This is a genomic window from Flavobacterium sp. XGLA_31 (assembly GCF_051547105.1).
GTDB lineage: Bacteria > Bacteroidota > Bacteroidia > Flavobacteriales > Flavobacteriaceae > Flavobacterium.
The window spans coordinates 403,701-519,043 of record NZ_JBPTTM010000001.1 but is presented as its reverse complement, the minus strand read 5'-3'; the positions used below and the strand labels follow the sequence as shown (position 1 = coordinate 519,043).

The following is a 115,343-nucleotide window of genomic DNA, read 5'->3' as shown; positions in this document are numbered from 1 at the left end:
CAAGGCACTTATGTTAAAGTCACTATGATTATCACAATAGTCAGCTTGCTTATCATTGTGCTGATTACGCCAATTTACCATGTTTTAGGAGTTCTCATCGCATTAATTGTTACAGAAATTTTTACCTCTTTCATTTTTTTCAAGACAATTAAAAAAGACTTATTTTTTAGCACAAGTTAAAAACTATCGTATTTTTGAAGCTTCTTGTAAAATTGTGCCTTAATGATTAGAGGAATATTCCAAAAAATGCTGGCAAGTTCCGGGAAAAGTTATCAAATAGATGAACGAATCCCAGCAAAACTCATGTATAGTGTTCTTTTCAGCAGATTAGTCATGTTGATGAGAGGTTATTTGAAAACCGGAAGGAAAATTTTTGTGGGGAGCAATACTCGAATTCTAAATTCAAAAAATATTATTTTCGGAAAGAGTGTTACCATAGGAAGCCATTGCGTTATTGACGGATTTGCTTCCGAAAAAATCATTTTGGGCGATTGTGTCAAAATAGGCTGTTATTCCAAATTACTGTCTACCAGTCATTTTTCAAAGTTTGGTAAAGGGTTAAAAATGGGAAATAATTCGGCCATTGGCGATTTTACCCATTTCGGTGCTCCGGGAGGAATTGAAATTGGCAATGATGTTATCATGGGTTCGTATATTTCATTTCATTCGGAAAATCATAATTTCAATGACCTCACAAAACTAATCAGAGAACAAGGAACTTCATCCAAAGGCATAAAACTAGGCAATAACATATGGGTAGGCGCCAAAGTTACATTTTTAGATGGTTGCGAGGTGGGAGACAATTCGGTAGTAGCTGCTGGTGCAGTGGTAAACGGTGTTTATCCGAATAATTCTATAATTGGTGGTGTGCCGGCTAAAGTCATCAAAAAAATTGAATAAATGAAAATCACTATTCCTCATAATTTTCGTTATCAATTATTGTTTTTGCTGAGTATAGCAGCTCCGTATCTTGACAATTTTGAACTCACTATTTCTGTGTGGTCTTTTGCCTTTTTGGTGAGTATTTGCAGAAGTTATTCGTTGTCTTTGATTAGATTAATAGCTCCCTTTCTAGCTGTTTTAACAATTGCGATTTTTGTCAGTTTTTATTACAGTGATTACCAAAGGTATTTTATAATCAGAGATATTGTGTATCTCTGTAAGCCTATAGTAGGTTTTTTATTGGGGTATCAATTGTGCAAGCGAAATTATGAAAATGCCTTCAGATTGATAGTAAATGCCGGGGTTTTTATAGCGATCTGTCATATTATTATCCTATTCTTTGCTATTGTAATTTTCAAAGCAACTACAGTTGCTGACATCAGATTTCATGCCGGATATTTCAGTGATTATGAAATTTATGTCTTTGTAATCATACTTTTTCACAAAAAATTCCGGCTTAATTATTCACCGAAAAAATTCCTTATACTGGCAGTGATTGTTGGTTTCTCTGCCTTGATGTATTTAGCGCGGACCAACTTTATTCAGTTCTTGATATTATTCCTGGCCCTTAAAGGATACTTTGTTTTGAATAGAAAATCGGTAACCATATTTTTGACTATAATTGCCACTTCTGTAATAGGATATTTTATTGTATTATCATTGAATCCGAGACGTGATGCTGAGGGATTTGAAGGGTTTTTGTATAAGATAAAAGTAGCTCCTTTAGAACCTTTTAAGACAAAAATCAATCGGGAGGACTATAAAGATTTTAATGATAATTATCGTTCTTATGAGAACATCATGACCATAAGACAAGTGACCCGAGACGGATGGATACCAACTGTTTTCGGAAAAGGAATCGGTTCTCAAATTGATTTGAAACAGGAAGTATGGCTGGGTGATATGAAGCTTCGTTTTATTTCCATTTTACACAACGGTTTTATGATTGTGTTTTTAAAATCAGGATTATTAGGGATATTCATTTTTCTGTCGACTATCTTTTATTTTTTTATTCGTGTAAGGACTGATAATGAAAAAACACACTATATCAACTTACTTTTTATAGGAACCGGGTTTTTTATGATTATTTCAAACTGGGTCTTTTTGGGCTTTTACAATCTAACAGAGACCAAAGCAATACTGATAGGCTTTTTAATTGCCTACAGAGAAAAATTTAAATAAATGAAAAGCAATATCCTCTTTTTACACCAATCGGCAGAACTTTATGGCTCCGATAAAACTATTTTAATGTTCATCTCCAATTTGGATAAGTCCAAATACGAACCCATAGTGATTCTCCCTTTTGAAGGTCCATTAAAGGATGAATTGGAAAAAAATAATATTAAAGTCATCATCTCTCCGGTACTTAAGCTCTATCGAAAAATGATGACTCCCAAAGGAATAATAAAGTTTTTCAAAGAATACCAACTAGGATTAAAACACTTGGAAGAGCTACACAAACAGTATGATTTTAAGCTTGTTTATTCGCATACATTAGCAGTTTTGATAGGCATACTTTTTGCCAAAAAGAAGAAAATAAAACATCTTTGGCATGTACAGGAAATACTGGCCAAACCGATTATCATTAATAAATTATTCAAATGGATTCTGTCTTGGAACTCTAACCATAAAGTAATCTACGATTCAGAAGAAACGATGAATTTTTGGATTAAAGGAAACGAAAAGTTATCTGCAAAATCCGACTTTATATGGAATGGGTTGGATGTCAACCAAAAACCGGTTTACACTCAAAATGAGATCCAAGAAGTCAGAGAAAAGTTCTTCAAGGTCAACAGAGAGCAAGTAGTCATTGCACTTGTGGGAAGAATTAACAGTTGGAAAGGGCAGCAACTACTTTTGAAAGCATTTCATCTCATTGCCGATAAATTGCCACAAACCAAATTAGTCTTTATAGGTTCAGCCCCTCCCAATCAGGATTTTTTCGAAACAGAATTAAAAGATAAAATCAGTGAATTTCAGTTAAATCAACGTGTTGAAATCATTCCTTTTCAAGAAGGAATCTGGAAGTTTTGGGATGCTATAGACATCGCTGTAGTACCTTCTACTGAACCAGAGCCTTTCGGGATGGTAGCGATTGAAGCCATGTTAGCCAAAAAACCTGTTGTGGCTGCTAATCACGGTGGTCTTACTGAAATTGTACTGCCACAAGAAACCGGGTATTTATTCGAACCGGGAAATCCGGAAAAACTCGCTGAAGCTCTTACGACTCTTGTGGGAGATGAAAATAAAAGAATTTTATTTGGAGAAAAAGGACATGAACGTGTACATTTACACTTTTCATTGGAAAAACATGTCAGCCAATTTGAATCAATTTTTGAAATCCTTATTAATAGATAAAAGGACGCTACAACCACAAGAACTTCAAAATTAATGAAAATAGCCCTATTAGGAACCCGAGGTGTGCCCAATTATTACGGAGGCTTTGAACAGTTTGCTGAATTTTTTTCGGTCTATCTTGTAGAAAAAGGACACGAAGTATATTGCTACAATTCACACAATCATCCTTTTCAGGAAAAGACTTTTCACGGGGTAAATATCATTCATCAGCATGATCCCGAATACAAACTAGGCACTTTTGGTCAGTTCATTTATGACTATAACTGTATAATGGATTCTCGTAAAAGGGATTTTGATATTATCCTCCAATTGGGTTATACCAGTAATTCTATTTGGTATTTTCTTTTGCCTAAAAAATCCATTATTATTACTAATATGGACGGATTGGAATGGAAGCGTACGAAATATTCTAAGCCCGTACAGCAGTTTTTGAAATTTGCCGAGAGGCTGGCTGCCAACAGTAGTGATTTTTTGGTTTCGGATTCGCTAGGGATACAAAAATTTTTAAAAACAAAATACAAAAAGGAATCAACCTATATCGCCTACGGAGCTTATCCGTTTAACAATCCTAATGAAGCTGTTTTAAAAGAATACCAAGTAGAAAAAGAGCAATACAACATGATAATGGCTCGTTTTGAGCCTGAAAACAACTTGGATATGGTACTTGAAGGTGTGGCTATGAATGAAGACAAAACACCTATTTTAGTCATTGGAAAGCACATGACAAAATATGGAGAATATTTAAAAAATAAATTCAAATCTCACTCTAATATTCGTTTTATAGGAGGCCTTTATAATTTAGAACATTTAAATAACCTGAGGTATTATTCTAATCTATACTTTCACGGACATTCCGTGGGAGGAACAAACCCGTCATTGCTTGAAGCTATGGCTTCAAAAGCTTTAGTTGTTGCTCATAACAACGACTTTAATAAAGGTATTTTAAAAGAGAATAGCTATTATTTTTCCAATCCGCTGGAGGTGAAAAATATTCTCAATACAATCAAAAAAAATGATAACTTGCAATTGGTTCAAAACAATTTTGACGCCATTGTTAATGAATTTAATTGGGAGAAAATAAATGGGGAATATTTACAACTCTTTGAAGCATGTTTTTCAAAATCTGATAAAAGAAAACACTGATAATCGCTCTTTTATTCCTGCACTTCTTGTATTGGCTTCCGTTCCGCTTAGTTATGCGGTTAACAATATTGCTTTGGCACTATTTGTTTTAGTGTCAATTTTTACGTTAAAAAAGAGTGCTGTTTCTTTTCAAAATCATTTAGTGTTGCCCATACTGTTGTTTGGGTTAATGACTGCTTCCTATTTTTGGTCTATTGACCCGCCGAGTACTTCTTCGGCTATTTTAAAAGAGATTTCATTATTGTTGATTCCTTTCTGTTTCTTTCTCTTCAAAGATTTTTCTAAAAAGCAAAAGCAAAAAATAATTCAATACTACAGCTACTCCATGGTGTTATTGGTGATTTATTATTCACTGAGAGCCATAGTCCGATTTTTTATTTTACACGACAGCAGAGTGTTTTTCTATCATGGTGAAAATGAAGACGACTACGGTTTGGTACCCAAGTTGTTGAACGCTATTCACGTTTCTGTGTTTGTAGCGATAGCTTTTTTCTATTTTTTGACCAAGGAAATCAAAACCAAATGGGATAGCATTTTGGCAAGCCTTTTGTTTCTTTTCATATTGTTATTATCTTCTAAAAACATGATATTGACAGTATTGCTTTTATTGTTTGTCTATATTTTCTTTTTCTCGAAAATGGCGCATAAAATGCGGCTGAAAAATTTAATTGTTTTTGGTCTTTTGGTGGTGATTCTTTTCTCTACAGGGAAAATAAAGCAAAGATTTCAAGCTGAATTTAGAGATAATACCGCTAAAAGTATAAGTGCAAATGTTATTGATGGCGTGCCGCAGGGCGTGCATTATGTTAGTATTAGGGAGGCTTGGACTAATCCGTTATTTACTCCTAATGATTATTTTCCGGGAACTGCATTCAGGGTTTATCAATTCAGAATTTTTACTGAGATAATTCAGGAAAACAATGCTTTTTTTACCGGTTTCGGACTCAATGCTTCGCTGCCCAAAATAAAGGAAAAAGCAATTCAATACCATCTTTTTATGGGCAATGAAAATGCAGAAGGATACCAAACCAAAAATTTTCACAATCAATACGTACAAAACTTTGCCGAATTGGGCATTTTAGGGTTTTTAATATTATTGATTATGCTGTTTATTAACGTTAAAAATGCATACAAAACAAAAGATTTTGTCCATTTTGCTTTTGCAATTCTAATGATAAGTTTATTTTTGACCGAATCTTTTTTATGGAGGCAAAGGGGGGTAGTATTTTTTACCATGCTGTATTGCCTTTTTAATTCTGGAATAGTGAACCATTCCAAAGCAAAATAAAAATATGAAAAGAATATTAATTACTGGTGCAGCCGGTTTTTTAGGCTCGCATCTTTGTGATCGTTTTATTGCAGAAGGGTATTTTGTTATCGGGATGGATAACTTAATTACTGGGGATTTAAAAAATATCGAGCACCTTTTCAAAGATAAAAATTTTGAATTCTATCACCATGATGTGACTAAGTTTGTTCATGTTCCTGGACAGTTAGATTATATCCTTCATTTTGCTTCTCCGGCCAGTCCGATAGATTATTTAAAAATTCCGATTCAAACGTTAAAAGTGGGTTCTTTAGGGACTCATAATTTGTTAGGTTTGGCCCGGGTAAAAAAAGCGAGAATTTTGATAGCCTCCACTTCTGAAGTTTATGGTGACCCTTTGGTTCACCCACAAACAGAGGATTATTATGGCAATGTGAATACGATTGGACCAAGAGGTGTATACGATGAAGCCAAACGTTTTCAGGAATCCATTACTATGGCATACCATACTTTTCACGGAGTAGAAACCAGAATCGTTAGAATCTTTAATACTTATGGTCCGAGAATGCGTCTGAATGATGGTCGCGTTATTCCTGCTTTTATTGGACAAGCTTTGCGAGGGGAGGATTTAACTATTTTTGGTGATGGTAGTCAAACACGGTCTTTTTGTTATGTTACAGATCAGGTAGAAGGTATTTTCAGATTGTTGCATTCAGATTATGTGTACCCGGTAAATATTGGAAATCCGGATGAAATTACCATAAAGGATTTTGCAGATGAAATTATAAAATTGACAGGGACGAGTCAAAAAGTAGTGTATCATCCTTTGCCAATTAATGATCCGTTACAACGACAACCTGATACGACTAAGGCCAAAGAAATTTTAGGCTGGTCTGCTAAAGTTTCCAGAGAAGAAGGAATGAAGTTGACTTATGATTATTTCAAGTCATTAACCTCTGAAGAACTTTTAAAGGAAGAGCACAAAGATTTTAAAGGGTATATTCACTAGAATTGTATGGTGGCACAACAAACAGGAAGATATTCAAAATACATCAGACCCATCAGCGTTTTGTTTGATTTGATGGTGATTACAAGTTTAAGTTTATTTTTTTTCAGAGAACTAAAGCTTAATCAGTCTTACTATCTTCTGTATCAAACGACTACCTGGATTTTTATTTCCATCATTGTTAAATACTACGAAGTATTTCGTTTCACCACTCCGGTCGAAATTATAACCAAATTAGTTAAGCAATTCAGCATTTTTTTGCTGGTTGTTATCGCTTTTTTCCCCTTTGCGAAAACGGCGATTTTCAGCGGGAAAGCGATAGCATTTTTTGTTTCCAGTAGTTTTTTGATTATACTGGCCTTTAAGTATTTTTTATTCTTCTATTTAAAAAAATACAGATTGTCAACAGGGAGTAATTTCAGAAATGCTGTGATTATTGGTTATACTCCTGAAGCCATCCGATTAAAGGAAGTTTTTGAAAATCGAAAAGATTATGGATATCGTTTTTTCGGATATTTTTCGGATAAGAAGCAAAACCCCGAGATTTTAGGCCGTGTCGATGACATTAAAAGTTTTACCATCGAGAAAAAAATAGATGAAATTTATTGTTCGCTGAATGAAATATCCAATGAAAAACTAAAAGACTTAATTGAGTTTGCGGATGACAATAAAAAGTCCATAAAATTTATACCCGATACAAAAGAAATATTCTCCAAAAATCTGAAAATAGACTACTATGAATTATTTCCGGTATTGTCTTTACAAAAAACACAATTGCATAATCCATTTGTCAAAGGGATAAAGCGGATATTTGATATAGTATTTTCTATGTTGGTTATTTTATTTATTTTATCGTGGTTAATTCCCATTTTGGCCCTTTTGATTAAATTAGAATCCAAAGGACCTGTCTTTTTCAAGCAAGGACGACCGGGATTGGATGAAAAGGAATTTTTTTGCTACAAATTCAGATCAATGCAGGTTAACGGGACAACAGAAAAAGAAGCTTCCAAGAATGATCCCCGGGTAACCAAAATGGGGAAATTTATGCGCAAAACCAGTATTGATGAATTACCGCAGTTCTTCAACGTATTGTTTGGAGAAATGTCTGTCGTTGGACCACGGCCTCACCTCTGGTCACAAAATAAAGCGTATGCTAGTCGAATCAAAAAATACATGGTGCGTCACTATGTAAAACCAGGAGTGACGGGTTTGGCACAAGTCAAAGGGTTTCGTGGTGAAATTGAAACAGATGAAGATATGATTAATCGCATCAAGTTTGATGTTTTCTACATTGAAAACTGGTCTTTAATCATGGATATTAAAATTATTATCCAAACCGTAATCAACATTTTTAAAGGCGAAGAAAAGGCGTATTAGAAAACGCCTTGACTAATCAAATTTTGGATTTGATGGTCTAAATTGAATGTCACTGTAGTTGTTTCAAAAATCTTTCTTTTTATAAGGTCCAACTCTTGTTTTTTGAGGCTTGAAATAAGTCTTAATTGACGATTCAAATCAGTATAATTTTCAACCTGAGCCACCCAACCCAGATGATTTTCTTTTACAATAGTTTCGCCTTCTCCACCTCCGAAATACAGTATCGGAAATCCCAAAGCACTGTATTCGAAAATCTTAGAGGGAACCGAACCGTAAATTCTTGTTTTCAAAGGAACAATGGCAATATCCAATGTTTGCAGTTTTTCGTGCAACATCTTTCTGTCCAGCATGCCGTGAAAGATTATCTTCCGCTCGTTTTGTGAGGAAATAAAGGCCTCTATTTGATTTTTCTCGGCACCGTCGCCAAAGAGATGCAACTCAACATTTAATCCTTTTAAATCGATTTTTTGACAAAGTTCTAAAACGCCTTGAGCTACTCCCAACAAACCGGCATAAAATAGTTTTATCGGTTCATTTTCTTTGGTTTCTAATTCCATTTTACCAAGGTTATGATCTGGAAAATTGCGATATAGGTAACATTTTTTATTTTGAAATAAAGAACCGACATGAGCAATTATTTCTTCGGATTGACCTAAAACTAATGTGCTCTTTTTATAAATAAATTGCTCCATGAATAGAGAACACTTGTGTGAAAAAGAGCCGATTTTCAGAGCCTCTAATTCAATTGCCGCAAGGGGCCATAAGTCTGAAACATTTAAAATGATTTTTTTATTTTTCCATGAAAGTACCAAAACCGAAAGAAAAGAAAGTAATAAAGGAGGTGACTGTACCACTACTTTTTGAGGTGTTTTTTTGAACAAAAGGTAAAAAAACAGACAGGAAGAAAAAGATAAAACGGAAAGAATCCGAACAAAAAGATTCTTACTCACACTGGGATAAATCCAAAGACGCTTCACCAAAATGCCATCTCTTTTTTCAGTGACTGAAAATTTGCCTTTGTATTCGGGAAACAATGTTCCCTTAGGGTAATTTCCCAACGGACAAACGACAGTCACACGATAATTGTTCTGATGTAATTTCAGTGCCAATTGTTCAATTCTGTTGGCAGCAGCCCCTTTTTCAGGAGGATAATAATTGGATATAATCAGTATTTCTTCCATTAATTATTTTGTCAACAAAATTTCGATAATTCGCTCGGAAGCCTTTCCGTCCCATAACTCCGGGATGCCGGCCGGACGTTGACCGTTTTGCAAAAATTCAGCAAAGAGTTTTTTCAGATTCTCAAGTGAAGTACCTACCAAAGTATTAGTTCCTACAGTTTGGGTTTCAGGTCTTTCCGTATTGTCTCGCATTGTAAAACATGGAATGCCCAGCACGGTTGTTTCTTCTGAAATTCCGCCGGAGTCTGTGATGACAGCAAAACAATTTTTAATTAGAAACATAAAATTTAAATAGCCTTGCGGTTCAACTAAAACAGTATTTCTCAATGCCAAATCGTTTTCGCCCAAAATCGCTTTGGTTCGAGGATGAATAGGGAAAATTATTTTTTTGTTGCCAATCATCTCGTCAATCCCTTTGAGCAACTGGATTAATGAATGTTCTTCATCTACATTAGCCGGGCGATGTAATGTTAAAATGATATAATTTCCTTTGTTTAATTGAAATTCATTCCAAAATGAAGGGGCAGAAATCCTGTCTAAATTTTGATATAAAGTATCAATCATTACATTTCCCACAAAGTGAATATTGTTAGGATTTGCTCCATACTGAATCAGATTCTGGCTGGCAGAAGTCGATGTTGTAAAGAAATAATCCGTGATACTGTCGGTTACTATACGGTTGATTTCTTCGGGCATAGTCATGTCTCCTGAGCGGATACCGGCTTCAACGTGAGCCACTTTTATATTCAGTTTTTTAGCCACGATAGCACAGGCCATGGTCGAATTTACATCGCCGACAACCAAAACAAGGTCAGAGGGATTTTTAATTAATTCCTGTTCAAAAGCAATCATTATTGCTGCGGTTTGTACCGATTGAGAACCGCTTTTTACTTCAAGATTTGCATCGGGATGCGGAATATTCAACTCTTCAAAAAAAGTGTCGCTGAGGTTTTTATCATAGTGTTGTCCGGTATGTACCAGCCGATAAGAGATAGTATTCCCTTCTCGTTGTTTTTTTTCAATCGCTTTGATAATGGGTGCGATTTTAATAAAATTGGGACGGGCCCCAGCCACTATAGTAATTTTCATCGTATTATTTTACAAGCGAAACAAACTGTTTCAGCTTTCCGCTTTTACTTCGTTTTAATGTTGATTTTCGAATAAATGTAAACGTCAAACCGGGTTCCAAATAGGTGGTAATTGCTTTTTTCATGTTCTCAATTTGAGCTGAAGTCAATTCATTTTGACTTACATATTCAATGTCAAAAGTATCGATTTTGGTTTGTTTTATCACAAATTCTTTCACGTTTCCATCATCTTCGATGATACTCTTGGTCACGTAATAAAAGGTGAGTCCCGGAGATTTTTTACCACTGGGTAGAATGGCAATATCATTTGTTCTTCCGATTAACTTTTTAAGGATAGGCTTTTTAAAAGTGCTTTTTTCATCCAAAATGCCGATATCACCAATATCGTAGCGAATAAATGGATGGGCTTTATTGTACAGAGATGTAATCACTATGCGACCTTCTTTTCCGTAGGGTAAAACGTTATTGTTATCGTCTAAAATTTCTACGAATAAGGTTTCCGAATTTACCTGCCATTCGCCTTCCGGATTTTGAAAAGCAATCAAATCCAGTTCGGAAGCACCGTATTCATTGACTACAGGAACACCAAATTGTTTTTCGAGCAACACTTTATCTGAATCAAAAAGCATTTCTGAAGTGACTACACAACATTTCAAAGTAGGGCAAACTGTTTTCAGGACAATGTTTTTTTGTTCCAAAAATTTAGCAAACAATACAATGGAACTGGTGTACCCATTAATATAGTCAAACTTTTTATGTTCAAATTTTCTCAGTACTTTTTCCAAGACCGAATCCGATAAATCAAAAATGGGGAAACGGTAACGATGGCTTAGTAAGTCTTTCAAACGCTCTTTTTTGTTTCCGATAAAATCCAGCGGGATACCATAAAAACGAGCTTGTAAAGAAGAATTAAAATCAATGCCAAACCAGCCGAATCGACTGAAAATATTGACCCATGTCAAGGCATGACAAAATTTGTCTTTCCCAAAAATAAAAGGATCGCCACTCGAACCCGAAGTTTTGTTGGTGTAAATATTTTTGGAAGTATACCCTTTTGAAAGTCTTTCTGCCAGAGGTTTTTGAAAGTCTTTTTTGTACATAATCGGAATATCATCCCAACTTTTAATTTCTTTAGTCCCCACAAACTCTTGATAAGCGGTGTTGTTTTCTAAATGAAAAGCAACGATTTGACTCCTTTTTTCAGACAAATATTTTTCATAATCAGCTGCTGCAACGGCCTGAATTGTATCAAATTCAGTTTTAGCTTCCCGCATCGGGAAGCCGTTGAATTGAAGTGATAAATTAAAAATATTGAACATAGTATAATAAAAAAAGGGCCAACCTAAGCCAGCCCTTAAAAATACTATTTTATCAGGATTAATTTTTGATAATCTTAATAGTTTGTGATTTGTTTCCTGAATTTACTTCAAAGAAATAAACCCCAGCTGAAAAATTAGTTACATCCACGGTGTTCTCCACACCACTGAATTCTTTATTAAGCATTACTTTCCCGGTAATGTCAGTTACTTTTACATTGTATGAATCCAATTGCTCCGCTGAAATAGTAACCATTGATGAGGCAGGGTTAGGATATACTTTAAAAGCACTTGAAGCAAATTGCGGATTAGCTAAGTTGCCGCTGAATTGGAATATACCATCAGTTACAGAATCAGCACTAAATCCACCGCACCATCCGGTTGACCCATTTAAAAATGCAGGAGAAAGTCTCTGCTCTCCGGTATCAATGCTGGTCCAAGTTACTCCGTTGTCATTACTGTAAGATGAACCTGTTCCGCCACTACTTGTTCCGGCACCACAAGCGACTAAGGTAGTGGTTCCAGGCACATAAGCCATCAATCGGTATCCGGTATAGGTAACACCCGTTGACCAAGTTGTTCCTCCGTTTGTAGTTGTGTATATTTTGTAAGTTGGTGTAGTAGCCGTGCTGTTTAATGAACCTACAATTATACCGGTATTGTTATTGGTGAAGTACATTCTACCAGTGGATGTAGTTACTATCAATCCTCCGAAATCAGTTAGTGGAGATTGTGATACTGTCCATGTAATTCCTCGGTCAGTTGATTTCAATATACGTCCTCTGCTGGTTGGTAACCAAACCGTATTTCCAACAGCAACATTACCTCCATTATAACCATATTCGTTGGTTAGCGGATTAGGCAATGAGGCACCAGGAACTCTTGTCCAAGTGGTACCACCGTCGATGGTTCTGTAAATTTCAAACTCTCCGCCTTCAGGATCACCATAAGCTAATCCTTCATTAGCATCGAAAAAATGAACTCCGTTAAGAAAAGATTCACCGGATGTAGTAAATTCAATTCCGTTTTGTTGTTCCCAGGTTTGACCACCATCAATTGTTTTATAGATAACACCATTTCCGTCAGCCGGCACTAAAGCACTAACCCAAGCCACCTGATCGCTAACCGCTGTAATGTTGTTAATTTCCAAAAGCGGATCACCCATTTCTATAGTTCCCGGAGTCCAGTTAGCCCCTGCGTCAGTGGTTTTGGTGAATGCTTGATAATTACCTCCGCCTCCTGAACCGTCAAAAGCCAATCCCCATACGGTATTAGCATCAACAATTTCAATTTGTGAAATTCCGGTAGAAACAGCATCAAATCCTGTTGCCTGACTAATCCAAGACTGAGCATTTCCATAAAAGCCCAAAGCAAATAAAGATAAAGAAAGTAATAGTTTTTTCATAGTTAATAAGTTTTTTTTAGTGTTATTGAACCACTAATTTAGAAAAAAACCTCCAATAAAAAAATAAACAGCCTATTTTTGCAAAACTTTTAACAACAACACAACATGACAATTCTATTACTTGGTTCGGGCGGGCGCGAGCATGCCTTGGCATTTAAACTACTTCAAAGCCCACTGTGTACGCAACTTTTTGTAGCACCCGGGAATGCCGGTACAGCCACTATCGCTACTAACATTTTACTCAATCCAAATGATTTCGATGCCGTAAAAGCTTTTGTAATACAAGAGAAAGTGGAAATGGTAGTCGTAGGTCCTGAAGACCCCTTGGTCCTTGGGATTTACGATTTTTTCAAAAAAGATACAGAGTTAAACCACATTCCGGTTATTGGTCCTTCAAAGTTGGGCGCGCAATTGGAAGGTAGTAAAGAATTTGCCAAAGAGTTTTTGATTAAACATAAAATCCCAACAGCAGCGTACGATAGCTTTACCGCTGAAACAGTAGAAAAAGGATGCCGTTTTCTGGAAACCCTACAACCTCCGTATGTCCTGAAAGCCGATGGATTGGCAGCAGGGAAAGGAGTTTTAATCCTTCAGGATTTAGAAGAGGCCAAGACCGAATTACGCAACATGCTGGTTCACGCCAAGTTCGGAAATGCCAGCGCAAAAGTCGTCATCGAGGAGTTTTTGGACGGAATAGAACTGAGCTGTTTTGTTTTAACAGACGGTAAAAATTACAAAATATTGCCTACGGCCAAAGACTACAAGCGCATAGGAGAAGGCGATACCGGATTAAACACCGGTGGGATGGGGGCTGTTTCTCCTGTACCTTTTGCTGACGCAACGTTGTTGGAAAAAATAGAAACACGTATTGTAAAACCAACGATAGAAGGGTTACAAAAAGATCATATTGAATACAAAGGGTTTGTTTTTATCGGTTTGATTAATGTCAAAGGAGAGCCCATGGTTATTGAGTACAATGTGCGTATGGGCGATCCGGAAACCGAAGTGGTAATGCCGCGAATCCAATCGGACTTGGTAGCATTATTTCAGGCGGTTGCGCATCAGAAACTGGATGAGGTTCATTTGGAGGTTGACCCAAGAAGCGCCACCACCATTATGGTCGTTTCGGGCGGATATCCGGAAGAGTATGAAAAAGGAAAAGTCATTACAGGATTAGAAAACATAGAGGATTCACTGGTATTTCATGCCGGAACTAAACTTGAAAACGGAAAGATAGTGAGCAATGGCGGCAGGGTTTTGGCAGTAACTTCTTTCGGAGACACTTTTCAGGAGGCCATAAAAAAATCTTATCAAAATATAGATCAACTACATTTTGATAAGATGTATTTCAGAAAAGATATCGGATTCGACTTAACTTAAGAAAGAGTGAGCCGTAGTATCTTGGTTTTCTTCGTTGTTATCTTGGTGTTTTTTCAATTCTTTACACCAGTAAATTACGTATCTGGCACAAATAAGCATTAATGCCCAGCTAACGATGTTGGCTAACCACCAGTTACTTAATTCCAATTCACGTAACCAATCCAACGGTTTGAATAAAAAGTCTACAAATAATGTTTGAATGCCTTCAAAAAATGCTTTCATTTTATAAAATGTTATATTTACAGTCACAAATGTATAAAATATCCACATGATAACAAGCGTTTTTAAAAAATCTACAATTTTGAATTATTCTCTTATTGTAGTTTTGTTGCTATGCTTTTTCTTTTTGTATCAAACCAGCGATTTATTCAATACAACAAAGTTAAACGGGTTTTTTAAGAGCAGTACTTTGATAGTCTTATGGTTAGCTTCTTTTTTTCTGGTGAATTTCATGGTGAAAAAGAACGGATTGACCAAAGACAGTAGTTATACCATACTTTTTTTTCTGTTATTTTTATTGCTTTTTCCTTCGGTTTTTAACAGTATCAATTTGTTGTTTGCCAACTTTTTCCTGTTGTTAGCCATGCGAAGATTGATATCGTTGCAAACCTTAAAAGCCCCAAAAGAGAAGATTTTTGACGCTTCCATGTGGATTTTTATCGCCAGCTTATTTCACTTTTGGTGTATCCTTTTTATCGTGTTGGTTTATATATCCATTATTTTCCATGTCTCCCGGGATTACAGAAACTGGCTCTTGCCTTTTGTGGCTTTTGTGGCCACAGCCGTGATATTTATGCTTACCGCGCTGTATTTTGACAAGACCTGGATTGACCATATTTTGAACCAAGCACAGCTGAATTTTGAGCTGAATTATTTTGTCAATAATTACCAAAATGCAGCACTCTCATTTTACGTAGTAGTGGCTTTGTACTTTGTGTTTTCTATGATTTTTTCAATGACCAACCGTCCATTGATTTTGCAGGCATCCTATAAAAAGATGATTTTCGGATTCCTGATAGGCGTTATAGTCTTTGCCCTATCACCCGAAAAAAACAACAGCATGTTGCTCTTCACCTTCATGCCCTTATCGGTAATGGCGACCAATAACATCGAATATTCCCAAAGCAAAATGTATCAGGAAATCACCTTGTTATTGGTAATATTAGGGTGTTTTTTCGCTTTCTTTGCCCAACTATAATTTGTTGCCGTACGCCAAATCTCCGGCATCTCCCAAACCGGGAATGATGTAGTTTTTCTCGTTGAGTTTGTCGTCCAAAGCCGCAACCCATAAATGACAATTAGCAGGCAGGTTTTTTTGCAGGTAGTCAATACCCTCAGGAGCGGCGATAACTACTGCGATATGGATTTCCTTAGGTTTTTGTTCCAAATGCAATTTGTGTAACACGGCTACTATAGACTGTCCGGTGGCCAGCATAGGATCGATAAGAATCAGGTTTTTATTTTCAAAAGAAGGCGCTGCCTGGTATTCTACCAGGATATCAAACTTGTCATCGTTGTCATAATGATGACGATAAGCAGACACAAACCCATTTTCAGCATTGTCAAAAATATTCATGAACCCCATGTGAAGCGCCAATCCGGCACGAAGGATAGAGCACAACACGACATTGTCGGCAATGGTGGTGGTATGTTTAACCCCAAGAGGGGTTTGCACATCTACATTTTTATATTCCAGTGTTTTGCTCAGCTCATAAGCCATAATCTCACCGATGCGTTCAATGTTTTTTCGAAAACGCATGCTGTCTTTCTGGATGGTAACATCCCGAATTTGAGCCAAAAAATGATTTAAAATACTGTTCTGTTCGGAAATGTAATGAATGTGCATGAAGTTGAAAATTTTGTATGTTGAGGTAAAAGTATAAAAACTATCTTTGCACTCAAGACCTTTGCGTCGAATTTTATATGCCCGAGCCGTCAAGGTGAACGGAACCAAGTTAAATAAAATAAATTGTAAGCGATATGTTTTCAGAATTTGCCTTTCCTATTTTTGAACAAAGCATCAAAGACTACCATGTTATTGATGATGTGTACCAACCTACATTAAACCCTTATGAAAAAGGCAGCATTGAAGCTTTGTTGTATGCCAAAAACTGGGTAGATACCGTTCAGTGGCACTATGAAGATATCATTCGTGACCCGAATATTGACCCGGTAGCGGCTTTGGATTTGAAACGAAAAATCGATGCTTCCAATCAGGTTCGTACCGATATGGTGGAATACATCGATAGCTATTTTTTGCAGAAATACAAAGACGTTCAGGTCAAACCGAATGCCAAAATCAATACCGAAAGTCCGGCTTGGGCGATTGACCGTTTGTCTATTTTGGCCCTGAAAATTTACCACATGAGCGAAGAGGCTAACCGTGCCGAAGCTACAGCCGAACACCGTGCCAAATGTCAGGAGAAGCTAAATGTGTTATTAGACCAAAAAAGTGACATGTTTATTTCCATCAATGATTTGTTGACCGACATTGAAAACGGAGATAAGTTCATGAAAGTGTACAAGCAAATGAAGATGTACAACGACGACGATTTGAATCCGGTATTGTACCAAAACAAAAAGTAATTCCCGACAATCTTTTGTCAAACAAAATCCAACATATAGCCGTCATTCGATTGTCAGCCATGGGCGACGTCGCCATGACGGTTCCTGTTATCCGAGCGTTGGTACAACAAAATCACGGCGTCAAAATCACAGTAGTATCAAGACCTTTTTTTAAGCCTTTTTTCGACGATATTCCCAATGTGCATTTCTTTGCTGTGGATGTCAAAGGAAGACACAAAGGCACCATGGGGTTGTTTAAACTGTATGCTGATTTGCGGCAACTCCATATTGATGCTGTGGCCGATTTGCACAATGTGTTGCGCTCCATTGTGCTGCGAAATTTATTTGCCTTAAGTGGAAAGAAGATTGCGTACACCGACAAAGGCAGGGCCGAAAAGAAAGTGCTTACCCGTGCCGAAAACAAAATTTTTGAGCCCGTAAAACCAATGACGGACCGACATGTGGACACCTTCAAAAGTCTTGGTTTTTTTGTTGATGTCACCAATCCTGTTTTTCCCGAAAAAGCCAAATTGGTTCCGGATGTTCTTCGCATTTCTGGTGAAAAAGGAAACGATACATGGATTGGCATCGCACCCTTTGCGCAATACGACAGCAAAGTGTACCCACTTGATTTAATGCAAAAAGTAATCGACGATTTGGCTTCAAAAGCCCATCATACGATTTTCCTTTTTGGCGGTGGAAAAGAAGAAACCGAAAAACTAAATCATTTGTCCCAAGCAAAGCAGCATGTTATTGTTGTCGCCGGAAAACTTACTTTCAAACAAGAATTAGATTTGATTTCCAACCTTGATGTGATGCTTTCCATGGACAGCGGGAATGCCCATATTGCGGCCATGCTGGGTGTAAAAGTGGTGACGCTTTGGGGGGCTACACATCCATACGCAGGCTTTAAACCTTTCAATCAGCCCATAGAGAATTGTTTGGTTTCCGACCGGGAAAAATATCCGCTGTTGCCAACTTCGGTGTATGGCAATAAAAAAGTGGCAGGTTATGAAGATGTGATGCGGAGCATTGCGCCTGAGACCGTCATCCAAAAAATAAATTCCAACCTTGCCTAAACAAAATTGGAATTTATTGCTCTTTAAAAGTACAGCTTACACATCGTCGTAATCCACATAAATCTCTGCAGAAGTCGGATGTGCCTGGCAGGTCAAGATTAATCCTTCGGCAATTTCACCATCAGTTAAAATCGAATTCTTTTTCATTTCGGCCGAACCGCTTGTAATGCGCGCCAAACAAGAACTGCAGATACCGCCCTGACAAGAGTAAGGGGCATCAATACCTTGTTTTAAAGCCGCTTCCAACAGTGTTTGTTTTTGTGACATTTCAAAGGTAGCCTCATCACCATCCACCAGTACCGTGATTTTGGTGTGTCCGGTATGTGACGCGGCTGCCTCATTTCCCGGAGTGGTTGAAGTAGAAAACAATTCGAACTTGATGTTTTTATCGGCGATATTGTGTTCTTTCAATACTTTAGTTACCCCGTTAATCATGTCTTCGGGACCGCACAAATAAAACTTATCAAACTCTTTTTCCTTGTGTTTGTTGTTCAATACAAAATTCACAATCGATTTGTCGATACGACCAAAATGCTCCCCTTCAACACGGCTTTGGCTGAATACATAATGCACAAAAAAGCGCCCGACATATTTTAGTTGTAAGTCGTGCAACTCATGGTGAAAAATGGTTTCTTCGGGTGATTTGTTGCCGTATACCAGCACAAAAGTGCTTTTGGGTTCATTTTCCAATACCGATTTTAAGATGGACATCACCGGTGTAATGCCGCTCCCTGCCACAAATGCGGCATAGTTTTTCAGATTGGAAAACGAAGGTTCAAACGTAAATCTTCCTTCGGGTTGGCTCACTTCCAGAATATCTCCGGCTTTTAAATTCTCATTGGCAAATTTGGAAAAATGACCACTTTTCACGGATTTAATCGCAATGCGCAACTCTCCGCTGTTGGGCGAAGAACAAACTGAATAGGCACGACGAATTTCTTCTCCGTCCAAGGTTAGTTTTAAGTTTACGTATTGTCCGGCAGTGAATTGGTATACCGATTTCAATTCGGTAGGAATCGCAAAAGCTACTGAAACCGCATTGGGAGTTTCGTGCTTTACTTCTTTGATTTGTAATTTATAAAAGGCTGACATGAATTTTAATTTTTTACAAAGTTACTAAACCCAAAACGTTTGATGAAATTTAAATGAATGCTTTATCGGGGAGCTATACACCAACTTTAGGATTGAGGTTCTCAAAGCAGCTGATTTTCCTTTTGGAAAGGAATGCCGGCCGCTTGCTTCATATTCGCTGTGTTGTAAAAATAATACCCTACTGTAATGACTCTGTAAAAACAACCGCTTTTCATAGAGTGATCATAGACTCACCATAGACTCACTATAGAGTCAATACGGATTAAACGGTACTGAAATTTGTTTTTCTTTCAGTTGATTTTAAGTAAAGGGCAAAAAATATACCTAAGAATTCTATGTATATAAAAAACTTATGTATATTTGTTTCACTTAAAAGGATGATGCGATGAAAAATTCACAATTGTACAAAGGAAGTCTAACCACCATAGTGATGAAGCTTTTGGAAGAAAACGGACGAATGTATGGGTATGAAATCACCCAGAAGGTAAAAGAAATTACCAAAGGAGAGCTCAAAATTACCGAAGGCGCTTTGTATCCGGCGTTACACAAATTGGAAGCCGAAGGCGTTTTGGAAGTTGAAGTCACTCAAGTAGACAACCGCCTGCGCAAATATTACAAACTGACCGAAAAGGGGACGGCCGAAACCGTAAACCGGCTGACAGAACTTGAAGATTTTATCCGAAACATGCAAAATTTGGTACAACCTAAACCTGATTTGATATGACCTTAAGCCCAACCGAAATCCATGTGATTAAAGAAACCCTTGAATTGAACAAGCTGGTTTATGAAGATATCAAGCTCGAATTGACTGATCACATCGCCAGCGCCATCGAAGCTGAAATGGAAAATAGAAAGGTTGATTTCAACACCGCATTGCACACCGTATTTGAACAATGGAAACCCATGTTGCAACCGGCTTCCAATTTCTTTTGGCTTGGGAATTTTATTGAAGGCCCCAAAATAGTGGTGAATCAGTGGGTGGCTTATTCCCAACGGCAGATGGCTTGGATTTGTGGTTTCGCAGTTATTTGGGCGGTAGTCGCTACTGTTTTTTTTAATTACCGGCATGAAGTAGTGGTTTTAAATAACGCTGATGTTGTGGCCAAATACCTTTTTGCAGCCACTGTTGGCGCCACTATTCTTGGATTGGCTATAGTTTGGCTGGTCAACGTCAAAACCATTTACAGCCGTTTATTCAAACGCAGAAGCGTGCTGGCTTTTTTTCAGCCACTGATGATTAGCGCGGGCGTGATGAAGTTGTATTTTTATGATGGCACCACTGGCTTGACCTTGTTAACGAACTTTCTTTTCAGCTGGTTTTTTTTCTATACCCTGATCAATTTAAGATTGGTAGCTGAACATTTACGAGTTATTAAAAAATACCAACTCATCTAAAATACACTATGAAACTAAGCCAAGAAGAAATAAAATTCATCGACACTTATTTGGTCAATAATGATGTGGTGTATGTAGACATCCGCCAGGAAATGCTCGACCATATTGCGTCAGCGGTAGAACAGCGCATGACTACCTTCAACCTTACTTTTTATGATGCTTTCAAAAGTTATATGGCCATCCACAAGCGGGAGATTATGAAAAACAATAAAAGGCGCTGGTCGTTTTCTTGGCCGGTGCTGAAACAGTTTCTTTTGTTTCTGATTCGGCCTTATATGGTAGTGTTGGCGGCGTTATTGGGGTTCTTTTTTGTAAGCGTTGATGCCAATCAATTCTTTTCACCTCATTTTACGTTTAACCATTTAATTTTTGTTTCGATCATGACCTTGAGCCTTTTTCAGTTGGGCTACTTTTACATTTACCTGAAAAAGAGGTTTTATACGATTGAAAAAACGGGAATGATATTGGCCGTGATTTATTATGCCCAAATCTTCTTTTTGCCTATTTACGGAAAAGATCATGTTTCTGGAGTTACGATGACTGTGTTCACCTACCTGATTTTCGGATATATTTTATTCTTCATTTTAGAAATTGTAAAGTTCAACAAACACCACTTTAATTACATTTGATGGAAATGACACTAACCGCCGAACAAATCGAAAAGCTTTATGCTTTTACCCGCCAGCATTATGTGGAATATTATGACCTGCAAACCGAGTTGGTCGACCATTTGGCGAACGCTATAGAAGAACAATGGCAGCAAAATCCCAAGTTAACCTTTGAGGAAGCCTTGCAAAGGGAGTTCAAGAAGTTTGGTGTTTTTGGCTTTATGGAAGTGGTAGACAAACGCAGGGGAGCCCTCAACACCAAATACAACAAACTGGTATTGCAACACCTCAAAACCTTTTTCAGCATTCCGAAAATAATAGGTACGCTGGCCGCTACAGGTATTGTATATTGGATACTTGTTGCTTTACAGCGCGATTTTGATCAGGAAAACAACATACTCCAAGTTTCTTTCTTTGTGCTTATCATGTCCTTTCTTGCTTGCTTGTTGGTCTTGAATCGGCAAAACAAAAAACGGAATCAGAAAACCGAAAAGAAATGGTTGTTACGCGAAATCATCTTTGGGTACAGCAGTTTGGCAGGGGCTATGAACATACCGGTGCAGTTTGCTTTGCATCTCAACGGAAACCATTTCTCTAATGGGTTGCTGTTGTTCTTCAGTTTCCTGTTTGTGGTATTGGGAATTACCATTTACATCACCATGGTGCTCATTCCGGCCAAAGCCGACCAATATCTCAGAGAAACGTACCCCGAATACGAATTGTTACAAAAACAGTAACTTTTTCCTAAATTTAGAAACTAATTTCAGAACCTAAACCAAAAACTATGTTCAAACATTTTATTTGGCTTGAGTGGAAATCCTTTTTCCGTTCGGCTTCCTTTGCCACCAATTTGGTACTCAAAATCCTGATGGGGCTGATGGCGCTTTATTTCATAGCTATTTTTACCGTTATGGGAATCGCCCTCTTTTTTTTAATCAAGGAAGATTATCATTTAGATCCGTTGGCAACACTCAATAAATTTTTGATTTATTATTTGGTTGGTGATTTGGTGATTCGGTACTTCTTTCAGCAAATGCCGGTGACCAATATCAAGCCTTTGTTGACCTTACCCATCAAGAGAGACACCATAGTGCACTACACTTTAGGGAAATCTGTTATTTCGTTTTTCAACGTGATTCACGCTTTTTTCTTTATTCCGTTTACGGTGGTGCTGTTGTTAAACGGGTACGGATTTCAAGCAATATTATGGCTTTTGGGTATTTGGGCACTGATATATGTCAACAATTTTACCACGGTATTAATCAATAATAAAAACAGTGTTTTTTATCCGTTATTGCTAGTGGTAGTAGGGTTAGGCGTTGCCCAATATTACCAGTATTTTGATGTTACCGTTTATACCCAACCTTTTTTCCAACTGCTGTATAGTACCGTTTACGGGTTCCTGATTGCGGTGATTGTGGCCGCTGTTTTATATTATGCCACATTCCGTTATTTTAAAAACAATCTGAATCTCGATACCGGCTTGGCCAAAAAAAGTCAGGAGGCTAAAACCGAAAACCTGACTTGGTTGAACCAGTTTGGGACCTTGGGTACTTTTCTCAAAAACGACATCAGGCTCATCAAGAGAAACAAACGCCCCAGAGGGACCCTTATTGCCAGTATTGTTTTCATTTTTTACGGGTTGTTTTTCTTCACGAACATTATCGAGGTTTATAATACGCCGGCCATGCAGGTTTTTGGAGGGATTTTTGTCTCCGGAGGGTTTTTATTGAATTTCGGACAGTTTGTACCGAGTTGGGACAGCGCTTATTATCAGTTGATGATGAGCCAAAATATCAGCTACCGCCAATATTTGAGTTCTAAATGGTGGCTGATGGTTATTGCTACTGTTGTCTCTACTTTAATAGCTTCGTTCTATTTGTATTTTGGCTGGAAAGTGTATTTGCTGATTGTCGTCGGAGCCATTTACAACATTGGGGTAAACTCCCATTTGGTGTTGCTTGGAGGGGCTTACAATAAAACCGCTATTGATTTGACTGCTTCCAAAGCCTTTGGTCAAAAACAGGCCTTCAGTTTTAAAAATCTACTCATTGCCGTGCCTAAAATTTTGGTTCCGATGTTGCTTTACGCATTGGGCTATTTTATTTTCAGTCCTGAAATTGGCTGTCTGATGGTGGCTTTAGCCGGCGTTTTAGGATTTGCATTTAAAGATAAAGTGTTCTCTCTGATTGAGAAGATTTACAAGAATGAAAAATACGCCACCATTGCGGCTTACAAACAAAAAAATTAAATTTAAAAATACCAACTGCCAGATGATACAAGTAACCAATTTATCTAAAACCTATACGAACGGAATTCGCGTTTTAAACATTACCAACCTTGAAATTCCTAAAGGACAAAGCTTCGGCTTGGTGGGGAATAACGGAGCCGGAAAGACCACTTTTTTCAGTTTGTTGTTGGACTTAATCCAACCGTCAACCGGTTATATCAAGAACAATGAAATTCAGGTCGACAGCAGTGAAGCCTGGAAACCGTTCACCGCAGCTTTTATTGATGAGAGCTTTTTGATAGGCTATTTAACAGCCGAAGAATATTTTTATTTCATTGGGGATTTGCGCGGACAAAACAAGGCCGATGTGGATGCTTTATTGGCCAAACACGAAGAGTTTTTCAATGGTGAAATTCTGAACAGCAAAAAGTACTTAAGAGATTTGTCTAAAGGGAATATGAAGAAAGTGGGCATTATTGCCGCTTTAATAGGGAATCCGGAAGTTGTGATTTTGGATGAGCCTTTTGCCAACTTAGACCCGACAACGGTAAACCGCTTAAAGAAAATCATCAAAGAATTGGCCGAAAATCCGGAGGTTACCATCTTAGTTTCAAGCCATGATTTGGTGCATACGGTTGAGGTGTGCGATCGAATTGTAGCCTTGCATTTGGGAGAGGTGGTGAAAGACATACAGACTTCTCCGGAAACCCTGAAGGAATTAGAAGCATTTTTTGCAGTCTAATTTTTTGCCATTTCAAAAAGAAACGTATTTTTACCAGTTAGTTATACTAATTGTAACAATTTCACGTTATAATAAAAACGTTTTGCTTTGAAAACCAGTACCATTAAATATATTATTTTCTCGGGATTATTCGTTTTTTTGATAGCCTGTTCTACCAAAAGAAACACCTTTCTTTCCCGAAACACCCACGCCCTCAGCACCAAGTACAATATTTTGTATAATGGTGGTATCGCTTTAGACAAGGGGGTTCAGGAAGTTGTTGCCTTGAATAAAGATAATTTTTGGGAACGTCTTCCGGTGGAACGAATGCAAATCAAGGAAGATCAGATGACTCCCGGAGCTGCTAAAAATGCCAATTTTGAGCGCGCGGAGACCAAAGCCACCAAAGCCATTCAAAAACACTCCATGAATATTCAGGGTTCAGAAAAAAACCCGCAGATGGATGAAGCCCATTTAATGTTGGGAAAAGCGCGTTATTATGACCAACGCTTTGTTCCCGCTTTGGAAGCCTTCAATTATGTTTTATACAAATACCCCAACAGCAATAAAATTTACGAAGTAAAGATTTGGAGAGAGAAAACCAACATGCGTTTGGAGAACGACGCTTTGGCGGTAAACAACCTCAGAAAACTGCTTAGCGAAATCAAATTCAAAGACCAAATATTTGCTGATGCGAATGCCACCCTGGCACAAGCTTATTTGAACTTAGAAGAAAAAGACAGCGCCATTGCTAAAATAAAAATCGCGACTAATTTCACCAAGTCGGATGAGGAAAAAGCGCGTTACCGATTTATTCTGGCCCAGTTGTATGAAGAGATGGGATACAAAGACAGCGCTTATGCCACCTATCAATCGGTGATTGACATGCACCGAAAAGCGGCACGCCAGTACGTCATTCATGCGCATGCCCGTCAGGCGAGTCAGTTTGATTATGAAAAAGGAGACAGTATTGCCTTTCTTAAAAAATGGAAAGACCTATTGGAAGACCGTGAAAACCGACCGTATTTGGATGTGTTGAACCACCAATTGGGATTGTATTACGATCACAACAAAAATTATGGACAGGCCAAAAAATACTACAACGCTTCGCTGAAAAAGAAATCACAGGATTCGTATTTGATAGCATCAAATTACAGAAACTTGGCGGCCATTTATTTCAATTCGGCCAAGTATGTAACTGCCGGGAAATACTATGACAGTACTTTGGTACAATTAAAACCGAGAACCCGAGAGTTTAATTTGATTAAAAAGAAAAGAGAAAATCTGGAAGATGTCATCAAATACGAGGGGATAGCACAACGGAATGACAGTATTATTTCGTTATACAAAATGACGGGAGAAGGCAAAACAGCCTATTTTCAAAAATTCATAGAAGACCTAAAGAAGAAAGAAGCGACTGCCAAAAAAGTTGCAGATAAAGCAGCACAGATTCAGAAAAATAAAGACAGAAATGAAGAAAAGGGCGGTGCTGATTTTAAAAATCCATTGAGTCAAAAGGATGCTATGCCACAAATGAAAGTGCCGGATATTGCTTCTTCAAACGGAACCAGTAGTTTTTATTTCTACAATGCCGCTACGGTAGCCTACGGAAAGAAAGAGTTTACCAAAGTATGGGGCAAAAAGACACTTAGTGACAATTGGCGTTCTTCTGCCAATAAGGGCGATAAAGAAGTAAAAGAAGACACAGAAAATGAAGTGGTAAGCGACGAAAAAGAACCGGTTAAAAAAGGAGACAAAGGAGAGGAAAATGCGGTTGAAGAAAGATTCACTCCTGAGTTTTACATTAGCCAATTACCAACATCAGGAAAAGTGATTGATAGTTTGTCAAAAGAAAGAAACTTTGCGTATTACCAATTGGGGCTTATCTATAAGGAGAAATTCAAAGAAAACAAATTGGCGGTTGAGAAGTTAGAGCGACTGTTGCAAAACAAACCCGAAGAAAGATTGGTGTTGCCGTCCATGTACAATTTGTATAAACTTTACGAAATCTTAGACAATAAGGAAAAGGCAGAAGCCATGAAGGCTGAAATCATTGCCAAATATCCGGATTCAAGATATGCTGAGATTTTAAGGAACCCATCGAGCGAAGCAACTGAAGATGCGGACTCTCCTAATGCAACGTATCAAAACATTTACAAACAATACCAAAACGGAGAATACAAAACCGTCTTGGCCGCAACCGAGAAAGCAATTGATCGCTTCACGGGAGAAGAAATCATTCCGAAGTTTGAATTGCTGAAGGCAAAGATAGAAGCCAAATTAGACGGATTGGAAGCGTTTGCCAAAGGGCTTAATTACGTGTCACTCACCTATCCGAATACGGAAGAAGGGAAGCAGGCGCAACAAATGTTAACCGTAGATGTACCAAAACTACAGGCCTTGCAATTGTCAAAAGCCGATTCGAAAAATTGGAAAATTTTATACCAAACCAAAGATTTTGAAGACAAGAACACCAAAGTATTAGTAGAGAAAATTAAAAAGTTCCTTGCGGATCGTGACTTAAAACGATTGTCATTGTCTTATGACATCTATACGAGAGAAGATAATTTTGTGGTGATTCATGGTGTTACTTCCGAAAACTTGGCGCAAAGTATTACTTCGGTATTGAAAGATTTTAAAGAATACAAAGTTCAGGATACGCCAATCATTATGACGGCGGAGAATTATACGATAGTTCAGATTAAAAAGAATTTAGGTGATTTCTTAGCCGGAAATTTAGCAGACAACCCAACCCAACCCAATTGGGATGGCACTTATGAAAAGCCGGCTGACGCAAAACAACCTAAAAAAGCGGCCGCCGCCACTTCGGAAAATACTACTGAAGGAGAAGACGCAGAAGAGCAACCGGCACAAGGTTCTAAAGCGGCAGGGGACACAAAAGGAGCGCCCGGTATGCCTGCTTCTCCTAAAGGAGACCAAAGAGGAATGGGATTACCACCGGCACCGCAAATGGGAAAACCGGATAAAAAAGGATAAATCATGTTTGAAAAAAGTCCGAAATCATATACTGACTTGTTGGGTAAAACCAACAGAATTGTGGAAGGAACCACCATTACCGGCGACATTAATTCTCCGGCTGATTTTCGTTTAGACGGTCATTTAGTTGGAAATTTTCAATCCAAAGGAAAGATTGTGATTGGACCGGCCGGCAGTGTAAAAGGCGATATCATTTGTAAAAATGCCGATATCGAAGGGGTTTTTGAAGGTAAAATCCAAGTACAGGAAATCTTAAATGTAAAGTCAAAATCACACATCAAAGGCGAAGTCGTTTGTGGTAAACTTTCTGTAGAGCCGGGAGCGGAATTCAGTGCTTCCTGTATTATGAAACCACATGTAAAAAACATGCCTGCCAATGAACCCTCCTCAGAAGAAAAAACAGCGTAATAAGTGGTTGGCGCTCATCAATATTCCCATCCAAATGGGGGTTATTGTTTTTTTGTTTGCTTATCTGGGGCAGTGGCTTGATCAAAAATATCCCAATCCGCATACGATTTACGTAAAGATTTTAACGCTGCTGGGTGTGGCACTATCCTTTTACAATCTCAACCGTCAGTTGAAAGACATTAATAAAGACGACCAATGAGTCTGAAAAAATTCCGTTCTCTTTTATGGGTAGTATTGGCAGCTGTACTCGGATTTGCAGTGCATCAAACCCTTTTTCATTTTTTAGTTCCTCAGGTTTTTGAGCGCGATTTCATATATACGGTGGGTTATCTGTATACCTTCTTTGCGGTATTTGCCATCGTTATTGTTTTCATACTCATGTTGGTAAAAGAAAAGAGTATTGACAATGTTGGTTTTACCTATTTATTGCTGACTTTTATTAAGATGGCGGTGGCTTATGTTTTGTTGCTGCCGATATTGGAAACAAACCTGCCCAAAACACCGACAGAGAAAATAAATTTCTTCATCGTTTTTATTTACTTTTTGACAATAGAAACGGTTGTAACCATCAGAATTTTAAACAATAAGCAATAAAACGTTTTGAATTTGGCAATTCCCTCAAAAAAATTAAAAGTATTACTTTTTAATATTAATTAATATTGTACTTTTGCACCAAATTTGAAAAAAGTTAATTTAAGTTAATTATCCGTTATGGTGATTTCAAAAAAACCACTCCATTTCATTATAGCCGCTTTGGTGGCGTTTCTACCATTAATTAGTTCAGCAAATACCGATAAGGATTCTACTGCTGCTGCGACAACTCCACCGGCTCCTGTTGAATCGGTTGACCATGCACAACACAACGAATCAAAATCACATGAAGCTGAAAACGCTAATTTAACTGAAGAACAAAAAGCAGATTTAGAAAGAAAGGCACACATCAAGCATCACTTGATGGATTCGCACGACTTCACGCTTTTTGCTTACGGCAAGGAGGGAGAAAAACATTTTGGTTTTCCGTTACCGGTTATTTTATATGACAACGGACTTCATATTTTTTCTTCTTCAAAATTTGAACATGGCGAAGGAGTAGCTGAATCAAACGGAAACTACTACAAAATAAACCACCACAATGGTTTGGTCTACAGAACGGATGCGGAAGGTAATTTTACCGAAGATGCCAAAGGACATGTAACCAACGTAAAACCATTGGACTTTTCAATTACCAAAAACATCCTGATGATTATGATCGTTGGCGTAATGATGTTCTTCTTGTTCAGAGGTTTGGGTAAATCGTACCAGAAAAACGGATCGATTGCTACAGGTGCCGGAAGATTCTTTGAGCCTATCGTGCTTTACATCAGAGATGATATTGCTATTCCAAACATTGGAGAGAAGCACTACAAAAAATACATGAGCTTTTTATTGACCATATTCTTCTTTATCTGGTTTTTGAATATGTTCGGATTAACACCACTGGGAGTAAACATCACAGGAAACCTTGCGGTTACGGCTTCTTTGGCGGTTATCACGTATTTGATTACCACATTTACAGCTAAGAAAGATTATTGGGGACACATCTTCTGGATGCCGGGGGTGCCGGTTCCAATGAAGTTTATTTTGGCTCCTATTGAGTTATTGGGAACTATCATCAAGCCTTTCTCGTTAATGATTCGTTTGTACGCGAATATGGTGGCAGGACACATCGTATTGATGAGTTTGATCGCCTTGATGTACACATTTAACAGTCCTATCGGAAGTCCGTTATCGTTCTTCCTGGCTTTTGTATTGTCATTATTGGAAATCTTAGTAGCCTTATTACAGGCGTATATTTTCACGATGTTGGCTGCGCTTTATTTTGGAGCAGCAGTAGAAGAGCATCACCATGAAGAGCACCACGAAGGAGCTCATCATTAATCAATTGAATGTTTAATTAATTAATATATACATTATGGAAATTCCTAAAATTGTTGGAGCAGGATTAGTAGTAATCGGAGCTGGTATTGGTATTGGTAGAATTGGTGGTTCAGCAATGGACGCTATTGCTCGTCAACCAGAAGCTACTGGTAAAATCCAAACAGCTATGCTTATTGCAGCTGCACTTATTGAAGGTATTGGTTTCGCTGCTTTATTCGCAGTAAACTAAAAAAACAAACAAAAGCTATAACGGTTGGTTGTAGCTTTTGTTTCACTATTAAACATCATTAAAATTTAAGACATAATATAATGGAAGAATTATTTGGACAGTTTTCTTTAGGTTTGTTCATCATGCAAACAGTATTGTTCCTTGGACTTATTTTCCTTTTGAAAAAATTTGCATGGAAACCTATTCTTGACGCAGTAAATGAAAGAGAAGAAGGAATTAAAAATGCATTGCAATCAGCTGAAAACGCTAAGAAAGAAATGCAAAACTTGAAATCAGATAATGAGAAATTATTAGCTGATGCCCGTTTAGAGCGCGACAGTATGATGAAAGAAGCTCGTGAAATCAAAGATAAAATGATCAACGATGCGAAAACGGAAGCACAAGTTGCCGGTCAGAAAATGATAGAGCAAGCCAAAGCTTCTATCGAAAGCGAGAAAAATGCAGCCTTAGCTGAATTGAAAGCACAGGTTTCAACCTTGTCATTAGACATCGCAGAAAAATTATTAAAAGACGAATTATCTAACAAAGAAGCTCAAACCAAATTGGTAGAGAAAATGTTAGGTGACGTAAAATTAAATTAATCGGTATGTCAAGAGCTGCGATTAGATACGCGAAAGCCATTTTAGAAACTGCGGTGGCCAGCGGAAAAGCCAATCAGGTGAACGAGGATATGAAATCTATCGTTTCAGCGGTGTCTTCCAGTGCTGATTTACATGAATTTTTGTCAAGCCCTATCATCGCTTCAGATTTGAAGATGAATGCGCTGACTGAAGTTTTTGCATCTGTGCAAACCGAGACACAATCGCTATTCCGATTGCTTCAGGAAAACAAAAGATTTGAAATCCTGCCTGCTGTTGCGGCACAGTTCAATGTGTTATTTGACCAAATGAACGGTGTGGAAACAGCTACAGTAACTACTGCCATTCCTATGGATGCTGATTTAGAAGCAAAAGTATTGGCCAAAGTTGCTACGATTTCAGATAAAAAAATAACCATCAAGAATATCGTGGATCCGGCCATCATCGGAGGATTTATTCTGAGAATTGGTGACAAACAATACAATGCTTCTGTAGCCAACAGACTGCAGGAATTAAAAAGAGAATTTAGTAATTAATTACCATTAAATATACAAACAATGGCAGAAATTAAAGCTGCTGAAATTTCAGCAATATTAAAGAAACAAGTAGAAGGATTCCAATCGGGAGCTACCTTAGAGGAAGTAGGAACGGTTCTTCAAGTGGGTGACGGTATCGCTCGTGTATACGGGTTATCGAATGCACAATACGGTGAGTTAGTACAATTCGACAACGGATTGGAAGCGATCGTATTGAACTTGGAAGAAGACAATGTGGGTGTGGTACTTTTAGGACCATCTACCGGAATCAAAGAAGGTTCAACCGTAAAAAGAACACAACGTATCGCTTCTTTGAAAGTAGGAGAAGGAATTGTAGGTCGTGTGGTGAATACTTTGGGAGAGCCAATTGACGGTAAAGGACCTATCAGTGGCGATTTATACGAAATGCCATTGGAAAGAAAAGCGCCGGGAGTTATCTTCCGTCAGCCGGTAACCGAGCCATTACAAACAGGTATCAAGTCAATTGACGCGATGATTCCGGTAGGTAGAGGACAACGTGAGTTGGTAATTGGTGACCGTCAGACAGGTAAAACTACCGTGTGTATCGATACCATCTTGAACCAAAAAGAATTCTACGATGCCGGTCAACCGGTATTCTGTATCTACGTAGCTGTTGGGCAAAAAGCATCAACTGTTGCGGGTATTGCTAAAACCTTAGAAGAAAAAGGCGCTATGGCGTATACGGTAATCGTTGCGGCTAACGCTTCTGACCCTGCTCCAATGCAGGTATATGCTCCAATGGCAGGTGCTGCTATCGGAGAGTATTTCCGTGACTCAGGTCGTCCGGCTTTGATCATTTATGATGATTTGTCAAAACAAGCGGTGGCTTACCGTGAGGTGTCTTTGTTGTTAAGAAGACCACCGGGACGTGAGGCTTACCCTGGAGACGTATTCTACTTACACTCTCGTTTATTAGAAAGAGCGTGTAAAGTGATTGCCGATGACGATATCGCGAAAAACATGAACGACTTACCGGAATCATTACGTCCAATCGTAAAAGGAGGAGGTTCATTAACCGCTTTACCAATCATTGAAACACAAGCGGGTGACGTATCTGCGTATATCCCAACCAACGTAATCTCGATTACTGACGGACAGATTTTCTTGGAGTCTGACTTGTTCAACTCAGGGGTACGTCCGGCGATTAACGTAGGTATCTCGGTATCGCGTGTTGGAGGTAACGCTCAGATCAAATCGATGAAAAAAGTATCAGGTACCTTAAAATTAGATCAGGCGCAGTTCCGTGAATTGGAAGCGTTTGCTAAATTCGGTTCTGACTTGGATGCGGCTACCTTGAACGTAATCGAAAAAGGAAAACGTAACGTAGAAATTTTGAAACAAGCAGTAAACGATCCGTTTACAGTAGAAGATCAGGTAGCGATTATCTATGCCGGTTCTAAAAACTTGTTGAGAAACGTTCCTGTAAATAAAGTAAAAGAATTCGAAAAAGATTATATCGAGTACTTGAACAACGAACACAGAGATACTTTGAATGCTTTAAAAGCCGGTAAGTTAGATGATAACATTACTGACGTTTTAGAAAAAGCAGCTAAAGAAATTTCAGCGAAATATAACTAATCAAACAATTTGAAGATTTGAGAATTTGAGAATGACAAACCATTTTCAAATTTTCAAATCGGATAATTTTCAAATTAACTATGGCAAACTTAAAGGAAATCCGTAACAGAATCAGTTCCGTTTCATCTACGATGCAAATCACCTCGGCGATGAAAATGGTATCTGCTGCAAAGTTGAAAAAGGCACAAGATGCCATCACAGCCATGCGCCCTTATGCCGAAAAATTAACGGAATTATTGCAAAACGTGAGTGCTACTCTTGACGGTGATGCCGGCGGACAGTATACTACGCAACGCGAGATCAATAAGGTGTTAATCGTCGCCATTACTTCCAACAGAGGTTTGGCAGGTGCCTTTAATACAAACGTAATCAAACAAGCCAAAGAATTGGCTGATGGCTATGCTGGAAAACAAGTGGATATTTTTGCCATTGGTAAAAAAGGACAAGATGTATTGCGTAAAACCAATACGGTGGTAGCCAACAGAAACGAAATTTTTGACAACCTGTCTTTTGAAAGTGTGGCTGAGATTGCGGACGAATTGACCGAGAAATTTGTTTCAGGTGAATACGACAAAATCGAAATCGTGTACAACCAGTTTAAAAATGCAGCGACTCAAATTGTCATCTCAGAACAGTTTTTGCCATTAGCACCGGTAGCTTCAGATGAAGCAACTTCAGGTGGGGATTACATTTTTGAACCGTCAAAAGAAGAAATTGTAATGACTTTGATTCCGAAGTCATTAAAAACCCAATTGTACAAATCAATCCGTGATTCATTTGCTGCCGAACACGGTGCGCGTATGACGGCCATGCACAAAGCAACCGACAATGCTACGGAGTTGAGAAACCAATTGAAATTAACATACAACAAAGCCCGTCAAGCGGCCATTACTAACGAAATCTTAGAGATCGTTGGAGGAGCCGAGGCTTTGAATGGATAATTATATAATTCAACTGTTGATAAAAAGAGCGAACTTGTTTCGCTCTTTTTTTTGGCCTAATAAGCCCAACGGTTCCGCCGGGCACTTGTACCCCTTTCTTCCGGCTCTGGAGGAAGTCAGCGCCCTTATTTGAGTTCCAATACTGGTGGAGAAACTGCCAACCACTATTGGTGGACAAAATGGTTTCTAGTATTAGTGGAGAAAAAAAAGATGCACGATGTTTTTTTTGTTCAGCAATACTGGTGGAGAAGAAAATAATGCAGCATGTTGTTCTTGATTATCGTGCATCTTTAAAACAATCATGCACTATGATTTTTTTGTCCACCGTATTGTATTTGATTTTGGATACAGTAACCCACTTTGAAAGCCTGTGGGGAATCCAAATAATTTCATAAAAGCGCGAACATTTGTGGGCTCTTTTTTTTTGGAATGAATATAATGGCTATTTTTGTTCAATACCTTAAACAAACTCTCATTGAGCCTTTATAAAAATCTTTTTAAGCAAACCCTCATTTACGGACTGGCGACGGTGTTTCCCCGAATCATCAGTTTTATTCTGAACCCGTTGTTCGTGTACTACCTGCAGGATAAAGCCGAAATGGGACAGGTATCGGTTATCTTTTCCTATTTGGTTTTCTTCAATGTGGTACTGTCCTACGGTATGGAAACCGCTTTCTTTCGGTTTTACAATGCGGAAGACAATAAAAAGAATGTCATCTCTACCGCCACCATCTCTTTGTTTTGGTCGTCTTTAGGTTTTCTGGGACTGGCATTGCTGTTCCGAAGAACATTAGGGGATTGGGCAGACATCAGTGTAGAATACATCACCTATACCATTTGGATATTAACGTTAGACGCCTTGGCGGTCATTCCGTTTTCCAAACTGCGGGCCGAGAGAAAGCCCATAAAATACTCGGTCATTAAGATGGGGAATGTTACGGTCAACTTGTTGCTGAACGTCTTCTTTTTGGCTTTTCTGCCCAAGCTGGCCACCCAAAATCCCGACGGGTTTTTCAAAACCATCTACTTCGAAAACTATCAGATTGGCTATATTTTCATTTCCAATTTAGTAGCCAGTTTGGCCACACTCTTGGTGCTGGTTCCTAACTATACCGGTATTACATGGCACTTCGACAAAGCGCTTTGGAAAAAGATGATGCAGTACGGTCTGCCTATTTTATTTGCCGGGATTGCTTTTGCCATCAACGAACATTTTGACAAAATCCTGTTGGACTGGATGCATGTACCCCTCTCGGATATTGGAGCGTACTCGGCCTGTTATAAAATCGGGATGTTTATGGTACTCTTCCGAACGGCGTATACCTTGGGTATCGAACCGTTCTTCTTTAGTCATGCCAGCAACGAAAATGCGCCGCAAACCTATGCCACCATCACCAAGTATTTTGTGATATTCGGTTCGTTTATCTGTCTTTTTGTGATTGCATTCATCGATTTACTAAAAGTGCCTTTGGTACCTAAGGCCGTCTATTGGGATGCTATAAAAGTGGTGCCCCTGATTGTTTTGGCTAATTTTTTCCTGGGGATTTACACCAACCTGTCGGTTTGGTACAAATTGATTGATAAAACCAAAATAGGAGCCTACATTTCCTTGGTGGGTGCCGCGGTGACCTTGGTGCTCAATTGGCTTTTGATTCCAACGATGAGTTATTATGGTTCAGCCATTGCCACCATTGCGGCCTATGGCAGTATGATGGTGATATCCTATAAAATGGGACAACAACAATACCCGATTCCGTATGATTTTAACCGGATATTCAGTTACCTGGGGCTTACCATAGTGTTTTCGGCCGTGTCGTTTTACATCCCGTACGTTCGTGAAAATTATTATATCAAAGTGGTATTGTTAGCGCTCTTTTTGTATTTCATTTACCACAGCGAAAAAGAAACCTTACTCAGAATTATAAAACGAAAATCATGATAATCAATATCATCAATACATCACAACACGAGTTGCCCAATTACGAAACCATCGCCTCAGCCGGGATGGATTTGCGCGCCAACCTGTCGGAACCCATAACACTCAAGCCATTAGACAGAGCCATTATCAAAACCGGCCTGTTCATTGAATTGCCCATAGGCTATGAAGCACAGGTGCGTCCCAGAAGCGGACTGGCTGCCAAAAAAGGGATCACCGTATTGAATTCGCCCGGAACGGTAGATGCCGATTATCGTGGGGAAATAGGTGTGATTTTAGTAAATTTATCCCATGAAAACTTTGTGGTGGAAAATGGGGAGAGAATAGCCCAATTGGTCATTGCCAAACACGAACGTGCCGAGTGGAATGTGGTCACAACCTTATCAGAAACCTCACGCGGGGAAGGAGGATTTGGAAGTACCGGAGTGAAGTAGGAGGCAGTGGTCAGTGGTCAGTAAATAGTAAAAAGAAAACGAGTATTTTTTATCTTAATACTTAATACTCAAATCGTAATATACAAAAAAATGAAAATAATAGTTCCTATGGCCGGTCGCGGATCGCGTCTTCGCCCTCATACGTTAACCATTCCGAAACCGTTAATTCCCATAGCGGGAAAACCGATAGTACACCGATTGGTGGAAGATATTGCCGGAGTTTTGGATCAAAAGATAGATGAGATTGCCTTTATCATTCATGAAAGTTTTGGTAAAAAAGTAGAAGAAGATTTATTGGCCATTGCCCAAAAATTAGGTTCACAAGGCAGAATATATTATCAAAACGAAGCATTGGGTACCGGACATGCCATCATGTGTGCCAAAGAGTCACTGACAGGCCCGGCTGTGATAGCTTATGCCGATACCTTGATCCGTGCTGATTTTGATTTAGACCAAACGGCTGACAGTGTTATTTGGGTAAAACAGGTAGATCAACCGGAGGCTTTTGGAGTGATTAATTTGAATGAAGCCAATGAAATCGTGGAGTTGGTAGAGAAACCCAAAACGTTTGTATCTGACCTTGCCGTTATCGGTATCTATTATTTCAAAGATGTGGCCGTATTGCGAGATGAGTTGCAACACGTGTTAGACAACAACATCATTCACGGAGGCGAATACCAAATTAATGACGGAATTAAGCAAATGATGGCAAAAGGCATGAAATTTGTGCCGGGTGAAGTGGATGCGTGGATGGATTGTGGTAACAAAGACGTAACAGTAGAGACCAACTCCCGTATGTTGAACTTTTTGCACAACGATGGAGAACATTTGGTTGATTATGGCGTGAGTTTGGAAAACTCAACCATTATCCCACCGTGTTACATAGGGGAAGATGTGGTTTTGATTAATTCTATAGTAGGACCCAATGTGTCCCTGGGTAAAGGAACCCACCTGACCAACACGAAAATCCAAAACAGTTTGGTACAAACACATGTTCATATTAAAAATGCAAAACTGGATAATGCCATGATTGGTAACCATGCCAGTTTTGACGGAGAATTTAAAAGCATCAGCTTAGGCGATTACTCGGTTTTAGAATAAAGAAAATGAAAAAGCTTGGAATGTATGGTTTATTACTGGGGATGATTTTCATTCCTAATACTCTTTTGGCTCAGGATGAGCCCAAGGATGTAGTGGTGATGGACGATGGATTTCAGGATATTTTCTTCGAAGCGATAAAACAAAAAAGCATCGAGAACTACGACAAGGCCATCGAGGCTTTGGAAAAAGGGAAAGCCATTGAACCGGATAATCCGATCGTGTATTTTGAGTTGGGCAAAAATTACCTGGCTCAAAAAAAATACAAAGAGGCTTTTGATAACTTCCAAAAAGTAACCCAAATGGATCCCAAAAACCGTTGGGCCTGGGTGGGCATGTATGATGTGTGCTACGAAACCAAAGATTACAACAAAGCCATTCCCATAGTAGAAAAACTAACGGAGTTCAAAGAAGACTACAAGGAAGATTTGACCTCGTTGTACATGAATACCCAGCAGTATGACAAGGCTTTGGAGCTCATTAATGAGCTGAATGAAAAATTCGGTACAACGAGCAAACGCGAATTGTATAAAGCGGATATATTAAAAGATGCCCGGTACCAATCGGCAGAAAAGAACAATCTTTTGGACCGCATCAAAAAATACCCTCAGGACGAATCCAATTACATTGCATTGATTTACCTGTATTCCCAAAGCAATCAGGAAGAGAAAGCCTTGGAGATTGCCAAAAAACTGGAATTGGCGATTCCTACTTCGGATTGGGCACAGGTGAGTTTGTTTAAATTTCATCTGAACAACAATGACGGGGACAATGCGGTAAAAGCGATGAATATCGTATTGCCAAGCAAAAAAATAGACCAAAAGATAAAGCATCGCATGCTGAATGAGTTTTTGATTTTTACCAAAAACAATCCGAAATACGAACCCGATTTAGACAAAGCCATTGGCTATTTTGCGGATGACAAAGAAGTACAGGTTGCCAAAGAAATAGGGAAGTTTTATTATGCCAAAGCCGATTGGGACAAAGCCGTGAAGTATTTGGAAATGCATTTGAAAAATGCCAATGAAGATATGGAAGCACTGCAGTTATTGCTTCAGGCCTATACCGAAAAGCAACAGTTTGACGCTTTGGCCAAGAAAGCAGACGAACTGACTCAGTTGTTCCCGACACAACCGCAGTTTTATTATTATGCCGGTTTGGCCAACAATCAACTGAAGAATTTCAAAAAAGCAGCCACAATTCTTGAATCGGGCATAGATTTTGTGCTGGATGATGTCGCTTTGGAAATCAACTTTAACATCCAACTCGGAGAAGCGTACACCGGTTTGGGTGATGTTAAGAAGAAAGAAAAATATTTTACAAAAGCCAATGAGCTTATAAAGAGTCAGAAAAAATAATGAAGAATTGGTATTATATCGTGTTGGTGATTTTTATGGTTTCGTGTAAATCTAAGGCTGTATTTGTGGAAAATAAGCCCGTCACAGCTCATGTGGTGGCAGACACCAACGAAGTGACTTCAACAAAAGTCATTCAAAATCATTACAACAATAAAAGTGATTTTTCCACGTTATACATAAGATCAAGCGCTAAATACCGAGATGAAAAGCAGTCGCAAAGTGTTTCGGCAGAGATCAAAATCAAGAAAGACGAGAAAATTTTAGTGAGTGTCCGATTCTTGGGAATTACCATGGCAAAAGCTTTGATAACACCCAAAGGAGTACAGTATTACGAAAAAATAAACGGCACCTATTTCGAAGGAGATTATCAGGCATTGACACAGTGGTTGGGAACGGATTTGGATTTTAATAAAATCCAGAATTTGTTGATTGGTCAGCCTATAGATGATTTAACAAAAGAAAGTTTCACCATGTTGTTATTGGATAAATCGTATCAGTTGAAAACCAATGACAACAAAACCGAAAAGTCCTTTTGGTTCGACGGGGATCATTTTTTACTCAAAAAGCAGGAAATTGTACAAGCCGAAAAAGAGAGAACATTTGAAGTAAATTATCCTAATTTTCAGGATTTTACAACGGCCGTTTTACCGTCTAATCTTTTGATACAGGCTGTTCAGGAGAAAGGAAAAACGGAGATTTCTATCGATTATAATTCGGTTACTTTTAACGAGGAACTTTCATTTCCGTACAGTGTTCCTGAGGGATACGAGAGAATTTTTATAAATTAGATTTGCCAAAATAACGAACATATGCCAAGATTTCTGCTCACCTTTTTATTTTTTTGTATAGCTACACATGCGTGGAGTCAAGTGCCTACACAAGAACAACTCGAAGAGCGCAAAGCCAAGATTCAATTGGAGATTAAGGAAAAAGAAGAGCAACTGCAGTCGGTTAAATCCAAAGAGAAATCGGTGGTGACACAGTTGATGCTTCAAAAAGAAAAAATTGGGCTAAAAGAAAAGCTGATTAAAACCACGGAGAAGCAAACCAAATTGTTGAGCAATGATATTTATGTCAATCAGCTTAAAATTAATCAGCTTAACCGTGACCTGGATATACTTCGCAAAGATTATGCGGAGATGATAGTAAAGTCGTATAAAAGCCGTTCTGAGCAAAGCCGCGCCATGTTTTTGTTGTCTTCGGAAAACTTTTTGCAAGCCTACAAGAGAGCGCAGTACATGAAACAATATGCGAGTTACCGTAAAATGCAAGGCGAAGAAATTAAAGGAAAGACCAAGCAGTTAGAAGATTATAACATAAAGATTGGGGCTCAAAAATCGGACAAAGAAAAACTGATTGCCGAGAATGAAAAGGAGAAACAGGATTTGGAAAAGGAGAAGCAAGAGCAGGAAAAAATAGCCAATCAAATCAAGAAAGATAAGAGTAAAATTATTGCCGAGATTAAGAAAAAGCAGGCAGAGACCAAGAAAATAGACGCTCAGATTCAAAAGTTAATTCGCGAGAGTATAGCCGCAGCCAACAGAAAAACGGCAGCAGACAGGCTTAAAGCAAATCCAAAATCCACGACAGCTGAATCCACACGCGCTGTGGAAACTTCTGCTAAAATTGTATTGACACCGGAAGGACAATTGATTGCTAATAACTTCAGAGCCAACAAAGGGAAATTACCTTGGCCGGTAGAAAAAGGAGTAGTTTCGTTGCCTTATGGTGATCAGCCGCATCCGATATACAAGACTTTGACAGTGCACAACAGTGGTGTGGAAATCACGACCGAAGCGGGTGCTTCAGCCCGAGCGGTTTTTGGAGGAGTGGTGACCAAGATTTATAAAATATCACCTCTTAATATAGCGGTGTTTATCCAGCATGGGGATTTCTTTACGGTATACCAAAATCTCAGCACTGTAAATGTAAGTGTAGGCGATAAGATTTCAACAAAAGAAACATTAGGGAAAATCAGAACTAATGGAGATACCGGAAAAACCGTGTTGAAGTTCCTGATTCTTCAGAACACAACGTATAACAATCCGGCTTCCTGGCTGTATAATATGTAATAAAAAAAAGCTCCTGATTTTCAGGAGCTTTTTTGTTTATAAAGGGTTGCGGAATTAATTTTTCTTCAACAACAGTTTTTCTTGTGTAAACTGATACGCCGCATCCAGGAACTCAATCATTTTATTCCAGTTAGTGTTCGGTTCGTTATAGTTTTTATAGTACTTAAATGTTTTAATGACTAAAGTATTGCCTTTTACTTCGGCAGTCGAAATAAATCCACCGGTTTCGTTTTCTACCTTTTTATTGAATTTCTCCAAACCGGATACAGTGTAACCGGCCGGAATTTCAAAATCGATTTCATTGTCAAATGAGCGAGGGTAAACCATATAAATATTGTTTTTACGGTCTTTCTCTTTTTGTGTGATTTCGATTTGAGAGGTCAGGAATTTACCAATTTCCATCAGGTATTTGTCTCCTGCTTTTTTAATCCAGTTGTTTTTAACCGTAAATTCTTCGGTGTATTCGAACGCTGATTTTTTACCGTATCTTCCGGTGTTTTTGATGTCAAACTTATAATCCTCCACAGTGACTTCATATTCTTTCTCAAGGGAAGATTTGAACTCTTCTTTTTGCTTGTCCTTTTGTTTGTTAGCGATGGCATTCATCTCATTGGTATACTGCTCTTTTTTCTTTTTGTTTTTTACATAATCCATGAGTTTTGTGGTGCCGTATTTAGCATAATCTTCATCAACGTAATCATAATAATTCAGCTTATCACTTTGCTCATTTTCTTTCAAATGCCCTAAATAGGAAGACTCTTTTTTGGCTTTGTAGTTTGTGAAATCATCCAGCGTTAAAACCGTTTTTGTCTTAATGGTGTTTTCCTGATAAGTGCTGGAAGGTAAAGTTACCACAGAGGCGTCTGTCACACGTTTTCCTTTGGACACTTCCAAAACATAGGCTTTAGTGTTTTCTACGCTGTAATCAAATTGGTCAGCACTTGAAAAAGGAGTGAAGTATTCCAAATAAACCGGGTTAGGTGTGTTGACCCGCAATAATTTTTTCACGTTAGATTGGATCAATAAATCATCAATAGAACCGTTTTCTCTGCCCGTAGCCACAATGATATCATAGTTGATGTCATTCTTTTTCAGGAAGTACATGAAGTAATTGATAAACGAAACTTCGTCTCTGAGAAAAACGGCATTTTGATAGTAATCAAACGGGTAAAAAATGTTGGCATCGTTGGCAATAATCGCTTCAATATAGCGCGTAAAGAAATCATGACGACAGAAATAATAAACCTCTCTTATTTTTTCCTCATCATTAGCAAAAGTTTTTCCTTTTAAAAAATCTTTTACCGGATCTAAGTTTCCGAAAGGCACAAATTTTTCATTGTAATAATCAAAAATGTCGTCTTTAGAAACTGTTTTCTTTACTTCTTTTTCTGTTTTAGACAGGAAACCGTCTGCTAACTTTTCAAACTTCCCGGAACGGGCAAAAATGATCTGAAATTTGTAGCAAGGCATTTCCGCCAAAGGGTAAAACCAACGCGGGAATTCGTTTTTGTTGATGTTTTTTTCAGCAAGTTCATAACGTCTTTCCCCTCCTTTGTTGGTTGGGATTTCTTTTAACGATGGAGCGCCGTTGTAAGTGTTGAAATTGACAAAAAAGTCGTTTTCGGTTTCTAAAACAATGTTCAAATCCATGGTAGGATATACATCGCCAAGCGGGGTTTCCACAGGGTCAAAACTGTAATCAAATTGGGATTTGAAAGGTTCTATGCTGTAGAAATAATAGTCTATAATATCCCCGATTTCGAGATTTGGAATGGCTACTTTTTGCTCGCCGTTTACTTCTTTGGCTTCTTTAGTGGCATCAATTTCTACTTCTTTGCCATCGGGTTTGATGATTTTAATCCCCACGAAAGTAGTTCCTCTTCTCCAAAAGTTCCCCATGGCTTTGTTGGAGTAGAACTTGTTTTTATAGGAAAACTGAGAAAACTCGGTAACAGCTGCCTGGTCTTGTAATTTTACTCTTTTTCGAATTCCCGAAGTGTAGGTTACATTTATCCCAAATTTGTGATAGTTGTAATATTCTTTTTTGTGGATGATTACAGCCGATTCCTCTTTCCATTTGTCCGGTACTGTGTTTGCCTTTTTAAATTCATCGTTCTTCCCCCAGAAAAACTCTTTTACTTCGTTTTTGTCTTGGGCCCCTGCAATTTGCAATACAAAAAGCAACAGCAATACTAGTTTGATTTTCATTGGTTTTAGTTTGTTATTTAGCTATGGTAATTTGTTGGTTGTAATTTTCGATTAGTTTTTTGACAAAATCATTCCATTTCTCCATTTCGTTGGCTTTGATGCAACCATTCTTGAACACGAACGATTTTTTATAAATCACTTCTTTGTCAGTTTTGTCAAAAGTGATATTGATGTCAAAATTATTCTCTTTGATGGTCAGGTTTGACGGCATTCGGGTTACTTTATAACCATCAGGAATTTTCAGGTTGATTTGCGATTCATAGGCTGTTTTATAATCCATGTCATAGTCTACTTTTCGGTCCTTCATGGTATAGCCTTTAAAATCGTTCATAAATTCCAAATCGATATACATTTCGTTGTCAAACGAAGAGACTTTGTTGGCAATGTCAATTTTGTAATCAATATTTAACTTAACATCACGGTTTTTAAGATCGGTCGTTTTGACATCTGTTACGGCAATGTTTTTGTCTTGTTTGGACAAATAACCATCTAAACGTTCTTTCTTTTTATTGGTTTCAAAACTGTTGTAGATGTTCAAAAACTGAGCACGACTTTCTCCTATGTAATTGTGATTGCAAAAACCTACTAAATGCTCATTTTCGATAGATAATGTAGCTTTGAATTGCTCTTTATTGGCATCAGAGGTACCGGTTGGAATTTTCTCGATTATGCATTTGTCACCATCTTCAATCATCACTTCTTTATTTTGGATGCGTTCGGCATATTCACCAAAAGAATTGAATTTTTCTGTTCCGTCCAGAAAGTATTTTTTCCCTTTGTAGAATAAGGCGCAAATCATGTGATTGTCTACAGCTAAAGACGGAGTTTTGTAATCGTAGGCAATGTGTTTGGTTCCAATCCAGCACAAACGCGCGTCAAAACCAGCCAGTTTAAGCATTTGCTTAATGAGATTGGCCATTCCTTTACAATCGCCGTAGCGTTTTTCGAAAACATGGTTGGATTCGTCGGGTTTGAAACCGGCAATGCCATCTTCAAAAGCGATGTACCGAATATTATCCTGAACCCAATAGTAGATGTTTTTAATTTTTTCTTCGTCAGTTTTGGCGTTAGCTGTGAGCTCAGATACTTTGGCTTTCATGACGCTGGTGTCGTCGGTCATCATAGCTAACAAAGACTTGTACCATTTGTACAAATCATCACTGGTTTTGAAAAGTGTGGTTTGTACACCGTCTTTGGTGAATGATTTGGCTAAAACCAAAATATGAGGATAAATATAACTTCTGCCCGGAGCATCTTCTTCTTTGGAAACAGCCGGAACATCTTCCATGGTGTAGGTTATATAAGTCATGTCTTTTTCCTGACGAGAGGTCTTTGTAATTTTGTACCCTTCAAAATTGAACTCTTTCAACTCTACTTCCAACCAATTTGGAATATTGAAGGAGAACGTTTTCTTTAAAACCGGATATTCATCGTTGAAATACAAGACCGTAAAATATTTTACATCATCGTATTTTTTTTCCATCTCATAATGATACGTGTAGCCCTGAACAGGGAAATCCACTTTCATGTATTTTACTTTGGCATCATTGTAAAATAAGTCGTTGTCTTTGTAATATTCATCGTTCACATAGAACTGAGCCGTTTTATCGTTTCGATATTTCATAGAGAAGGTCTCAATGCTGGTTTCGCTATCATAGAACTCATATTTGTGAATATCAGCGCGATAGTTGATGTTCATCAAATGTTCTTTGGTGTTGTGATTAACGGTTACCTTTCCCGATTTTTTGTTTAAATCAAAACTGACATCTTCATTGCTTTCTAAAATAGCAATATCATCTTTGGAGTACTTTTCCCGTAGTTTTTTGGCTTGGGATATGTCATCAGGTGTGGGATCGATGTTTTTTTGTGCCACAGCAGTAGTCGCCAAAAAACACAACAAACCCATCCATTTCAGAGTGGTTTTCATAGTTCTGTATTTTTTGGGAATATACTACTTTTTTAAAAGCAAAAAAATAATTATACAAACAAGGCTTTCAGTTCAGTAGCCTCGTGTGGATTGAGTTTTCCTGCCAAAACCAAACTCAACTGTTTGCGTCGCAAAGCTGCCTCAAAACGTTCTTTTTCCAAGGGAGTTTCCGGAATAATTTGCGGAACCGGAACCGGATTACCGGATTCGTTTACGGCCACAAAAGTGTAAATCGCTTCATTGGCTTTGGTTCTGATTCCCGATTCCCGGTCTTCAATCCAAACATCCAAAAAAATTTCCATCGATGAAGTGAATGCTCGCGAAACTTTTGCCTCCACAGTAACCACACTGCCCAGAGGAATGGAGCGGTTAAATGCCACATGATTCACGGAAGCCGTAACGGTAATTCTTCGGGAATGTCTTCTGGCTGCTATACTGGCGGCGCGGTCCATTCTGGCTAATAATTCACCACCAAAAAGATTATTCAAAGGGTTGGTTTCGCTGGGCAAAACTAAATCAGTCAAGATAGTCAAAGATTCGGAAGGATGCTTTGGATTCATGCGTTTTTTTTGCAAAGGTAATTACTGCAAATAAAAAATCCCGATTTCTCGGGATAATTTTATAATTCTTCAATCAAAAGCCAAGCATCTTTATTATCCAGTTTCTGAATGTCTTTCATCGCTTGGTGGGCCTCGCTGTAAGTACTGTAACTTCCGTAGAGCACCGGGAATAATCCGTGTTTGTTAGGCGCTAATCTTTTGGCTTTAAAACCTAACTTAAGCAGGGTTTGATAAGCGTTTTCTGCATTTGCTTCAATTCGGAAAGCACCGGCCACCACATGATACGGCATTTTTTCCGTAGCAGGAACGGTTAACGTTACGCTTGGCAACGGATTTTCGATAACGAAAGTGGCTTCCTGAATTTTTTGATTTATTTTTTTCTGAACATTGGTTTCTACCAAAAGGGTTTCTTGCTTTACCTGTTCAAGATAATTGTCATATAATTTATAACCCAATGCCGAAGTCAATCCTAAGGAAACAGTAATAACAGCAGCATATTTTAATGCTTTGTAACTTTTTCTTTTTTCGGGTGTGAAAGCGATAGGTGCTTTTTCTTCTAAAACTTCAACAACTTCTTTGTATGCTTCACGTTTTATTGATGGCGATACAAAGGAACTCAAACCAAAAGATTCTTTGAGATAGTTGATTTGATCTGCGGGAACAAAAACTAAATTTCTTTCCGCATTCAATGAAAATTCCCCAATGTGTTTTAAGGAAAAATAACCCATCTCCTGAATTTTTGAGGTCCAGACAGATACTTCATTTTGAATGGCATTCACTGCAATTTCATAAGAGATTTTTTCGGCCTGTGCCAAATGATTTGCTAATAATCCGTCATTGTTTTTGATAAATGGATTGAAAGAAATCAATTTTTTGGGAGGATAAAAAGAATGGGCACTTTCATCCAATTGCGCCGATTGGAATTCGGTCAGAAAAGCACCGAAACCCGGAATGGTAACACATTGATAGCGATATAATAATTGGGAAATGTAAGGCTCAATCTTCATATCGACAAATTTAGAGAAACAATAGAAGTATCAAAAAATTATCCACAAATTTTATTAACAATTCCAAACAAAATTATTTATTTTTGTAGTAATTTATTGATATGAATAGCACGGAACTTTTTCACATTTTAGCCTTGTTGCGCGTGGATGGCGTAGGTGATATTGTGGCCAAAAAACTCATTAGCCGATGTGGTTCGGCAGAAAATGTCTTTAAGGCTAAGCCCTCTCAACTCAAAGCGATTGAAGGAGTTGGTGATGTTTTGCAAAAGAAATTGAAAGACAAAACTGTTTTTGAAAAAATCGAGCAGGAATTGCGGTTCATCGAAGAGGAAAACATCAAGGTATTATATTTTCAGCAGGAGGATTATCCGGACAGGTTGAAGCACTGTATTGACAGTCCTGTTTTATTGTTTGCTTCAGGGAATTTTGATTTTCAAAACCGAAAATTTATTAGCATCGTCGGCACCAGACAAATTACCTCTTACGGAATGGAAACTACCAAAAAAATCATTGAAGATCTGGCTGTTTTCAATCCGGTTATTGTGAGCGGATTTGCCTATGGTGTTGATATACTGGCGCATCAGGCAGCAATAGAAAACGGATTGCAGACTGTCGGTGTTTTGGCTCACGGGCTGAACCAAATTTATCCCAAGAGTCATAAAAAGTATGTGGCGAAGATGGAAGAAAACGGCGGTTTTTTAACCGAGTTCTGGAGCAACTCTAATCCTGATAAGGAAAACTTTGTCAAACGAAACCGAATTGTAGCCGGGATAAGTGAGGCTACGGTTGTGATAGAAAGTGCTGAAAAAGGGGGGTCGTTAATCACTGCTAATATCGCCAACGATTACAGCCGCGATGTGTTTGCCGTTCCGGGAAGAACTTCAGATAAATACAGTCAGGGGTGTAATGATTTAATTAAAACACAACGCGCTAATCTGTTGACTTCGGCTGCAGATTTAGTCTATTGCCTGAATTGGGAATTGGAAACAAACAAAACCAAGCCGATACAAAAGCAACTTTTTGTTTCATTGGATTTGGAAGAGCAAAGCGTTTACGATTATCTCCAAAAAAACGGAAAGCAATTACTAGATGTAATTGCTCTCGAGTGTGGTTTTCCGATTTTTAAAATTTCTTCTTTACTACTCAACATGGAACTCAAAGGAGTGATTCGCCCTTTGCCGGGAAAGATGTTTGAAGCAGTGTAAGCTTATTTTTTTATTGTGGTTTTTATGGTAAAAGTTTCTTCAATTCTGTCTTCGTTCAAGCCATGAGCCACTTTGACTTCATAACCTTCGGGAAGCTCATTGATTTCTAATATTTCGAGGTTGATTAGTGGTTTGTCGGTTTTATACAATTTAGTCAGCATTTCTTTTTCTTTAGACAATTCTGTGTCTGAAATATATAAAAGCTGTTTCGCCCCTTCAGGAGTTTCATCCTTAGTATAACCAAAATCAGCATTGACTACAAAGGTTTTAAATAAATGAGTCTTAAAGCCAAATGAATTTATAGCGTGTACTTTGGCCAACGCTTTACTGAGTTCAGGCGCTTTTTCTTCGGTGTATTTAATTTCATCTTGGGCAAAAGCACTGAAACTGAAGAGGGATAACAAAAGTATCCAAACATAATTTTTCATGAGAAACAGATTTTTATCAAATGTAGAAATTTTATTCAAATCCCAATTTTTCTCTCACTCTTTTTAATACGATATCGGCAACATTTCCGGCTTTTGCAGCCCCTTGTTTTAACAAAGCGTCGACTTCATCCTGATGATTCATGTAGTAATTGTACTTTTCTCTTTCGGTTTTGAATCGTTCGGTAATCAGTTCAAATAACGCTTGTTTGGCATGACCATATCCGAAATCACGGTTAACATTAGCATATTTAGTACGCATTTCGGCCGTTTGTTCAGCATTGGCAATCAATTTATACAGGCCAAAGATTTTACAGGTATCCGGATTTTTAGGTTCTTCCAGCGGAGTACTGTCGGTTTCAATACTCATGATTTGCTTGCGCAAAGCCTTATCCTCTAAAAAGATATTGATGATATTTCCTCTTGATTTACTCATCTTAAAACCATCAGTTCCCGGAACATACATGGTTTCTTCGTGCACTGTTCCTTCAGGAAGCACAAAAGTTTCACCCATTTGATGATTGAAACGCGAAGCTACATCACGGGTAATCTCGATGTGTTGCATCTGATCTTTTCCTACCGGAACAAATTGTGCATCGTACAATAATATATCGGCAGCCATAAGCATCGGGTAAGAAAACAATCCCGCATTTACATCTTCCAGACGGTCGGCTTTGTCTTTAAATGAATGTGCCAAAGTCAAACGCTGAAACGGGAAAAAACAACTCAAATACCAAGACAATTCAGCCGTTTGAGGTACATCGCTCTGACGGTAAAAAATCACTTTATTGACATCTAATCCGCACGCCAGCCACACCGAGGCCGTACTGTAGGTGTTTTGACGAAGCTCGTTTCCGTTTTTGATTTGTGTAACTGAATGCAAATCAGCTATGAAAAGAAATGATTCGTTAGCTGGATTTTTTGACATTTCGATGGCAGGCAAAATAGCACCCAATAAATTTCCTAAATGGGGTGTGCCTGTGCTTTGAATTCCGGTTAGTATTTTTGGCATTTTCAATTATTTTCTTACTGCAAAGTTAAGGCTTTGTATTAAAAACTACATACCTTTCACTACTTTTGACAGTATGAAAGCACTGAAAATTGTTTTTTGGATAGTTTATCGCATTTGGTTTTACATTTTGATGGCGATTCCGATAATCGTGATGTTTCCGTTTCTTTTTATTTCCATCCTTTCGGAGAAATGGTATCCTTATTTTTTTGTGATGGCACGAATTTGGGCCAAGATTATTTTGTTTGGAATGGGATTCAGAGTGGTTTTAGAAACCGAAGAAGAAATCATCAAAGGCAAGAGCTATATGTTTGTTGCCAATCACACCTCGATGACCGATATCATGCTGATGCTTTCGGTGGTTAAAAATCCCTTTGTTTTTGTCGGAAAAAAGGAATTAGCCAAAATTCCGTTGTTTGGATTCTTTTATAAAAGAACCTGTATTTTGGTAGACCGAAAAAGCTCCAAAAGCCGGATGGCTGTTTTTGAGAGAGCTCAAAAACGATTGAATCAGGGGTTGAGCATTTGTATTTTTCCCGAAGGCGGTGTTCCCGATGACGAATCAATAGTGTTGGATGAATTTAAGGACGGTGCGTTTCGCCTCGCGGTAGAACATCAAATCCCGATTGTTCCTATGAGTTTTGCCGACAATAAAAAAAGGTTTTCATATACTTTTTTCAGTGGAAGTCCGGGTATAATGCGCGTAAAAATCCATCGTTTTTTTGAAACTAAAAATCAAAAACCGGAATACAAGAAAACACTTAAAGAGCATGTTCGCCAAATAATCTTAAAACAACTACAGCACTACAATGCATAAAAAAAGAGTTCCGAATTTTGGAACTCTTTTCTGTTATTACTCGGAAGCAATAACATCACTTAACTAATCTTAAAAGTGTAACAAACTAAAATTTATAACTAATACCACTGTAGATGCCAAAAATGTATGGTTTGAAATTACCGGCGTTAGAATTAAATGTATTTAATTGATATTTTATCGTAGGCTCTACAGAGAATTCAAATGATTTCATAAAACCATATTTTAAACCTAAACCCAAATTGGTGCTGAAATGGACATCATTTAAATTGTTGGCTTTACCTAAATCAGTAGAGAGGTCTTCTGATATAGCGACTATTTTATTTTCGGTCAGGAAAAAGGTGCTGACTCCCCCGATAATCTTAACGCCAAACCGGTTATTAATCAAGGCATAAGTTATTTCTACAGGTACTTCATAATAGCCTATCTTCTGATTGATGAAGCCTTCATTTTTATTTACAAATACATTTTCAAAAGGCAACAAACCGGTGTTTTCAACAGATTCATTTTCAACATGAATGGATTTGCCACTGGCTGTTGGATCAATAGTTGCAATTCCTGTATTATTCAAGTCGGCAAAGAAAACAATGCCATTGGTATCATAGTCTACCGCCATTTTGTTGATACCGGTCCGAACAGCTATTTTATTGTTTACAGCATAACTTAATCCAACACCCAGACTCAAATTAGTGTTATAGGTTTTAGAATTGTTTTCAAACATGGGGTCAATAGAGGAACCGCCGGTTACAGAACCTAAAAAAACAGGGGCTACATTGGAGGTAATCTGCCACCTGTTTTCTTTAGATTGCTGCGTTGTTTTGCTTTCTTTTTCTTTGAGCAATTCTTCCAATGCATTGGTGTTGGCAGCAACGGCGTTTTTGTTTACGCTGTCGTTTGTCTTTGTTGCTGTTGTTACAATTTTTTGGGTTAAATTTTGGCTGCCCTTTAGTTCATCAAGATTGATGCTGCTGCGGTCAGAAGGAGGAAGGATTTTGTTTGAATCTGTCGTTTTATTTGTTGCTTCAGCAATCTTGTTCTCCTCCGTTTTGTTATTGTTTTGAGAATGATTAGCCAAAACTATTTGCGCTCTTTTTTCTTCTATGGGTATTGAGACAGCTGTTTTCGATTTTTCGGAATTCAATTTGATTTTCGAATTTTTATGAACTATTCGTTGATTTTCGGCAACAGCATGTTGTGGTGTTTTATAGTTAGAAGTACCTTCCCTCGGATTTTTTTTATTCGTATCAGGAAACTCGTTTCCAGATTTGTCCTCTGTAGAGGCGGCGACTGCGGTTTCACTTTCTGCTTGACTCATTGTTGTTTTTTCCGGTTTCGCCGTATTGTTTGTGCGGATTTTGTTTTGATTTTGTTTAGTGTTATTGTCAATTACCACTGGGCTTTCGGGTTTTACTTTGATGTCAGTAAATGATTTTCCAATGAGGAAACTGATTAATATTACGGATGCAACACCGGTTAAGTACCACCAAAAAGGGATCACTCTTCTTTTTTTCTTTTCGTTAAGCTTGGCTTCGATATTATCCCAGATTTCTGCTGAGGGATTAACCTCAAAATCTTTGAATTTTTCCTGAAACAGCTTATCTATATTTTTTCTTTCACTCATTTTGCAGAAGGAAAAGGTTTAATTTCAATGTTTTTGTAATGTTCTATTTTTTCTTTTAAAATCATTCTGGCTCTTGCCAAATTTGATTTTGATGTTCCTATGTTGATGCTAAGCATTTCTGCAATTTCCTGATGCGAATAATTATCAAGAACATATAGGTTAAATACTAAGCGGTAACGATCGGGTAATTCCTGAATGATTTTCAGCAAATATTCCAAAGACAGATTTTCATCATCAAGCTCTATGACATCTTCATGTACCATATCTTCATTTACCAAACTCAAAAACGTTTGACCCCGGTATTGCTGCAAAGCATTGTTTATCATTATTCGTTTTAGCCATCCATCAAAAGAACCTTTAAACGAGTATTGTTCAATTTTTTTAAATATAATCAGGAAACCATCTTGTAGATTATCTTGAGCCTCGCTATAACTACGTGAATACTTCAGGCAAACAGCAAACAGTTTGGATGCATATAATTGATACAACTGTTCTTGTGCTTTCCTATTATTGTTTTGGCAATCATTTATGAGTTGTTTTAAATCCAATTGTCAAAAATTGATTGTTATTTAATTCACGGGAATTTCGTATTGTAAAAAAGTATTGTTTCCGTTAGTGTCTTTTCCGTGCCAAAATTTAAAAATATAAGAACCGGTATTCGTTGGCATGAAATTGAAAGAGCAATCCACTATGGAATCCGTTAAATTCTGACATCCGTTGCTTTGCAATACAGCGTTTTCAACGGCTATAGTTCTGACATTAATTTCGTCTCCCGTTCCTTTTTCGTAATAAATTCCATTGTAATAATGGCATGTGGTTGGCCTTTTGTAGTGAATAATAATTGGGTAAGTATTACCTAAACTAAACTCAGTAGGAATCTCAACACTTTCAACAGGTAATAATTCCAAGGTGTATTTTGGTGTGTTGCTATCATCTAAAGAACAAGCGTTGAATAAAAAGACTAGAACAATAAGTGAAATTATTTTTTTCATTATAACAATCATTTTATTTTGGATACTTATATAGGCGAAAGGTTGCGTTAAGGTAATAAAAAAACCCGAAAATATTCGGGTTTGTGGTATTAAGCATTGTTCTCTTTGATGTAATCTTTGATTTTTTGTTCCAATTCATCGGCTAATTCGGGATTGTCTTTTATCAGCACTTTTACAGCATCTCTTCCTTGCCCTAACTTGGTGTCGCCATAGCTGAACCAAGAACCTGCTTTTTTGATAATTTCAAATTCTACGGCTAAATCCAGAATTTCTCCTGTTTTTGAAACGCCCTCTCCATACATGATGTCGAATTCGGCGGTTTTAAATGGCGGAGCTACTTTGTTTTTAATCACCTTAACTTTGGTTCGGTTTCCAATCACATTTTCACCGTCTTTAATTTGAGAAGAACGACGAATGTCCAAACGAACGGAAGCGTAGAATTTCAAAGCATTACCTCCGGTTGTGGTCTCCGGGTTCCCGAACATCACCCCAATTTTTTCTCTCAATTGGTTAATGAAGAAAACAGTACAATTTGTTTTACTGATGGTTCCGGTTAATTTTCTTAAGGCTTGTGACATTAAACGGGCGTGTAATCCCATTTTAGAATCACCCATTTCACCTTCAATTTCGCTTTTTGGAGTTAAGGCAGCTACCGAGTCAATCACGACGATATCAATAGCTCCCGATCGGATTAAATTTTCGGCAATTTCCAAAGCCTGTTCCCCGTTATCGGGCTGTGAAATGATTAGGTTTTCGATATCTACGCCTAATTTTTCAGCATAATTTCGGTCAAAGGCATGTTCCGCATCAATAAATGCTGCAATTCCGCCTGCTTTTTGAGCTTCTGCAATCGCATGTAAAGTCAATGTGGTTTTACCGGAAGATTCAGGACCATAAATTTCGATAACCCTTCCTTTTGGGTAACCATTTACGCCCAAAGCTAAATCCAAACCAAGCGAGCCCGAAGGAATAACTTCTACTTCTTCCACCGCTTTATCGCCCATTTTCATTACGGTTCCTTTCCCGTAGGCCTTGTCTAATTTATCTAGTGTTAATTGTAATGCTTTTAATTTGGCTTCTTTTTCTGAACTCATGTTGTAAAAATTTATTGGCATAAAAATAAGGCTTTTTTCCATGTGAAATCAAGCGAAATTTTACGAATTATAAACAATCTATAAGATAAATATATTCCCTATTTTTGTCCTCAATTTTCACGTTATGGAAAAACTTATTTCGTATCCCATTTCGGTAGTTTACTACTTTTGTTTTGGGTTGACATTGGTCATTTTTCATCCTATTCAATGGATTTGCCTGAATGTATTTGGTTATCAGGCACACAAAAAGAGTGTAGATTATTTAAATTTCTTTTTAACTAAATGTACCAATCTTTTAGGAACAACTTACACTTTTGTAAATAGAGAAGTTATTCCCGAAGGTGTTCCGATTATTTTTGTGGCCAATCACCAAAGTTTGTATGACATTGTTGGAATTATTTGGTATTTGCGTCGTTTTCATGCTAAGTTTGTGAGCAAAAAAGAATTGGGAAAAGGGATTCCGAGTGTTTCCTATAATCTCAGACACGGCGGTTCGGTACTCATTGACAGAAAAGACCCTAAACAAGCCCTACCTGTAATTAAAAGTATGGGTGAATACATTGAAAAGCACAAGCGCTCTGCTGTAATTTTCCCTGAAGGAACCCGAAGCAAAAATGGAAAACCGAAAGAATTTGCGCAAAGCGGACTAAAAATCCTATGTAAATATGCGCCATCAGCCTATGTTGTGCCAATTACCATTAATAATTCGTGGAAAATGGTTAAATTTGGGGCCTTTCCCATGGGATTGGGAAACCGTTTGCAATTTATAGTTCACGAGCCTATGGCAGTAAGAGACTTTTCGTTTGAAGAGTTAATGGAAAAAACAGAGCAAGCGGTAAAAAAATCTATAAAAAATTAGAAAATGCCTCAAAAGAATATAAGACTTGAAGTCATGCAGTTTCTGGAAAAAGACATCGACAAATTTGTGGATGAGTTTTTAATTCCGGTAGAGAAAATTTGGCAACCCACCGATTTACTTCCTAATTCTGAAAACGATAATTTTTTGGAAAACGTGAAAGAGTTGCGCGAATTGGCGAAGGAACTACCCTATGATTTTTGGGTGGTTTTAGTGGGAGACACTATTACTGAAGAAGCCTTACCCACCTACGAAACTTGGTTGATGGATGTAGAAGGGGTAAACCAAAAAACGGAAACAGGAGATAACGGCTGGGCCAAATGGTTGCGTCATTGGACCGGAGAAGAAAACAGACATGGTGATTTGTTAAATAAATACTTGTACCTGTCAGGACGTGTGAACATGCGTGAAGTTGAAATTACTACGCAGTATTTAATCAACGATGGTTTTGATCCCGGAACCGGTAGAGATCCGTACAAAAACTTTGTCTTTACCAGTTTTCAGGAATTGGCAACTTACATTTCGCACAACCGCGTAGCCCAATTAGCAAAGAAATATGGCGACAATAAATTGTCGAAAATCTGTAAAATCATTGCCGGTGATGAAATGCGCCATCACTTAGCTTACAGTGAATTCGTAAATCGTATATTTAAAATCGACCCAAGCGAAATGCTTTTGGCTTTTGAATATATGATGAAGAAAAAAATCACTATGCCGGCCAATTTAATTCGTGAATCCGGAGAAAGTATCGGAATGGCTTTTGAAAAATTTTCAGAGTCAGCCCAACGAATCGGTGTTTATACGGCTTTAGATTATGTTGATATTTTGGAAAAATTGAATGTAAAATGGGAAATCGATAAACTTTCCAATCTGACAGATGAAGCCGAAAAAGCACGTGATTATCTCTTAAAACTACCGGCACGTATGACACGGATTGCGGAAAGAATGGTCACACCGGGTGAAGAAAAGATTTTTTCTTGGGTTCAACCCGCTATGTTCAAATAAAAATTATATCACCAATCCTTTCTCAAAACGAAAGGATTTTTTATTCTAAAAACATGTCAATAATTGATAATACTATACGTTTTGTTAAGCAACAACTTGAAACCGCTGAAGGCGGACACGATTGGTTTCATATAGAGCGCGTGTATAAAAATGCCCTTTTGATAGCTGAAGGAGAAGATTGTGATCTGACGGTTGTTAAATTAGGAGCGCTGCTTCACGATATAGCCGACAGCAAATTTCATGATGGTGATGAGACCATTGGACCAAAAACGGCCAGGGCTTTTTTAGAAAATGAGAAAGCTGAGGAAGACACGATTGTTCAGGTAATTGGCATCATCGAAAATATTTCATTTAAAGGAGGGAATTTTGAAAAAGAATTTCATTCTAAAGAACTTGAAATTGTTCAGGATGCGGACCGTTTGGATGCTATTGGGGCCATTGGAATAGCCCGATGTTTTAATTATGGGGGATTTAAAAACAGAGCCTTGTACAATCCGGGTATGCCGCCGAAACTCAATATGAGTAAGGAAGAATACAAAAATTCTCAAGCACCCACAATAAATCATTTTTACGAGAAATTACTGTTGCTGAAAGATAAAATGAATACGGAAACCGCTAAAAAGATAGCATTAGAACGACATCGTTATATGGAAAATTTCCTGTCGCAGTTTTATGCCGAATGGGATGGCGAACGATAAAAAAAAAGAGAACCAATTAGGTTCTCTTTTAGTTTGAGTATTTATTTTCCTGAAAACTCCGCTTTCCTTTTTTCTAAAAAAGCAGTGGTTCCCTCTTTGAAATCTTCGGTGCCAAAGCATTTACCAAAATTTCTGATTTCTGTTTCATAACCGTTGACGCCGTCTTTGAAGTTGGCATTAATGGCTTTAATCGCTTTTCCGATGGCCACAGGAGAATTTTTCATAATACGTTGGGCCAATGATTTTGTAAAGGATAAAAGCTCCACTTGAGGAACCACATGATTTACTAAACCAGCACGGAAGGCTTCTTCTGCCGATATCATTCCGGCGGTCATAATCATTTCCATAGCCCGGCCTTTGCCTATTAGTTGTGGCAAACGCTGTGTTCCTCCATAACCCGGAATTACACCTAGGGATACTTCGGGCAAGCCCATTTTAGCATTATCTGAAGCAATACGGAAATGACACGCCATAGCCAATTCTAATCCGCCACCCAAAGCAAATCCGTTTACTGCAGCAATGGTAGGTGTTTTTAAATTTTCGACAAAATCAAACAATAATTCCTGTCCTTGTGCCGCCAATTGGGCTCCTTCTTCAACAGAGAAGTTGGCAAATTCTGAGATGTCAGCTCCGGCTACGAAAGCTTTTTCACCTTCGCCCGTGACAATGATAGCTCTGATGTCGACATTATTGTCCAAACTTTCGAAGGCATTGTGCAATTCTTGTATTGTTGCTTTGTTTAATGCATTCAGTTTTGAAGGTCGATTGATGGTAACAAATCCAATACCGCTTTCAACGGCAACTACTATGTTTTCAAAGTTCATAACGAGTGTTTTTTATTTAACAATGGGAAGAGATACGATAAATGTAGAGCCTTTTCCCGGTTCGGTTTCAAATGTAATAGTTCCTTTGTAATTTTCGATGATGTTTTTGATAATTCCCAATCCCAATCCCATACCGCTGGTTTTGGTTGTGAATTTAGGTTCAAAAACATGTTCAATATGTTCCGCCTCAATCCCGGTTCCGTTGTCTTTTACCATAATGATTACGTTGTCTTCTGCTTCTTTTACCGAGACCAAAACATGCTTTTCTTCCTGCTCTTCCGGAATGGATTGAATGGCATTTTTAACCAAATTGGTAATGATTCGGATTAACTGCGTGCGATCCAGTTTGGAAATAATATATGGACTGCTACTTTCAAAAAAAATAAAATCTTCATTGAAAATATCCAAAGCCAGCTCCACTACTTGTACCACATTAAGTGTCTCATTTTGTTGTGCGGGCATTGAGGCGAAGTTTGAAAATGCTGAGGCCACCGCACTCATTGTATCAATTTGCTGAATTAATGTTTTAGAATAATCATTCAGTTTTTGTTTCAATTCCGGGTCGTTAGTATCAAACTTTCGTTGGAAGTTTTGCACCGTTAAACGCATGGGAGTCAAGGGATTTTTGATTTCGTGGGCCACTTGTTTAGCCATTTCTCGCCAAGCCTGTTCTCGCTCACTTTGGGCCAGTTTCGCAGCACTTTCTTCCAGCTTGTCTACCATGCCATTGTAGGCTTTGATGAGCAAATTGATTTCTTGGCTGTTGGCTTCGATAACAATTTTTTCGTTTTTTTGATTTAGGCTGGTTTCGTTGATTTTATCGGAAATTGTTTTTAAGGATTTGGTGATATAGGTTGACAGGAAATAGGCCAAGGCAAATGCAATAACCAACATAAAAGAATACACCTGACTCAATCGCAATAAAAACTGACGCAGCTCATTTTCATAAAATCCGTCGTCTTCCACATACGGAATATTCAAAATACCTAGCGGCTTGAATTTGTCGTCTTTGATTTGGCTATAGGAAGAACGGTTTTTTTCGCCATTGACATTCTTAATGTCAACATATCTTTTTTCTACCGATGATTCTACCAAATTAATAATGTACTTCGGAATGGGCGGGGCAACTTTATCGACTGAAAAAGTGGCCTTAGAAGATTTTAATAACTTCCCCTTTAACGAATAAATATTTATGTCCACATTGTGAATATCAGCCAGTTCGTGAATCTTATCTTTAAAGATTAAGGGCAAATTGGCTTGTGTGAGCGGATAAGTTGTGGTGGAAAGCACATAATTGATGTGTTCCTTTATAGCATTTTCCTTGCGGTCCAATCGTTCCTGATGGTACTCTTTGGCTTCATTCTTAAATTGAATAATTGAAATGGAAGCCATTAATACAGAAGCAATCACAATCAACATAATCATGGACAGGAAAATCCTGATACGCAGTGATAACATTGACATTTTAAAGCCTCTTAACATAGCTACGAGTTGTTTTTCTCCCGAATTCTTTTGTAAAATTTAAATCCGAGCATGATTAAGACAGAGAAAACAATAATCCCCGCTACTCCATAAATCCAATTGAAAGCATTCTTAAGGATGACTAAAAACACTACTGCAAATAAGATAATCGTAGCGCCTTCATTCCACAACCGCATGAAATTAGAAGTGTATTTAACGTTGTCTTGCTGCAATTGATTGTAAATCTGATGGCACTTGAGATGGTACAGATACAACACAAAAACAAAACCAAGTTTTACATGCATCCAAGGCATTTGTAACCAAGACGGCATGAGATACAACAAACTAATAGCGAAAATTGTTGCCAAAACAGCACTAGGCCATGTGATGATGTACCAAAGGCGGTAGGTCATGATTTTATATTGCTTTTGAAGAATTTCTCTTTCGGGAGAAGGTTTGTCGTTGGCTTCAATTTGGTACACAAACAACCGCACGATGTAAAATAACCCGGCAAACCAGGTAATCACAAAAATGAGATGCAGCGATTTAATGTAGTTGTAGAATTCCATAAATTATTTAGACCAATCTTTTATCCAATTAGCAACAACACCACACCATTCATCTTCATCATTCATACAAGGAACAGCTAAAAATTCTTCGCCACCGTGTTCTTTAAAATCTTCATTGGCACGCATGGCTATTTCTTCCAGAGTTTCCAAACAATCGGCAACGAAAGCTGGAGTCACAACGGCTAATTTTTTAATACCTTTCTTAGGCATATTATTGATCTCAACATCAGTGTAAGGGGTAAGCCATTTATCACCAGCCAAGCGCGATTGGAAGGTTTGACTGTATTTACCTTCGGGAATTCCCAATAGTTCCACTACTTGTTTAGTAGTTTCATAACACTGATGACGATAGCAAAATTCATGTGCAGGAGAGGCAGTAACACAACATTTGTCATCGATAGTACAATGTGAATGAGTTACGTCGGTTTTGCGGATGTGGCGTTTTGGAATTCCGTGATACGAGAATAACAAATGGTCATAATCAAATCCGGCCAAATGCTTTTTAATGGAATTCGCCAACACCTGAATGAAATCAGGTTTGTTGTAAAATGCTGGCACTTTGGTAATTGTCATTTCAGGAAAATGTTTCTTTTGCAACTCATCTGCTAATGCCCAAATGGTTGTGGTTGAAGCCATGGCATATTGCGGATACAAAGCCAATAGAAATACTTCCGTTACGCCTTTATCTTTCAATTCCTGTAATCCTTTTTGAATGGTCATAGTCCCGTAACGCATGGCTAAAGCCACCGGTAAATCAACCAGTTTTTCAACTTTTTGATGCATTTTTTTTGAAAAAACAATTAAAGGAGAACCTTCAGAAGTCCATATTTTTTCATAAGCTTCTGCCGAATTTTTTGGTCGGGTTTGTAAAATAATGCCTCGAACTAAAAGTGCTCTTAATAAGAATGGCACATCGATAACATATTTATCCATTAAAAATTCATCTAAATACGGCTTTACATCTTTAGGCGTAGGGCTTTCCGGCGAGCCTAAATTCACTAATAATACTCCTTTCATGTGGGGATTTAATTTTTTTATAAAAGTAATGAAACTTCTTTTCTTGGTTTTGGATTAATAAATTCTTTATCAATGATGAGATATACGAAATCAATCCGAATTAAGGATTGGCTTGTAAACCCATCAGGTATTTTTTGGGTGTGGTGGCAAATTTTTTCTTGAAAGCCGCAATAAAATGACTTCCGGTGCTGTATCCGATTTTTAAACCTACTTCATTTACATTATATGAACCCGAATCCAATAACTGTCGGGCATAATCCATTTTATAATCAAATAAGAAACTGTAAACGGTGTCGCCGTAAATTTGTTTAAAGCCCATTTTCAGTTTCTTCAAAGTCAGCCCAACCTGATTGGCCAATTCTTCTAAACTCGGTGGTTCGGCCATGTTGGCAATGATAATTTCCTTGGCTTTTTTGATTTTTAAAACATTTTCTTCGTCAATCAGAAACGGACACTGCTCAGCATTTGGGTCTTCGTTTCGATTAAAAAATAAACTTAGCAATTCATATCCTTTTCCTTTGTAATAAAGATTTTTAATCGACGGATTTAAATTGTAATGAAACATCTGGTTGAGCACTATAGCCATTGACGGACTGATGTCACTTTCATTATAATACTTGCGGTCTTTGTTTTCTTTGCTCAGAAAAGGAATGTGTTCGGCATCTGCTGTAAAAAGCCCATGGAATTTTTTAATCGATACCAATATGGTAATCAACCAAGATTTTGGTTCGATTTCCATATGCAACGGCAATTCTTTTTCCGGATTGTAGAACAACAGGCATTTTTCTTCTTTCAGATCCAAGGCATAATTGCCTTTGTTGAAAATAAACTTAGCATTGCCTTTCAAACCAAAATGGAATTGGATTAACCCCATGGCTACAGGACGCTGAAAAACAGAAACGGTATCGGTATCGTTTTGAAAACGAATTAAAATAAAGTCGTCATCAATTTTTATTTCTTCTTTAGAACCCATAGCGATATTTTTTCGTATATGTTTTGGAGTCGAAATCAAAATGTTATTTAGAATCAATCTACATAATGTTGTGATAAGCTCTTGATTTCATTACAAAATTAAAAGAAATAACGATAAAAAGACAAATCAGATTAAAAATATCTCTGAGCGACACAAAAAGTTCTTTTAGCGTTATTTTTATAAAATCGATAGCAATAACTTTGTTTTACTTTTAGGGAAAGAGCAATTTATGGAACACGGAAATATATCAAAGCACAGTACTTTTTACGCGGTTGGTTTAAGTTATCTTAAAGCCGATGCCGAAATGAGAGGGAAATTCAGCTTAGACGATATCGGAAAAAGTAACGTTTTGATGCAGGCTCAGAAAGAAGGCATTGAATCTATCATTGTAACTTCAACGTGCAACCGTACTGAAATATACGGTTTTGCACAACACCCTTTTCAGTTAATCAAACTACTTTGTGAAAACAGCCAGGGAACTGTGGAAGATTTTCAGAAGGTAGCTTATGTATATAAAAATCAGGAAGCCGTTTCTCATATGTTCCGTGTGGGAACCGGATTAGACAGCCAGATTTTAGGGGATTTTGAAATTATCAGCCAAATCAAGTCAGCTTTTGTGGAAAGCAAAAGCCGAAACCTGGTCAATGCATTCATGGAACGATTGGTCAATGCTGTAATACAAGCCAGCAAGCGAATCAAGAATGAAACCGAAATTTCTTCCGGAGCCACCTCAGTTTCTTTTGCCTCTGTGCGTTACATTTTTAATAACGTCGATAATATTTCCAATAAAAACATACTGTTGTTTGGTACCGGTAAAATAGGTAGAAACACCTGTGAAAACCTGGTAAAACATACCAAACACGAACAAATAACCTTAATTAATCGTACTAAAGACAAAGCGGAACGATTGGCTCGTAAACTCGATGTAGTCGTTAAGGATTATGCCGATTTGCAATTGGAAATCCAAAAGGCAGATGTCTTGGTAGTGGCTACCGGCGCACAAAACCCAACAGTAGATAAAGCCATTTTAAACCTGAAAAAGCCACTTTTAATTTTGGACTTATCCATTCCTAAAAATGTTAATGAAAATGTTCAGGATGTTGAAGGGGTAACCTTAATTCATATGGATCATTTGTCGCAAATGACCGATGAAACGCTTGAAAATCGCAAGAAACACATTCCGGCAGCCGAAGCCATTATTGAAGAAATTAAGGATGAATTTGTTGCCTGGACCAAACAACGGAAATTTGCACCCACCATACATGCACTAAAAGAAAAGCTCAATTCTATAAAAGATGGAGAGTTGAATGTGCAACGCAAAAAACTGGCCAACTTTGATGAAGAACAAGCGGAGCTCATCAGCGCCAGAATCATTCAAAAAATCACCAATCATTTTGCCAACCACCTGAAAGATGACAATACGATGGTAGATGAAAGTATCGAGTGGATTGAAAAAATATTTCAGATAGAAACCGCTTCCAAATAATAAAATGGCCAAAACAATCAGAATAGGAACTCGCGACAGCGAACTCGCACTTTGGCAAGCCCACACCGTTCAAAAAAAGCTCAATGATTTAGGCTATAAAACCGAAATTGTTGCAGTAAAATCGCAAGGAGATATCATTCTCGACAAACCTTTATACGAACTGGGCATTACCGGAATTTTTACTAAAACACTGGATATAGCCATGATTAACGGGCAAGTTGATATTGCTGTTCATTCCATGAAAGATGTACCCACAGCTTTGCCTGTAGGTATAGTACAAGCAGCCGTTTTGGAAAGAGCGAACGTGTTGGATATTTTGGTACACAAAGGCAATCTCGATTTCCTGAACGGTAACGGAACTATCGCTACAGGAAGCTTACGACGTCAGGCACAATGGCTGAACAAATACCCTAATCATGCGGTGACTGATTTACGTGGAAACGTCAATACACGCATGCAAAAGTTGCAAGATAATGATTGGAACGGAGCGGTATTTGCGGCAGCAGGATTAGAAAGAATCAATTTAAAACCGGATGAGTTTATCAATTTGGATTGGATGATTCCGGCACCGGCACAAGGAGCTATGGTGGTTGTGGCTATGGCAAATGATGATTATACAATTGACGCTATCTCACAATTAAACGATATTGAGACTGAAATTTGCACCTATATAGAAAGACAATTTTTACGAACATTGGAAGGGGGATGTACTGCGCCAATAGGAGCTTTGGCCCAATACAATCAGTATGATGATACACTGCAATTTCATGGGGTTTTGCTTTCATTAGACGGTAAGCAAAAAGTTGAAATCAGCAAAACAGTTGAAATATCAGAATGGAAAAAACTGGGATTTCATTCGGCACAAGAAGTTCTGAAAAACGGGGGAAGCGAGTTGATGGTTGAAATCAAGAAACAGCTTAAGCCTAAAGAGTAAGAAATGGAAAATCAAATTCGCATATTGTCAACGAAAATGCTTTCCCAAAACCAAAAGGAATTGTTGTTGAATGCGAATTTTGCTGTTGAACAAGCTGATTTTATCACTGTGGTGAACAAGCATTTTGAAATTGATAGGCTCAATGATTTTCTGATTTTTACCAGTCAAAATGCGGTAGAAAGTGTTCTTGAAAATAACAAGAGAGAAGAAATCAAGACCCGAAAATGTTTCTGTGTAGGGGAAAAAACCAAAGCATTGTTGGAACAGAACGGATTTGAAGTCATACAAAACTCAGATTACGCATCAGAGCTCGCCTCTGTTATCTGTACCCAGTATTCCAAAAGTAGCTTTACGTTTTTCTGTGGAAATCTGAGAAGAGATATGCTGCCGGATTCTTTAAAATTGGCAAGAATTGTTTTTGATGAAATTGAAGTGTATGAAACAGTTTTGACACCTCACAAAGTGGAGAAACATTTGAATGGCGTTTTGTTTTTCAGTCCGTCGGGTGTGCAAAGTTATCTGAAAGAAAATGTTTTTCAAGATGAGGTTTGCTTTTGCATTGGAGAGACTACAGCCAAAGCATTAGATGGCTTTACCAATAAAATAGTAATTGCGAATCAACCAACGATTGAAAGCACTATTATGAAAAGTATAGAATTTTTTAATAAAATATAGTTTGACATTTTGCCAAACAATAAAACCAAAAATATGATTAAAAACGATTTATTCCTTCGCGCCTTAAATAATGAAACCGTAGAACGTCCACCGGTTTGGATGATGCGTCAGGCAGGAAGATATTTGCCTGAATTCAGAGCATTACGCGACAAATATGATTTCTTTACTCGTTGCGAAACCCCGGAATTAGCAGCTGAAATTACGGTACAACCCATTCGAATTGTAAAACCGGATGCTGCCATTTTGTTTTCCGATATTTTAGTTGTGCCACGCGCTATGGGAATTCACGTTGAATTGAAAGACAATCTAGGACCAATAATTCCAAACCCAATCCGTACGATGGAACAAGTAAATCAAGTGTTCGTTCCGAATATTGAGGAAACGTTGGGGTATGTGATGGATGCGGTGAAACTGACCAAAGAAATGCTGAACGATGAGGTTCCGTTAATTGGTTTTGCCGGTTCTCCTTGGACAATCTTCTGTTATGCCGTAGAAGGAAAAGGCTCTAAAAGTTTTGATACTGCCAAAGGATTTTGTTTTTCAAATCCGGTAGCAGCGCACACCTTGTTGCAAAAAATCACCGACACGACTATTTTATATTTAAAAGAAAAAGTAAAAGCAGGTTGCAACGCTATTCAGATTTTCGACTCGTGGGGAGGCATGCTTTCTCCTGAAGATTACAAAGAATTCTCTTGGCAATATATCAACCAAATAGTAGAAGCTTTGGCCGAAGAAACCAAAGTGATCGTATTCGGGAAAGGATGCTGGTTTGCACTTAATGATATGGCAAAATCAAAAGCTTCTGCATTAGGAGTTGATTGGACTTGTTCGGCAAGAAATGCCCGTTATTTATCAGGTGGCAAAATCACCTTGCAAGGAAATTTCGATCCGTCAAGATTATTGTCGCCTATTCCAACCATCAAAAAAATGGTACACGAAATGATCGATGAATTTGGTAAAGACAATTACATCGTAAACTTGGGCCATGGCATTTTACCCAACATTCCGGTAGATCATGCCAAAGCCTTTATCGAAGCCGTAAAAGAGTATAAAAATTAGGGCGTGCCCTCGTCTCAAAGACGAGGTCGGGCTGTCCGCAGTACACGGTACTTGCTCCCATCCCTCACGCAAAAAGAACAAGCATGAAAGACAAATTTTATTCCTACATACAAAACCTCCAGGACCAAATCTGCTCCGGATTAGCAGCTGTTGATGGTGTGGCCCAATTCCGCGAAGATATTTGGAAGCGTCCCGAAGGCGGCGGCGGAAGAACGCGCGTCATCGAAAGCGGAGCTGTTTTTGAAAAAGGCGGAGTCAACATTTCAGCGGTTCATGGCAAATTGCCCGATACCATGCAAAAGATGTTCGGTGTAGGCGAAGCCGATTTCTTTGCCTGCGGACTGAGTTTGGTCATTCATCCGAAAAACCCCATGGTGCCGACAGTGCATGCCAATTGGCGCTATTTTGAAATGTATGACGATAACGGGAATGTTATCGATAGTTGGTTTGGCGGCGGACAAGATTTAACGCCGTATTATTTGTTCGAAGAAGATGCGCGTCATTTTCATCAAACGTGTAAAACCGCTTGCGACAAGCACAACACCGATTTTTATCCGAAATATAAAAAGCAATGTGATGCTTATTTCTGGAATGCCCATCGCAACGAAGCGCGTGGCATCGGTGGTTTATTCTTTGATTATTGCAAAGCAACCGAACAAATGGCCATGGAAAATTGGTACAATTTTGTGACCGAAGTTGGCAACAGTTTCCTCCAGGCTTATGTTCCGATAGTGGAAAAAAGAAAAGAATTAGAATATTCCCAATCACATAGAACTTGGCAGGAAATCCGTCGCGGTCGTTACGTCGAATTCAATTTGGTACACGACAAAGGCACTTTATTCGGCTTAAAAACCAACGGCAGAATTGAATCCATTTTGATGAGTTTACCACCGCATGTACAATGGGTGTATGACCATCATCCGGAAGCCAATTCGGAAGAAGAAAAATTAATTAAGATACTAACAAACCCTATTGATTGGGTTTAAAAAATAACGTTATGTTCCCATTACAAAGAGGCCGAAGATTACGCGTGAACGAAAGCATCCGTTCGTTAGTTCGTGAAACCACTTTAAGTCCAAGTGATTTTATGTTTCCGATGTTTATAGCCGAAGGCGAAAATTATAAATCAGAAATCCCATCGATGCCGGGCATCTTCCGTCGTTCGTTAGATTTAACGGTGGAAGAAGTAAAAGAATTATTTGCTTTAGGTATTCGCGCGGTTAATATCTATGTAAAGGTAGACGAAAGTCTTAAAGACAATACCGGCAAAGAAGCTTGGAATCCCGATGGGTTAATGCAACGCGCCATTCGTGCTATCAAAGCAGCCTGCCCGGAAATGATTGTCATGCCCGATGTGGCACTCGATCCATATTCGATTTATGGCCACGACGGTATCATTGAAAATGGCGACATTGCGAACGATGCGACCAACGCTGCTTTAGTAAAAATGGCCGTTTCCCACGCCCAAGCCGGTGCCGATTTCGTTGCACCCAGCGACATGATGGACGGACGTGTGTTGCGTTTGCGTCAAGGACTGGATGAAGCCGGATTTGAAAATGTGGGTATCATGAGTTATTCCGCCAAATATGCTTCGGCATTTTACGGACCGTTCCGAGATGCCTTAGACAGCGCACCAAGAGAAGCGGATGTAGTGGTTCCCAAAGACAAAAAAACCTACCAAATGGATTATGCCAACCGTATCGAAGCCGTTAAAGAAGCTCTAATGGATGTGGAAGAAGGCGCCGATATGGTCATGGTAAAACCCGGAATTGCGTACTTGGACATCGTTCGTGAAGTAAAAAATGCGGTGAATGTTCCGGTAACCGTTTTCCATGTATCGGGCGAATATGCTATGATTAAAGCCGCGTCCGAAAGAGGTTGGCTCGACCATGACAAAATTATGATGGAGCAACTGATGTGCATCAAACGTGCCGGAGCCAGTTTGATTTCAACCTATTTTGCCAAAGAAGCAGCACTACTATTGAATCAATAAAATGAAAAAGATAGTATCGATTTTTATCGTGTTGTTCTTGATTTCATGTAAAAAAGAAAGCAACGAAACATTCAATAAGCCTGAAGTAAAAAGCACAAACAAAACGCCAATCGTTCTGGGTAAAAGCCTATTCGAAGGTAAAGGGAACTGCGTTGCTTGTCATAAACCTGATCAAAAAATTATTGGACCTAGTTTGCAAGAAATTGCCAAAACCTATAAAGACAAGAACGGAAGTATTGTTTCATTCCTTCAGGAGCAAAGCGACCCGCTGGTTGACCCAAGTCAATACGAAATCATGAAAACCAATTTCGCCATCACTAAAAGCATGAGCGAAGCAGAATTAAAAGCGTTAGAAGATTATATCTACAGTTTTTCAAAGTAATATTTCCTAACTTTATCGAATGGAAACTACTTTTATAGAATCGCCTCTGGGTATCACCAAAATTGTTGGTGATGAACAGGGTATTACTGAAATATCAGTCTTAAGCGAGGGCAAAAAAACAGCCAAAATTCCGGTAAATCTGAGGGAATGCGTTTCCCAACTGCAAGAATATTTTAAAGGCGAACGAAGGGAATTTGATTTCAAAATCAATCCCCAGGGAACCGACTTTCAACAAAAAGTTTGGCAAGAATTATTAAACATCCCGTTTGGCAAAACAATGTCTTACCTCGATTTGTCTAAAAAATTGGGCGATGTCAAAGCCATTCGTGCGGTAGCGTCGGCCAACGGCAAAAACCCGCTGTGGATAGTCGTGCCCTGTCATCGTGTGATTGGAACCGACGGTTCGCTTACTGGTTATGCCGGCGGATTGTGGCGCAAAAAATGGTTGCTGGAACATGAAAACCCATCCCCACAACAATCACTTTTTTAAACTTTTTCTTTCATATTTAAAAACTAATTCCTAATTTTAAGTCGGTTAATTCTTAAAATTATCAAACATGATAGAAAAGATAAATCTAAATAATATCCTTTTTCTCGATATTGAAACCGTTCCTCAGGAAGAACACTTCAACGGTTTGGACGATGAAATGAAGTCATTATGGGAACAGAAAACCCAGTACCAAAGACGCGAAGAATACACTCCGGAAGAGTTTTATGACCGTGCCGGTATTTGGGCCGAATTTGGAAAAATTGTTTGTATCTCGGTGGGCTATTTTGCTAATAAAGGAGATATTCGAAACTTTCGGGTTACTTCATTTTTCGGGGAAGAAAAAAAGATTCTAAAAGATTTTTCGGCTTTGCTTGACAATCATTTCAACCAAGCTCAGCATGTGTTGTGTGGTCATAATGCTAAAGAATTTGACATTCCTTTTATCGCCAGACGCATGATAATCAATCAAATTGTCATTCCGAACAAGCTGAATTTATTTGGCAAGAAACCCTGGGAGATTCCCCATTTGGATACCTTGGAATTGTGGAAGTTTGGCGATTATAAGCATTTTACTTCCTTGAAATTATTGACCAAAATCCTCGGTATTCCTTCACCAAAAGGCGATATCGATGGCAGCCAAGTAGCACACGTTTTTTATGTCGAAAAAGACATTGACAGAATCATAACCTATTGTGAAAAGGATGTGATTGCTGTGGCTCAAATTTTCCTGCGCCTGCGAAGAGAAGAATTATTAATAGACGATGAAATTGTTCATGTATAAAAAAGGCTTCCCATAGGAAGCCTTTTTATTTTCACAGCAATTATAACTTTATTTATTTAAAACAATTTTCTTAGTGGTTTTACTGCTTCCGTTTTCTATCGAAAGCAGGTACACACCTTCTTGTAAATTTTCAATATTCAAGGTTTCCGCCGAAGCATTAGTAGTCTTAATCGCAATTTCCCGTCCCTGAATATCATATAATTTCAAGGTAGTTTCTCCTGAAAGTTCAGGCAAACTGATGTTGATGATGCCTTTGGTAGGGTTAGGATAAACGGTTACATTGGTCAACTCATCAGTGGCTATGCCTAAAGCCGGGGTTACATAACAAATATCCATACGGAAATTATTGATACTTCCACCATCACCGTTGTAAGGGTCAATTACCTGTAAGGTCCAAACCCCATCAGCCGGTAAGGTATTTAAAGCACTCAGCGAATCAAAAGGGGCAATCAATCCGGAAATCGAAGGATTGCCACTACAAGCCGGGGCGTCACCCGAATCATCCATAGTGCAATTGATGTTGTCATTGTCGCCACACGGTTCTTTGAGTAGAGTAATTACAGGGCTTCCGATTGCAGCCGGTCCGATTAGCGAAATAGTCATGTCTTGTACATACGTATGAGTAATATTGATATACACATTCAAATCCCCAATGGCATAGCCACCGGTAACGGTAACGGGTACACTTGCGGAAGAATTGGACACATCGGCTATGGCAGCATTTGAAAAATCGGTGGCAGTAAAGGAACTTGAACCACAAACTAATATTCCGGTATCAAAATAGTTTGAAGCAGCGTTTGCAGCTATTGCACTACCACAACGGTTGCTTGGAACAACGCGCCAATAGTATCTGGTTTGTTGATTTAAGTCAGCAACAACATATTCCGTATCGGTCGTAATCTGATTGAGAATTAAAGTAGTAAAAGTTGGTGAAGTGGAAACCTGAACAGTATAACTTTCCGCATTGTCCTGGCTGTTCCATTTCAGATTTACTGAGGTAGAAAGGCCACTTTGTGCGTTGGATGGGGAAGTTAAAACAACATTTTGGAAAGTACCATTGTATATTCTCAAAGTTTTATAACGGGTTTCCGTTTCAGTGGCACTGGTTCCTTTAATTCCGATAAAATATTCACCGGGAGCAACATTGGATAACCCTGAAATAGTCATAGTTACCGTTCCGTTAGCGCTCAAAGAAGTGTTGTTGAAGTTGGCAACAGCACCCGTTGGTAATCCTACTGCGCTGAAAGTCGTTGTCCCGGAGCCGGTTTGCTTGTAATTAAAACTGAAGGTCGCATTTTGATCAGAACACACAACCAAATCGGATGTGGTAGAGGTTAATGAAAATGAAGAAGTAATTCCGGTTACGACCAATGAATAGTTTTGACTACCGGTTTGTAATGTTCCTTTGTGGGTTACAGTTATCGTATAATCTCCAGCCGTAGGGGCATCAATTTTTACCAATTCCACATTGTCTACATTGTTATCTCCAGTTCTGATGGCAGGTGAAGTTGGATCAATATCCAATCGCCATGGATAATAAGTATTACCGTTTCTTGTAATTCGGATGTCTAAATCATTAACCAATGCCGGTGTTGGATCATTTTCACCCAGATCTCCTAAATTAGCAACTCCTGGTAAATCGGTCCAGGTAATCGAAGCCATAAGAGGAGAAACACCATCCGACTTTACCGTCATGGTAAACGTTTGTCCCTGAGCCAAGTTTTCTTCCGAAACCCAAGAAGTCAATCCGTTACCGGTTAAGGTTTCAGCCGCTTTTTTGGCATTTAATAATCCCCAACCAAAAATTGGATCAGGACCAACTTCTCCGGCATCATCCGCTGTATGACATGCCAAGCCTTTTAGCGTAGCGGCTCTCATGAAATTATTAGTCAGATTTTTATAATGCTGTTGTAATAGTAACAATGTTCCGGCTACATTGGGAGAGGCCATAGAGGTTCCCGTAAGGCTGGCGGTAGCGGTATTACTGGTACTGCTGGTGGAAGTCAATTCGGTTCCGTTTCCGGTAATATCGGGTTTAATTCTCATGTCATCAGTTGGTCCCTGACTACTGGACCCATTAATCGCAACACTGGTAAGGGTTCCGTTGGTAGCCACTACAGCGTCTTCAGCATTGGCCACCACCAAATTGTTTTTTGCGGTTTTGTTTCCGGTTAATTTGTCATAACCAAACGCAAGAGGATTCGGATTGTCGTCATTAAATCCGTCATTTCCTGCCGCAGCTACCATGAGGTAATACGGAGAAAGGTAAGCAGCTTCATCCCAATCTCGCGAATCAAAAGAATAAGCTCCAATATACCATGCTGGTAACGGAGTCCCGTTACTGGATAACGGAGTTCCGTAAGAATGATTTGAGATCAACATTCCTTGCTGTACTTCATCCATAACCTCGGATAAATCGTTCGTCCATTCAAAAGTTCTGGCATTGGCTTGATAGGCCATTCCTTTAGCAGCAGCAAGAGCGTTAGATGCCATTATGGTTCCGGTAACGTGCGTGGAATGTAAAACATAAGTAGTGCTTGAGGGCTCATCCACAACGGTCACTCTATTCGAAAACAAATTGTGCGTTTTTCTAACCGTTCCCCCGTCCCAAACACGAGCCACCATTCCCTGACCGTTTAAATCCAAACCAAGAGACCCGCCGGTATTCAAATGATTGGTACGAGTTGACTTTGATGCATTAGCATTGCTAATATGATCTGTAGCATAATATATCGGAAATCCGGCAGGAGCTAATTTCATTAACTCGCTAATAGAACCGTCAGGTTTTACAGTTCGAACAGGGAGATTATTTTTTCGGGCATAAGCCACAGCTTTTAGCTTCTCCTGATCTTCTTTCTTTTTAATTTCCAATTGCTTTTTCCGGATTAAATCCAAATTGTAGGTTGCGACAATTTTCTTGGCTTCAGCCTTTGTCTGAGCCTTAATAGCAAGTGGAAAAATTAAAAAAAGCAAAAGTGGTAAGAAAACTTTTTTCATGAATTGATAGTTATGGTGGTTGGTTTTATTTTTTATGCACGCAAATATATAAATGAATGCTGCACTTAGATTACGAATTAATGGTTATTAGTCTTAAGGTTTACTTAATTGATTACAAACACTGTAAAAAACATTTTAAAAGGCATATACCCCAATTGAATTCTAAAGAAATTAACTACTGATTGACAAAAAAGATTTCATTTCAAAATGCATAAATGTTACATTTACCAAAAAAACAGGTTTATGGTATTAAGCAGATTTTGGTTGGCTATTTTCATTTCTTCTCTGATTTATGTCGTTATTGGTTTATTTACGTCAAATAGCTACTCCGTAGATTTAATCCTGAACGGGAAAAAAGACGACCCAATTCTCATCTCCGAAAAATACCTCAATCAACTGCCGAAATTTGTCAAAGACAGTATCGAAAAGGCCCCGGAACAAACCATGGTCATCAATCGTGATACCCTTAATCCCGATACGACTTATGTGTATAAAAGTAAAACGGTAAAAATCTACAGCGGACTTCAGAAAACAGACGGTTTGCTGCCAACCTGTAAAACCAGTTTGTTCGATTTGGTATTGCCGCTGATGGCTTATTTGGCTTTTTTCTGCGGGCTTATGGAGCTTTTAATTGTATCGGGAGCCGCCGAAAAACTGGCCAAAAAACTGAGCCCGGTCTTTGCTAAAGTATTTCCTTCGATTCCTCAAAACCACGAATCCATTTCCTATATGACCTTAAATTTTGCGGCTAATTTTCTTGGATTGGATTCTGCAGCGACCCCATTCGGGCTGAAAGCCATGCAAAGTTTACAAGAGCTTAACCCCGAGAAAGACCGCGCCAGCGATGCCCAAATCATGTTCATGTGCCTGCACGCTGCCGGATTAACCTTGATTCCCACTTCCATCATTGGGTACCGAGCCGCCGAAAATGCCAGCAATCCTGCTGATGTGATGTTGCCGTGTATTATTACTTCCTTTATAGGAACCATCGCTGCATTTTTGATTGTAGGGATCCGTCAAAAGATAAACTTCAAAAGCGCCTCTTTGGTCGTGGCTTTGATGGCTATTATTGCTGCTATTGTCGGTCTTTTGTTTTATATCAACCATTTAGATTTGATTGGGAAAAACGCATTCACTTCTAATCTTTCGGGATTGATGCTGGTTGCTATTATTGGATTCACTTTAGTCTTTTCCCTTTTTCACGAGAAAAAGTTTGTAGCAAAAGATACGACCATTTTTGACACATTTGTAGAAGGAGCCCGCAATGGTTTGCATACCGGAGTCAAGATTTTCCCCTATGTTTTGGGCATGTTGGTCGCCATTTCATTCTTCAGAAACAGTGGTTTGTTTGAAATCATCAGCAATGGACTCTCTTTTGTATTCTCCCATGTAGGAGTGAGTAAACCCATTACCGATTCGTTGCCGGTTGCCATGTTACGTCCATTCAGTTCGGGCGGTTCTCGTGGTTTTATGATTGATTCGATGCGTACGTTTGGCCCCGATTCGTTTACCGGAAGGCTGAGCTGTATTTTCCAGTGTAGTGCCGAAACGACGTTTTATGTCATTGCCGTTTACTTTGGTTCCATCAATGTGAAAAATACGCGCTACACTTTGGGAACAATGTTGTTAGTGGATTTGGTTTGCGTCATTGCCGCCATTTTGGTGGCGGGTTGGTTTTTTTAATAAAGGCTAATTTCCATTGGAATTGCTATTCTAATTTCCCATTAGAATACGTAACTTTACGCCTCAAAATTTATTCATTCCATGGACTTTATATACCAAGATCCGTATCCGATTTTGAAAGACGATACGCAGTACAAAAAAATCACTTCCGATTATGTTTCCGTGCAACAACTAGGCGATCGCGAAATACTAACGATTGACCCCAAAGGGTTGGAGTTATTGGCCGAAGAGGCGATGAGCGATGTGTCCTTTATGTTACGCGCCACCCATTTACAAAAATTAAGAAACATCATTGATGATCCTGAAGCGACAGACAATGATCGTTTTGTGGCTTACAATTTATTACAAAATGCTGCCGTGGCAGTAGAAGGACAATTGCCTTCTTGTCAGGATACCGGAACCGCTATTGTAATGGCCAAAAAAGGGGAGAACGTTTACACCGGTGCCGATGACGGTGAATGGTTGTCTAAAGGGATTTTCAACACCTACCAAAAACGCAACCTGCGTTATTCTCAAATTGTACCGATATCGATGTTTGAAGAAAAGAACTCCGGTTCCAATCTTCCGGCTCAGATTGATATTTATGCCAAAAAAGGGGCTTCTTATGAATTCCTGTTCCTTGCTAAAGGAGGCGGTTCGGCCAACAAAACGTTTTTATACCAAAAAACAAAATCCCTGCTGAACGAGAAATCCTTAGACGAGTTCGTTCGCGAACGCATCATGGATTTAGGAACTTCGGCTTGTCCGCCGTATCACTTGGCTATAGTAATTGGAGGCACTTCAGCCGAAGCCAATTTGGCTGCCGTGAAAAAAGCATCAGCCGGTTATTACGATAATTTACCCACCACCGGAAACATGGCCGGTCAGGCGTTCCGAGATTTGGAATGGGAGAAAAGAGTACAATTAATTTGCCAGGAGAGCCACATCGGTGCTCAGTTTGGCGGAAAATATTTAACACATGATGTCCGTGTCATTCGTTTGCCGCGCCATGCTGCTTCTTGTCCGGTAGGGATGGGGGTTTCCTGTTCGGCGGATAGAAATATCAAAGGCAAAATTACCAAAGACGGTATTTTCCTGGAACAACTGGAAACCAATCCGAAACAATTCTTGCCTGAAACGGCCCCTCATTTAGAAGCGCCGGTTGAAATTAATTTGGACCGACCGATGAAAGAAGTGTTGGCCGAATTATCGAAATACCCAATCAAAACCCGATTGAAGTTGAACGGAACTTTGATAGTTGCCCGAGATATTGCGCATGCCAAAATCAAAGAATTATTGGATGCCGGTAAACCCATGCCGGAGTATTTCAAAAATCATCCCGTGTATTATGCCGGTCCGGCCAAGACCCCGGAAGGCATGCCGTCAGGAAGTTTCGGTCCAACGACTGCGGGACGTATGGACGTGTATGTAGACGAGTTTCAGGCGGCTGGCGGTAGCATGATTATGTTGGCCAAAGGAAACCGAAGCAAAGAGGTGATGAATGCCTGTCAAAAATATGGCGGATTCTATTTAGGTTCTATTGGAGGTCCTGCCGCTATTTTGGCCAAAGAAAATATTTTGTTGGTAGAGGTGGTTGACTTTGAAGAGTTGGGCATGGAAGCCGTGCGTAAAATTACCATCAAAGACTTCCCGGCCTTTATTATTACCGATGACAAAGGGAACGATTTCTTTGCCAACCTATAGATGGTTTAACGATGAAAAATATCCTTTTTATCTTAATTCTGGTAGTTGTTACCTCATTCAATTCGGTGGAAAATATTTTGCCTAATGGTAATTATAGAGTAACTTTTGATAAAGAGGAGCAGGGTGAACCGTTTGAATGTACGATACAAAACGACAAATTCTACTTAATCAGAAAAGACAGAACAGAAAGCTGTGATGTCATTTGGATAACAGAGAATAAGTTTAGAGTGGTTGGTTATTTAGAGCCCAAAAATCCGGCGGATAATCCGGCAGGCACAAATGAACATGACTACGGATACTATGAGGTGGCAAAAATAGACGAAAACACCTATTCGTATAGAGTCAAACTGGTTAGTGATGATTACGTTTTGTTTTCCGGAAAATTCATTAAAAAACAATAAATAGTTTAATTAACAAGCATGCTATTTACAGACACATTTACCGAATTCTACACGAAGGTTAAAGAGAGTTTAGCTGACGGTACTTTTGCCAAATTAACCTTTGCCAAAACCATTGGGAATGCGCAATTGATGAACATCTATATCCGACCGGTAGTTGATGAGGATGTGTTAGAATTGGAACTTAAATTCAAGTTTCAACAGGAAGAGATTGTTGAGTTTTATTCCATAGATGCGGCTTTCGACAGATTGTTACCGTTCATCAACAATCCGTTTTTGTCGGTAATTTTGTTTACTACCGAATTTGATTTAGTCTACAAACTCAATAAGAAAAGAGCGGTCAGCATTACCGACCAACCACCCACTTTTGGCAATGCCTCTCCGGTGCTGTTGGAGTATTTGGCTGCCAAAAAATAACGAAAGGGTTACTTATAAAAAAACCACAAAACGCAATTGCCTTTTGTGGTTTTCTTTTATAAAGGATTTTGGTTTAAATCACCATTTCCGGAATTTCTCCTTCAATAATCAGTTCGGCTTCGGTCGAAGCAATGATGTGTTCTACAGTTACCCCCGGAGCGCGTTCCAGAAGTTTGAATCCTTTAGGAGTGATTTCCATTACGGCCAATTCGGTAACGACTTTTTTCACACAACCTACACCTGTAAGTGGCAACGTGCATCGTTTTAAAATCTTACTTTCACCGGCTTTGTTCACGTGCATCATGGCTACGATGATGTTTTCGGCTGAGGCAACCAAGTCCATAGCACCACCCATCCCTTTCACCATTTTACCCGGAATCTTCCAGTTGGCGATGTCTCCGTTTTCGGCTACTTCCATAGCGCCCAAGATGGTTAAATCTACTTTTTGACTGCGAATCATGCCAAAGCTGAAGGCCGAGTCAAAAAAACTCGCTCCCGGTAAGGTAGTGATGGTTTGTTTTCCGGCATTGATTAAGTCGGCATCTTCTTCTCCTTCATATGGGAATGGGCCCATGCCCAAGACACCGTTTTCACTTTGAAACTCCACCGAAATATCATGGCGGACATAATTGGCCACCAAGGTCGGAATCCCAATACCCAAGTTGACAAAGTATTTGTCTTTTACTTCTTTCGCAATTCGTTTTGCTATATCTTCTTTTGTTAACATAATTTGATGATTTGAAAATTTGATGATTTGAAAATTAAGACTTCTTGCTCGAAGCGATAATTTTTGAAATAATCAAATGAATAGATTGTAATTCTTTTATAAGTTCCGGGTTAGGTGTCGGATAAAAATCAGATTGCTTACACAAGTCTAACCAGTAACTCAACTCATCTGCTTCTTTTGCGGAAATTTTAAATTTATGGATAAAATCAGCTTTACTTTCCGCATTTTGTGCTTCTCTTATATTGGCTCCAATGGAGGTCCCACTTTTAAAAACTTGTGAGGCCATTTCAAAACGATTAGTTTGACGAATTTCTTCAGAATAAGCAATGATTTTTAGTGCAAACTCAAAAGTCAGATTGACAATTAAATTATCTTTATCATTTCTCATCTTCAAATTTTCAAATTAACACATTTTCAAATTTATCGTTGTCTCACGGTTCGTTGCTCAATTCTTTTCTCAAACTTCTCTCCTTGAAAGATACGTTGTACCATAATACCCGGAATGTGAATTTGGTTAGGGTCTAAAGCACCTGCTGGAACAAGTTCTTCTACTTCGGCGATGGTGATTTTGGCCGCTCCGGCCATGCAAGGGTTAAAGTTACGGGCCGTTCCTTTAAAAATCAGGTTGCCTGCTTCGTCCCCTTTCCAGGCTTTTACGATAGAAAAATCGGCTTTGTAGGCCAGTTCCATGATGTGCATTTTGCCATTGAATTCGCGTACTTCTTTGCCTTCGGCTACTTCGGTGCCATAGCCGGCAGAGGTGAAGAAAGCGGGAATCCCGGCTTGTGCGGCCCGGCATTTTTCGGCCAAAGTCCCTTGTGGCGTGAGTTCTACTTCCAATTCGCCCGAAAGCATCTGGCGTTCAAACTCGGCATTTTCGCCCACATAGGACGATATCATTTTTTTGATTTGTCGTTTTTGGAGCAATAAGCCCAGCCCAAAATCATCGACCCCGGCATTGTTGGAAATGCAGGTGAGTCCCGTGGTGCCTTTTTTGACCAGCTCGGCAATGCTGTTTTCGGGGATGCCACATAGCCCGAATCCCCCCAGCATGATGGTCATGTTGTCCTCAATGCCTTGGAGCGCTTCTTGTACAGAGTTTACTTTTTTATTAATCATAACGCGCGTTATCGTTAGTGTGTTTGTGGCGTAAATTTAGGAATTAAATAGGGAAGTAGGAAGTGTTTGCCGTAAAGAAAAAGTGCAAGTAAGAAGCTACTGCTCACGGCAAAATCTGTTTGCATCCACATTACAGCAATGGAGTCAAGCTTTGTTGTATAACGCATCCAGCTCAGTCAATAATCCGCTCAGGACCGGTTTGCAAATTTACCGCGGTAACTTATTCATTTTACCGCGGTAAATCAGTCAACTTACCGCGGTAAATTTAATGGTGGGTCAGGACGAGATAAAACAATCGTCCTGATGATTTTTGTGACGGGTAAGTATCCTTTTTTCTTGCTGCTCCAATACTACCATCATCCAACGCCTTCGGACAGTTCTACAGTATTAGTTACCGAGTAATTCAGATAAAAGAAAACCCCTGCCATTGACAGGGGTTTTGGATTTTATACGATGGTGCTATTACAAACCAAACTGGTCCGGATCTTGTTCTTCTTCAGGCGCTGCTGTAGAATCGGTTGCGGTGGTATCGCGTTTGCGTTCATAGCAGTCTACTTTAATCGAAAGATTATCCGGTCGTTGGAATGGGTCTTTCGAGATTTGAAGGTCTTTATCTTCATAACATTTTTTCATCATGTAGCCCCAAATAGGTAAGGCAGCCGTGGCTCCTTGCCCATAGGTAATGCCTTTGAAACGGGCTGAACGGTCTTCGCAACCTACCCAAACGCCGGTCACCAAATTAGGCACCATTCCGATAAACCATCCGTCAGATTGGTTTTGAGAGGTTCCGGTTTTACCCGCAATAGGATTGGTAAACATATACGGATAGCCGGTCCAGCGGTTGTCACCACTACCGCCGCCTTGCGTACGCAAACGTACTCCCGAGCCGCTTTCGGTTACCCCTTCGAGCAATTTGATTACAGCATAGGCGATGTCTTTGTTCAATACATCATGGGTTTCCGGAGTGGGCTCGTATAATACTACCCCGTTTTTATCTTCAATACGGCTGATGAACTGAGGTTTTACATATACCCCTTGATTGGCAAACGTACTGTAGGCCGCCACCATATCTTCAACGGTAATGTCAACCGCTCCCAAGGCAATGGAAGGCTGTGCCGGAATTTCGGATTTCACGCCCAGTTTTTTGGTCATGGTTACTACGGCTTCAGGGCCGGTTTTATCAATCAGTTTGGCTGAAACGGTATTGATGGAAAGCGCCAGCGCTTTTTTGAGCGTAACCATACCGCGGTATTTTCGGTCGGAGTTTTTAGGCTCCCAGTCTTCGGTCACATTGTGGCGTCCTTTGTGAATCATAAAAGGACCATCCACAATCGTATCACAAGGCGACATGCCCAACTGCTCTATAGCCGTAGCATATACAAACGGTTTAAAGGTAGAACCTACCTGACGGGCTCCCTGACCTACGTGATCGTATTGGAAATATTTATAATCAATACCTCCCACCCAAGCTTTGATGTGGCCGGTTTGCGGTTCCATTGACATCAATCCTGCCTGCAAAAAGTGTTTGTAGTAACGAATGGAATCCATAGGGGTCATGAGGGTGTCAATTTCACCTTTCCAGGAAAAGATCTTCATTTTGGTTTTCACATTGAAAGAAGCCGTAATCTCTTCATCGGTTTTATCCAGGTCTTTCATGACACGCCAACGCTCCGAACTTTTCATCGCTTTGTCTATGATGGTTTTGGTTTCGGCATCGGTAATGTTTACAAAAGGAGCATTCGGATTGTCTTTTTGTTGGGCAAAGAATTCCTGTTGTAAGTTTTTCATGTGCGCACTTACGGCTTCCTCGGCATGCTCTTGGATTTTAGAGTCGATGGTGGTATAAATTTTTAATCCGTCACTGTAAATATCCCAGTCACTGCCATCGGGTCTTTTATTTTCTTTGGCCCAGTTTTTCATGTATTCGCGCAGGAACTCACGGAAATAAGTAGCGGTTCCTTCTTTGTGACTTTCCGGATGAAAGTGCAACACGATAGGCTGTTTGGCAAGGGAATCTTTGGTCTTGGTATCTAAAATATGGTTTCTCACCATTTGACCTAATACGGTATTTCTTCGTTCTCTTACTTTTTCAATGCGACGCAACGGGTTGTACAATGAAGGGTTTTTCAGCATCCCCACAAACATGGCAGCTTCATCTACGGTCAAATCACGCGGCTCTTTCCCGAAATACACTTTGGCCGCCGAGCGGATACCCACCGCAGTATTTACGAAATCGGCTTTGTTGAGGTACATGGCAATAATTTCGTTTTTGGTATACTGACGTTCCAGTTTGATGGCGATAATCCATTCTTTTACTTTTTGAATGATACGAAACGGCTTGAAACTGGAACCTTCTCCGTGGAATAAGAGCTTAGCCAACTGTTGGGTTAAAGTACTGGCTCCTCCATTGGAACCCAATTTCAACGCGGCCCCAAAAGTTCTGCGGGCATCAATCCCCGAATGTTCGTAAAATCTTTCGTCTTCAGTAGCAACCAAAGCTTTTACCAAGCTTTGCGGCAAATCTTCATACTTAATGGGCGTACGGTTTTCGTTGTAAAACTTCCCGATGGTTACCCCGTCAGAAGAAATGATTTCGGTGGCTAAGTTGGACTCCGGGTTTTCCAAATCTTCAAAGGACGGCATGCTGCCAAAAAAGCCCCAAGAGGCCAGGGAGAAGAAGAGAATCAGTACTCCGAGTCCGTAAAAAAACAACTTCCAAAATTTCTTTTTGTAGTAGTTGATGTCTTTCACTGTTGCGGTATTATTCTTTTGTGCCATAGTTTTTAATCTGTAGATTCAATGCGGAAACCAACGTCTGTTATTCCGGGTAATAAGGCTACGCCTTCAATTTTTCCGGTTTGGCGCACAGCCTGTTTGATATGGATTTTATACAATCCCTTTTGGGTAAATTTTTCTTTGTCCTTGTAAAACAACTTATTTTCCTTGATGTCGGTAAAACCATCTCCAAGTAGCGTGCCGTCAGGATTGGTCATTTGGTATTCGAGTGTGTCCACTTTTATCTTGTGGTTAGGCTGTTCCAATGACACAATCAAAAACAAATTGTTGAACGGATAATCATCGTTATCTCTGACGTTGACAAACAGGTTGTAATTTTTTTTGGCGTCTAATTGAGGCAAATCAAAAGAGACTACACTGTCTTTGTGCCAAGCACTCCCTACTGATTTATACTCGTCAAAAACTCTTTTCTTGTCACAAGAAATAAGCAAAAAAAGGACTAAAATGAAAAGGAGGCTACTTTTTATTTTCATTCTTTTTGATGATTACTGGTTTTTTTCCTTGTGGTTTAGCATCGCTCCGTTCGCCTTTGGCTCGGGTTTGGTTTTGCGGCTTTTGCCCACCTTCTTTTGGTGCGGCATTTGGAGCAGCATTTGTTGCTTTCGCTTTGTTGCGATTGCGGTTTTTGTTGCGGTTTTTGCTTTTTCTAGGTTGGTCAAAACGGGTCAAACTCTCTTGTCCCATCGCGTTATTGAAATCTTTTTCCGGCTCAGCCACAGTCTCAACTGCAAAATCTTCCAACGAACTCACCTTTTTATTTTGTTTGTTCTCTGCTATGATTTCTTTTACCTGCTCAATGTTGAGCACATGCCAATTGGCAAAGTTATCGGTATAAGCAAACCACATCAACCCTTTAAAAATATCTTGTTTTTGGCAAATAGCATCACCTTTTTCGGTTTTTAATTTGGTTTCAAAATCCGGAAAATCTTTGAGCGCATCCATATAAGTGTCCAGCTCGTAATTCAGACAGCATTTCAGCTTGCCGCATTGTCCGGCCAGTTTTTGAGGATTCAAAGACAATTGCTGGTAACGGGCCGCGGAGGTATTGACACTGCGGAAATCAGTCAACCAGGTGGAACAACACAACTCCCTGCCACAAGAACCAATACCGCCTAAACGAGACGCTTCCTGACGGAAACCAACTTGTTTCATTTCAATTCGCACGCTGAACTCGCGGGCGTAATCTTTGATTAAAAGACGGAAATCCACACGGTCATTGGCTGTATAATAGAAGGTTACTTTTGAACCGTCGCCTTGAAATTCAATGTCAGAGATTTTCATTTCCAATTTGTGAGCAATAGCCAATTCTCGGGCTTTTACTTTCATGGGTTCTTCTTTATCGCGGGAGTCGCTCCAAATGTCGATGTCTTTTTGAGACGCTTTGCGGTATATCTTCGGGATTTCAGCACTGTTGTGATTGACTCCTTTTTTCTTCATTTGAATTTTTACCAATTCGCCGGTAAGAGTAACAATCCCTACATCATGACCCGGTGAAGCTTCGGTAGCTACGACATCCCCAATGCTTAGGGTTAATTTTTCGGTATTGCGGTAAAACTCTTTTCTGCCGTTTTTGAAGCGTACTTCTACGCAATCAAAAGGAGCTTCACCATTGGGTAAACTCATGTTGGACAACCAGTCAAAGACGGTTAATTTGTTGCAGCTGTCAGTGCCGCAAGTCCCATTATTTTTGCATCCTTTAGGCGCTCCGCCATCAGATGTTGAACAACTTGTACAAGCCATAATTTGAATATATATTGATCGTGACTACGTCACTACTAGTCATAAAAACGTTAAAAGTGTAAAGATATTGTTTTTTCGGATAAAAAAGGAAGTAAAATTTTAAGTTTCCTTTACGCTGATGATGTTTACCGGGCAGGCTTTTTCAGCCAGTTCACAGTTTTCGACGATGGTGTGGTCGGCTGATTTCAGGGTGAAAAATCCTTTGGCATCCACCGATTTCAGTAAGACGGATTTCCCGTCTTTTTTAGACATTTGAAATTGTCCCGGTGCCATTTCCACACAGTAATTGCAACCGATACATTTGTCTCTTTGCAGCGTTACAATGACCATTAGTTGTCCACGATTTTATACATTTTGTCCGAAAGTCGAATGCGAAACGGAACTTTCAAAGTACAGCTGTCGCCTTTGGTAGCTTTTTCCAACGCTACGTCATTGACCATCATGTCTTCAATGACCATTTCCTGAGCTCCGGTGCTTGGGCCGGTAATGAGTATCTTATCGCCTTTTTTGATATCGTAGGCTTCTATTTTGAATTCGGCTATGCTGGCTTTCGGGAAATAATGCATCCCTTTGCCAATATAGACTTTCTTTTGGGTAGCACTTGAACCCGGATTGTCTGACCATTCGCCCAGCTTTTGACCCAAATAGTATCCGCTCCAAAAGCCTCGGTTGTAAACGGTAGCCAAGGCCTCCATCCAAACCGTTATTTTTTCTTTGGTAAATGTGCCTTCGTAATAGGCGTCAATAGCTTCACGATAGGTTTTAATTACGGTAGCTACATAGTCGGCAGCACGTCCGCGTCCTTCAATTTTCAACACTTTGATGCCCGAATCAATCACCTGATCTAAGAAATCTAAGGTGCATAAATCTTTGGGTGACATCATGTATTCGTTATCGATTTCAATTTCGAAACCGCTTTCCTGATCGATAACAGTATATTTTTTACGACAGTTTTGCTTGCAGGCGCCACGATTGGCAGAAGAATTATGCGAATGCAAACTCAAATAGCATTTGCCCGAAACGGCCATACACAGTGCCCCGTGACCAAAGATTTCGATTTCCACCAAATTGCCGCTTGGGCCTTTGATTTGTTCTTTTTCGATATCAGCGGTAATCTTTTTGACCTGACGCAAACTTAGTTCTCTGGATAAGACTATGGTGTCGGCAAACATCGCGTAGAATTTTACCGTTTCGATATTGGTGACATTGAGTTGGGTTGAAATATGCACTTCCAGTCCCATGGTTCGAGCGGTCATAATTACGGCTTGATCGGAAGCAATGACAGCAGTGATACCCGCATCTTTGGCTTTGGTCAAAAGCGTTTTTACAATCGATAAGTCGTGATCGTAAATAATCGTATTCAAAGTCAGATAGGTTCTGACGTTTTTTTCATTACAACGACGGGCTATTTCGGGTAAATCGTCAAGCACAAAGTTTACTGTGGCACGGGCACGCATATTGAGTTGTTCCACTCCAAAATACACTGAATCACAACCGTTGTCTAACGCCGCCTGCAGTGATTCAAAATTCCCGGCCGGAGCCATTAATTCAATTTTTCCTGAAGTGGTCATTAGCTGATAATTTTAAATAATTTGTCTGATAAGCGGATTCGGAAGGGCACTTCAAAAGTTACTTTGTCCCCCGGAAGGGCTACCTTGTTTTCCTTACCGTTGACCATCATTTTTTCTAAAATCAACTCTTGATTTCCTGTAGTGGGACCGGAGATTAAGATTTTGTCTCCCAAGGTTAGCTCTTGGTTTTCCATGATGAAAAGGCCCACGCCGGCTTTGGTATAATAATGCTCGGCTTTACCAATTAATACTTTTTTGACTTTAATTTTTTGGCGAATATCCTTTGTAATTGGTGCTTTTGCCAACGGTTGATCGGAGAGGTCGCCGGAGTGTTTGAATCTAAGGTTTTCAGAACGGCCTTTGCGGAAGATTTTATTACCTACTTGTTTACCACGTCTTAGTTTTACTTGTTCTGCTAACGGAAGATGGGTCGTTTCCAAACATTCGGATGAACAGCAATTTTCCATTAACGCCATGCAGTCGTCACATTGAATGAACAACAAATGACAGCCATCATTGGCACAATTGGTATGATTGTCACACGGTTTGCCACATTGATGGCATTGGGAAACAATATCATCGGTGATACGCTCTCCTAAGCGATTGTCAAACACAAAGTTCTTTCCAATGAATTTGCTTTCCAGCCCCTCTTCTTTGATTTGTTTGGCATATTGAATAATACCGCCTTCCAGCTGGTAGACATTTTTAAATCCTTGATGTTTGAAATAAGCACTGGCTTTTTCGCAACGGATACCGCCGGTGCAGTACATCACCAAGTTTTTGTCTTCTTTGAAATCTTTCAGTTGCTCGTTGATAATCGGTAAACTTTCGCGGAAAGTTTCTACATCAGGAGTGATGGCACCTTTGAAATGACCCACTTCACTTTCGTAATGATTTCTGAAATCAACTACGATGGTGTTGGGGTCTTCTAAAATTTGGTTGAATTCCTTAGCTTTTAAGTGAATTCCTTTATTGGTTACATCAAAGGTGTCGTCGTTCAAGCCATCGGCTACAATCTTGTGACGCACTTTGATGGTCAGTTTTAAGAAAGAATGATCATCGTGTTCCACGGCTACATTCAGGCGAATACCTTTCATAAAATCGTAGACTTCCAAAGTATCTCGGAAGGCTTCGAAGTTTTCGGCGGGAACGCTCATTTGAGCGTTGATGCCTTCGTGGGCAACATATATTCGGCCTAAGGCATCAAGTGCATTCCAGGCGATGAATAATTCGTTACGAAATTGTTGAGGGTCTTCAATTTTGGCATACGCATAAAAAGACAACGTGAGGCGTTGTTTTCCGGCTTGGTCAATAAGCTCGGCTCTTTCTTCTGCGCTTAAGGTGTTATACAGTTGCATGCTATAAACGTTTAAGTGAGAATGATGTTGTGAACTCTAAATGGAAGAATTCAGTGCAAATTTACATTTTTTGTCGAAAAGGCAATAGGTTATTTTCCGTTAAAAGAATTCATGGTGTTGGCTAAGCCGGCCAAAGCAAAAGATTCGATGATTTCTTTGGCTGTGACAAAACGCTCCATGAGTTTCACTTTTTCATCTTCGTTCCATTCGCCCAATACATAATCAACCTGTTGTCCTTTTTTGAATTCATCACTGATACCAAAACGAAAGCGAGGGTATTCGGTAGTGTTTAACAGCAGTTGGATATTTTTCAATCCGTTGTGTCCGCCATCGCTACCTTTGCCTTTAAGACGTATGGTTCCGAAGGGCAAGTTCAAATCATCGGTAATGATCAAGATGTTTTCTTTGGCGATGTTTTCTTTTTCCATCCAATACTTTACGGCTTTTCCGCTCAGATTCATGTAGGTATTGGGTTTGAGTAAGATGAGTTTTCTGCCTTTTACATTGTATTCGGCTACAGCCCCCAATTTGGCCGTTTCAAAAGACAGGCTTTCTTCTCGGGCGACATAATCCAAGACTTTGAAACCAATGTTGTGGCGCGTGTTGACATATTCGGCACCGATGTTGCCCAGGCCTACAATGAGATATTTCTTCATGGGGTCAATAGTATTAGCTTTTGTTTTTGAAGCAAAGAGATTTCTAAACCAATTCATGGGCAAATTTAATTTTATTTCATACAGTTCGGCTACGCCTCGGGTGAAAATTTGAAAATTGGCCGATTTGAAAATGAAAAGTGATGGAAACGAAAACCCTAGCCCTGATGGGAATGGCATCCTTTTGTGACGTTATTCGGCGCAAAAGATATAGTGGACAGCAGGTTCCCGGCTCATAAAAGAAATTTGGGTTAAATAAAAAAGCCGCGTTGAAAAACGCGGCTTTTGGTATAAACTTGGAAATAAATTATTTTTTCTTTCCTTTTGCAGGTGCTTTTGCAGCTTTTGCAGCTTCTTGAGCCGCTTTCATCGCAGCACGTGAAATCTTCACCTGACAAACCACGGTGTTGTCCGGGTGCATCAATTTGAAGTTTTTAGTCTCCAATTTGGTAACGTATAATTTGTTACCCATTTGCAATTCAGAGATGTTAGCTTCAACATAATCCGGAAGATTTTTTGGTAATGCTTTCACTTTCAATCTTCTTTGGTTCAAACGCAAATCACCACCTAACAATACACCCGGAGAGGTACCTGTAATTTTCACAGGAACTTCCATAGTGATTTCTTTGCTGTCGTTCAATTGAAAGAAATCAATGTGTAAAATTTTGTCAGACACTGGGTGAAACTGAATGTCCTGAAGAATAACATTGGTAGTTTTTCCAGCCAAATCAACTACAACTGTGTGTGCGTTTGGAGTGTAAACCAAGCCTTTGAATGCTTTTTCTTCTGCTGCAAAATGCTGTGGTGTAGTTCCTCCGTAAATAACGCAAGGGACCATTCCAGCATCACGTAAGGCTTTAGTAGCTTTTTTGCCTACGCTTTCTCTTTCTTGTCCTTTAATCGTAATCGATTTCATTGTAAAAATATATAGTTAATAAATAAATACGTATTTGAATTACATCAGGAATTTACCGCTGATGGAATTGTTGTGTTGCACCATGTGCATTACTTCGGCAAAAAGAGGCGCACAACTCACCACTTTTATTTTTTTCGATTCTTTCTTCAACGGAATAGAATCCGTTACAATCAGTTCCAATAATTTAGAGTTCTCTATTTTGTCGTACGCTTCTCCCGAAAGAATGGCGTGGGTACAAATAGCTCTTACGCTTAAGGCTCCTTTTTCCATCATCAAATCAGCTGCTTTGGCTAAGGTTCCTCCGGTGTCAATCATATCGTCTACCAAAATCACATTTCGGCCTTTTACTTCCCCAATCAACTCCATCGTATCAATCACATTGGCTGCTTTGCGTTGTTTGTAACAAATTACCACATCCGATTCTAAAAATTTAGAGTAGGCATAGGCTCTTTTGGAACCTCCCATATCGGGTGAAGCAATAGTCAGATTTTCCAACTGTAGACTTTTTACATAAGGCAAAAAGATAGTCGATGCAAACAAGTGGTCTACCGGTTTCTCGAAAAACCCTTGTATTTGATCGGCATGTAAATCCATTGTCATGATTCGGGTAGCGCCGGCAGCTTCTAATAGTTTAGCTACGAGCTTGGCCCCAATCGGAACTCTGGGTTTGTCTTTTCGGTCCTGTCTTGCCCATCCAAAGTACGGAATTACGGGAGTGATGTGTCGGGCTGACGCACGCTTGGCGGCATCAATCATTAACAACAACTCCATTAAATTGTCGGCACTCGGAAAGGTGGAGCAGACAATAAAAACGCGTAAACCTCTTATAGACTCTTCAAAAGAAGGCTGAAATTCACCATCACTATATTTTGAGAACGTAACTTTACCCAGCGGAACCCCATAATGACTGGCAATCTGTTCGGCTAGATAGACGCTTTGCGAACACGCAAATATCTTTGCTTCTGGTTCTATATGCGACATTGTAATTTGTTGTTTTTACCCTATGTATTCCATACCATTTGTTTTTGTCCATGGACTAAATCAAACGCTATATAAACACCTCGGGCGTAGTTAGTTAGTTGTGTGTTGCTTTAACGCGGTGCAAATTTAGAAATTAAATTCGAGTGTGAAAGGATATTTTTAACTATTTTTTTGATGATATGAAGAAAAATTATTTACATTTGCACCCACAAAACACAAAAGTCTATTGCCCGGATGGCGGAATTGGTAGACGCGCACGACTCAAACTCGTGTTCTTAGGAGTGTGGGTTCGATTCCCACTCCGGGTACGAAGCCCTTCTGAAAAGAGGGGCTTTTTCATTTATATCCGGCATGTGGTGTAGGTATTTATTACTTCTAATACGCTACAACTACGCCACAACCACGCCACAACTACGCCATAACTACGCCACAACCCTACTGCAATTATAGTTTATAATGGGGAATGTTTACCATTCAGTAGGTTTCGGATGGGTACTAAACCTCTTAGGAATGAGAGGTTTTTTATGGGTTGAAATCAAATGCAGGATATTAAATTAACATTTGTAATCATCTCTTAACCAAAAATATACTTTAGCCTTTGGGTATTATAACGATTCCTTAATTTTTAAATAATGCGTTTGATTTAGCCTCATGATACTTTTGTTTTCATTAACAATTAGCTGTCATGAAATTAAAATTACAATTCATTAATTGCCTCACCCTATTCTTTTTCACCCTTTTTTTACATGCTCAGACTTCCGGAATTAAAGGAGTGGTTATCGAAGATAAAACCGGACAACCTTTGCCCGGAGCCACTGTTACCATTAAAGGCTTGAACAAATCCAGAGTTACCGGTGCTGACGGAACGTTTTCCTTTTCCAAAATTGAACCCGGAACCTATGAACTTAGTGTCACGGCCTTGAGTTTTCAGGAAAAGGACATTACTGAAGTCATCGTGGTCAAAGATGAAATCACTATGTTGACGATTTCCTTGGAAGAAAAAAACAATCAACTGGACGAAGTAGTCATCAAAACGACCCGGGCCAAAGTGGAATCGGTAAAGTCTTTATTGACGCAACAAAAAAACAGCGCCAATGTTTCTGATGGAATTTCAGCGGAAACCATCAAGCGTACCCCGGATAAGAATACTTCAGATGTATTGAAGCGTATCAGCGGGGCCAGTATTCAGGACAATCGGTTTGTAATTGTCCGCGGATTAAATGACCGCTACAATGCCGCTTTTTTGAACGGGGCACCGCTACCCAGCTCGGAACCCGACAGAAAAGCATTCTCCTTTGATATCTTTCCGTCAAATATGTTGGATAATCTAGTCATTGCCAAAACCGCTTCGCCTGATTTACCGGGAGATTTTGCCGGGGGTGTAATCCAAATCAATACCAAAGCGGTTCCTGATAAAGACTTTCAATCGGTAACTGTAGGTTCAGGATACAATACGATTACGACTTTCAAAAACCAAAAAACCTATGAAAAAGGAGCAACGGATTGGCTGGGCTTTGACGACGGAACCCGCGCCATGCCTTCCACTATTCCGAGCACTGAAGTCTTTAATACGTTGACTTATCAGGAAAAAGCGGCCATTGCCAAATCGTTTCAATCAGATTGGGCCATCAAAGACGGCAGCTTTAAACCGAATACGAGTTTTCAATACTCCATAGGAAAACATTTTGAATTTAATGATAAGGTTTTTGGAATGTTGTTTTCAATATCAAATAACAAAACCAATACTTTTAACGAAACGGAACGCAATGATTATGACAATCCGGACCCAAGTGCTCCGTCGGTCCTGATTTCAAAATTTACCGATAATAATTACAGCGAACAAGTATTGACGGGCGCTTTGGCTAATTTCTCTTTTAAGTTTAATGAAAATCATACCCTTACATTAAAAAACATTTACAGCATCAATTCTACTGATTTGGTGGTGGAAAGAACCGGACAAAGAGACGTAAATGATACCCGCGTGATTGATGCCAATGTGCGATGGTTTACGAGTAACAAAATTTATTCGGGCCAGTTAAACGGCGATCATTATTTCCCGAAAGCCAAAATCAAAGTCAACTGGACAGGTTTTTTCAGCAACATCAAGAGGGAAATTCCGAATTTGAGGAGAAATATTTATTCTACTGCCAATCCCAACAGTACCGATCCGACGGAAACCATAGCCTATGCTGAAATTGCCAACAACAATGGTGGCCCCGATTACGGTGGCGGGATGTTTTTTTCTGAAAACAAAGAAACCATCAAAGGCGGAAAACTCGATATTTCCAGAAAGTTCAACATTGGGGAAGAATTTAGCAATGAAATTAAAATAGGGGGCTTTTTGCAAAACCGTGACCGTGATTTCTTCTCGCGTCAGTTGCAGTACAACACGCTGACATTGGGCGGAAATTTTGATTATAACTTGTTGACCCTACCAGATGCAGCGATTTTTTCGGTAGCTAATATGGGCCAAATCTCTCCCGGGGTCAATGGCTTTACGCTTTTTGATTTCACTAAATTCACCGATTCCTATTCGGCAGGTTCAAAGCTGAATGCCGGTTATGTAATGTTGGACAATCGCTATAAGAAATGGCGTTTGGTATGGGGTTTCCGTTTGGAAGATTACACCCAAACCTTAGCATCAAGATTAACCGAAACCAACTATTTGGCATTGGATGCACATCAAACCGATTTCTTGCCCTCGGCCAATTTGATTTTTGCTGTCAATAAAAAGCAAAACCTGAGGTTCAGTTTTTCCAGAACGTTAAACCGTCCCGAGTTCAGGGAGTTGGCGCCTTTTGGGTTTTACGATTTTACCACCCAGTTTTTCACGCAGGGAAATCCTGATTTAAAAATAGCCAAAGTCCGAAACATAGACGTTCGGTATGAGTTTTATCCGGGCAAAGGCCAATTGTTCTCGGTGTCTTATTTCAATAAATATTTCACTGATCCAATCGAAATTCAGCAGGAAGTCAACAACAAGACCATTACTTACCGCAATGCCAAAAGCGCTACCAATACGGGGTTTGAGTTTGAATTCAGAACGTTGTTAAGTTCTCTATTTTCTTCAGATACGACGACTCTCTTAGATGATTTGACCTTGTTTTCAAACATTGCCATCATTAAATCAAATGTGGATGTTTCCAATTTTAATTCGGCCAGTACCGAAAAATCGAGGCCGCTGCAAGGACAATCCCCTTATGTGCTGAACGCCGGCTTGCAGTATGCCAATAAAGACAACGGATGGTCTGTTTCGACCAATTTGAATCGGGTTGGAAACCGCATCGCTTTTGCATCGAGTGAAATTAAACCGGCCATTTGGGAAAAAGCCAGAACGCTTTTAGACGTGCAGATTGCCAAGAATTTCTATAAAAACAAATTGGAATTAAAACTGAACATCCAAAATATTTTGGCTCAGGATTTAATTTTTTACCAAAATAATTACAGAGATGGGCAGGAAAACCAAGGTTCGTCTTTGACTAATTTGACCAATTTAATTTTTACAGGTGATTCGCTTAATGAAGACGGATATGATTCGGCCACTGATGATGTAATTTGGAGAACCAAATACGGCAGAACCTTCTCCTTGTCATTGACCTATAATTTCTAATAGTGCTCTAAAACAACTGCTGTTATGTCTAAAAAACCCAAAAGGAAAGTTGATTTTTTAGTGATTTCTGACATCCATCTCGGCACTTATGGTTGTCACAGCAAAGAGCTTTTGAAATATTTAAACAGCATCAAACCCAGAGTAGTGGTACTCAACGGCGACATCATTGATATGTGGCAATTCAACAAACGCTACTGGCCCAAGTCGCATATGCAGGTGATTCACAAAATCATGAACTGGATTAATAAAGGTGTGAAAGTGTATTATATCACGGGCAACCACGACGAAATGCTCCGCAAATTTGCCGGACATAAAATAGGCTCTTTGGTTATTGATAATAAGCTTGTGGTAGAGTTGGATGGTAAAAAAGTTTGGATTTTTCACGGTGACGTTTTTGATGTAACCATGCAACATTCCAAATGGCTCGCCCGATTGGGTTCACACGGATACGATTGGTTAATTCACATTAATACATGCTGTAATTGGGTTTTGGTAAAATTAGGGCGCGACAGGATTTCGTTATCTAAGACCATCAAGAACAGTGTCAAAAAAGCGGTGAAATTTATCAACGATTTTGAAAAAACCGCTGCTGACATTGCCATTTCCAATCAATATGATTATGTGATTTGCGGACATATTCACCATCCGGAAATGAAAACGATTGCGACCGAGAACGGACAGGTGGAATATTTGAACTCCGGGGATTGGATAGAAAACCTCACCGCATTGGAATACCATAATCAGGAATGGACTTTGTTTCGCTACCAAGAAGATGAATTTGCCCAAACGGAAGAGGAACAGGAGGACGAGTTGGCTCATTTAGACACGAATCAGATTTTCAATAAAATGCTGGATGGTTTTATGGAAACCGCCACCAAAACGGAAATAAAATTCAAAAGATGAAAATACTTTACGCTGTACAAGGAACGGGTAATGGACACATCACCAGAGCCATCGAAATCATTCCGCATCTGCAACAAAGGGGAGAAGTTGATATTTTGGTCAGTGGCATCCAGTCGGATATTGAACTCCCTTTTAAAGTCAAATACCGTTTCAAAGGACTCTCGTTTATTTTCGGAAAAAAAGGCGGTATTGATTTTTGGAAAACTTTTTTGAAACTCAATTCCCGAAAACTGTTGAAAGACATTAAATCACTTAACGTCAAAGAATACGACTTAATTATAAGTGATTTTGAACCGATATCAACCTGGGCGGCTATTATGGCCAAGAAAACGTGTGTCGGACTGAGCAATCAGGTGGCCACTTTACATTCTTTGGCCCCCAAACCCAAAAATGAAGATCCGGTAGGCAAGTTGGTGTTACAGAATTATGCACCTACACCCATCAGTTATGGCTATCATTTCAAAAGTTTGGATGCAACCATTTTTACTCCGATTATCCGGAAAGAAGTGCGTGAGATTACACCAACAAACAAAGGACACTACACGGTCTATCTGCCATCGTATAACGATAGCCAGATTATCAAACGCTTGAAGAAGCTTGAAGACGTAGAGTGGCAGGTTTTTTCCAAACACAGCAAGAAGAGCTACAAATTATACAATATCAGCATTTCGCCCATTGATACCAAATTGTTCCTGAAAAGCATGGCTTCTGCAGCGGGTGTACTGACCAATGCCGGGTTTGGCACTGCCAGTGAAGCGTTGTTTCTGAAAAAGAAACTGTTGGTCATTCCGATGAAGAAGCAATATGAGCAACATTGTAATGCCGCTATGTTAAAAGAAATGGGAGTGAGTGTGATTAAAAAATTGAGCAAAAAGAATTTGCCTCTTCTCAAAAAATGGCTTAGTGATGACACGATTGTTGAAGTAAATTATCCTGATATCACGGAACAAATCATTGATTTGATTATACAGAATCATGTTAAAAGCCCCGAAAGAAATGAAGATAACGCCCAATAATATTTTATTTTAATGATAAACAGTTCTGATAAAACGCATACAAACACTAGTATAAGCAGAAGCGATTTTGGAAAAGATTTCATTTGGGGAGTATCTGCTTCTGCACTTCAAACGGAAGGAGGCTTTGATAAAGACGGCAAAGGGATGTCCATTTGGGATGAATTTGCTTCGAAAAAAAATACCATTCTCAATAATGATTCTCCATCAGTAGCCGCTAATTTTTATGAAAATTATGAGGAAGACATTGCTTTAATTAAAGAAATGGGGATTCCTAATTTCCGATTTTCATTGTCCTGGCCGCGCATTTTGCCCAACGGAATTGGCGAAGTGAATCAGGCCGGAATAGATTTTTACCATAAAGTGTTGGATTGCTGTATCGCAAATGGGATTGAACCTTTTGTAACGCTGTATCATTGGGATTTACCCTTGGAACTCGAAAAAAAAGGCGGTTGGACCAATCGTGAAGTTCTCGAATGGTTTGAAGAATATGTAACGGTTTGTGTCCATGCTTTTAAAGGGAAAGTCAAGAACTGGATGGTATTGAACGAACCTTCTGTTTTTACGGGAGCCGGCTATTTCTTGGGAATTCATGCTCCGGGGAAAAAAGGACTGAACAATTTTCTTCCGGCCATGCATCACGCGTTGCTATGTCAGGCTATAGGATATCGAAAGATTAAAGCATTAGATAATGAATCTCAGGTAGGAACTACTTTTTCCTGCACCTATATCACTCCAAAAACGTACACTGAAAAAGATATCAAAGCGGCAGAGCGAATCGATACGTTATTGAATCGTGTTTTTATTGAACCTTCATTGGGACTGGGGTATCCCGTTAAAGTATTGCCTTTTTTGAAACATGTTGGCAAGTACATTCTTAAAGGGGATGAAGAATTAATCAAAACGGAATTCGACTTCATCGGGTTGCAGAATTATACCCGTGAAGTCATTGCACACAATTCTTACGTGCCTTATATCAACGCCAAAATTATTCCGGCACACAAACGAAATGTGGATTATACCTTGTTGAATTGGGAAATTTATCCCAAATCGATTTATTATATGATTCAGAAATTTAGTCACTATGAAGGGGTGAAAAAAATACTAATTACCGAAAACGGAGCTTCTTTTCTGGACGAAGTAAAAGCCGACGGTATCAACGACAAAGAGCGTATCCATTACATTCAGTCTTATTTGCATCAGGTGCATTCTGCTTTGGAAAACGGCGGCAAAGTAGCGGGGTATTTCGTTTGGTCGCTCACTGATAATTTCGAATGGGCGGAAGGCTATAAGCAACGGTTCGGATTGGTTCATATTGACTTTGAAACGCAAAAAAGAACCCTCAAAAATTCCGGGCTTTGGTACCGCGATTTTTTGCAAAAACATCCTAAATAATTTAAAAATCCTTTTTTTCCGCCAACCTGTTTTGAGAGGGTATTGTCCCGTTTTTAAAGGGAATTAACATTAAATAAACTTTTGATTGGCTTCTTTTTTACATAGTCTTTGTTGTAGAAAACGATTCGTTAACTCAAAAATTGTTTTTATTTAATTTCTGATTTACAACCAATTGTTGTTGTGATTTTATGTTTGCCTTGTCTAACAAAAAAATCATTTTAACAATGAAAAAAAATTATTTTATTGCGATTTTGGCCCTAATTGCCAATTTTGTCAATGCTCAAATTGAGCCAACCTCTTACCGAGGGGCTTTTGCTCCGGCACCTACGGCCATGTGGACCGATAGCTGGACTAATTATGACCCGCAGAATACCGTGTATCCTGCCACAACCGTAACAGTTAACGCTGATATTACGGCCAATACTACCTGGGCAACAGGTCAAACGGTTGCTTTGTCAGGACTGATTTATGTGAGGAACAATGCGACTTTAACTATCCAACCCGGTGTAGTAATAAAAGGTGCCGGTGCCGGTGCCGGTTTAGTAATTACTAAAGGTTCTAAAATTAATGCTGTAGGTACCGCTTCACAACCCATTGTATTTACTTCAAACAATGCGCCCGGTTCCAGAAACAAAGGCGATTGGGGAGGAGTGATTCTTTTAGGAAAAGGAGCTTTCAATATCAACAACGGTGTAAACAATATCGAAGGAATCACTGCTTCAGTATATACAGAATACGGTGGCGGCACTACTCCGGATCTTAATGACAATTCGGGGATATTGAAATATGTTCGTATCGAATTCGGAGGGTATGTTTATGCTCCGAATAATGAAATTAACGGGTTGACTTTAGGAGCCGTTGGTAAAGGAACCACAATTGATTACGTTCAGGTTTCTTATGCTAATGATGATGCTTTCGAATGGTTTGGCGGAAACGTAAACTGTAAACACTTGGTATCATTCAGAAACTTAGATGACGATTTTGATACCGATAACGGTTTCAGCGGAACGGTGCAGTTTGCACTAGCTATTCGTGACCCACAAATTGCAGATAACCCATCTGTTTCTACTTCTGAAGGATTTGAATCGGATAACAACGCTTCAGGTACTTTAGCTTCTCCATTTACCAGTGCTATTTTCACCAACTGTACTTTGATTGGACCATCTTACCGCGTGACTTTGCCTAATGGCGGCACCTTAGCAACCGGATTCAAAAGAGGGGCTCGTATCAGAAGAGCTTCTCAATTGAAAATTTTCAACTCTTTATTTATGGATTTCCAGGAAGGACTACACGTTGACGGTGTGGCTTCAGAAAATGCTGCTGTAGCCGGTACTTTGAAATTCAAAAACAATATTTTAGCCGGAATTGTTACTACTTCAAAAGTGTTACAAGTAACTTCTCCCGGTACTATTACTGTTGGGAATGACCCTTCATTCAACATGACGAACTGGTACACTGCCAGTGGAAATTCTACTGTAGCGAATAATTCTGGATTGTTAACTTCACCTTACAATACTTCTGATGCAACCACTTATACAGGATTAGATTACAGACCGGCTTCAGGTTCAATCGTTGAATCAGGTGCTGACTTTACGGATTCCGCTTTTAACGGTTTATTATCTACACCTTTGGTAGTTGTAAATCCAATCGAGTTTACTTCATATCGTGGTGCTTTTGCTCCGGCTCCTACCGCCATGTGGACGACAGGCTGGACTAACTATGATCCGCAAAACACCGTTTATTCGGCTACAGGAATCACAGTAAGTGGTGAAATCACGACCAACACCATTTGGACGACAGGAAACACCTATTTATTGCAAGGGTTAACGTATGTTAAAAACGGGGCTACCTTAACCATCCAACCGGGTGTTACTATCAGAGGTGCCGGTGCAGGTTCCGCTTTAATCATTACTAAAGGAGCAAAAATCAATGCTGTTGGTACCGCTACCAGCCCGATTGTATTTACTTCTAACAATGCTGTCGGTTCCAGAAATAAAGGAGATTGGGGAGGAGTTATCCTTTTAGGAAAAGGTTCTTTCAACATTAATAACGGCGTTAATAATATCGAAGGAATTACCGCTTCAACTGATACGGAATTTGGAGGAGGTTTAACTCCGGATGATGCGGATAACTCGGGAACTTTAAAATATGTTCGTATTGAATTTGGAGGTTATGTTTATGCTCCAAACAGTGAAATTAACGGACTGACTTTCGGAGCTGTAGGTAGTGGAACCACTATTGATTACGTTCAGGTTTCTTATGCTAACGACGATGCATTTGAATGGTTTGGTGGTTCAGTAAACTGTAAACACTTAGTATCTTACCGAAATTTAGATGACGATTTTGATACGGATAACGGTTACAGTGGTAAGGTGCAGTTTGCTTTGGCCATCCGTGATCCGCAAATTTCAGACAACCCTTCGGTTTCTACTTCTGAAGGATTTGAATCAGATAATAATGCCTCAGGTACTACAGCTACTCCTTACACTAGTGCCATATTCACAAACTGTACATTAATAGGACCTTCTTACCGTGTAACATTACCGAACGGAGGTACTTTGGCTACAGGTTTCAAACGAGGTGCCCGTATCAGAAGAGCTTCTAAGTTGAGCATCTACAACTCTATCTTTATGGATTTCCAAGAAGGATTACATATTGATGGGGTAGCTTCTGAAAACAATGCTGTAGCGGGAGATTTAAAATTCAAAAATAATATCCAAGCCGGTATTGTTACGACTTCAAAATACATTCAGGTGAACGCTCCGGGCACTATTACTGTCGGTAATAATCCTGCTTTCAATATGACTACTTGGTTTGCCGATAACGGAAATACTAACCTTACAACCAATGCAGGTATTTTAACCTTGCCATACAATACTTCAGATGCTACTGTTTACACAGGATTAGATTACAGACCGGCTGCAGGTTCACCGGCTTTAAGCGGTTCGTACTTTACAGGATTGGTTGCAAATGTTGCTCCAATTGTAACGACACCAATCAACTATTGTAAAGGGGCTGTGGCTACGGCTTTGACGGCTACTTTATCAGGTGGTGTTTCTTTAAAATGGTACACTGCTGTTACCGGAGGAACAGGTGTAACTACTGCTCCGGTTCCTGCTACCACTACACCGGGATCTAAAACATATTATGTTTCTCAGGTATATGCGGATAACTCAGAAAGTCCCAGAGCGGCAATTGTTGTTAATATCAATGCTTTACCTACAACCCCTCTTGCTATTGCAGGATCCGGAATCGTTGGAAAATATGTGGCTACTACAACTCCGGTTACGTATTCTATTGCTGATGTTGCCGGTGCTACTTCTTATCTGTGGACTGCTCCGTTAGGGGTTAATATCGTAGGCGGGCAAGGAACCAATACGGTAACGGTTAATTTTAATAATGTACCGGCAGGTGCAGGATCTATTGGGAATCTTGCTGTTCAGGCTGTAAATGCTGCAGGCTGTAATAGTGTTGCAAAAACCCTGGCTTTAACAAAAGCGTTACCAAAAGCTCCGGCAGGTTTAAAAATGTATAATTTAGGCTCAGCTACTCCAACAACAGCAGTTACTAAATTTAGTAAATACATTGGAACATCAACGGTATTGACATTAACTGCTGCTGTTTCTCTCGACGCTACTTCTTATGTTTGGGAATTGCCAGCTGGTGTTACTCAGGTATCAGGCGGAAATTCTAACCAAATTGGAGTTAACTTCTTAAATGTCCCTAACGGTACTACATTCTTAAGAATTGGTGTGAAAGCCAAAAATGGTACAGGTGAATCGTTCACTAACAACAGCGCTTTGGTACCGGCTACTACTTCAACGGCTAAATTATTGTCATTAACCGCGGTATTACCGGGAACACCGGCTGCTGTTGCGGGTCAAATTACAGGATTGTGTGGTGGAAGTATATATACTTATGCTATGGCAACTCCGGCTGTGGAAGCATCGAGTTATATCATCACGGCTCCGGTTGGGTCAGTAGTGACTTCTGCATCTAATTCGTCAAATGTTTCTAATGTATTGACTACTTCAGATTTAACATTCTCAGTTCAATATCCTGCAGATTTAGCATCTTTGGCTACCAAAACGATAGTAGTGTACTCTAACAATGGTGTAGGTCAAAGTGCTCTAAGCAAAACGCTTACGTTATCTACTGCTATGCCAACCATTGGAGTATTAACCGGAGGAACGACGTTCCAAAGATGTGCCACTCAAACGTTCTCTGTACCGGCTATTGCAGCTGCTACAAGTTATACTTGGGTTCCGGCAAATGGTGCAGTTATTGTGAGTGGTCAGGGAACCAATACAGTAGTGGTTGATTTCTCTGCGGTTTTAGAAACAGTATTGAAAACAACGCTAAAAGTAAGCGCTACTAATGCTTGTGCGGTAAACAGCACAGTGAAAACATTCACCTTAAGCACAGCAACGTGTCCGGCGGCTAAAATGGAAACGACTAAAGAGGTTACAAACACAGCCATCCAAGTGTATCCAAACCCGGCAACCGATGTATTCAATGTGGATGTAACATCAGCCGGCGAGGGTGTAATTACCATGTCCATCTACACCATCAATGGTTCCGTAGTTTCAACTAAAAACCTAAACGTTACAGAGGGATTGAATACCGTGAATGAAAACATCAGTTCACTAAGCAACGGAGTGTACTTTGTACAATTCGTGAATCAAACGACTAACGAGACTATCGTTAAGAAGTTAGTGAAAAGATAGTTGATTATAGTTTTTTGGAAAAGAAGGTCCCGAGCAATCGGGACTTTTTTTGTTATGAAAATATGTTGTGCTAGCTGAAATGTTTCATTTGTTTTTAGAAATAGCTAAGTAATGGTTATGGTTGCGTTATCTTTTTTCAAACGGAAAAACAGTAGGATTCAAAGGATTAAATTTGATGTTATTAGATATATCTTATGAAGAAACATTACTTTTTTTGGTTACTGACAATGATCATTTTCAGTACAAATGCCCAAACAGTTACCATCACCGATGCCAATTTTATGGACAAGCTGTTGGAGGCCGATGCAACCAATCAAATTGCTAAAAATCTTTCAGGCAGCTATTTTAAAGTGGATACCAACGCCGATGGCGAAATCCAAACCGAAGAGGCATTAGAGGTCAGCAGTCTGTCGGTTGCTGCTGCCGTCATTAGTGATTTGTCGGGCATTACGGCTTTTGCGAACATTCGATTTCTGGATTGTTCCGACAATCCGTTGTATCTTTTAAATTTAAACGGATTGACGCAGTTGCAGTACCTGAAATGTTCCAACGATTTACTCAGTAGTTTAAATGTCAGTAGTCTTGTTAATCTGAGTACTTTGGAGTGTCAGTACAACCAAATCGGCAATTTGAATTTGAACGGACTGAGTCATTTGGTCTCCCTAAATTGCAGTTATAATCAAATAATCAATCTGGATTTTACCGGATTGACCAATCTACAGTCTGTTTCCTGTTCCAATAATCAATTAAATGGCTTGGATGTTAGTGGCCTGACCAACTTACAACTGCTTTCTTGTTCCAATAATATATTGGCAAGTCTAACACTTTCGGGAGCAGCCAATTTACATCAATTGTACTGCAATGGGAATGTGCTGGGTACTCTGAACTTGACCGGACTCATGCAGCTTCAACAACTCAATTGTTCGGAAAATCAAATTAGCTCTTTAAATCTGAACGGATTGACGGCAATTCAAAATTTGGATTGTAGTGATAATTTTCTCTCATCTCTATCGTTGAATGCCTTGCCCAATTTGCAGCAATTGGATTGCAGTAATAACTTTTTGAATTCATTGACGATGAATGCTTTAGCGGGCCTTCATGAATTAAATTGTGCGTATAACCTACTGACCGGGCTAATGGTTGAAGGAGCAGTTAATATTCAGGCATTGGATTGTCAAAGTAACACGCTGACGACACTCAATGTGGGTAATTTGAGCCAGCTTCAGGAGTTGTATTGCAATGCCAATATGCTTACATCATTGTTTATAAAAAACGGTTCTGATGAAACTATTTTATACTTTTTTGACAATCCCGATTTGAACCATGTTTGTGCTGACGAAACGCAATTAACGGAAGTGAAGGGCTTAGTTGCTGCCAATGGATACGCTAATTGCAGCGTGGATTCGGCTTGTAATTTAAGTTCGTCAACACCGGAACGGAAGAACCCAGTGGTGCTTTACCCTAATCCGGCAATTGATGTTCTGGCACTGAATGTAACTTCAGGAGTTGAAATTGAAGCGATAAAGGTTTACGCGCTGAATGGGCAATTTTTGAATCTTCCCAGAACAAACGACGGAAAAGGGGTTGAGGTTGCAGGTTTAAAATCCGGAATGTATTTAATAACCATTCAAACCAACAGAGGAATAGTGAGTACTAAGTTTTTGAAGCAATAATTAAAGCCCAAGAATCAAGCGGGCAATAGCAAAATAAAGAATAATTCCAAATACATCATTTGTTGTCGTAATAAATGGTCCGGTAGCAATGGCGGGATCAATTTTGTTTTTGTGAAGAAACAAAGGAACCAAGGTGCCTAACATGGCGGCAAAGAGAATGACAACGATTATAGAGATGGAAATAGCTAACCCTACTTGGTATTGCTGGTACATTACAGAGTGATAGGCCAACAGAAATAGTGAAATTATAGTTCCGGAAAGCATGGCTACAAACAATTCTTTTTTGAAGTAATTTTGACTAAACTCCTTTAATGATCCATTGGCCAAACCTTGTACAACTATAGCGGAAGCCTGAACTCCTATGTTTCCTGCTGTTGCAGACAACAAGGGAACAAAAATGATTAGAGTCTCATATTTATGAAATGCTGATTCGTTGTTTTTTAAAACAAAAGAAGCGACAATTTCAATTACCATACCAATCAAAAGCCATGGCAGACGCGCTTTTATTAATTCAAATACGGTATCACCGGCTTCTACGTCTTGCGTAATTCCCGCTGCCATTTGGTAATCTTTATCGGCCTCTTCTTTGATTACGTCTACGATATCGTCAATGGTCACACGACCCACTAATCTTCCCAATTCATCTACTACCGGTATGGCTTCCAGGTCATATTTCTGCATGATACGGGCTACGTCGGTGTTGGGAGTGTCTACTTTTACGTAGTCTACTTTTTTGATGTACACTTCGCTAATGGGCGTTTTGGTAGAAGTGGTCAGTAAATCTTTGAGAGATAATCTTCCTTTCAATCTTCCTTCATCATCCACCACATAGATAGAATGTACGCGGGTGACGTTTTCGGCTTGGATACGCATTTCTTTAACGCAGGTCAATACATTCCAGTTTTCGTTGACCTTTACCATTTCTTTCCCCATCAAACCTCCGGCAGTGGTTTCGCTGTAACGCAACAAATCCACGATGTCTTTGGCGTGTTCTACGTCTTCCAGCTCTGAGATTACCTCTTCTTTTTTGCTTTGCGACAATTCGGCTATAATATCCGCCGCATCATCGGTGTCTAACTCGTCAAGCTCTTCCGCAATTTCTTTAGCAGAAAGACCCTGAAGGATTTTTTCACGCACGTCTTCTTCCAGCTCCGGAAGAATTTCAGCCGTAATCTCGCTGTCTAGAATTCGGAAAATATAAGTCGCTTCTTCAATATCTAATTCATCAAAAATCTCCGCAATATCGGCATGGTGCATGTCATTCAACAAAACAGCCAATTCCTGGTCATTTTTTTGATGAATGAGTTGCTCGATTTGCGTTAAGAGTTCTTTGCTGATATTAAACTGCATGGGCTTCTATTTTTTGAGTAAGTTCGATGAACTGTTCTACAGATAATTGCTCCGGACGGAGGTCAAAGATAGTGTCTTCTTTTAAATTATCCGAAAGGTTGAATGATTTTAAACTATTCCTAAGGGTTTTTCGGCGTTGTTGAAAGCCGGTTTTGACCACGGTAAAGAACAGTTTTTCGTTGCAGGGCAAATGGAAATTCGGTTTTCTCAACAGGCGCAACACGCCCGATTTTACCTTGGGCGGCGGATTGAAAACATTTTCATTAACCGTGAACAAATATTCAGCATCGTAAAATGCCTGTACCAAAACCGATAAAATCCCGTAAACTTTATTTCCTTTTTTGGAACAAATCCGTTCTGCCACTTCTTTTTGAAACATTCCTGTAAATTCCGGAACCTGCTCGCGCAAATCCAAACAGCGGAACACGATTTGAGAAGAAATATTATAAGGGAAATTTCCGGTTATGGCGAACGGTTCACCTTTAAAAACCTCGTTGATGTCGTATTTTAAAAAATCCTTGGAAATGATTTTGCCGTGTAATTTCGGATAATGGGCATTCAGGTAATCAACGGATTCTGTATCAATTTCAATGACATAAGTTGTGGCGGGTTTTTCCAACAGATATTTGGTAAGTACCCCCATGCCCGGACCAATCTCCAGAACCTTGTCATAGCCTTCAAACCCCAAAGTGTCGGCTATATCCTTGGCAATATTTTCATCGGTTAAGAAATGCTGACCGAGGTGTTTTTTGGCTTTTACGTTATCCATGATTCAATTTTTAGAAAGTTAGGGGTAAACATTCCGGACTCTCCTTTGAGAAATCTGAGCCTGTTTAAAAGTCTGAGAGGTCTGACGGTTAATGATCCGAAATCAATTCCAATTCTGTGCGGAAGGCCAACATTTTGTCGCCAAATAAAGCAGCGCTTTCCGCTCTTAGTGCCGGAGCGTCTTCGTCATAGTATCGTTGAAGCGTTTCTTTACAATCAGTGGTAAACTGAACAGAATAAGTAGTGCCTCCCATTTCTTCCTCTACCAAAACCTTGACCATACGGGCCGAAGAAAATTTGCCGGTAGCCAGCATATCGTTAATGTGTTTTTCCTGCATCCATTGCATCCATTGGTCGTGCACGCTTTCATGGATGTTTATCGTTACGTTATAAATTATCATGGGATTTAATTTGGAGTTATAAATTAGTGTCGCCTCTCAGTTTTCGGTATTTGTTTCGGCTGTCAACAAAGTAAATGCTGTCTTCGTGGTGAAAGATGATTTCTTCGTAAAGCGGTTTGGCTTTCTCCGGGTCATTCAAATTCAAATTGTAAATTTCCGCCGAATAATACAACGCTTCATCAATGTAGATACAGTCTTTATGTTTGGTGATGATTTCACTATATTGGTCTAATGCTTTGGTAAAATCACCCTCTTTCTCATAAATTTTCCCCATGCGAAGCAGCGTTACGGGTTCAATTACATCACCTTTGTTTTCTTTTAAAATCAATTGAAATTCCGCCAAGGCTTCGGGCTTTTTATTTTGGTATAAAAGAAAATCAGCACGGGCAAATTTCTTTAAAGCCACTTGGGTAGAATCTTCTACGGTATTGTCACTGATGAGTAAATACAAGTCCAGAGCGTCATTGGCAATCAACTGCGATGGTGCCGATTTCAAAACTTTTAACTGATGGGATGCCCAATCAAAATCTCCCTTGAAATAACTGGTTTTAGCTGTTTTCAAACTGGCCTCCTGGCCAATCGGGTCAGCTCCCATGTCTTCATCTACCTGAGAATAATAAATCAATGCCTGATTGAATTTTTCTTCAAACAAAAGAATGTCGGCCAAGTCCATTTTGGCTTCAGCCATTTGGTAACGGTTCAACGGTAACTCCATGGCACTTTTCAAAATTGCTTTTGCTTTTTCGGGATTGTTCAAATGAAAAGCGGTAAACTTGGCTTGTTGTTCCAATAGCGGAAGAGTATAAGGACTAATTCCGAATTTTTTAATCAATTCATTCAATTCATCCGTAATGGCCGGATAATCTTTTTCCAACGCGTGATTGATTTTCATCTCCGTCAAATAGGAATGGGATTGAATTAATAGTTCCAAGTCATTCGTGTTTTCTAACACAAATGTGAGAATTTCGGTAGCCGATTCAGTATCATTGTCGCTAATAGCCATCTGACCCAAATTCACAATGTTGGCAAACGAATCAGGATTTCTTTTGTAAATGGCTTTTTGCTGAATAAAGGCTTTGCCGTATTCTTTGAGCTGTACAAAATACCAACTCAAAAAATCATTCCAGAATAGGTCTTGTGTTTTCTGTGCTCGAAGTAACAAAGCTTTTTTCAGGGCCTCATTAAAATTGGCATCGCCGTCTTCAGTCATGAAACGGGCTAATTGATTCTGAATTATCGGCAGATTTTGCGGGTTCTTAACGGATTCGTTCAGAAACATGTCAATCATCAAATCGGTGTTGCCCTGCTGTCCATAAAGTAATGCCATTTGAAAATTAAAACTCAATTTCGGGTCTTTTTCAATCGCAGTTTTGTAGGCTAAAAGCGCGTAATCCACCAATGATTTTCGTTCAAAAAGATAAGCAATGCCATACACTTCATTGGCGTTTTTTCTAATCTTATCAATGGCTTGGTCGTAATACTTAACAGCTTTCTCCTGATTTTTTTGCAATTGAAAATTGAAACCCAATTCCACCAAAAGATTGCTTTGTTTGTATTTGTCAAGACGTGCTTCCAAAGCTTTTTGCGCTTTGTCAAACTGCTGCAATTGCTGGTAACATTCAACAACTCTTTGGAAATAATTGAAATTCCCTTCCTGTGCTTTCAGCAAATCTTCATAACTCACCAAGGCTTTTTCGAATTCCCCGCGGTCAAAGTAATTGTTGGCCAATTGCTCGTTCTGAGCCATGGCAGTAATGGAGAGGAAAAACAAGAGTGAAAAAAGGAGCTGTTTCATAATTTCCGTTAAAACGAACAATGTACTAAAGTAACACTTTTTGTGTCGGTTTAGTACATTGTTTGCGAAAGATTAACTTTTTTAGTTAATGATGTCAAAGCCGGTATAAGGGCGCAATACTTCCGGTATTACAATACCTTCCGGGGTTTGATAATTTTCAAGAATACCCGCTAAAACCCTCGGCAAGGCCAGAGAACTTCCGTTTAAGGTATGAGCCAATTGGGTTTTGCCGTCTTTGCCTTTGAAACGCAATTTCAGACGATTGGCCTGAAACGTTTCAAAATTGGAAACCGAACTGATTTCCAACCAACGGTCCTGAGCAGTCGAAAACACTTCAAAATCATAAGTCAGGGCCGAAGCAAATCCCATATCGCCACCGCAAAGGCGAAGCACTCTGTAAGGCAATTTCAATTCTTTTAAAATGCCTTTAACATGTTCTACCATGCCATCCAGGGCTTCGTAGGATTTATCAGGATGCTCTACACGAACAATTTCTACTTTGTCAAATTGGTGCAAACGGTTCAAACCGCGCACATGAGCACCATATGAACCGGCCTCACGACGGAAACAAGGAGTGTAACCTGTGTACAAAATAGGCAATTCATTTTCCTGTAATATCACATCGCGCAACAAATTGGTCACCGGCACTTCAGCCGTAGGGATTAAGTACAAATCGTCTAAACCTACGTGGTACATTTGCCCTTCTTTATCCGGCAATTGTCCGGTTCCGTAACCTGAAGCTTCATTTACCAAATGCGGCACCTGTACTTCATTGTATCCGGCTTCGGTGTTTTTGTCTAAGAAATACGAAATCAACGCACGTTGTAATTTGGCTCCTTTCCCTTTGTAAACCGGAAATCCGGCACCGGTGATTTTTACGCCCAATTCAAAATCGATGATGTCATATTTTTTGACCAATTCCCAATGAGGTTGTGCCCCTTCATGCAATACCGGTATGTCACCTTCCTGAAAAACGTTGAGGTTTTCTTCGGGCGTTTTGCCTTCCGGAACAATAGCTGCCGGAAGATTCGGCAGCAGGTACATTTTTTGGGTCAATTCTGTTGCAAAAGCCTCTAACTTTTCAGAAAGTTCTTTACTGGTTTCTTTGAGTTGGGCCGTTTTTTGTTTGAGGATTTCGGCTTTGGCTTTTTCGCCGCTTTTCATCATTTCGCCAATGGATGCCGAAAGTTTGTTGGCTTCTGCCAACGTATTATCAAGAGCTACCTGAGTGCTTCTTCTGTTTTCGTCTAATAGGATTACTTCTTCCACCAGGGTTTTGGCATCCATGTGTTTTTTGGCCAAAGCGGCAACCACTTTTTCCTGATTTTCTCTGATGTAACTAATTTGTAACATGTCGTTTTCTTTATAAGCACGCAAATTTAATGAAATGTTTGATATAACCTTTGGGTTCTGTAAAAACTTGCAGCTTAGGGTTATTTCGAGTCTGACGGTTATGGATTAAGAATAGCCGAAATTTTAACAGCTATTACTTCTGATTATCATTATATTCGCAAAAAACTTAGAATTCCATGAAGAAAATTTACTTTTTGCTGTTTTGCCTTTCAACAGTGAGCGGTTTCGCCCAAAACAGTCACGCCAAAATAAACCGTTTGGTCGAATCAGAAATGAAAGCTGCGGCCGCTATTGTCAATTTTCAGGTAAATCCCAATACGCAGAATTACAACATAACCTATCACAAACTCGAATTTACCGTAAATCCCAGTGTGTATTCCATCAGCGGAAAAGTAACGACCACATTTACCGCTTTGAGCAATATGAATACGGTTACTTTTGACTTTGCCAATTCGCTCACCACGAGTTCGGTAAAAATGGGCGCGACCAATTTAACTTTTACCGAAAACACTAATAACGAGCTGATTATCAATTTGCCTTCCACTTTATCGGCGGGTAATTCTGCTACGGTAGAAATAACCTATTCGGGTGTGCCGCCTAACAATGGTTTCGGTTCTTTTGTAAAAGATACCCACAATAATGTTCCGATTATCTGGACGCTTTCAGAGCCATTTGGCGCCCGCGATTGGTGGCCTTGCAAACAGGATTTGAATGACAAGATCGATAGTATTGATGTTTACATCACAGCGCCTTCCCAATACACTGCGGTGTCTAACGGAATTGAAACTACAGCTCCGGTTATTTCCGGGTCTAATAAAACCACTCATTTTCATCATGGCTATCCCATTCCGGCTTATTTGATTGCTATTGCTGTGACCAATTACAGCGTGTATACCCAAACCGCCGGCACGGCTCCGAATGAATATCCGATTATTAACTACATATACCCTGAAGACTTGGCTTCAGTTCAACCACTGCTCGATGTAACGCCGGATATTTTAGAATTCTATGGAAATTTGTTTGAAATATATCCGTTTCACAATGAAAAATACGGCCACGCTCAGTTTAATTGGGGTGGAGGTATGGAGCACACCACGGTTTCTTTTATGGTCGGTTTTGACCGGCAGTTGATAGCTCATGAAATGGGGCACCAATGGTTTGGCGACAAAATCACCTGCGGTTCTTGGAAAGACATCTGGCTCAACGAAGGGTTTGCTACCTATTTGGCCGACTTGGTCATAGAGCATTTTGACGGATTGGACGCTTTTGTTAGTGATAAAGCGGACATGATTAATAACATTACATCCAGTCCTTCGGGGGCGGTATACTTGACCGACACGGAAGCCACCAATGTGAACCGTATTTTCAGTAGCCGATTGACGTATGATAAAGGGGCTATGGTCTTGGAAATGTTGCGTTTTAAAATGGGCGATGCTGCTTTTTTTCAAGCTTTACGCAATTATTTAGCCGATACAAATTTGGCTTACGCTTATGCTGTAACAACCGATTTAAAAGGGCATTTAGAGGCCGTATACGGACAAAGTTTAACGGAATTTTTCAGCGACTGGATATACAATCAAGGCTATCCTACCTACACCATTACAGCCCAAAACTGGGGTGCCGGACAAGCCAAGTTTATCGTGAATCAAACCCAATCCGATCCTTCGGTAAGTTACTTTGAAATGCCGGTACCCGTGCGTGTTTTTGGTGCCGGAGGAGAGCAGGCTGATTTGGTATTGAACAATACGTATGATGGGGAGGAATTTATTATGAACGTACCGTTTGCGATTACCAGTGTACAATTTGACCCCGAAAAGCATCTTATCTCTAAAAATTCCACAACCACTTTGGGCAGTCAGCAGTTTGATTTGGATAAAGCCATACAACTGTACCCTAATCCTGCTGCCGATTTGGTTCATCTTCAAATGCCCACTGCGTTGGCTTTGGAAAAAGTAATTGTCTACAATCATTTGGGCCAAATAGTACTGGAAAGTATTACGCCCGATTTTCAAATCAACAGCTTGGCCTCTGGAGTTCATTATGTTGACATACAAACTACTGAAGGGGTCTTTCATAAAAAATTCATAAAAAAATAATCTTCGCAGAATAAAAGATACAGGAGTAAGGTGAAAACCTTACTTTTGTGCGTTTAAAAGAAACTGACAAATTAAGAAATGGAAATTGCAATTAAATTAACTCAATTTTTACTGAGTTTATCAATACTTATCATACTTCACGAACTGGGGCATTTTATTCCCGCCAAATTATTTAAAACGCGCGTAGAAAAATTCTATCTGTTTTTTGACATCAAATATTCTTTACTGAAAAAGAAAATCGGTGAAACCGAATACGGTATCGGCTGGTTGCCACTCGGCGGTTATGTAAAAATCTCCGGGATGATTGACGAGAGTATGGATACCGAGCAAATGCAGCAGGAACCACAACCGTGGGAGTTTCGCTCCAAACCGGCTTGGCAACGCTTAATCATTATGTTGGGAGGGGTCACGGTAAACTTTATTTTGGCGTTCCTCATTTACATTGGGATGACATTTTTTTATGGCGAACAATATATTGCCAACGATCAGGTGAAAAACGGAATCTGGATTACCAATCCGGTGGTGGAAAAGGCCGGATTAAAAACCGGAGACCAATTGGTTTCTATTGACGGTGAAAAAGTAGAACGCTTTTACGAATCCAACGAGAAATTATTCCTGTCCAAAGAAATCATCGTAATGCGAAACGGAAAAGAAGAAAAAGTACACTTTCCGGTAAACTTCATCGACCAGTTGATGCAGGGTAAAAAAGTCTCTTTGGTAGAATTGCGCGTGCCTTTTATTGTGGCCGATATTCAGCCGGATTCCCAAAACAAGACCATTTTAAAAACAAAAGATATCATCACCAGTTTTAACGGCAAACCGGTGGCTTTTGCTGATGAGGTGATTAAAGCAGTGGATACATTAAAAGGGCAAACCATTCCGGTAGTTGTAAAAAGAGATGGTAAAGAAGTTCCGTTGACCCTGAAAGTTAATGCGGAAGGAAAACTGGGAGTAGCTTACGCATTCCGAATTCCGTATGATGATATTGAAAAATTAGGATTGTACAAAGTAAGCAAACAAGAATTCGGGTTTTTTGAATCCATTCCGGTGGGCATCGATAAAGGATTTGCCCAGTTGGCCAATTACGGCAAACAGCTGAAAGCCATTTTCAATCCGAAAACAGGCGCTTACAAGGGCGTGGGAGGCTTTGCGGCCATTTTCAATATATTTCCTCATACCTGGAGCTGGGAAGCGTTTTGGGGTATTACCGCTTTGCTGTCCATTATGCTCGGTGTAATGAATTTATTGCCGATTCCGGCCCTTGATGGTGGTCACGTTATCTTTTTATTATATGAAATGATTTCAGGGAAAAAGCCGAGCGATAAGTTCTTGGAAAAAGCGCAAATGGTTGGTTTTATTTTACTTATAGCGCTGTTGCTTTTCGCCAACGGGAACGATATTTACAAAGCGATTTTCCATAAATAATATTTTTTGAAATTTTATTCGTTTTTATTTGCAAAAAATAAAATTCGTTCTATCTTTGCAACCGCTTAAAAGATATACATCTTCCTCCTTAGCTCAGTTGGTTAGAGCATCTGACTGTTAATCAGAGGGTCCTTGGTTCGAGCCCAAGAGGGGGAGCAAAATGAAAACCCGATACGTAAGTATCGGGTTTTTTTATAGGCATAGTTTTGAGGCCGCTAGTCATGATTTGGATATATTTAATATTTTTGTGTTATTAAGTTACATGATGATTCCAAGATTATTTCATATTGGCAACTCAAAGGAGCTATTCCTGACTATTGAACACTTCCCAACGGGCTATCCTGCGGTTACGATACCTCATCGTCATGATTATTTTGAAGTTTTATTTTTCACTTCGGGAGATGGGGTGCATTGTATTGATGACAATGATTACCCGGTTTCCGGAAATGACCTTTTCTTATTATCTGAAGGGCAGGTGCATTATTTCAAAAAAGCTTCTAACCTGAGTGGTTACCTTCTCTGTTTCAAGGAGTACTCTATAGGTGAAAGTTGTCAATCACTTGCGTATTATAAAACTTCGCTGTTCAATCAGCTGTCTTTTAATATTCACATGCAACCCGACCCGGATGAAAAAAATGAAATCGTTGTCTTACTTGAGCAGCTTATTATTGAGCAACATAAAAAGCCTAGTGTGAATCAGGTTGAAATCATTAGCGGTTATCTAAAAATCTTACTTATTAAAATAAGACAATTGCAAAATATTGGCAGCCTTCCCGATATCAATGGCCATCAACATCAGCAGTACTTGTTATTCCTCGATTTGCTGGAACGGTATTTTAAAGAGCAGCATGAGGCGGCCTGGTATGCAGATAAAATGGCAATTACACCACGGGCACTCACAGCTGCCTGCAGCCAATATTCCGGGGAAAACACCAAAACTCTTATTTCAAAAAGGCTATTGATTGAAGCCCGAAGAACATTACAGTTTACACAAACACCCATAAAAGACATTGCGGCCTCGCTACATTTTTCTGATCCTTTTCAGTTCAGTAAGTTCTTTAAAAAGTCTACTTCCCATACTCCTGTGGCCTATAGGAAACAATTTGCAGTTATTGACATGCATTAGGCATAAATTGCCATTTTTTCTTAGCTTCTTAGCTGCGAATTTTGCAGTATGAAAAACAAAATTCTTTTAGCAAAAAATCAGGATTTGGGAATCCTCATTTTACGAATAGGTCTTGGGGGCCTGATGCTCTTTCACGGTGCAGACAAGGTTATACATGGTATTGATTATATCTCTGACAGCTTAGCGGCAAGAGGCTTACCGGAATCAATTGCCAATGGCGTGTATATTGGTGAAATCCTTGTTCCGGCACTGTTACTATTGGGTATCCATACGCGAAAAGCGGCATTTGTTTATGCCGTTAACATGTTGTTTAGTATCTGGCTCATCTATGCCGACCAGATTTTCAGTCTAACCCCGCACGGAGGCTGGATTATTGAACTCAACGTACTATTTCTGCTGGGGTCATTAAGCCTCATGTTCACAGGTGGTGGTAAGTATTGCTTTAGTAAAAAAACAATAAAAACAGAATTGCTATGAAAAGAGATACAGCACTCCGTTTTGGTGTATTGGGCAGGCTGCCGGTAAACCTTTTCGGCTCGGTAATGGGAATTGCTGGACTGTCATTGGCTTGGAAGCACGCGGCATCTTACTGGCACTTTTCGGGTGTAATTGGTGATGCCATCGGTGTTATTGCTTTTATTGTTTTTGTATTGTTACTGAGCAGCTATGCACTGAAATGGTTATTCTTTCCTTTAAAAGTAAACAAAGAATTTAACCATCCTATTACTGGAAATTTTTTTGGCACCATTCCTATAGGAATTCTATTGCTCTCGGCTGTAACCGGAATGCACTTCCCAATGATTACCCGTGGCATTTGGATGGTGGGCATGGTAACTATGCTAACACTGTCTTATGTAATAGTGAGAAGATTACTGACGGTACAACAAGATCATATCAACGCAACCCCTGCATGGCTCATTCCCGGTGTTGGAGCATTGGACATTGCTGTCACTGGTGGCGGTATACCTTTTGAATGGGCAAAGGAAATCAACCTTTTGTCATTTGCCATGGGTATCATTCTGGCTTTGGTGTTTTTTACTATGATTGTTTCAAGACTGATTCACAATGAAAAACTATCGCAACGCATGGAACCGTCATTACTTATTTTAATTGCGCCTTTTGCGGTTGGATTCTTAGGTTACTTTTCCCTGTCGCATCAGGTTGATTTGTTTGCTTCTATACTATTTTATTTTGGCCTTTTTATGTTTACTATAGTATTCTCAAAAGTCTTCCTGAGAAAAATTCCTTTTATGCTGACATGGTGGGCAGTGGGTTTTCCAATTGCTGCTTTGAGCAATGCTGCACTGAAGTATGCTATATATAAAAATTCTCTCTTACCCGATGTGATTGCCGGTATATTATTGTTAGTCCTCACGGGCATCATTGCCTATATGCTGGTCAAAAGCCTGCTCCTGTTGTTTACTAAACGTTTATTTTTAAGTTAAGGGTTATGAATTGGATTATTTTAATATTTGCTGGGTTGTTTGAAGTAGGTTTTACTACCTGTCTTGTAAAAGCAAAAAGCAGTTATGACTGGGAATGTGCCCTTTGGGTTACCGGATTTATCGTTTGTCTACTACTTAGTATGCTCTTGTTGTTTAAAGCCAACCTATCGATTCCGATGGGAACGGCTTATGTAGTGTGGACAGGCATTGGTGCTGTGGGAACGGTATTGGTTGGGATTATATTGTTTAATGAGCCGTTTGAGTTTCTGCGGATGGTATTTCTGGGGTTGATAATTGTGTCTGTTGTGGGATTGAAAATGGTTTCGGATTGATTCTTTTTCACGATTCCTATAATTGAATCATTAGGGGAGCAACAACAGAAAGCCTTCACAGAAATGTGAGGGCTTTTTTTATTTCGTAAGTGTATCTTCTGAGTGTACCCTTAATCCCAAATTAGTATAAGCTAGGAATAATTTGGCTCGTACTGCAATCACAAAAGAATAAGAAAGTTACCTTTGTACTCAGATGCGACCATTTTTAGAAATAACAAATACTTGGATTTTCCCGATAACAGGCCTTGTGGTTTTGTTGCTGGGAGTTATTGGTTATTTGGTGCTCCAATTGCAGCAATCAAAGCAAAAGAAAAAGGCAGCGGAAACCCAATTTCAAAAGCTCGAAACAAAAATCAACGCACTCGAACTGCAAACGCTTGAAGCCAGACTCAACCCTCACCTTTTTAAAAACATTTTAAATTCCATTCAATCTCACGCCTACCAGACCTATTTTGCTTTGGATAAAATGGCCAATGTTTTGGATTATATTCTTTATGAAAGCCAAAACAAGTTTGTGACACCAAAAGAAGAAATCGAGTTTGCGATGAATTTGATCGAAATCAATAAAATCAAAATAAGCCCACTGTTTGAGTTAAAAGTAAAAACCAAAATAAACGAAGCGGAACCACTATGGGAGCAACAAATACTGGCACCGCTCATATCCATCGATTTGATAGAGAATGCTTTTAAACATGCTGATTTGCAAAGCCCCGATGCCTTTATAACCATTACTTTTGAATTTAGGGACAATGTTTTTTCGCTTATGGTGGCTAATAAAATATCGACCCGTACCCCTTTAAAAAAAGATAAAGCGGGAATTGGAACCGAAACGCTGCAACAAAGACTCCACATCATTTATAAAGACAGCTTCAAATTAGACCGATTTATTGAAGAGGATGTTTATATTACTCACTTAAAAATCAATTTACTTGAACACAAAGCTAAAATGCATACTGCTTGATGATGAACTTTTAGGGTTGACCTACCTGAAAATGCTGTGTGAACAAATTCCGCAACTGGAAATTGTAAAGGCATTTGACAGCCCCAATTTGTTTTTGAAAGAACTGCCCAATTTGGATTTTGACCTTTGTATTATTGATGTTGAAATGCCCGAAATGAATGGGTTACAGGTAGCCAACCTACTGAATGGAAAGCCTGTCATTTTTGCTACAGCTTATAAAGAATACGCCGCAGAAGCCTTCGACCTTAATGCTATTGATTATGTCCGAAAACCTATAAAAATGGAACGACTGCAACAGGCAGTTCAAAAAGCAATCCTCCATTTAAATCGTAAAGAGGAACCCAACGACAAGTCGTTTATCCAACTAAATACAGACAAAGGTAAAGCCATCCTTTTTTTTGATAAAATAGCTTATATTACAGCATCCGGGACCGACAGTAGAGACAAAATAGCCCGACTTTTCAGCGGCGAAGAATTTGTTCTTAAGAACATATCATTTGATAAACTATTGGAGGTTTTGCCATCAAAAGACTTTTGCAGAGTCAACAAAAAAGAGCTTATTGCGCTGAAAGCGGTACAAGTATTTTCGTATGATGAAATTACCACCAACCTGATAATGGCTTCGGGTAAAAACCTAAAACTAATGCTGAGTGAAAGCTATCGCAATGACTTTTTGGTAAAAACTACCGTCTGACAGGTTACATTTTTTCCCCGTCTTATTACATAATCCGCTACTTTTATTTCCCTACTGTTTTACCAGTCTTTTTTGTTTAGAGTTTTGCACCAATCTAACGCTGAACAATTATGAGGAACCTATTTTTGATACTGGCTTTGCTAAGCATCAGTTTGACTCAGGCACAAAAAGAAAAGGTTGGTTTTTCTTTTTATGATGGTGTGGTCATTATGGGCTATGTTGACGGGGGCGGTTATCTTAATTTTACCGGTCCGAATATCAACGCCACTTATGGCGAATCTAAATTCATTATAGGAATGCTGCCTTCGCTTCGCTTCAAAGAGGACAAGGGAACTACCAAAAATGCTTTTGTAACACCTACACTTGGGATGGGGCTTACCTACAGCTACAAAGCCTGGGCTTTTCAAATACCGCTATATTACAATGCCAAAACCGCCACACAGGATGGTCAATGGCACATCGGATTCGGCATAGGGTTACGGTTGAATAAATTACAAAAAAACAAATCATAGTATGAAGAATTTCAAGAATAGCCTTTTTTATATCTGTGTTATAGGAGGCTTCACCGCTTTAATGTATTGGATTGCCCAAATGGGGGCAAAACAGGAAATAGGCAGGAACATAGTCGCAAACCATTCCTCACAAGGGCAATGGGAAACCTTTACCGAGGCTTTTCTGCATAACATTCAGCATCCTTTGGCCATGCTGTTGGCACAGATTGTAACCATCATTTTGGTTGCAAAACTATTTGGTTGGATTTGTACTAAAATAGGACAGCCTTCCGTAGTTGGCGAAATGATAGCAGGTATTGTTTTAGGACCTTCGTTGGTGGGACTCTATTTTCCTGAGTTTTCAGCGGTTTTATTTCCTAAAGATTCCCTTCCCAATCTCCAATTCTTAAGCCAAATCGGATTGA

108 protein-coding genes and 2 tRNA genes (2 of these 110 cut by a window edge) are annotated in these 115,343 nt (G+C 39.2%); 70 read left to right on the top strand and 40 right to left on the bottom strand.

The genetic code is table 11. The features are described 5' to 3' along the window. The 8 genes in view from ACSVH6_RS02230 to ACSVH6_RS02195 are tightly spaced (at most 42 nt apart) and all read left to right on the top strand, a layout consistent with a single transcriptional unit that may run on beyond the window. Nucleotides 1-180: the end of an oligosaccharide flippase family protein gene (locus ACSVH6_RS02230; RefSeq protein WP_438075121.1), read on the top strand. 1,086 nt of this gene lie to the left of the window's left edge; the window shows 180 of its 1,266 coding nt (coding positions 1,087-1,266); the start codon falls outside the window, past its left edge; the stop codon is at nt 178-180. 42 nt (nt 181-222) lie between these two features. Then, nucleotides 223-900: an acyltransferase gene (locus tag ACSVH6_RS02225; protein ID WP_438075119.1), complete on the top strand. Its 678-nt coding sequence runs from the start codon at nt 223-225 to the stop codon at nt 898-900. Beyond that, the gene (locus ACSVH6_RS02220; protein ID WP_438075117.1) at nt 901-2,124 is read left to right on the top strand and encodes a hypothetical protein; all 1,224 of its coding nucleotides are present in this window, start codon (nt 901-903) and stop codon (nt 2,122-2,124) included. After that, the gene (locus tag ACSVH6_RS02215; protein ID WP_438075115.1) at nt 2,125-3,300 is read left to right on the top strand and encodes a glycosyltransferase family 4 protein; all 1,176 of its coding nucleotides are present in this window, start codon (nt 2,125-2,127) and stop codon (nt 3,298-3,300) included. A 33-nt stretch (nt 3,301-3,333) separates the two neighbouring features. Further along, entirely contained in the window at nt 3,334-4,443 is a 1,110-nt protein-coding gene (locus ACSVH6_RS02210; protein ID WP_438075113.1) for a DUF1972 domain-containing protein, read from the top strand. After that, nucleotides 4,382-5,731 carry an O-antigen ligase family protein gene (locus ACSVH6_RS02205; protein WP_438075111.1) on the top strand — a complete coding sequence of 450 codons (1,350 nt, stop codon included), beginning with the start codon at nt 4,382-4,384 and terminating at the stop codon, nt 5,729-5,731. The genes ACSVH6_RS02210 and ACSVH6_RS02205 overlap by 62 nt, the downstream gene beginning before the upstream one ends. A gap of 4 nt (nt 5,732-5,735) precedes the next feature. After that, complete coding sequence (locus ACSVH6_RS02200) at nt 5,736-6,719, top strand: UDP-glucuronic acid decarboxylase family protein (RefSeq protein ID WP_438075109.1); 984 nt, start codon at nt 5,736-5,738, stop codon at nt 6,717-6,719. Nucleotides 6,720-6,725: 6 nt separating this feature from the next. Then, nucleotides 6,726-8,093 (top strand): undecaprenyl-phosphate glucose phosphotransferase, encoded by a 1,368-nt coding sequence (locus ACSVH6_RS02195; RefSeq protein WP_438075107.1) that lies wholly within the window; start codon nt 6,726-6,728, stop codon nt 8,091-8,093. Here the strand turns inward: ACSVH6_RS02195 and ACSVH6_RS02190 are convergent. Genes ACSVH6_RS02190 through ACSVH6_RS02175 form a run of 4 tightly spaced genes read right to left on the bottom strand, consistent with a single transcriptional unit; the run spans nt 8,090 to nt 13,083 of the window. Further along, nucleotides 8,090-9,274 carry a glycosyltransferase family 4 protein gene (locus ACSVH6_RS02190; protein WP_438075105.1) on the bottom strand — a complete coding sequence of 395 codons (1,185 nt, stop codon included), beginning with the start codon at nt 9,272-9,274 and terminating at the stop codon, nt 8,090-8,092. The genes ACSVH6_RS02195 and ACSVH6_RS02190 overlap by 4 nt on opposite strands. Nucleotides 9,275-9,277: 3 nt before the next feature. Next, nucleotides 9,278-10,363 carry a non-hydrolyzing UDP-N-acetylglucosamine 2-epimerase gene (gene wecB, locus ACSVH6_RS02185; protein ID WP_438075103.1) on the bottom strand — a complete coding sequence of 362 codons (1,086 nt, stop codon included), beginning with the start codon at nt 10,361-10,363 and terminating at the stop codon, nt 9,278-9,280. A 4-nt stretch (nt 10,364-10,367) separates the two neighbouring features. Beyond that, complete coding sequence (locus ACSVH6_RS02180; RefSeq protein WP_438075101.1) at nt 10,368-11,681, bottom strand: phenylacetate--CoA ligase family protein; 1,314 nt, start codon at nt 11,679-11,681, stop codon at nt 10,368-10,370. A 58-nt stretch (nt 11,682-11,739) separates the two neighbouring features. Beyond that, nucleotides 11,740-13,083 carry a T9SS type A sorting domain-containing protein gene (locus ACSVH6_RS02175; protein ID WP_438075099.1) on the bottom strand — a complete coding sequence of 448 codons (1,344 nt, stop codon included), beginning with the start codon at nt 13,081-13,083 and terminating at the stop codon, nt 11,740-11,742. Nucleotides 13,084-13,188: 105 nt separating this feature from the next. On the opposite strand from ACSVH6_RS02175, the gene purD reads away from it, so the two are divergent. Next, nucleotides 13,189-14,463, top strand: a complete 1,275-nt coding sequence (gene purD / locus ACSVH6_RS02170) for a phosphoribosylamine--glycine ligase (protein WP_438075097.1) — start codon at nt 13,189-13,191, stop codon at nt 14,461-14,463. Here the strand turns inward: purD and ACSVH6_RS02165 are convergent. Continuing rightward, entirely contained in the window at nt 14,455-14,685 is a 231-nt protein-coding gene (locus tag ACSVH6_RS02165; protein ID WP_438075095.1) for a DUF6341 family protein, read from the bottom strand. The genes purD and ACSVH6_RS02165 overlap by 9 nt on opposite strands. 46 nt (nt 14,686-14,731) lie before the next feature. Here ACSVH6_RS02165 and ACSVH6_RS02160 point away from each other — a divergent pair, with 46 nt between their 5' ends. Then, nucleotides 14,732-15,661: a DUF6427 family protein gene (locus ACSVH6_RS02160; protein ID WP_438075093.1), complete on the top strand. Its 930-nt coding sequence runs from the start codon at nt 14,732-14,734 to the stop codon at nt 15,659-15,661. Here the strand turns inward: ACSVH6_RS02160 and upp are convergent. Continuing rightward, the gene (upp, locus tag ACSVH6_RS02155; protein WP_438075091.1) at nt 15,656-16,309 is read right to left on the bottom strand and encodes a uracil phosphoribosyltransferase; all 654 of its coding nucleotides are present in this window, start codon (nt 16,307-16,309) and stop codon (nt 15,656-15,658) included. The genes ACSVH6_RS02160 and upp overlap by 6 nt on opposite strands. 134 nt (nt 16,310-16,443) lie before the next feature. On the opposite strand from upp, the gene ACSVH6_RS02150 reads away from it, so the two are divergent. Together ACSVH6_RS02150 and ACSVH6_RS02145 are read left to right on the top strand one after the other, a co-directional pair. Next, complete coding sequence (locus tag ACSVH6_RS02150) at nt 16,444-17,049, top strand: DUF4254 domain-containing protein (RefSeq protein WP_438075089.1); 606 nt, start codon at nt 16,444-16,446, stop codon at nt 17,047-17,049. A gap of 59 nt (nt 17,050-17,108) precedes the next feature. Next, a complete protein-coding gene (locus ACSVH6_RS02145) occupies nt 17,109-18,107 on the top strand; it encodes a glycosyltransferase family 9 protein (protein ID WP_438075767.1) in 999 nt (332 codons plus the stop codon). A gap of 36 nt (nt 18,108-18,143) precedes the next feature. Here the strand turns inward: ACSVH6_RS02145 and ACSVH6_RS02140 are convergent, their stop codons facing one another. Beyond that, nucleotides 18,144-19,199, bottom strand: a complete 1,056-nt coding sequence (locus ACSVH6_RS02140) for a 2Fe-2S iron-sulfur cluster-binding protein (RefSeq protein WP_438075087.1) — start codon at nt 19,197-19,199, stop codon at nt 18,144-18,146. A 385-nt stretch (nt 19,200-19,584) separates the two neighbouring features. On the opposite strand from ACSVH6_RS02140, the gene ACSVH6_RS02135 reads away from it, so the two are divergent. The 22 genes from ACSVH6_RS02135 to ACSVH6_RS02030 all read left to right on the top strand — a co-directional run bounded on the left by ACSVH6_RS02135 (nt 19,585) and on the right by ACSVH6_RS02030 (nt 40,256). Continuing rightward, complete coding sequence (locus tag ACSVH6_RS02135) at nt 19,585-19,923, top strand: PadR family transcriptional regulator (RefSeq protein WP_438075085.1); 339 nt, start codon at nt 19,585-19,587, stop codon at nt 19,921-19,923. Then, on the top strand, nt 19,920-20,594 hold the full coding sequence (locus ACSVH6_RS02130) for a hypothetical protein (RefSeq protein ID WP_438075083.1): 675 nt from the start codon (nt 19,920-19,922) through the stop codon (nt 20,592-20,594). Before ACSVH6_RS02135 ends, ACSVH6_RS02130 begins: the two co-directional genes overlap by 4 nt. 8 nt (nt 20,595-20,602) lie before the next feature. After that, nucleotides 20,603-21,223: a hypothetical protein gene (locus ACSVH6_RS02125; protein ID WP_438075081.1), complete on the top strand. Its 621-nt coding sequence runs from the start codon at nt 20,603-20,605 to the stop codon at nt 21,221-21,223. Continuing rightward, on the top strand, nt 21,223-21,939 hold the full coding sequence (locus tag ACSVH6_RS02120; protein WP_438075079.1) for a hypothetical protein: 717 nt from the start codon (nt 21,223-21,225) through the stop codon (nt 21,937-21,939). The genes ACSVH6_RS02125 and ACSVH6_RS02120 overlap by 1 nt, the downstream gene beginning before the upstream one ends. 47 nt (nt 21,940-21,986) lie before the next feature. After that, entirely contained in the window at nt 21,987-23,453 is a 1,467-nt protein-coding gene (locus tag ACSVH6_RS02115) for a DUF5687 family protein (RefSeq protein WP_438075077.1), read from the top strand. A gap of 22 nt (nt 23,454-23,475) precedes the next feature. Then, on the top strand, nt 23,476-24,174 hold the full coding sequence (locus tag ACSVH6_RS02110) for an ABC transporter ATP-binding protein (protein WP_438075075.1): 699 nt from the start codon (nt 23,476-23,478) through the stop codon (nt 24,172-24,174). Nucleotides 24,175-24,261: 87 nt separating this feature from the next. After that, nucleotides 24,262-27,150 carry a tetratricopeptide repeat protein gene (locus tag ACSVH6_RS02105; RefSeq protein ID WP_438075073.1) on the top strand — a complete coding sequence of 963 codons (2,889 nt, stop codon included), beginning with the start codon at nt 24,262-24,264 and terminating at the stop codon, nt 27,148-27,150. A 3-nt stretch (nt 27,151-27,153) separates the two neighbouring features. Beyond that, nucleotides 27,154-27,558, top strand: a complete 405-nt coding sequence (locus ACSVH6_RS02100; protein WP_438075071.1) for a bactofilin family protein — start codon at nt 27,154-27,156, stop codon at nt 27,556-27,558. Continuing rightward, nucleotides 27,527-27,757 (top strand): AtpZ/AtpI family protein, encoded by a 231-nt coding sequence (locus ACSVH6_RS02095; RefSeq protein WP_438075069.1) that lies wholly within the window; start codon nt 27,527-27,529, stop codon nt 27,755-27,757. The genes ACSVH6_RS02100 and ACSVH6_RS02095 overlap by 32 nt, the downstream gene beginning before the upstream one ends. Further along, a complete protein-coding gene (locus ACSVH6_RS02090; RefSeq protein WP_438075067.1) occupies nt 27,754-28,152 on the top strand; it encodes a hypothetical protein in 399 nt (132 codons plus the stop codon). Before ACSVH6_RS02095 ends, ACSVH6_RS02090 begins: the two co-directional genes overlap by 4 nt. A 117-nt stretch (nt 28,153-28,269) precedes the next feature. Continuing rightward, nucleotides 28,270-29,475 (top strand): F0F1 ATP synthase subunit A, encoded by a 1,206-nt coding sequence (gene atpB / locus ACSVH6_RS02085; RefSeq protein WP_438075065.1) that lies wholly within the window; start codon nt 28,270-28,272, stop codon nt 29,473-29,475. A 34-nt stretch (nt 29,476-29,509) separates the two neighbouring features. Next, nucleotides 29,510-29,704 (top strand): ATP synthase F0 subunit C, encoded by a 195-nt coding sequence (atpE, locus tag ACSVH6_RS02080; RefSeq protein WP_379757645.1) that lies wholly within the window; start codon nt 29,510-29,512, stop codon nt 29,702-29,704. A gap of 80 nt (nt 29,705-29,784) precedes the next feature. Further along, nucleotides 29,785-30,285, top strand: a complete 501-nt coding sequence (locus ACSVH6_RS02075) for a F0F1 ATP synthase subunit B (protein WP_438075062.1) — start codon at nt 29,785-29,787, stop codon at nt 30,283-30,285. Next, the gene (atpH, locus tag ACSVH6_RS02070) at nt 30,285-30,818 is read left to right on the top strand and encodes an ATP synthase F1 subunit delta (protein WP_438075765.1); all 534 of its coding nucleotides are present in this window, start codon (nt 30,285-30,287) and stop codon (nt 30,816-30,818) included. The genes ACSVH6_RS02075 and atpH overlap by 1 nt, the downstream gene beginning before the upstream one ends. 21 nt (nt 30,819-30,839) lie before the next feature. After that, nucleotides 30,840-32,417, top strand: a complete 1,578-nt coding sequence (gene atpA, locus ACSVH6_RS02065) for a F0F1 ATP synthase subunit alpha (protein ID WP_438075060.1) — start codon at nt 30,840-30,842, stop codon at nt 32,415-32,417. Nucleotides 32,418-32,497: 80 nt separating this feature from the next. Beyond that, on the top strand, nt 32,498-33,358 hold the full coding sequence (atpG, locus tag ACSVH6_RS02060) for an ATP synthase F1 subunit gamma (RefSeq protein ID WP_438075058.1): 861 nt from the start codon (nt 32,498-32,500) through the stop codon (nt 33,356-33,358). A 475-nt stretch (nt 33,359-33,833) separates the two neighbouring features. Continuing rightward, entirely contained in the window at nt 33,834-35,297 is a 1,464-nt protein-coding gene (locus tag ACSVH6_RS02055) for an oligosaccharide flippase family protein (RefSeq protein ID WP_438075056.1), read from the top strand. Then, nucleotides 35,294-35,728: a dUTP diphosphatase gene (gene dut, locus ACSVH6_RS02050; RefSeq protein WP_438075054.1), complete on the top strand. Its 435-nt coding sequence runs from the start codon at nt 35,294-35,296 to the stop codon at nt 35,726-35,728. Before ACSVH6_RS02055 ends, dut begins: the two co-directional genes overlap by 4 nt. 90 nt (nt 35,729-35,818) lie before the next feature. Then, nucleotides 35,819-36,829: a sugar phosphate nucleotidyltransferase gene (locus ACSVH6_RS02045; protein WP_438075052.1), complete on the top strand. Its 1,011-nt coding sequence runs from the start codon at nt 35,819-35,821 to the stop codon at nt 36,827-36,829. Nucleotides 36,830-36,834: 5 nt separating this feature from the next. Further along, nucleotides 36,835-38,184 (top strand): tetratricopeptide repeat protein, encoded by a 1,350-nt coding sequence (locus ACSVH6_RS02040; RefSeq protein ID WP_438075050.1) that lies wholly within the window; start codon nt 36,835-36,837, stop codon nt 38,182-38,184. Beyond that, nucleotides 38,184-38,972, top strand: a complete 789-nt coding sequence (locus tag ACSVH6_RS02035) for a DUF4292 domain-containing protein (protein ID WP_438075048.1) — start codon at nt 38,184-38,186, stop codon at nt 38,970-38,972. Before ACSVH6_RS02040 ends, ACSVH6_RS02035 begins: the two co-directional genes overlap by 1 nt. Before the next feature lie 21 nt (nt 38,973-38,993). Further along, nucleotides 38,994-40,256: a murein hydrolase activator EnvC family protein gene (locus ACSVH6_RS02030; RefSeq protein WP_438075046.1), complete on the top strand. Its 1,263-nt coding sequence runs from the start codon at nt 38,994-38,996 to the stop codon at nt 40,254-40,256. A 54-nt stretch (nt 40,257-40,310) separates the two neighbouring features. Here ACSVH6_RS02030 and ACSVH6_RS02025 read toward each other — a convergent pair whose 3' ends face one another. The 4 genes from ACSVH6_RS02025 to ACSVH6_RS02010 are packed head-to-tail and all read right to left on the bottom strand — an operon-like array spanning nt 40,311 to nt 45,958. Beyond that, nucleotides 40,311-42,464, bottom strand: a complete 2,154-nt coding sequence (locus ACSVH6_RS02025) for a hypothetical protein (protein ID WP_438075044.1) — start codon at nt 42,462-42,464, stop codon at nt 40,311-40,313. A gap of 13 nt (nt 42,465-42,477) precedes the next feature. Continuing rightward, a complete protein-coding gene (locus tag ACSVH6_RS02020) occupies nt 42,478-44,391 on the bottom strand; it encodes a transglutaminase-like domain-containing protein (RefSeq protein WP_438075042.1) in 1,914 nt (637 codons plus the stop codon). A 50-nt stretch (nt 44,392-44,441) separates the two neighbouring features. Next, nucleotides 44,442-44,951: an acyl-CoA thioesterase gene (locus ACSVH6_RS02015; RefSeq protein WP_438075040.1), complete on the bottom strand. Its 510-nt coding sequence runs from the start codon at nt 44,949-44,951 to the stop codon at nt 44,442-44,444. Nucleotides 44,952-45,010: 59 nt separating this feature from the next. Continuing rightward, complete coding sequence (locus ACSVH6_RS02010; RefSeq protein WP_438075038.1) at nt 45,011-45,958, bottom strand: SPOR domain-containing protein; 948 nt, start codon at nt 45,956-45,958, stop codon at nt 45,011-45,013. 101 nt (nt 45,959-46,059) lie between these two features. On the opposite strand from ACSVH6_RS02010, the gene dprA reads away from it, so the two are divergent. Next, complete coding sequence (dprA, locus tag ACSVH6_RS02005) at nt 46,060-47,163, top strand: DNA-processing protein DprA (RefSeq protein WP_438075036.1); 1,104 nt, start codon at nt 46,060-46,062, stop codon at nt 47,161-47,163. Nucleotides 47,164-47,165: 2 nt separating this feature from the next. On the opposite strand, the gene ACSVH6_RS02000 is transcribed toward dprA, so the two are convergent. Both ACSVH6_RS02000 and trpS read right to left on the bottom strand, forming a co-directional pair. Beyond that, on the bottom strand, nt 47,166-47,591 hold the full coding sequence (locus tag ACSVH6_RS02000) for a hypothetical protein (RefSeq protein ID WP_438075034.1): 426 nt from the start codon (nt 47,589-47,591) through the stop codon (nt 47,166-47,168). Between the two features lie 31 nt (nt 47,592-47,622). Beyond that, nucleotides 47,623-48,600 (bottom strand): tryptophan--tRNA ligase, encoded by a 978-nt coding sequence (gene trpS, locus ACSVH6_RS01995; RefSeq protein WP_438075032.1) that lies wholly within the window; start codon nt 48,598-48,600, stop codon nt 47,623-47,625. A 73-nt stretch (nt 48,601-48,673) separates the two neighbouring features. On the opposite strand from trpS, the gene ACSVH6_RS01990 reads away from it, so the two are divergent. Beyond that, a complete protein-coding gene (locus ACSVH6_RS01990) occupies nt 48,674-49,414 on the top strand; it encodes a lysophospholipid acyltransferase family protein (protein WP_438075030.1) in 741 nt (246 codons plus the stop codon). An 85-nt stretch (nt 49,415-49,499) separates the two neighbouring features. Here ACSVH6_RS01990 and ACSVH6_RS01985 read toward each other — a convergent pair whose 3' ends face one another. From ACSVH6_RS01985 to recA, 4 genes are all read right to left on the bottom strand, one after another. Beyond that, nucleotides 49,500-51,032 (bottom strand): hypothetical protein, encoded by a 1,533-nt coding sequence (locus tag ACSVH6_RS01985; RefSeq protein WP_438075028.1) that lies wholly within the window; start codon nt 51,030-51,032, stop codon nt 49,500-49,502. Next, on the bottom strand, nt 51,029-51,580 hold the full coding sequence (locus ACSVH6_RS01980; RefSeq protein ID WP_438075026.1) for an RNA polymerase sigma factor: 552 nt from the start codon (nt 51,578-51,580) through the stop codon (nt 51,029-51,031). Before ACSVH6_RS01980 ends, ACSVH6_RS01985 begins: the two co-directional genes overlap by 4 nt. 21 nt (nt 51,581-51,601) lie before the next feature. Then, a complete protein-coding gene (locus ACSVH6_RS01975; RefSeq protein WP_438075024.1) occupies nt 51,602-52,024 on the bottom strand; it encodes a hypothetical protein in 423 nt (140 codons plus the stop codon). 89 nt (nt 52,025-52,113) lie between these two features. Beyond that, entirely contained in the window at nt 52,114-53,118 is a 1,005-nt protein-coding gene (recA, locus tag ACSVH6_RS01970) for a recombinase RecA (RefSeq protein WP_438075021.1), read from the bottom strand. A 124-nt stretch (nt 53,119-53,242) separates the two neighbouring features. Here recA and ACSVH6_RS01965 point away from each other — a divergent pair, with 124 nt between their 5' ends. The 3 genes from ACSVH6_RS01965 to ACSVH6_RS01955 are packed head-to-tail and all read left to right on the top strand — an operon-like array spanning nt 53,243 to nt 55,677. Then, a complete protein-coding gene (locus tag ACSVH6_RS01965; RefSeq protein ID WP_438075019.1) occupies nt 53,243-53,977 on the top strand; it encodes a lysophospholipid acyltransferase family protein in 735 nt (244 codons plus the stop codon). Between the two features lie 3 nt (nt 53,978-53,980). Further along, nucleotides 53,981-54,979, top strand: a complete 999-nt coding sequence (locus tag ACSVH6_RS01960) for an acyl-ACP desaturase (RefSeq protein ID WP_438075017.1) — start codon at nt 53,981-53,983, stop codon at nt 54,977-54,979. Between the two features lie 53 nt (nt 54,980-55,032). After that, nucleotides 55,033-55,677 (top strand): HD domain-containing protein, encoded by a 645-nt coding sequence (locus ACSVH6_RS01955; RefSeq protein ID WP_438075015.1) that lies wholly within the window; start codon nt 55,033-55,035, stop codon nt 55,675-55,677. A 41-nt stretch (nt 55,678-55,718) separates the two neighbouring features. On the opposite strand, the gene ACSVH6_RS01950 is transcribed toward ACSVH6_RS01955, so the two are convergent. The 5 genes from ACSVH6_RS01950 to ACSVH6_RS01930 form a co-directional block, all read right to left on the bottom strand. Then, nucleotides 55,719-56,501: an enoyl-CoA hydratase/isomerase family protein gene (locus tag ACSVH6_RS01950; protein WP_438075013.1), complete on the bottom strand. Its 783-nt coding sequence runs from the start codon at nt 56,499-56,501 to the stop codon at nt 55,719-55,721. Between the two features lie 12 nt (nt 56,502-56,513). Continuing rightward, on the bottom strand, nt 56,514-57,926 hold the full coding sequence (locus tag ACSVH6_RS01945) for a sensor histidine kinase (protein ID WP_438075763.1): 1,413 nt from the start codon (nt 57,924-57,926) through the stop codon (nt 56,514-56,516). Between the two features lie 59 nt (nt 57,927-57,985). After that, on the bottom strand, nt 57,986-58,531 hold the full coding sequence (locus ACSVH6_RS01940) for a CopD family protein (RefSeq protein ID WP_438075011.1): 546 nt from the start codon (nt 58,529-58,531) through the stop codon (nt 57,986-57,988). A gap of 3 nt (nt 58,532-58,534) precedes the next feature. Next, nucleotides 58,535-59,548: a ferrochelatase gene (hemH, locus tag ACSVH6_RS01935; RefSeq protein ID WP_438075009.1), complete on the bottom strand. Its 1,014-nt coding sequence runs from the start codon at nt 59,546-59,548 to the stop codon at nt 58,535-58,537. Nucleotides 59,549-59,648: 100 nt separating this feature from the next. Next, nucleotides 59,649-60,521 (bottom strand): helix-turn-helix domain-containing protein, encoded by an 873-nt coding sequence (locus ACSVH6_RS01930; protein ID WP_438075007.1) that lies wholly within the window; start codon nt 60,519-60,521, stop codon nt 59,649-59,651. A 229-nt stretch (nt 60,522-60,750) separates the two neighbouring features. Here ACSVH6_RS01930 and hemA point away from each other — a divergent pair, with 229 nt between their 5' ends. The 9 genes from hemA to ACSVH6_RS01885 all read left to right on the top strand — a co-directional run bounded on the left by hemA (nt 60,751) and on the right by ACSVH6_RS01885 (nt 68,321). After that, complete coding sequence (hemA, locus tag ACSVH6_RS01925; RefSeq protein ID WP_438075005.1) at nt 60,751-62,007, top strand: glutamyl-tRNA reductase; 1,257 nt, start codon at nt 60,751-60,753, stop codon at nt 62,005-62,007. Nucleotides 62,008-62,011: 4 nt separating this feature from the next. After that, nucleotides 62,012-62,941 carry a hydroxymethylbilane synthase gene (gene hemC, locus ACSVH6_RS01920; RefSeq protein WP_438075003.1) on the top strand — a complete coding sequence of 310 codons (930 nt, stop codon included), beginning with the start codon at nt 62,012-62,014 and terminating at the stop codon, nt 62,939-62,941. Nucleotides 62,942-62,944: 3 nt separating this feature from the next. Next, nucleotides 62,945-63,616, top strand: coding sequence for a uroporphyrinogen-III synthase (locus ACSVH6_RS01915; protein WP_438075001.1), 672 nt, complete (start codon nt 62,945-62,947; stop codon nt 63,614-63,616). A gap of 33 nt (nt 63,617-63,649) precedes the next feature. Continuing rightward, on the top strand, nt 63,650-64,675 hold the full coding sequence (gene hemE, locus ACSVH6_RS01910; RefSeq protein WP_438074999.1) for a uroporphyrinogen decarboxylase: 1,026 nt from the start codon (nt 63,650-63,652) through the stop codon (nt 64,673-64,675). 83 nt (nt 64,676-64,758) lie between these two features. Next, complete coding sequence (gene hemF, locus ACSVH6_RS01905) at nt 64,759-65,661, top strand: oxygen-dependent coproporphyrinogen oxidase (protein ID WP_438074997.1); 903 nt, start codon at nt 64,759-64,761, stop codon at nt 65,659-65,661. An 11-nt stretch (nt 65,662-65,672) separates the two neighbouring features. Beyond that, on the top strand, nt 65,673-66,668 hold the full coding sequence (gene hemB / locus ACSVH6_RS01900; RefSeq protein WP_438074995.1) for a porphobilinogen synthase: 996 nt from the start codon (nt 65,673-65,675) through the stop codon (nt 66,666-66,668). A 1-nt stretch (nt 66,669) separates the two neighbouring features. Then, nucleotides 66,670-67,050: a c-type cytochrome gene (locus tag ACSVH6_RS01895; RefSeq protein WP_438074993.1), complete on the top strand. Its 381-nt coding sequence runs from the start codon at nt 66,670-66,672 to the stop codon at nt 67,048-67,050. 19 nt (nt 67,051-67,069) lie between these two features. Beyond that, nucleotides 67,070-67,540, top strand: a complete 471-nt coding sequence (locus tag ACSVH6_RS01890; RefSeq protein WP_438074991.1) for a methylated-DNA--[protein]-cysteine S-methyltransferase — start codon at nt 67,070-67,072, stop codon at nt 67,538-67,540. Between the two features lie 67 nt (nt 67,541-67,607). Further along, entirely contained in the window at nt 67,608-68,321 is a 714-nt protein-coding gene (locus ACSVH6_RS01885; protein ID WP_438074989.1) for a 3'-5' exonuclease, read from the top strand. A 48-nt stretch (nt 68,322-68,369) separates the two neighbouring features. Here ACSVH6_RS01885 and ACSVH6_RS01880 read toward each other — a convergent pair whose 3' ends face one another. Continuing rightward, entirely contained in the window at nt 68,370-71,318 is a 2,949-nt protein-coding gene (locus ACSVH6_RS01880; protein ID WP_438074987.1) for a S8 family serine peptidase, read from the bottom strand. A 243-nt stretch (nt 71,319-71,561) separates the two neighbouring features. On the opposite strand from ACSVH6_RS01880, the gene ACSVH6_RS01875 reads away from it, so the two are divergent. From ACSVH6_RS01875 to ACSVH6_RS01860, 4 genes are all read left to right on the top strand, one after another. After that, nucleotides 71,562-73,001 carry a nucleoside recognition domain-containing protein gene (locus ACSVH6_RS01875; RefSeq protein WP_438074985.1) on the top strand — a complete coding sequence of 480 codons (1,440 nt, stop codon included), beginning with the start codon at nt 71,562-71,564 and terminating at the stop codon, nt 72,999-73,001. A gap of 81 nt (nt 73,002-73,082) precedes the next feature. Beyond that, nucleotides 73,083-74,684: a fumarate hydratase gene (locus ACSVH6_RS01870; RefSeq protein WP_438074983.1), complete on the top strand. Its 1,602-nt coding sequence runs from the start codon at nt 73,083-73,085 to the stop codon at nt 74,682-74,684. An 11-nt stretch (nt 74,685-74,695) separates the two neighbouring features. Further along, nucleotides 74,696-75,085: a hypothetical protein gene (locus ACSVH6_RS01865; protein ID WP_438074981.1), complete on the top strand. Its 390-nt coding sequence runs from the start codon at nt 74,696-74,698 to the stop codon at nt 75,083-75,085. An 18-nt stretch (nt 75,086-75,103) separates the two neighbouring features. After that, nucleotides 75,104-75,499: a hypothetical protein gene (locus ACSVH6_RS01860; RefSeq protein ID WP_438074979.1), complete on the top strand. Its 396-nt coding sequence runs from the start codon at nt 75,104-75,106 to the stop codon at nt 75,497-75,499. 73 nt (nt 75,500-75,572) lie between these two features. On the opposite strand, the gene ACSVH6_RS01855 is transcribed toward ACSVH6_RS01860, so the two are convergent. The 12 genes from ACSVH6_RS01855 to ACSVH6_RS01800 all read right to left on the bottom strand — a co-directional run bounded on the left by ACSVH6_RS01855 (nt 75,573) and on the right by ACSVH6_RS01800 (nt 87,360). Next, a complete protein-coding gene (locus ACSVH6_RS01855; protein WP_438074977.1) occupies nt 75,573-76,226 on the bottom strand; it encodes a 3-oxoacid CoA-transferase subunit B in 654 nt (217 codons plus the stop codon). A 34-nt stretch (nt 76,227-76,260) separates the two neighbouring features. Continuing rightward, a complete protein-coding gene (locus ACSVH6_RS01850) occupies nt 76,261-76,614 on the bottom strand; it encodes a four helix bundle protein (protein ID WP_438074975.1) in 354 nt (117 codons plus the stop codon). A gap of 32 nt (nt 76,615-76,646) precedes the next feature. Continuing rightward, on the bottom strand, nt 76,647-77,345 hold the full coding sequence (locus ACSVH6_RS01845; protein ID WP_438074973.1) for a CoA transferase subunit A: 699 nt from the start codon (nt 77,343-77,345) through the stop codon (nt 76,647-76,649). A gap of 462 nt (nt 77,346-77,807) precedes the next feature. Next, nucleotides 77,808-80,123, bottom strand: a complete 2,316-nt coding sequence (locus ACSVH6_RS01840; RefSeq protein ID WP_438074971.1) for a penicillin-binding protein 1A — start codon at nt 80,121-80,123, stop codon at nt 77,808-77,810. A gap of 5 nt (nt 80,124-80,128) precedes the next feature. Further along, complete coding sequence (locus ACSVH6_RS01835; RefSeq protein WP_438074969.1) at nt 80,129-80,614, bottom strand: gliding motility lipoprotein GldH; 486 nt, start codon at nt 80,612-80,614, stop codon at nt 80,129-80,131. After that, nucleotides 80,598-81,881, bottom strand: coding sequence for a PSP1 domain-containing protein (locus ACSVH6_RS01830; protein WP_438074967.1), 1,284 nt, complete (start codon nt 81,879-81,881; stop codon nt 80,598-80,600). The genes ACSVH6_RS01835 and ACSVH6_RS01830 overlap by 17 nt, the downstream gene beginning before the upstream one ends. Nucleotides 81,882-81,980: 99 nt before the next feature. Further along, a complete protein-coding gene (locus ACSVH6_RS01825) occupies nt 81,981-82,211 on the bottom strand; it encodes a ferredoxin (protein ID WP_438074965.1) in 231 nt (76 codons plus the stop codon). Next, nucleotides 82,211-83,452 carry a peptidase U32 family protein gene (locus tag ACSVH6_RS01820; RefSeq protein ID WP_438074963.1) on the bottom strand — a complete coding sequence of 414 codons (1,242 nt, stop codon included), beginning with the start codon at nt 83,450-83,452 and terminating at the stop codon, nt 82,211-82,213. The genes ACSVH6_RS01825 and ACSVH6_RS01820 overlap by 1 nt, the downstream gene beginning before the upstream one ends. Further along, nucleotides 83,452-84,810 (bottom strand): oxygen-dependent tRNA uridine(34) hydroxylase TrhO, encoded by a 1,359-nt coding sequence (gene trhO, locus ACSVH6_RS01815; protein ID WP_438074961.1) that lies wholly within the window; start codon nt 84,808-84,810, stop codon nt 83,452-83,454. The genes ACSVH6_RS01820 and trhO overlap by 1 nt, the downstream gene beginning before the upstream one ends. A gap of 89 nt (nt 84,811-84,899) precedes the next feature. Further along, a complete protein-coding gene (pth, locus tag ACSVH6_RS01810; protein ID WP_438074959.1) occupies nt 84,900-85,466 on the bottom strand; it encodes an aminoacyl-tRNA hydrolase in 567 nt (188 codons plus the stop codon). A gap of 304 nt (nt 85,467-85,770) precedes the next feature. Further along, a complete protein-coding gene (locus tag ACSVH6_RS01805; protein ID WP_438074957.1) occupies nt 85,771-86,379 on the bottom strand; it encodes a 50S ribosomal protein L25/general stress protein Ctc in 609 nt (202 codons plus the stop codon). A gap of 39 nt (nt 86,380-86,418) precedes the next feature. Continuing rightward, entirely contained in the window at nt 86,419-87,360 is a 942-nt protein-coding gene (locus ACSVH6_RS01800) for a ribose-phosphate pyrophosphokinase (protein ID WP_438074955.1), read from the bottom strand. A 228-nt stretch (nt 87,361-87,588) separates the two neighbouring features. Between ACSVH6_RS01800 and ACSVH6_RS01795 the strand changes: the two genes are divergently transcribed. The 7 genes from ACSVH6_RS01795 to ACSVH6_RS01765 all read left to right on the top strand — a co-directional run bounded on the left by ACSVH6_RS01795 (nt 87,589) and on the right by ACSVH6_RS01765 (nt 100,681). Continuing rightward, a tRNA-Leu gene (locus ACSVH6_RS01795) sits at nt 87,589-87,668 on the top strand. Between the two features lie 377 nt (nt 87,669-88,045). Continuing rightward, nucleotides 88,046-90,970: a TonB-dependent receptor domain-containing protein gene (locus tag ACSVH6_RS01790; RefSeq protein ID WP_438074953.1), complete on the top strand. Its 2,925-nt coding sequence runs from the start codon at nt 88,046-88,048 to the stop codon at nt 90,968-90,970. A 24-nt stretch (nt 90,971-90,994) separates the two neighbouring features. Next, complete coding sequence (locus ACSVH6_RS01785; protein WP_438074951.1) at nt 90,995-91,873, top strand: UDP-2,3-diacylglucosamine diphosphatase; 879 nt, start codon at nt 90,995-90,997, stop codon at nt 91,871-91,873. Next, nucleotides 91,870-92,889: a glycosyltransferase family protein gene (locus tag ACSVH6_RS01780; RefSeq protein WP_438074949.1), complete on the top strand. Its 1,020-nt coding sequence runs from the start codon at nt 91,870-91,872 to the stop codon at nt 92,887-92,889. Before ACSVH6_RS01785 ends, ACSVH6_RS01780 begins: the two co-directional genes overlap by 4 nt. Nucleotides 92,890-92,901: 12 nt before the next feature. Beyond that, nucleotides 92,902-94,281 carry a GH1 family beta-glucosidase gene (locus tag ACSVH6_RS01775; RefSeq protein ID WP_438074947.1) on the top strand — a complete coding sequence of 460 codons (1,380 nt, stop codon included), beginning with the start codon at nt 92,902-92,904 and terminating at the stop codon, nt 94,279-94,281. A gap of 224 nt (nt 94,282-94,505) precedes the next feature. Then, nucleotides 94,506-99,008, top strand: coding sequence for a T9SS type A sorting domain-containing protein (locus tag ACSVH6_RS01770; protein ID WP_438074944.1), 4,503 nt, complete (start codon nt 94,506-94,508; stop codon nt 99,006-99,008). Between the two features lie 194 nt (nt 99,009-99,202). Then, nucleotides 99,203-100,681, top strand: a complete 1,479-nt coding sequence (locus tag ACSVH6_RS01765; protein ID WP_438074942.1) for a T9SS type A sorting domain-containing protein — start codon at nt 99,203-99,205, stop codon at nt 100,679-100,681. Here the strand turns inward: ACSVH6_RS01765 and mgtE are convergent, their stop codons facing one another. The 5 genes from mgtE to serS form a co-directional block, all read right to left on the bottom strand. Further along, the gene (mgtE, locus tag ACSVH6_RS01760; RefSeq protein WP_438074940.1) at nt 100,682-102,031 is read right to left on the bottom strand and encodes a magnesium transporter; all 1,350 of its coding nucleotides are present in this window, start codon (nt 102,029-102,031) and stop codon (nt 100,682-100,684) included. It lies immediately after the preceding gene. After that, nucleotides 102,021-102,800, bottom strand: a complete 780-nt coding sequence (gene rsmA, locus ACSVH6_RS01755) for a 16S rRNA (adenine(1518)-N(6)/adenine(1519)-N(6))-dimethyltransferase RsmA (RefSeq protein ID WP_438074938.1) — start codon at nt 102,798-102,800, stop codon at nt 102,021-102,023. The genes mgtE and rsmA overlap by 11 nt, the downstream gene beginning before the upstream one ends. Before the next feature lie 88 nt (nt 102,801-102,888). After that, a complete protein-coding gene (locus ACSVH6_RS01750; protein WP_438074936.1) occupies nt 102,889-103,200 on the bottom strand; it encodes a DUF4286 family protein in 312 nt (103 codons plus the stop codon). Nucleotides 103,201-103,216: 16 nt separating this feature from the next. Continuing rightward, on the bottom strand, nt 103,217-104,995 hold the full coding sequence (locus tag ACSVH6_RS01745) for a tetratricopeptide repeat protein (protein WP_438074934.1): 1,779 nt from the start codon (nt 104,993-104,995) through the stop codon (nt 103,217-103,219). An 81-nt stretch (nt 104,996-105,076) separates the two neighbouring features. After that, nucleotides 105,077-106,348 carry a serine--tRNA ligase gene (gene serS, locus ACSVH6_RS01740; protein WP_438074932.1) on the bottom strand — a complete coding sequence of 424 codons (1,272 nt, stop codon included), beginning with the start codon at nt 106,346-106,348 and terminating at the stop codon, nt 105,077-105,079. Nucleotides 106,349-106,524: 176 nt separating this feature from the next. On the opposite strand from serS, the gene ACSVH6_RS01735 reads away from it, so the two are divergent. From ACSVH6_RS01735 to ACSVH6_RS01685, 11 genes are all read left to right on the top strand, one after another. After that, on the top strand, nt 106,525-108,444 hold the full coding sequence (locus ACSVH6_RS01735; RefSeq protein ID WP_438074930.1) for a M1 family aminopeptidase: 1,920 nt from the start codon (nt 106,525-106,527) through the stop codon (nt 108,442-108,444). A gap of 78 nt (nt 108,445-108,522) precedes the next feature. Next, entirely contained in the window at nt 108,523-109,869 is a 1,347-nt protein-coding gene (gene rseP, locus ACSVH6_RS01730) for an RIP metalloprotease RseP (protein WP_438074928.1), read from the top strand. An 82-nt stretch (nt 109,870-109,951) separates the two neighbouring features. Then, nucleotides 109,952-110,025, top strand: a tRNA-Asn gene (locus ACSVH6_RS01725). 106 nt (nt 110,026-110,131) lie between these two features. Continuing rightward, complete coding sequence (locus ACSVH6_RS01720) at nt 110,132-110,995, top strand: AraC family transcriptional regulator (RefSeq protein ID WP_438074926.1); 864 nt, start codon at nt 110,132-110,134, stop codon at nt 110,993-110,995. Between the two features lie 48 nt (nt 110,996-111,043). Continuing rightward, nucleotides 111,044-111,472: a DoxX family protein gene (locus ACSVH6_RS01715; RefSeq protein ID WP_438074924.1), complete on the top strand. Its 429-nt coding sequence runs from the start codon at nt 111,044-111,046 to the stop codon at nt 111,470-111,472. Then, nucleotides 111,469-112,440 carry an SLAC1 anion channel family protein gene (locus tag ACSVH6_RS01710; protein WP_438074922.1) on the top strand — a complete coding sequence of 324 codons (972 nt, stop codon included), beginning with the start codon at nt 111,469-111,471 and terminating at the stop codon, nt 112,438-112,440. The genes ACSVH6_RS01715 and ACSVH6_RS01710 overlap by 4 nt, the downstream gene beginning before the upstream one ends. 5 nt (nt 112,441-112,445) lie before the next feature. Next, on the top strand, nt 112,446-112,772 hold the full coding sequence (locus tag ACSVH6_RS01705; protein WP_438074920.1) for a DMT family transporter: 327 nt from the start codon (nt 112,446-112,448) through the stop codon (nt 112,770-112,772). A gap of 193 nt (nt 112,773-112,965) precedes the next feature. Continuing rightward, nucleotides 112,966-113,733, top strand: coding sequence for a sensor histidine kinase (locus ACSVH6_RS01700; RefSeq protein ID WP_438074918.1), 768 nt, complete (start codon nt 112,966-112,968; stop codon nt 113,731-113,733). Further along, a complete protein-coding gene (locus ACSVH6_RS01695; protein ID WP_438074916.1) occupies nt 113,702-114,427 on the top strand; it encodes a LytR/AlgR family response regulator transcription factor in 726 nt (241 codons plus the stop codon). Before ACSVH6_RS01700 ends, ACSVH6_RS01695 begins: the two co-directional genes overlap by 32 nt. Before the next feature lie 110 nt (nt 114,428-114,537). Further along, a complete protein-coding gene (locus ACSVH6_RS01690; RefSeq protein WP_438074914.1) occupies nt 114,538-114,939 on the top strand; it encodes a hypothetical protein in 402 nt (133 codons plus the stop codon). 1 nt (nt 114,940) lies between these two features. Next, nucleotides 114,941-115,343: the beginning of a cation:proton antiporter gene (locus ACSVH6_RS01685; protein WP_438074912.1), read on the top strand. It continues 1,874 nt past the right edge of the window; only the first 403 of its 2,277 coding nucleotides appear in the window; the start codon lies at nt 114,941-114,943; its stop codon lies off the right edge, out of view.

Coding starts and splice junctions, on each gene's coding strand:
- ACSVH6_RS02225 (WP_438075119.1), top strand. CDS start 223: ATGATTAGAGGAATATTCCAAAAAATGCTGGCAAGTTCCGGGAAAAGT.
- ACSVH6_RS02220 (WP_438075117.1), top strand. CDS start 901: ATGAAAATCACTATTCCTCATAATTTTCGTTATCAATTATTGTTTTTG.
- ACSVH6_RS02215 (WP_438075115.1), top strand. CDS start 2,125: ATGAAAAGCAATATCCTCTTTTTACACCAATCGGCAGAACTTTATGGC.
- ACSVH6_RS02210 (WP_438075113.1), top strand. CDS start 3,334: ATGAAAATAGCCCTATTAGGAACCCGAGGTGTGCCCAATTATTACGGA.
- ACSVH6_RS02205 (WP_438075111.1), top strand. CDS start 4,382: ATGGGGAATATTTACAACTCTTTGAAGCATGTTTTTCAAAATCTGATA.
- ACSVH6_RS02200 (WP_438075109.1), top strand. CDS start 5,736: ATGAAAAGAATATTAATTACTGGTGCAGCCGGTTTTTTAGGCTCGCAT.
- ACSVH6_RS02195 (WP_438075107.1), top strand. CDS start 6,726: ATGGTGGCACAACAAACAGGAAGATATTCAAAATACATCAGACCCATC.
- ACSVH6_RS02190 (WP_438075105.1), bottom strand. CDS start 9,274: ATGGAAGAAATACTGATTATATCCAATTATTATCCTCCTGAAAAAGGG.
- wecB (WP_438075103.1), bottom strand. CDS start 10,363: ATGAAAATTACTATAGTGGCTGGGGCCCGTCCCAATTTTATTAAAATC.
- ACSVH6_RS02180 (WP_438075101.1), bottom strand. CDS start 11,681: ATGTTCAATATTTTTAATTTATCACTTCAATTCAACGGCTTCCCGATG.
- ACSVH6_RS02175 (WP_438075099.1), bottom strand. CDS start 13,083: ATGAAAAAACTATTACTTTCTTTATCTTTATTTGCTTTGGGCTTTTAT.
- purD (WP_438075097.1), top strand. CDS start 13,189: ATGACAATTCTATTACTTGGTTCGGGCGGGCGCGAGCATGCCTTGGCA.
- ACSVH6_RS02165 (WP_438075095.1), bottom strand. CDS start 14,685: ATGAAAGCATTTTTTGAAGGCATTCAAACATTATTTGTAGACTTTTTA.
- ACSVH6_RS02160 (WP_438075093.1), top strand. CDS start 14,732: ATGATAACAAGCGTTTTTAAAAAATCTACAATTTTGAATTATTCTCTT.
- upp (WP_438075091.1), bottom strand. CDS start 16,309: ATGCACATTCATTACATTTCCGAACAGAACAGTATTTTAAATCATTTT.
- ACSVH6_RS02150 (WP_438075089.1), top strand. CDS start 16,444: ATGTTTTCAGAATTTGCCTTTCCTATTTTTGAACAAAGCATCAAAGAC.
- ACSVH6_RS02145 (WP_438075767.1), top strand. CDS start 17,109: ATGGGCGACGTCGCCATGACGGTTCCTGTTATCCGAGCGTTGGTACAA.
- ACSVH6_RS02140 (WP_438075087.1), bottom strand. CDS start 19,199: ATGTCAGCCTTTTATAAATTACAAATCAAAGAAGTAAAGCACGAAACT.
- ACSVH6_RS02135 (WP_438075085.1), top strand. CDS start 19,585: ATGAAAAATTCACAATTGTACAAAGGAAGTCTAACCACCATAGTGATG.
- ACSVH6_RS02130 (WP_438075083.1), top strand. CDS start 19,920: ATGACCTTAAGCCCAACCGAAATCCATGTGATTAAAGAAACCCTTGAA.
- ACSVH6_RS02125 (WP_438075081.1), top strand. CDS start 20,603: ATGAAACTAAGCCAAGAAGAAATAAAATTCATCGACACTTATTTGGTC.
- ACSVH6_RS02120 (WP_438075079.1), top strand. CDS start 21,223: ATGGAAATGACACTAACCGCCGAACAAATCGAAAAGCTTTATGCTTTT.
- ACSVH6_RS02115 (WP_438075077.1), top strand. CDS start 21,987: ATGTTCAAACATTTTATTTGGCTTGAGTGGAAATCCTTTTTCCGTTCG.
- ACSVH6_RS02110 (WP_438075075.1), top strand. CDS start 23,476: ATGATACAAGTAACCAATTTATCTAAAACCTATACGAACGGAATTCGC.
- ACSVH6_RS02100 (WP_438075071.1), top strand. CDS start 27,154: ATGTTTGAAAAAAGTCCGAAATCATATACTGACTTGTTGGGTAAAACC.
- ACSVH6_RS02095 (WP_438075069.1), top strand. CDS start 27,527: ATGAACCCTCCTCAGAAGAAAAAACAGCGTAATAAGTGGTTGGCGCTC.
- ACSVH6_RS02090 (WP_438075067.1), top strand. CDS start 27,754: ATGAGTCTGAAAAAATTCCGTTCTCTTTTATGGGTAGTATTGGCAGCT.
- atpB (WP_438075065.1), top strand. CDS start 28,270: ATGGTGATTTCAAAAAAACCACTCCATTTCATTATAGCCGCTTTGGTG.
- atpE (WP_379757645.1), top strand. CDS start 29,510: ATGGAAATTCCTAAAATTGTTGGAGCAGGATTAGTAGTAATCGGAGCT.
- ACSVH6_RS02075 (WP_438075062.1), top strand. CDS start 29,785: ATGGAAGAATTATTTGGACAGTTTTCTTTAGGTTTGTTCATCATGCAA.
- atpA (WP_438075060.1), top strand. CDS start 30,840: ATGGCAGAAATTAAAGCTGCTGAAATTTCAGCAATATTAAAGAAACAA.
- atpG (WP_438075058.1), top strand. CDS start 32,498: ATGGCAAACTTAAAGGAAATCCGTAACAGAATCAGTTCCGTTTCATCT.
- dut (WP_438075054.1), top strand. CDS start 35,294: ATGATAATCAATATCATCAATACATCACAACACGAGTTGCCCAATTAC.
- ACSVH6_RS02045 (WP_438075052.1), top strand. CDS start 35,819: ATGAAAATAATAGTTCCTATGGCCGGTCGCGGATCGCGTCTTCGCCCT.
- ACSVH6_RS02040 (WP_438075050.1), top strand. CDS start 36,835: ATGAAAAAGCTTGGAATGTATGGTTTATTACTGGGGATGATTTTCATT.
- ACSVH6_RS02035 (WP_438075048.1), top strand. CDS start 38,184: ATGAAGAATTGGTATTATATCGTGTTGGTGATTTTTATGGTTTCGTGT.
- ACSVH6_RS02030 (WP_438075046.1), top strand. CDS start 38,994: ATGCCAAGATTTCTGCTCACCTTTTTATTTTTTTGTATAGCTACACAT.
- ACSVH6_RS02025 (WP_438075044.1), bottom strand. CDS start 42,464: ATGAAAATCAAACTAGTATTGCTGTTGCTTTTTGTATTGCAAATTGCA.
- ACSVH6_RS02020 (WP_438075042.1), bottom strand. CDS start 44,391: ATGAAAACCACTCTGAAATGGATGGGTTTGTTGTGTTTTTTGGCGACT.
- ACSVH6_RS02015 (WP_438075040.1), bottom strand. CDS start 44,951: ATGAATCCAAAGCATCCTTCCGAATCTTTGACTATCTTGACTGATTTA.
- ACSVH6_RS02010 (WP_438075038.1), bottom strand. CDS start 45,958: ATGAAGATTGAGCCTTACATTTCCCAATTATTATATCGCTATCAATGT.
- dprA (WP_438075036.1), top strand. CDS start 46,060: ATGAATAGCACGGAACTTTTTCACATTTTAGCCTTGTTGCGCGTGGAT.
- ACSVH6_RS02000 (WP_438075034.1), bottom strand. CDS start 47,591: ATGAAAAATTATGTTTGGATACTTTTGTTATCCCTCTTCAGTTTCAGT.
- trpS (WP_438075032.1), bottom strand. CDS start 48,600: ATGCCAAAAATACTAACCGGAATTCAAAGCACAGGCACACCCCATTTA.
- ACSVH6_RS01990 (WP_438075030.1), top strand. CDS start 48,674: ATGAAAGCACTGAAAATTGTTTTTTGGATAGTTTATCGCATTTGGTTT.
- ACSVH6_RS01985 (WP_438075028.1), bottom strand. CDS start 51,032: ATGAGTGAAAGAAAAAATATAGATAAGCTGTTTCAGGAAAAATTCAAA.
- ACSVH6_RS01975 (WP_438075024.1), bottom strand. CDS start 52,024: ATGAAAAAAATAATTTCACTTATTGTTCTAGTCTTTTTATTCAACGCT.
- recA (WP_438075021.1), bottom strand. CDS start 53,118: ATGAGTTCAGAAAAAGAAGCCAAATTAAAAGCATTACAATTAACACTA.
- ACSVH6_RS01965 (WP_438075019.1), top strand. CDS start 53,243: ATGGAAAAACTTATTTCGTATCCCATTTCGGTAGTTTACTACTTTTGT.
- ACSVH6_RS01960 (WP_438075017.1), top strand. CDS start 53,981: ATGCCTCAAAAGAATATAAGACTTGAAGTCATGCAGTTTCTGGAAAAA.
- ACSVH6_RS01955 (WP_438075015.1), top strand. CDS start 55,033: ATGTCAATAATTGATAATACTATACGTTTTGTTAAGCAACAACTTGAA.
- ACSVH6_RS01950 (WP_438075013.1), bottom strand. CDS start 56,501: ATGAACTTTGAAAACATAGTAGTTGCCGTTGAAAGCGGTATTGGATTT.
- ACSVH6_RS01945 (WP_438075763.1), bottom strand. CDS start 57,926: ATGATTATGTTGATTGTGATTGCTTCTGTATTAATGGCTTCCATTTCA.
- ACSVH6_RS01940 (WP_438075011.1), bottom strand. CDS start 58,531: ATGGAATTCTACAACTACATTAAATCGCTGCATCTCATTTTTGTGATT.
- hemH (WP_438075009.1), bottom strand. CDS start 59,548: ATGAAAGGAGTATTATTAGTGAATTTAGGCTCGCCGGAAAGCCCTACG.
- ACSVH6_RS01930 (WP_438075007.1), bottom strand. CDS start 60,521: ATGGGTTCTAAAGAAGAAATAAAAATTGATGACGACTTTATTTTAATT.
- hemA (WP_438075005.1), top strand. CDS start 60,751: ATGGAACACGGAAATATATCAAAGCACAGTACTTTTTACGCGGTTGGT.
- hemC (WP_438075003.1), top strand. CDS start 62,012: ATGGCCAAAACAATCAGAATAGGAACTCGCGACAGCGAACTCGCACTT.
- ACSVH6_RS01915 (WP_438075001.1), top strand. CDS start 62,945: ATGGAAAATCAAATTCGCATATTGTCAACGAAAATGCTTTCCCAAAAC.
- hemE (WP_438074999.1), top strand. CDS start 63,650: ATGATTAAAAACGATTTATTCCTTCGCGCCTTAAATAATGAAACCGTA.
- hemF (WP_438074997.1), top strand. CDS start 64,759: ATGAAAGACAAATTTTATTCCTACATACAAAACCTCCAGGACCAAATC.
- hemB (WP_438074995.1), top strand. CDS start 65,673: ATGTTCCCATTACAAAGAGGCCGAAGATTACGCGTGAACGAAAGCATC.
- ACSVH6_RS01895 (WP_438074993.1), top strand. CDS start 66,670: ATGAAAAAGATAGTATCGATTTTTATCGTGTTGTTCTTGATTTCATGT.
- ACSVH6_RS01890 (WP_438074991.1), top strand. CDS start 67,070: ATGGAAACTACTTTTATAGAATCGCCTCTGGGTATCACCAAAATTGTT.
- ACSVH6_RS01885 (WP_438074989.1), top strand. CDS start 67,608: ATGATAGAAAAGATAAATCTAAATAATATCCTTTTTCTCGATATTGAA.
- ACSVH6_RS01880 (WP_438074987.1), bottom strand. CDS start 71,318: ATGAAAAAAGTTTTCTTACCACTTTTGCTTTTTTTAATTTTTCCACTT.
- ACSVH6_RS01875 (WP_438074985.1), top strand. CDS start 71,562: ATGGTATTAAGCAGATTTTGGTTGGCTATTTTCATTTCTTCTCTGATT.
- ACSVH6_RS01870 (WP_438074983.1), top strand. CDS start 73,083: ATGGACTTTATATACCAAGATCCGTATCCGATTTTGAAAGACGATACG.
- ACSVH6_RS01865 (WP_438074981.1), top strand. CDS start 74,696: ATGAAAAATATCCTTTTTATCTTAATTCTGGTAGTTGTTACCTCATTC.
- ACSVH6_RS01860 (WP_438074979.1), top strand. CDS start 75,104: ATGCTATTTACAGACACATTTACCGAATTCTACACGAAGGTTAAAGAG.
- ACSVH6_RS01855 (WP_438074977.1), bottom strand. CDS start 76,226: ATGTTAACAAAAGAAGATATAGCAAAACGAATTGCGAAAGAAGTAAAA.
- ACSVH6_RS01850 (WP_438074975.1), bottom strand. CDS start 76,614: ATGAGAAATGATAAAGATAATTTAATTGTCAATCTGACTTTTGAGTTT.
- ACSVH6_RS01845 (WP_438074973.1), bottom strand. CDS start 77,345: ATGATTAATAAAAAAGTAAACTCTGTACAAGAAGCGCTCCAAGGCATT.
- ACSVH6_RS01840 (WP_438074971.1), bottom strand. CDS start 80,123: ATGGCACAAAAGAATAATACCGCAACAGTGAAAGACATCAACTACTAC.
- ACSVH6_RS01835 (WP_438074969.1), bottom strand. CDS start 80,614: ATGAAAATAAAAAGTAGCCTCCTTTTCATTTTAGTCCTTTTTTTGCTT.
- ACSVH6_RS01830 (WP_438074967.1), bottom strand. CDS start 81,881: ATGGCTTGTACAAGTTGTTCAACATCTGATGGCGGAGCGCCTAAAGGA.
- ACSVH6_RS01825 (WP_438074965.1), bottom strand. CDS start 82,211: ATGGTCATTGTAACGCTGCAAAGAGACAAATGTATCGGTTGCAATTAC.
- ACSVH6_RS01820 (WP_438074963.1), bottom strand. CDS start 83,452: ATGACCACTTCAGGAAAAATTGAATTAATGGCTCCGGCCGGGAATTTT.
- trhO (WP_438074961.1), bottom strand. CDS start 84,810: ATGCAACTGTATAACACCTTAAGCGCAGAAGAAAGAGCCGAGCTTATT.
- pth (WP_438074959.1), bottom strand. CDS start 85,466: ATGAAGAAATATCTCATTGTAGGCCTGGGCAACATCGGTGCCGAATAT.
- ACSVH6_RS01805 (WP_438074957.1), bottom strand. CDS start 86,379: ATGAAATCGATTACGATTAAAGGACAAGAAAGAGAAAGCGTAGGCAAA.
- ACSVH6_RS01800 (WP_438074955.1), bottom strand. CDS start 87,360: ATGTCGCATATAGAACCAGAAGCAAAGATATTTGCGTGTTCGCAAAGC.
- ACSVH6_RS01790 (WP_438074953.1), top strand. CDS start 88,046: ATGAAATTAAAATTACAATTCATTAATTGCCTCACCCTATTCTTTTTC.
- ACSVH6_RS01785 (WP_438074951.1), top strand. CDS start 90,995: ATGTCTAAAAAACCCAAAAGGAAAGTTGATTTTTTAGTGATTTCTGAC.
- ACSVH6_RS01780 (WP_438074949.1), top strand. CDS start 91,870: ATGAAAATACTTTACGCTGTACAAGGAACGGGTAATGGACACATCACC.
- ACSVH6_RS01775 (WP_438074947.1), top strand. CDS start 92,902: ATGATAAACAGTTCTGATAAAACGCATACAAACACTAGTATAAGCAGA.
- ACSVH6_RS01770 (WP_438074944.1), top strand. CDS start 94,506: ATGAAAAAAAATTATTTTATTGCGATTTTGGCCCTAATTGCCAATTTT.
- ACSVH6_RS01765 (WP_438074942.1), top strand. CDS start 99,203: ATGAAGAAACATTACTTTTTTTGGTTACTGACAATGATCATTTTCAGT.
- mgtE (WP_438074940.1), bottom strand. CDS start 102,031: ATGCAGTTTAATATCAGCAAAGAACTCTTAACGCAAATCGAGCAACTC.
- rsmA (WP_438074938.1), bottom strand. CDS start 102,800: ATGGATAACGTAAAAGCCAAAAAACACCTCGGTCAGCATTTCTTAACC.
- ACSVH6_RS01750 (WP_438074936.1), bottom strand. CDS start 103,200: ATGATAATTTATAACGTAACGATAAACATCCATGAAAGCGTGCACGAC.
- ACSVH6_RS01745 (WP_438074934.1), bottom strand. CDS start 104,995: ATGAAACAGCTCCTTTTTTCACTCTTGTTTTTCCTCTCCATTACTGCC.
- serS (WP_438074932.1), bottom strand. CDS start 106,348: ATGTTACAAATTAGTTACATCAGAGAAAATCAGGAAAAAGTGGTTGCC.
- ACSVH6_RS01735 (WP_438074930.1), top strand. CDS start 106,525: ATGAAGAAAATTTACTTTTTGCTGTTTTGCCTTTCAACAGTGAGCGGT.
- rseP (WP_438074928.1), top strand. CDS start 108,523: ATGGAAATTGCAATTAAATTAACTCAATTTTTACTGAGTTTATCAATA.
- ACSVH6_RS01720 (WP_438074926.1), top strand. CDS start 110,132: ATGATGATTCCAAGATTATTTCATATTGGCAACTCAAAGGAGCTATTC.
- ACSVH6_RS01715 (WP_438074924.1), top strand. CDS start 111,044: ATGAAAAACAAAATTCTTTTAGCAAAAAATCAGGATTTGGGAATCCTC.
- ACSVH6_RS01710 (WP_438074922.1), top strand. CDS start 111,469: ATGAAAAGAGATACAGCACTCCGTTTTGGTGTATTGGGCAGGCTGCCG.
- ACSVH6_RS01705 (WP_438074920.1), top strand. CDS start 112,446: ATGAATTGGATTATTTTAATATTTGCTGGGTTGTTTGAAGTAGGTTTT.
- ACSVH6_RS01700 (WP_438074918.1), top strand. CDS start 112,966: ATGCGACCATTTTTAGAAATAACAAATACTTGGATTTTCCCGATAACA.
- ACSVH6_RS01690 (WP_438074914.1), top strand. CDS start 114,538: ATGAGGAACCTATTTTTGATACTGGCTTTGCTAAGCATCAGTTTGACT.